The sequence below is a fragment of the Enterococcus sp. AMC1086 genome (assembly GCF_058216575.1).
In genome coordinates this window covers 519,043-634,385 of record NZ_CM177100.1, presented here as the reverse complement: position 1 = coordinate 634,385, position 115,343 = coordinate 519,043, and the positions used below count along the sequence as shown (strand labels likewise).

At 34.9% G+C, this 115,343-nt stretch carries 97 protein-coding genes and 2 pseudogenes (2 of these 99 only partly in view); 18 read left to right on the top strand and 81 right to left on the bottom strand.

Annotated elements, in window-relative coordinates; all coding sequences use genetic code 11:
- On the bottom strand, window positions 1–1,109 hold the 5' portion of the coding sequence (locus AC4BC4_RS03040) for an oleate hydratase (protein ID WP_490476735.1). 664 nt of this gene lie to the left of the window's left edge; the window shows 1,109 of its 1,773 coding nt (coding positions 1–1,109); the start codon lies at window positions 1,107–1,109; the stop codon falls past the left edge of the window.
- Window positions 1,110–1,298: 189 nt separating this feature from the next.
- Between AC4BC4_RS03040 and AC4BC4_RS03035 the strand changes: the two genes are divergently transcribed.
- From AC4BC4_RS03035 to AC4BC4_RS03020, 4 genes are all read left to right on the top strand, one after another.
- Window positions 1,299–2,075: a MurR/RpiR family transcriptional regulator gene (locus AC4BC4_RS03035; protein WP_438757262.1), complete on the top strand. Its 777-nt coding sequence runs from the start codon at window positions 1,299–1,301 to the stop codon at window positions 2,073–2,075.
- A gap of 152 nt (window positions 2,076–2,227) precedes the next feature.
- A complete protein-coding gene (locus AC4BC4_RS03030) occupies window positions 2,228–2,647 on the top strand; it encodes a hypothetical protein (protein WP_438757263.1) in 420 nt (139 codons plus the stop codon).
- A gap of 241 nt (window positions 2,648–2,888) precedes the next feature.
- Window positions 2,889–4,220, top strand: coding sequence for a PTS sugar transporter subunit IIC (locus AC4BC4_RS03025; RefSeq protein ID WP_438757264.1), 1,332 nt, complete (start codon window positions 2,889–2,891; stop codon window positions 4,218–4,220).
- 154 nt (window positions 4,221–4,374) lie between these two features.
- Window positions 4,375–5,805: a 6-phospho-beta-glucosidase gene (locus tag AC4BC4_RS03020; RefSeq protein ID WP_490476734.1), complete on the top strand. Its 1,431-nt coding sequence runs from the start codon at window positions 4,375–4,377 to the stop codon at window positions 5,803–5,805.
- A gap of 403 nt (window positions 5,806–6,208) precedes the next feature.
- Here the strand turns inward: AC4BC4_RS03020 and AC4BC4_RS03015 are convergent, their stop codons facing one another.
- The 5 genes from AC4BC4_RS03015 to AC4BC4_RS02995 form a co-directional block, all read right to left on the bottom strand.
- Window positions 6,209–7,456, bottom strand: coding sequence for an IS256 family transposase (locus tag AC4BC4_RS03015; protein ID WP_438755885.1), 1,248 nt, complete (start codon window positions 7,454–7,456; stop codon window positions 6,209–6,211).
- A gap of 224 nt (window positions 7,457–7,680) precedes the next feature.
- Complete coding sequence (locus AC4BC4_RS03010) at window positions 7,681–8,157, bottom strand: threonine/serine exporter family protein (protein WP_438757266.1); 477 nt, start codon at window positions 8,155–8,157, stop codon at window positions 7,681–7,683.
- A gap of 17 nt (window positions 8,158–8,174) precedes the next feature.
- Window positions 8,175–8,927: a threonine/serine exporter family protein gene (locus AC4BC4_RS03005; protein ID WP_438757267.1), complete on the bottom strand. Its 753-nt coding sequence runs from the start codon at window positions 8,925–8,927 to the stop codon at window positions 8,175–8,177.
- A gap of 215 nt (window positions 8,928–9,142) precedes the next feature.
- Window positions 9,143–14,233, bottom strand: coding sequence for a Cna B-type domain-containing protein (locus AC4BC4_RS03000; RefSeq protein ID WP_490476733.1), 5,091 nt, complete (start codon window positions 14,231–14,233; stop codon window positions 9,143–9,145).
- 630 nt (window positions 14,234–14,863) lie between these two features.
- Window positions 14,864–15,751, bottom strand: coding sequence for an SDR family oxidoreductase (locus AC4BC4_RS02995; protein ID WP_438757269.1), 888 nt, complete (start codon window positions 15,749–15,751; stop codon window positions 14,864–14,866).
- A 386-nt stretch (window positions 15,752–16,137) separates the two neighbouring features.
- Between AC4BC4_RS02995 and AC4BC4_RS02990 the strand changes: the two genes are divergently transcribed.
- The 4 genes from AC4BC4_RS02990 (at window position 16,138) to AC4BC4_RS02975 (ending at window position 19,916) form a co-directional block, all read left to right on the top strand.
- Entirely contained in the window at window positions 16,138–16,737 is a 600-nt protein-coding gene (locus AC4BC4_RS02990) for a LemA family protein (protein ID WP_438757270.1), read from the top strand.
- Between the two features lie 6 nt (window positions 16,738–16,743).
- Window positions 16,744–17,559 carry a TPM domain-containing protein gene (locus AC4BC4_RS02985; protein WP_490476732.1) on the top strand — a complete coding sequence of 272 codons (816 nt, stop codon included), beginning with the start codon at window positions 16,744–16,746 and terminating at the stop codon, window positions 17,557–17,559.
- A 235-nt stretch (window positions 17,560–17,794) separates the two neighbouring features.
- Entirely contained in the window at window positions 17,795–19,063 is a 1,269-nt protein-coding gene (gene celB, locus AC4BC4_RS02980; protein WP_438757272.1) for a PTS cellobiose transporter subunit IIC, read from the top strand.
- Between the two features lie 130 nt (window positions 19,064–19,193).
- Window positions 19,194–19,916, top strand: coding sequence for a GntR family transcriptional regulator (locus tag AC4BC4_RS02975; protein WP_490476731.1), 723 nt, complete (start codon window positions 19,194–19,196; stop codon window positions 19,914–19,916).
- Between the two features lie 86 nt (window positions 19,917–20,002).
- On the opposite strand, the gene AC4BC4_RS02970 is transcribed toward AC4BC4_RS02975, so the two are convergent.
- The 15 genes and pseudogenes from AC4BC4_RS02970 to AC4BC4_RS02900 all read right to left on the bottom strand — a co-directional run bounded on the left by AC4BC4_RS02970 (window position 20,003) and on the right by AC4BC4_RS02900 (window position 37,032).
- The gene (locus AC4BC4_RS02970; RefSeq protein WP_438757274.1) at window positions 20,003–21,403 is read right to left on the bottom strand and encodes a glycoside hydrolase family 1 protein; all 1,401 of its coding nucleotides are present in this window, start codon (window positions 21,401–21,403) and stop codon (window positions 20,003–20,005) included.
- Between the two features lie 203 nt (window positions 21,404–21,606).
- The gene (locus tag AC4BC4_RS02965; protein ID WP_490476730.1) at window positions 21,607–22,059 is read right to left on the bottom strand and encodes a hypothetical protein; all 453 of its coding nucleotides are present in this window, start codon (window positions 22,057–22,059) and stop codon (window positions 21,607–21,609) included.
- A gap of 32 nt (window positions 22,060–22,091) precedes the next feature.
- The gene (locus AC4BC4_RS02960) at window positions 22,092–22,526 is read right to left on the bottom strand and encodes a hypothetical protein (protein ID WP_490476729.1); all 435 of its coding nucleotides are present in this window, start codon (window positions 22,524–22,526) and stop codon (window positions 22,092–22,094) included.
- Window positions 22,527–22,557: 31 nt separating this feature from the next.
- Window positions 22,558–23,118, bottom strand: coding sequence for a TlpA family protein disulfide reductase (locus tag AC4BC4_RS02955; RefSeq protein WP_490476728.1), 561 nt, complete (start codon window positions 23,116–23,118; stop codon window positions 22,558–22,560).
- A gap of 34 nt (window positions 23,119–23,152) precedes the next feature.
- Window positions 23,153–23,830, bottom strand: a complete 678-nt coding sequence (locus AC4BC4_RS02950) for a cytochrome c biogenesis CcdA family protein (RefSeq protein ID WP_438757278.1) — start codon at window positions 23,828–23,830, stop codon at window positions 23,153–23,155.
- Between the two features lie 821 nt (window positions 23,831–24,651).
- A pseudogene (locus tag AC4BC4_RS02945) lies at window positions 24,652–25,572 on the bottom strand (DUF4822 domain-containing protein); the annotation flags it as partial.
- 261 nt (window positions 25,573–25,833) lie between these two features.
- Window positions 25,834–26,973, bottom strand: coding sequence for a mannitol-1-phosphate 5-dehydrogenase (locus AC4BC4_RS02940; protein WP_490476727.1), 1,140 nt, complete (start codon window positions 26,971–26,973; stop codon window positions 25,834–25,836).
- A 2-nt stretch (window positions 26,974–26,975) separates the two neighbouring features.
- On the bottom strand, window positions 26,976–27,413 hold the full coding sequence (locus AC4BC4_RS02935) for a PTS mannitol transporter subunit IIA (protein WP_438757280.1): 438 nt from the start codon (window positions 27,411–27,413) through the stop codon (window positions 26,976–26,978).
- A 23-nt stretch (window positions 27,414–27,436) separates the two neighbouring features.
- Entirely contained in the window at window positions 27,437–29,479 is a 2,043-nt protein-coding gene (locus AC4BC4_RS02930; protein WP_490477340.1) for a BglG family transcription antiterminator, read from the bottom strand.
- Between the two features lie 155 nt (window positions 29,480–29,634).
- Complete coding sequence (locus AC4BC4_RS02925; protein WP_490476726.1) at window positions 29,635–31,404, bottom strand: PTS mannitol transporter subunit IIBC; 1,770 nt, start codon at window positions 31,402–31,404, stop codon at window positions 29,635–29,637.
- Between the two features lie 475 nt (window positions 31,405–31,879).
- Window positions 31,880–33,649: an SdrD B-like domain-containing protein gene (locus tag AC4BC4_RS02920; protein ID WP_490476725.1), complete on the bottom strand. Its 1,770-nt coding sequence runs from the start codon at window positions 33,647–33,649 to the stop codon at window positions 31,880–31,882.
- 737 nt (window positions 33,650–34,386) lie between these two features.
- Entirely contained in the window at window positions 34,387–35,232 is an 846-nt protein-coding gene (locus tag AC4BC4_RS02915) for a VOC family protein (protein ID WP_490476724.1), read from the bottom strand.
- A gap of 24 nt (window positions 35,233–35,256) precedes the next feature.
- Window positions 35,257–35,853 carry a nitroreductase family protein gene (locus AC4BC4_RS02910; RefSeq protein ID WP_438757285.1) on the bottom strand — a complete coding sequence of 199 codons (597 nt, stop codon included), beginning with the start codon at window positions 35,851–35,853 and terminating at the stop codon, window positions 35,257–35,259.
- 162 nt (window positions 35,854–36,015) lie between these two features.
- Window positions 36,016–36,381, bottom strand: a complete 366-nt coding sequence (locus AC4BC4_RS02905; protein WP_490476723.1) for a DUF1304 domain-containing protein — start codon at window positions 36,379–36,381, stop codon at window positions 36,016–36,018.
- Between the two features lie 12 nt (window positions 36,382–36,393).
- On the bottom strand, window positions 36,394–37,032 hold the full coding sequence (locus AC4BC4_RS02900; RefSeq protein WP_438757287.1) for a nitroreductase family protein: 639 nt from the start codon (window positions 37,030–37,032) through the stop codon (window positions 36,394–36,396).
- A 103-nt stretch (window positions 37,033–37,135) separates the two neighbouring features.
- Here AC4BC4_RS02900 and AC4BC4_RS02895 point away from each other — a divergent pair, with 103 nt between their 5' ends.
- Window positions 37,136–37,447, top strand: coding sequence for an ArsR/SmtB family transcription factor (locus tag AC4BC4_RS02895; protein ID WP_490476722.1), 312 nt, complete (start codon window positions 37,136–37,138; stop codon window positions 37,445–37,447).
- A 42-nt stretch (window positions 37,448–37,489) separates the two neighbouring features.
- Here AC4BC4_RS02895 and AC4BC4_RS02890 read toward each other — a convergent pair whose 3' ends face one another.
- Window positions 37,490–38,431, bottom strand: a complete 942-nt coding sequence (locus AC4BC4_RS02890) for an NADP-dependent oxidoreductase (protein ID WP_438757289.1) — start codon at window positions 38,429–38,431, stop codon at window positions 37,490–37,492.
- 541 nt (window positions 38,432–38,972) lie between these two features.
- On the opposite strand from AC4BC4_RS02890, the gene AC4BC4_RS02885 reads away from it, so the two are divergent.
- From AC4BC4_RS02885 to AC4BC4_RS02875, 3 genes are all read left to right on the top strand, one after another.
- A complete protein-coding gene (locus AC4BC4_RS02885) occupies window positions 38,973–39,290 on the top strand; it encodes a hypothetical protein (RefSeq protein WP_438757290.1) in 318 nt (105 codons plus the stop codon).
- 38 nt (window positions 39,291–39,328) lie between these two features.
- Window positions 39,329–40,099, top strand: a complete 771-nt coding sequence (locus tag AC4BC4_RS02880) for a C47 family peptidase (RefSeq protein WP_490476721.1) — start codon at window positions 39,329–39,331, stop codon at window positions 40,097–40,099.
- Window positions 40,100–40,216: 117 nt separating this feature from the next.
- On the top strand, window positions 40,217–40,588 hold the full coding sequence (locus AC4BC4_RS02875; RefSeq protein WP_490476720.1) for a hypothetical protein: 372 nt from the start codon (window positions 40,217–40,219) through the stop codon (window positions 40,586–40,588).
- A gap of 267 nt (window positions 40,589–40,855) precedes the next feature.
- Here the strand turns inward: AC4BC4_RS02875 and AC4BC4_RS02870 are convergent, their stop codons facing one another.
- The 8 genes from AC4BC4_RS02870 to kdpA form a co-directional block, all read right to left on the bottom strand.
- Window positions 40,856–42,139, bottom strand: coding sequence for an ABC transporter permease (locus tag AC4BC4_RS02870; RefSeq protein WP_490476719.1), 1,284 nt, complete (start codon window positions 42,137–42,139; stop codon window positions 40,856–40,858).
- Entirely contained in the window at window positions 42,140–42,820 is a 681-nt protein-coding gene (locus AC4BC4_RS02865; protein ID WP_069645775.1) for an ABC transporter ATP-binding protein, read from the bottom strand.
- A 243-nt stretch (window positions 42,821–43,063) separates the two neighbouring features.
- Window positions 43,064–44,185, bottom strand: a complete 1,122-nt coding sequence (locus AC4BC4_RS02860) for a glycerate kinase (protein ID WP_490476718.1) — start codon at window positions 44,183–44,185, stop codon at window positions 43,064–43,066.
- A 141-nt stretch (window positions 44,186–44,326) separates the two neighbouring features.
- Window positions 44,327–45,013, bottom strand: a complete 687-nt coding sequence (locus AC4BC4_RS02855) for a response regulator transcription factor (RefSeq protein WP_490476717.1) — start codon at window positions 45,011–45,013, stop codon at window positions 44,327–44,329.
- Window positions 45,013–47,673, bottom strand: coding sequence for an ATP-binding protein (locus tag AC4BC4_RS02850; RefSeq protein ID WP_490476716.1), 2,661 nt, complete (start codon window positions 47,671–47,673; stop codon window positions 45,013–45,015). The genes AC4BC4_RS02855 and AC4BC4_RS02850 overlap by 1 nt, the downstream gene beginning before the upstream one ends.
- Before the next feature lie 85 nt (window positions 47,674–47,758).
- A complete protein-coding gene (locus AC4BC4_RS02845) occupies window positions 47,759–48,289 on the bottom strand; it encodes a potassium-transporting ATPase subunit C (RefSeq protein WP_490476715.1) in 531 nt (176 codons plus the stop codon).
- Between the two features lie 220 nt (window positions 48,290–48,509).
- Window positions 48,510–50,570 carry a potassium-transporting ATPase subunit KdpB gene (gene kdpB / locus AC4BC4_RS02840; protein WP_490476714.1) on the bottom strand — a complete coding sequence of 687 codons (2,061 nt, stop codon included), beginning with the start codon at window positions 50,568–50,570 and terminating at the stop codon, window positions 48,510–48,512.
- A gap of 19 nt (window positions 50,571–50,589) precedes the next feature.
- Window positions 50,590–52,272, bottom strand: a complete 1,683-nt coding sequence (gene kdpA / locus AC4BC4_RS02835) for a potassium-transporting ATPase subunit KdpA (protein ID WP_490476713.1) — start codon at window positions 52,270–52,272, stop codon at window positions 50,590–50,592.
- Between the two features lie 291 nt (window positions 52,273–52,563).
- On the opposite strand from kdpA, the gene AC4BC4_RS02830 reads away from it, so the two are divergent.
- The gene (locus tag AC4BC4_RS02830; protein WP_438758831.1) at window positions 52,564–52,650 is read left to right on the top strand and encodes a type I toxin-antitoxin system Fst family toxin; all 87 of its coding nucleotides are present in this window, start codon (window positions 52,564–52,566) and stop codon (window positions 52,648–52,650) included.
- Between the two features lie 137 nt (window positions 52,651–52,787).
- On the opposite strand, the gene AC4BC4_RS02825 is transcribed toward AC4BC4_RS02830, so the two are convergent.
- The 4 genes from AC4BC4_RS02825 to AC4BC4_RS02810 form a co-directional block, all read right to left on the bottom strand.
- The gene (locus tag AC4BC4_RS02825; RefSeq protein ID WP_490476712.1) at window positions 52,788–53,261 is read right to left on the bottom strand and encodes a glutathione peroxidase; all 474 of its coding nucleotides are present in this window, start codon (window positions 53,259–53,261) and stop codon (window positions 52,788–52,790) included.
- Between the two features lie 224 nt (window positions 53,262–53,485).
- Complete coding sequence (locus AC4BC4_RS02820) at window positions 53,486–54,739, bottom strand: MFS transporter (protein ID WP_490476711.1); 1,254 nt, start codon at window positions 54,737–54,739, stop codon at window positions 53,486–53,488.
- A 276-nt stretch (window positions 54,740–55,015) separates the two neighbouring features.
- Window positions 55,016–56,347, bottom strand: a complete 1,332-nt coding sequence (locus AC4BC4_RS02815) for a dihydrolipoyl dehydrogenase family protein (protein WP_490476710.1) — start codon at window positions 56,345–56,347, stop codon at window positions 55,016–55,018.
- A gap of 196 nt (window positions 56,348–56,543) precedes the next feature.
- A complete protein-coding gene (locus AC4BC4_RS02810) occupies window positions 56,544–57,980 on the bottom strand; it encodes a glycoside hydrolase family 1 protein (protein ID WP_490476709.1) in 1,437 nt (478 codons plus the stop codon).
- Between the two features lie 307 nt (window positions 57,981–58,287).
- On the opposite strand from AC4BC4_RS02810, the gene AC4BC4_RS02805 reads away from it, so the two are divergent.
- Window positions 58,288–58,815: a LysM peptidoglycan-binding domain-containing protein gene (locus tag AC4BC4_RS02805; protein ID WP_490476708.1), complete on the top strand. Its 528-nt coding sequence runs from the start codon at window positions 58,288–58,290 to the stop codon at window positions 58,813–58,815.
- Window positions 58,816–59,075: 260 nt separating this feature from the next.
- Here the strand turns inward: AC4BC4_RS02805 and AC4BC4_RS02800 are convergent, their stop codons facing one another.
- The 3 genes from AC4BC4_RS02800 to AC4BC4_RS02790 form a co-directional block, all read right to left on the bottom strand.
- A complete protein-coding gene (locus AC4BC4_RS02800) occupies window positions 59,076–60,140 on the bottom strand; it encodes a hypothetical protein (protein ID WP_490476707.1) in 1,065 nt (354 codons plus the stop codon).
- A 343-nt stretch (window positions 60,141–60,483) separates the two neighbouring features.
- Complete coding sequence (locus AC4BC4_RS02795) at window positions 60,484–60,639, bottom strand: LPXTG cell wall anchor domain-containing protein (RefSeq protein WP_438757306.1); 156 nt, start codon at window positions 60,637–60,639, stop codon at window positions 60,484–60,486.
- A 350-nt stretch (window positions 60,640–60,989) separates the two neighbouring features.
- Complete coding sequence (locus tag AC4BC4_RS02790; RefSeq protein WP_490476706.1) at window positions 60,990–61,466, bottom strand: hypothetical protein; 477 nt, start codon at window positions 61,464–61,466, stop codon at window positions 60,990–60,992.
- 236 nt (window positions 61,467–61,702) lie between these two features.
- Here AC4BC4_RS02790 and AC4BC4_RS02785 point away from each other — a divergent pair, with 236 nt between their 5' ends.
- Window positions 61,703–62,215 carry a DUF6933 domain-containing protein gene (locus AC4BC4_RS02785; protein WP_438757309.1) on the top strand — a complete coding sequence of 171 codons (513 nt, stop codon included), beginning with the start codon at window positions 61,703–61,705 and terminating at the stop codon, window positions 62,213–62,215.
- A 504-nt stretch (window positions 62,216–62,719) separates the two neighbouring features.
- Here AC4BC4_RS02785 and AC4BC4_RS02780 read toward each other — a convergent pair.
- A pseudogene (locus tag AC4BC4_RS02780) lies at window positions 62,720–63,343 on the bottom strand (histidine phosphatase family protein).
- Window positions 63,344–63,522: 179 nt separating this feature from the next.
- Between AC4BC4_RS02780 and AC4BC4_RS02775 the strand changes: the two are divergent.
- On the top strand, window positions 63,523–64,065 hold the full coding sequence (locus tag AC4BC4_RS02775; RefSeq protein WP_438757311.1) for a hypothetical protein: 543 nt from the start codon (window positions 63,523–63,525) through the stop codon (window positions 64,063–64,065).
- A gap of 270 nt (window positions 64,066–64,335) precedes the next feature.
- Here the strand turns inward: AC4BC4_RS02775 and AC4BC4_RS02770 are convergent, their stop codons facing one another.
- The 6 genes from AC4BC4_RS02770 to AC4BC4_RS02745 all read right to left on the bottom strand — a co-directional run bounded on the left by AC4BC4_RS02770 (window position 64,336) and on the right by AC4BC4_RS02745 (window position 68,153).
- Entirely contained in the window at window positions 64,336–64,506 is a 171-nt protein-coding gene (locus tag AC4BC4_RS02770) for a hypothetical protein (RefSeq protein WP_438757313.1), read from the bottom strand.
- Window positions 64,507–64,853: 347 nt separating this feature from the next.
- Complete coding sequence (locus AC4BC4_RS02765; protein ID WP_490476705.1) at window positions 64,854–65,120, bottom strand: hypothetical protein; 267 nt, start codon at window positions 65,118–65,120, stop codon at window positions 64,854–64,856.
- Between the two features lie 43 nt (window positions 65,121–65,163).
- Entirely contained in the window at window positions 65,164–66,075 is a 912-nt protein-coding gene (locus tag AC4BC4_RS02760) for an abortive infection family protein (RefSeq protein ID WP_490476704.1), read from the bottom strand.
- 52 nt (window positions 66,076–66,127) lie between these two features.
- A complete protein-coding gene (fic, locus tag AC4BC4_RS02755; protein ID WP_490476703.1) occupies window positions 66,128–66,730 on the bottom strand; it encodes a protein adenylyltransferase Fic in 603 nt (200 codons plus the stop codon).
- Window positions 66,731–66,800: 70 nt separating this feature from the next.
- Window positions 66,801–67,367: a recombinase family protein gene (locus AC4BC4_RS02750; protein WP_490476702.1), complete on the bottom strand. Its 567-nt coding sequence runs from the start codon at window positions 67,365–67,367 to the stop codon at window positions 66,801–66,803.
- 399 nt (window positions 67,368–67,766) lie between these two features.
- A complete protein-coding gene (locus tag AC4BC4_RS02745; RefSeq protein WP_490476701.1) occupies window positions 67,767–68,153 on the bottom strand; it encodes a hypothetical protein in 387 nt (128 codons plus the stop codon).
- A 70-nt stretch (window positions 68,154–68,223) separates the two neighbouring features.
- Between AC4BC4_RS02745 and AC4BC4_RS02740 the strand changes: the two genes are divergently transcribed.
- Window positions 68,224–68,973, top strand: coding sequence for a tyrosine-protein phosphatase (locus tag AC4BC4_RS02740; RefSeq protein WP_438757341.1), 750 nt, complete (start codon window positions 68,224–68,226; stop codon window positions 68,971–68,973).
- Window positions 68,974–69,199: 226 nt separating this feature from the next.
- Here AC4BC4_RS02740 and AC4BC4_RS02735 read toward each other — a convergent pair whose 3' ends face one another.
- The 33 genes from AC4BC4_RS02735 to AC4BC4_RS02575 form a co-directional block, all read right to left on the bottom strand.
- Complete coding sequence (locus tag AC4BC4_RS02735; protein WP_490476700.1) at window positions 69,200–69,829, bottom strand: sugar transferase; 630 nt, start codon at window positions 69,827–69,829, stop codon at window positions 69,200–69,202.
- A 148-nt stretch (window positions 69,830–69,977) separates the two neighbouring features.
- Window positions 69,978–70,940, bottom strand: a complete 963-nt coding sequence (locus tag AC4BC4_RS02730; protein WP_490476699.1) for an LCP family glycopolymer transferase — start codon at window positions 70,938–70,940, stop codon at window positions 69,978–69,980.
- A gap of 23 nt (window positions 70,941–70,963) precedes the next feature.
- The gene (locus AC4BC4_RS02725) at window positions 70,964–71,728 is read right to left on the bottom strand and encodes a tyrosine-protein phosphatase (protein ID WP_490476698.1); all 765 of its coding nucleotides are present in this window, start codon (window positions 71,726–71,728) and stop codon (window positions 70,964–70,966) included.
- 189 nt (window positions 71,729–71,917) lie between these two features.
- Entirely contained in the window at window positions 71,918–72,454 is a 537-nt protein-coding gene (locus AC4BC4_RS02720; RefSeq protein ID WP_490476697.1) for a hypothetical protein, read from the bottom strand.
- Window positions 72,455–72,542: 88 nt separating this feature from the next.
- A complete protein-coding gene (locus AC4BC4_RS02715; protein WP_490476696.1) occupies window positions 72,543–73,673 on the bottom strand; it encodes a glycosyltransferase family 4 protein in 1,131 nt (376 codons plus the stop codon).
- Between the two features lie 32 nt (window positions 73,674–73,705).
- Entirely contained in the window at window positions 73,706–74,959 is a 1,254-nt protein-coding gene (locus AC4BC4_RS02710; RefSeq protein ID WP_490476695.1) for a lipopolysaccharide biosynthesis protein, read from the bottom strand.
- A gap of 153 nt (window positions 74,960–75,112) precedes the next feature.
- A complete protein-coding gene (locus AC4BC4_RS02705) occupies window positions 75,113–76,192 on the bottom strand; it encodes a glycosyltransferase family 2 protein (protein WP_490476694.1) in 1,080 nt (359 codons plus the stop codon).
- Between the two features lie 66 nt (window positions 76,193–76,258).
- Window positions 76,259–77,377 carry a DegT/DnrJ/EryC1/StrS family aminotransferase gene (locus tag AC4BC4_RS02700; protein WP_490477339.1) on the bottom strand — a complete coding sequence of 373 codons (1,119 nt, stop codon included), beginning with the start codon at window positions 77,375–77,377 and terminating at the stop codon, window positions 76,259–76,261.
- A 37-nt stretch (window positions 77,378–77,414) separates the two neighbouring features.
- Complete coding sequence (locus AC4BC4_RS02695; protein WP_490476693.1) at window positions 77,415–78,671, bottom strand: hypothetical protein; 1,257 nt, start codon at window positions 78,669–78,671, stop codon at window positions 77,415–77,417.
- 212 nt (window positions 78,672–78,883) lie between these two features.
- A complete protein-coding gene (locus AC4BC4_RS02690; protein WP_490476692.1) occupies window positions 78,884–80,188 on the bottom strand; it encodes a nucleotide sugar dehydrogenase in 1,305 nt (434 codons plus the stop codon).
- A 14-nt stretch (window positions 80,189–80,202) separates the two neighbouring features.
- Window positions 80,203–81,468, bottom strand: a complete 1,266-nt coding sequence (locus AC4BC4_RS02685; protein WP_490476691.1) for a glycosyltransferase family 4 protein — start codon at window positions 81,466–81,468, stop codon at window positions 80,203–80,205.
- Entirely contained in the window at window positions 81,465–82,184 is a 720-nt protein-coding gene (locus AC4BC4_RS02680; RefSeq protein ID WP_490476690.1) for an acetyltransferase, read from the bottom strand. Before AC4BC4_RS02680 ends, AC4BC4_RS02685 begins: the two co-directional genes overlap by 4 nt.
- Window positions 82,185–82,203: 19 nt before the next feature.
- A complete protein-coding gene (locus AC4BC4_RS02675; RefSeq protein WP_490476689.1) occupies window positions 82,204–84,027 on the bottom strand; it encodes a polysaccharide biosynthesis protein in 1,824 nt (607 codons plus the stop codon).
- 15 nt (window positions 84,028–84,042) lie between these two features.
- Entirely contained in the window at window positions 84,043–84,768 is a 726-nt protein-coding gene (locus AC4BC4_RS02670) for a CpsD/CapB family tyrosine-protein kinase (RefSeq protein WP_490476688.1), read from the bottom strand.
- Between the two features lie 74 nt (window positions 84,769–84,842).
- A complete protein-coding gene (locus tag AC4BC4_RS02665; protein WP_490476687.1) occupies window positions 84,843–85,577 on the bottom strand; it encodes a YveK family protein in 735 nt (244 codons plus the stop codon).
- Between the two features lie 16 nt (window positions 85,578–85,593).
- Window positions 85,594–86,538, bottom strand: coding sequence for a peptidylprolyl isomerase (locus tag AC4BC4_RS02660; protein ID WP_490476686.1), 945 nt, complete (start codon window positions 86,536–86,538; stop codon window positions 85,594–85,596).
- A 266-nt stretch (window positions 86,539–86,804) separates the two neighbouring features.
- The gene (locus AC4BC4_RS02655; protein ID WP_490476685.1) at window positions 86,805–89,318 is read right to left on the bottom strand and encodes a hypothetical protein; all 2,514 of its coding nucleotides are present in this window, start codon (window positions 89,316–89,318) and stop codon (window positions 86,805–86,807) included.
- A 716-nt stretch (window positions 89,319–90,034) separates the two neighbouring features.
- Complete coding sequence (locus AC4BC4_RS02650; RefSeq protein ID WP_490476684.1) at window positions 90,035–93,280, bottom strand: MucBP domain-containing protein; 3,246 nt, start codon at window positions 93,278–93,280, stop codon at window positions 90,035–90,037.
- Window positions 93,281–94,640: 1,360 nt separating this feature from the next.
- Entirely contained in the window at window positions 94,641–95,066 is a 426-nt protein-coding gene (locus AC4BC4_RS02645) for a hypothetical protein (protein ID WP_490476683.1), read from the bottom strand.
- Window positions 95,067–95,414: 348 nt separating this feature from the next.
- Window positions 95,415–95,996 carry a hypothetical protein gene (locus AC4BC4_RS02640; protein ID WP_490476682.1) on the bottom strand — a complete coding sequence of 194 codons (582 nt, stop codon included), beginning with the start codon at window positions 95,994–95,996 and terminating at the stop codon, window positions 95,415–95,417.
- A 698-nt stretch (window positions 95,997–96,694) separates the two neighbouring features.
- Window positions 96,695–100,147: a pectate lyase-like adhesive domain-containing protein gene (locus AC4BC4_RS02635; protein ID WP_490476681.1), complete on the bottom strand. Its 3,453-nt coding sequence runs from the start codon at window positions 100,145–100,147 to the stop codon at window positions 96,695–96,697.
- Window positions 100,148–100,458: 311 nt separating this feature from the next.
- On the bottom strand, window positions 100,459–101,292 hold the full coding sequence (locus AC4BC4_RS02630; protein ID WP_438757343.1) for a WxL domain-containing protein: 834 nt from the start codon (window positions 101,290–101,292) through the stop codon (window positions 100,459–100,461).
- A 60-nt stretch (window positions 101,293–101,352) separates the two neighbouring features.
- Window positions 101,353–102,135, bottom strand: coding sequence for a WxL domain-containing protein (locus AC4BC4_RS02625; protein WP_490476680.1), 783 nt, complete (start codon window positions 102,133–102,135; stop codon window positions 101,353–101,355).
- Complete coding sequence (locus AC4BC4_RS02620) at window positions 102,125–102,442, bottom strand: LPXTG cell wall anchor domain-containing protein (RefSeq protein ID WP_438757345.1); 318 nt, start codon at window positions 102,440–102,442, stop codon at window positions 102,125–102,127. The genes AC4BC4_RS02625 and AC4BC4_RS02620 overlap by 11 nt, the downstream gene beginning before the upstream one ends.
- 21 nt (window positions 102,443–102,463) lie before the next feature.
- Window positions 102,464–102,976, bottom strand: a complete 513-nt coding sequence (lepB, locus tag AC4BC4_RS02615) for a signal peptidase I (protein WP_490476679.1) — start codon at window positions 102,974–102,976, stop codon at window positions 102,464–102,466.
- 2 nt (window positions 102,977–102,978) lie between these two features.
- Window positions 102,979–103,650 carry a hypothetical protein gene (locus AC4BC4_RS02610; RefSeq protein WP_438757347.1) on the bottom strand — a complete coding sequence of 224 codons (672 nt, stop codon included), beginning with the start codon at window positions 103,648–103,650 and terminating at the stop codon, window positions 102,979–102,981.
- Window positions 103,647–104,750 carry a WxLIP family cell surface protein gene (locus AC4BC4_RS02605; RefSeq protein ID WP_490476678.1) on the bottom strand — a complete coding sequence of 368 codons (1,104 nt, stop codon included), beginning with the start codon at window positions 104,748–104,750 and terminating at the stop codon, window positions 103,647–103,649. Before AC4BC4_RS02605 ends, AC4BC4_RS02610 begins: the two co-directional genes overlap by 4 nt.
- 87 nt (window positions 104,751–104,837) lie before the next feature.
- Entirely contained in the window at window positions 104,838–105,509 is a 672-nt protein-coding gene (locus AC4BC4_RS02600; protein ID WP_438757349.1) for a winged helix-turn-helix domain-containing protein, read from the bottom strand.
- A 340-nt stretch (window positions 105,510–105,849) separates the two neighbouring features.
- Window positions 105,850–106,956, bottom strand: coding sequence for a tyrosine-type recombinase/integrase (locus tag AC4BC4_RS02595; RefSeq protein ID WP_490476677.1), 1,107 nt, complete (start codon window positions 106,954–106,956; stop codon window positions 105,850–105,852).
- A gap of 909 nt (window positions 106,957–107,865) precedes the next feature.
- Complete coding sequence (locus AC4BC4_RS02590; RefSeq protein ID WP_490476676.1) at window positions 107,866–108,873, bottom strand: ABC transporter substrate-binding protein; 1,008 nt, start codon at window positions 108,871–108,873, stop codon at window positions 107,866–107,868.
- Between the two features lie 39 nt (window positions 108,874–108,912).
- The gene (locus AC4BC4_RS02585; RefSeq protein WP_438757352.1) at window positions 108,913–109,677 is read right to left on the bottom strand and encodes an ABC transporter ATP-binding protein; all 765 of its coding nucleotides are present in this window, start codon (window positions 109,675–109,677) and stop codon (window positions 108,913–108,915) included.
- A gap of 2 nt (window positions 109,678–109,679) precedes the next feature.
- Window positions 109,680–110,771 (bottom strand): FecCD family ABC transporter permease, encoded by a 1,092-nt coding sequence (locus AC4BC4_RS02580; RefSeq protein ID WP_490476675.1) that lies wholly within the window; start codon window positions 110,769–110,771, stop codon window positions 109,680–109,682.
- Window positions 110,772–110,797: 26 nt separating this feature from the next.
- Window positions 110,798–111,421: a nitroreductase family protein gene (locus AC4BC4_RS02575; protein WP_490476674.1), complete on the bottom strand. Its 624-nt coding sequence runs from the start codon at window positions 111,419–111,421 to the stop codon at window positions 110,798–110,800.
- 461 nt (window positions 111,422–111,882) lie between these two features.
- Here AC4BC4_RS02575 and AC4BC4_RS02570 point away from each other — a divergent pair, with 461 nt between their 5' ends.
- Window positions 111,883–113,160 carry an ISL3 family transposase gene (locus AC4BC4_RS02570; protein ID WP_438756097.1) on the top strand — a complete coding sequence of 426 codons (1,278 nt, stop codon included), beginning with the start codon at window positions 111,883–111,885 and terminating at the stop codon, window positions 113,158–113,160.
- 124 nt (window positions 113,161–113,284) lie between these two features.
- Here the strand turns inward: AC4BC4_RS02570 and AC4BC4_RS02565 are convergent, their stop codons facing one another.
- The 4 genes from AC4BC4_RS02565 to AC4BC4_RS02550 all read right to left on the bottom strand — a co-directional run.
- The gene (locus tag AC4BC4_RS02565; protein ID WP_490476673.1) at window positions 113,285–113,821 is read right to left on the bottom strand and encodes an HdeD family acid-resistance protein; all 537 of its coding nucleotides are present in this window, start codon (window positions 113,819–113,821) and stop codon (window positions 113,285–113,287) included.
- Window positions 113,822–114,196: 375 nt separating this feature from the next.
- Window positions 114,197–114,859 (bottom strand): hypothetical protein, encoded by a 663-nt coding sequence (locus AC4BC4_RS02560; RefSeq protein ID WP_490476672.1) that lies wholly within the window; start codon window positions 114,857–114,859, stop codon window positions 114,197–114,199.
- 29 nt (window positions 114,860–114,888) lie between these two features.
- Complete coding sequence (locus AC4BC4_RS02555) at window positions 114,889–115,281, bottom strand: hypothetical protein (protein ID WP_490476671.1); 393 nt, start codon at window positions 115,279–115,281, stop codon at window positions 114,889–114,891.
- A 44-nt stretch (window positions 115,282–115,325) separates the two neighbouring features.
- Window positions 115,326–115,343: the 3' end of a hypothetical protein gene (locus tag AC4BC4_RS02550; protein WP_490476670.1), read on the bottom strand. 159 nt of this gene lie beyond the right edge of the window; the window shows 18 of its 177 coding nt (coding positions 160–177); its start codon lies beyond the right edge, outside the window; the stop codon is at window positions 115,326–115,328.

The following is a 115,343-nucleotide window of genomic DNA, read 5'->3' as shown; positions in this document are numbered from 1 at the left end:
TAGGGATCTCTTTTACTGATTTTTTCAATATAAGGAGCAATTTTTTCATCTAGGGTTGTAATTGTCGCCGAAACAAACCAGCTTTCTGAAGGTAAATTTTCACAGAATTTCTCTGGATGACCAAAGGCTGGATCTTGTTGTGCAAGTCTCTTCCATAGCGTCCAACTTCCTCCTAGCTCATGTGTTGGAGGCGCTGGTGTATCATTATTACCATACGTCGAACTTTCTGTAATAGAACCATTCGTTACAAAGACTAAATCATTTTCACTTAATTCAATCGTTTGTTCTTTTCCTTCACATGTTACAAGGATGCGTTGCGCTACTTTTTCATTGTTTTTTGTGTCAATGATGACATTTTCTACTTTTGTATCGTATTGGAAATGCACTCCGTTATCTTTCAAATAAGTAAGCAGTGGCAAGACAAGGGATTCATATTGATTGTACTTAGTAAATTTTAAAGAAGAAAAATCTGCCAACGCATCGATATGATGAATGAATCGCATCAAATATCTACGCATCTCCATTGCTGAGTGCCAAGTTTCAAAGGCAAACATCGTGCACCAATACGTCCAAAAATTCGACTCAAAAAATTCGTTTGTAAAGACATCGGTAATTTTTTTATCTTGTAATTGATCTTCTTTCATTAAACAAAGTGCAAGAATTTCTTTCGTTGCCGTTTCACTTAGTGTTAGTTCCCCATCAGTCGGAAAACGTTCTCCTTGGTTATGGATCAGTCTGCAGTGAGATGAATTTGGATCTTCTTTATTTAACCAGTAAAATTCATCTAAAACAGATGCGTCTTCGATCTCTAATGATGGAATTGAACGGTATAAGTCCCATAAACATTCAAAATGACTTTCCATTTCTCGGCCGCCTCTTGTAACAAAGCCATATTCTTGCTTGTAGACGCCGTCTAATGAACCTCCCGTAATTGGTAGTTCTTCCAAGATGTGGATTTTTTCACCTTTTACTTGACCATCTCTAATTAAAAATGCTGCTGCAGATAGTGATGCTAATCCTGATCCGATCAAATAAGCTGAGACTTCATCCGCTTTTTTTGGTTTTTTAGGTTTAGCAAAAGCTTCATAATTTCCATTACTTCTGTACATAGTATTGCCTCCCTTTCTTTGATAAATTTATTTTAACAAAATTAAACAGCAGAAATATGCGTTTTCTGTCGCATGATGCGACAACCAAAATTTAAACTGTCATAAATTGAAATATAAGCGAAAAGAATCTCTTTCCTGTACAATATAAATTGAATACATCTGAGTTTGAGCTACCAAGGAGGGATCTTTTTGTTTGATTTAGAAAAAGTCCAATCACTAAATGAGCTGGAAATGCTTGTTTATCACTATATCTTAGAAAATATGGACACTATTCCAAAGTTGACGATTCGCCAACTTTCTGTAAATTGTCATGTTTCTACCTCCACCATTTTACGTTTTTGTTCAAAAATGGGATTCGATGGTTTTTCAGAATTGAAATATGCTTTAAAAAAAGAAGAGCAAGATAAGCATCAGTCATTTGAACAGTATTATGCTGCAACAGTTCATGTTGATTCTTTTTTAAAACGCCTGAATCAGCAAACTTACTATGAAACATTGAAACCTGCGATCACAATGATCATATCCGCACGCCATATTGTTTTTTCCGGTATCGGAACAAGTGGAATTTTAGGGACTTATGGTAGTCGCTATTTTGCAAATATGGGTATCAATACTTATAGCATCAGTGATCCATTTACGCCCATCCCCCAAAGAGGATTTGAAAATACATTAGCTCTCATTTTATCCGTTTCTGGAGAAACATCTGAGTTAATCAAACAAGTGACAGATTTTAGACGATCGGGTGCTAAAATTCTAAGTATCACCAATGATGAACATTCAACGATCGCTCGTTTAGCTGATTACAACATTTCTTATTATATGCCTGATGAACGATCGATCTATACTGATCCGTCTATTAATATCACCACGCAAATTCCAGTTATCGCGCTCATAGAACTACTTGCTCATCAAGCCAGTAAAGAATTTTCTAAAACAGCTGAACAACAAAAGGACATACCTGACTAAATTAGTTAAAGCTGATCAAACGATCGAAGTTTTGACAAAAAATGAAAGAGTTGCTATGGTTTTTACAGAAAGTCTGCTGTGTGTTAAAAACGAAATATCATTGAGGAATGAACCGATATCTAGACTATTATAAAGAAGGAGTGTGAGGTTTCATGTCTTTTAGTATCGAATTTTTAGAAAACGAAGTAATTACTGGAAAACTATACAAATTTGCTATTCCTAAAACACCTGAAGATTTTGCTGAAGTGAATAATCAAAAATTAGAACTTTTGCCTAATGATAAAAAAAATATTCGCGCAATCATCATCAATGATCCTGATGAGCGGAATGGTACTTACAGATATCTTGTTGAAGATCGTGAAGGAAGTCGCACCTTTACAGTAGACGCTGGTGATTATACTATTTTCATAGGAGCTTGGGAGACGTTGGCGGATATCGATCAGTTTATCGCTGCAAGTTACGGTGAGCTTTATCAATCCAAGGACTATAGTATCTGCGGAACAACCATTATTCAACTACTCGATTTTGAGCATAAAAAAATTACATTAAAAATACCCGCTATTCGTAAATAAACATACGCCCTAAAAATAAATTGTTTTTTAATTTATTTTTAGAGCGTATATTTGATTGATTTGTTTTTTTACTCGGTACATGTTTCTGAGTGTACCAAAACCATTTTAAAACGTTTACATCTGCTTTATAGTAAATATGTAAACGTATTCAATTTATTCAAATAAAAACGGCCGCTTTATTGAAATACGACGCTACGCAATTATTTTCTATTACTTTAGTTAAACAAAGGAGAGGTTTAGAATGAATGAATGGATCAATGAAAAAGTTCTACCACCCGTTTTAAAATTCGTTAATACTAAAGCAATTACAGCTTTAAGAAATGGTATGTTATATACTATGCCATTTACAATTGTCGGATCGATTTTCTTATTATTAGCCAACCTACCAATCGAATCAGTTGCTAAATGGATCACCGATAGTGGTTTAGTTATCTATTTTAATCAGGCTTACGGTGCATCTTTTGCCATCATGTCAGTCTTTGCCGTTATTGGGATCGCCTACTCATATGTAAAGACAGAAGGCTTTGAAGGGTTACCTGCTGGAATGATTTCTCTTGTTGTCTTTATTTTATTCATGTCGCCTGAAGTCACAGATGTAGACAGCGGGATCACGATTGGCAACATCATCAACAAAGACTGGACAGCGGGCAAAGGAATGATCACAGCGATTATCGTTGGATTGATCGTCGGTTGGGTTTACAGCTGGTTTTTACGTCATGATATTCGGATCAAATTACCTGAAGCAGTTCCTGAAAACGTAGCAAACTCATTTACTGCCTTGATTCCAGCTGCGGCTTTGATCACTGGCGCAATGTTTGTTTATATTTTCTTTGATAAAGTCTTTAAAACAACATTCTTTGACTTCATTTACGACGTCTTACAATCTCCACTTCAAGGTGTGACTGATTCTTTAGGCGGTGCATTAGTACTTGGTTTCTTAGTTCCTTTATTCTGGTTCTTCGGCGTTCACGGTTCAACGATCGTCGGTGGGATCATGGGACCGATTTTACAAGCGAACTCTTTAGAAAATACAGACATTATCAATTCTGGTAAACAGCTAACCGTAGCAAACGGCGGTCACATCGTTACGCAGCAATTCTTAGATCAATTTTTAACCGTAACAGGGGCTGGTATGACGCTTGGATTAGTAGTTTATATGGTGTTCTTTGCAAGATCAGCACAATTCAAGCAATTGGGTCGTCTATCAATTGGACCTGCAGTGTTCAATATCAATGAACCAATTACCTTTGCTACTCCGATCGTAATGAACCCGATCATGGCGATTCCATTTATCTTGACGCCTGTTGTCTCTTCGGTCATTACTTACTTTGCTTTATATACTGGCTTAGTTCCTTTATTTACAGCGGTTCAAGTACCTTGGACAACACCTCCGATCATCTCTGGATTATTAGTTGGCGGTTGGCAAGCAGCGTTACTCCAAGTATTTGTTTTAACATTAGGATTCTTTATTTACCTTCCTTTCGCTAGAAAAATGGATGCCATCAACTATGCACAAGAAACAAATCAACCTGTTACAGAAGAAGTATTAGAAAAAATCGAAGCTGAGGCTTAAAAATTCGTTTTAAAATGACTTAAACATCCCTACACAGCTGATCCGTTCAAATAATTCCTCCTAGCTGTGATGGGATAGTTAAGCATTTAGTTGTATTTAACCAAAGAATTCTCTATTCCCAAAAAAATAGTAACTGTTGTAAGGAGAAGATTATATGTCAATTTTAAGAGAAAATTTCCTATGGGGCGGCGCTGTGGCGGCTCATCAATTAGAAGGCGGTTGGGATCAAGGTGGTAAAGGAGTTAGCGTTGCTGACGTTATGACTGTAGGTGCCCATGGTGTTCCTAGAAGGATCACGGATGGTGTGTTACCAGGTGAAAATTACCCGAATCACGAAGCCATCGATTTTTATCATCATTATAAAGAAGATGTAAAATTGTTTGCTGATCTTGGCTTAAATTGTTTCCGGACCTCCATTGCCTGGACTCGAATTTTCCCGAATGGCGATGAAGCAGAACCAAATGAAGAAGGATTACAGTTTTATGATGATTTGTTCGATGAATGTTTAAAATATGGGATCGAACCCGTAATCACTTTATCTCATTTTGAAATGCCTTACCATCTAGTCACTGAATATGGCGGCTGGCGCAATCGTAAAATGATCGATTTCTTTGCGAAATTTGCCCGTGTTTGTTTTGAACGTTATAAAGATAAGGTCACTTATTGGATGACCTTCAATGAAATCAATAATCAAGCGAATTACGCAGAAGACTTTGCCCCATTTACCAACTCTGGTATCAAGTACCAAGAAGGGGAAGATCGTGAGAAGATCATGTATCAAGCGGCTCACTATGAATTAGTTGCCAGTGCCCAAGCGGTTAAAATCGGACATGAAATCAATCCTGCTTTTCAAATTGGTTGTATGATTGCGATGTGTCCAATTTATCCGTATTCTTGTGATCCTAAAGATATGATGATGTCTGTCAGTGCGATGCAAAAACGGTATTGGTTTACCGATGTCCATGTTCGCGGTCATTATCCAAGTTTTATGGAAAACTATTTGGCTCGTAAAGGGTTTGATTTAGATATTACGGAACAGGATTTGACTGATTTAACGCATGGTTGTGTGGATTATATCGGTTTTAGTTACTATATGTCGTTTGCCATAAAAGATCATGACAAAGGGCCTGCTTTTGATTATGATGAGTCAAAAGATTTAGTCAAGAATCCGTATGTAGACGCTTCGGACTGGGGTTGGCAAATCGATCCGTTGGGCTTGCGTTATGCGATGAACTGGTTTAATGAGCGTTATGAATTGCCGTTGTTTATTGTGGAAAATGGCTTTGGTGCGATCGATGAACTTGAACCAGACGGTACGATCAATGACCAATATCGGATCGATTATTTGAAAGCCCATATTGACATGATGAAAGAAGCGGTTGAGTTTGATGGGATTCCGTTGATCGGGTATACACCTTGGGGCTTTATTGATTTGGTTTCTGCGGGGACTGGTGAGATGAAGAAACGGTATGGTTTTATCTATGTGGATAAGGATAATGAAGGACAAGGGTCGTTGGAACGGTCTAAGAAGAAGTCATTTGATTGGTACCAGCAAGTGATTAAGAGTAATGGTGAAGAATTGTAAGAGGTTTTGATATTAAGAAAGGTAAACTAAATTGTGTTTCTACAATTTAGTTTACCTTTTCTTTTAATTACGGGTATGATCGTTTTTTGTTCATCTATCTAGTTGGGATTCAAAGTAAATTTAAAGTATAAGCATGTAGACATAGATAAATCACAGGAATCAAAAACAATCACTTATCAAGATATTTTAGATCATTAATGGTTACTACTGAAAAAAGTTTGAGTAAGATAGTGAAGTAAAAACAGCTAAATAATTGGGTTTGTCAACTAAAGTGTGTAACTGACAAATTTAAGAACGAAAAAGAACATTAAACCATTCCTAAATAACCTTCGGTTAAAAGGGTATAAGAAAAAAACCTTACCAAAAAAGGAAAATTTGATGTTCTTTTTTGATGCAACAGTGACTAGGAAATATATAAGCTATAAGTGTTGATGCGCTCAGAAAACTGTTCATTCGCCATTAATTGATTTAAGACCATTGGCCAATTGGGAATAAAACCAGCTTTCCATTTCTTTTCTAATTCTTTTACTCGTAGATAAAGAAGCTTTAAAAGGGCGGTTTCATTTGGAAATGCGCCTTTTTTAGTTACTTTTCTAAAGCTAGAATGAATACTTTCAATGGCATTTGTTGTGTACATAATTTTACGCACTGCGCTACCATAATCATAAAGTTGTTCCACATGAGAAAAATTACGTTTCCAAACCTCTACAGCACCTGAGTAGTGTGACCACCGTTTTTGAAAGGCATCAAAAGCACTCTGACAAGCTTTTAACGAAGGAGCACCATAAAACTTTTTCATTTCCCGAGAAAATTCCTTGTAGTCTTTATAAGGAACATACCGAAGCGCATTACGCACTAAATGGACGATACAGCGTTGAACGATCACCTTTGGAAAAATAGATTTTGCTCCATCTTCAAGACCAGAAACACCATCCATAGACATAAAGAAAATGTCCTGTACACCGCGAGATTTCAATTCATCAAAAATCTGCATCCAGCGGTTTTTACTCTCGGTTTCATTCAACCACAACCCTAAAATATCTTTTTTTCCTTTTAAATCATAGCCAAGAATTGTATAAACAGCGTATTCTTTGACTTCATAATTTTCTCTTAACGTCACATACATACAATCCACAAAAACAAAGGCATAACACTTCGCCAAAGGGCGATTTTGCCATTCCTCCAGTTCTGGAAGAACAGAATCGGTGATTGTAGAAATCATTTCGTGAGAAATGGAGAACCCATAAATATCATCAATGGTATGAGCGATGTCTCTTTGAGACATGCCTCTGGCATACATGGACAAAACCTTTGATTCGATAGCTGAAACATCCCGTTCACGTTTCTTAATAAGTTCTGGTTCAAACGTGGCTTCTCTGTCTCTAGGTACATCAATAGGGACTTCTCCAAAGCTTGTTTTTACTTTCTTAGAGCCGAATCCATTTCTTCGATTGTTCGTTTCTTTCTCCTGTTTTGAGTGAATATCGTAGCCTAAATGATGGGTCATTTCGCCTTGAAGCATTTGTTCAAATAAGGGACCAAAAATATCTTTTAGCGCTTCTTGCATGTCATCGACATTTTCAGGATTGTAGTTTTCTAGAATAGTTTTCGCTAGTTCGACGGTTTTAGAATCTCTTTTCTGTCTTGCCATATTCTCGCATCCTTTCATTTTTATTTTATCTGAATTTTCTTTACACGAAGAGAAAAACTGTATAAGTAACTTATCTAGAATTAGCTACTTACACAGTTTATTTTACACTCTCAAATAATTTCTAGATAATCAAGTGAGTCAATAATCAGAAATAACTCTCATCATTGGTTTGACTAATCTGCGTTACTAGATTCTATGCTTTTGCACCACTATTTTTTACAGCGTTATTCACTGGAAAGACCACCACGTTTCTTTTTCTGCGCTCGATAGCCCCCAAAAAAGACTGCGGGTAGTTCATAGCCTACACTGATTCCCAATGAAATAGCAATCGCAACTTTTACAACATAAATCATTGATTTACTCAAATTGGATGTATTGGATACGAAAAATTCATACGTGAAATTGTATAAGCCCACACCTGGAACTAAGCAAAAAATACCACAAATCAAAAAGACAGTGACCGGTGCTTTTTTACTATATGCAGCTTCTCTAGATAAACAAATCAGGATTAAAGATGAAACAAACGTAGCGAGTATATTCTGTCCTGTATATGTATCAATTATATAGTAGATAATCCAACCTGTGGCTCCAATCGTTCCACACGTTAGATAGTACTTCTTAGGTACGTCAAATAGAATTGCAAATGATAACGTTCCTAAAAAACTAAAAAATAATTCCAATAGTATTTTAGATATAATCAATGCCCACTCCTCCTTACCTAACTAAATAATTTTAAAGCAATTCCAACACCAATCGAAACACATAATGCAGTGATGAGAGAGTTCAATATTTGACTCCATCCAGAACTATAATTCCCATCGAAAAGATAGCGTATCCCGTTAGAAATAGCGACACCAGGTAAAAGAGAGATAATACCACCTGAGATTAAGCTCACTAAATTTAAATGAGGAAAAACTTTCACCACTAAACATGCCGTCAAACTAACAAGAAAGCTACTGGTCACATTTTTTAGGATATGAGAAAATTTTATTTTATCTAGCACAAAAAGAGTATAAGCTCCCATAACAGCCCCTAAAAGTAACGCACTCAATGCATCTAGTAGCGTTCCACCCAATATATAACAAAAACCAGCACTGCCTATAATATAAGCAAAAAATTTCTGTACTGTAGAGGAAAAACGCTCGACTTTAATTTCTTCCAATTGTTGTTTTGCATCATAAGGTGTAATAATTTTTTCTGAAAGATTTCTAGATAAAGTATTCAGACGATCAATTTTCCCTAAAGAAATAGGCGATATAGGAACATAACTCACTCGAGCATTATCGGGTTTATTTAAAGTAGAACAGGTCAAAAAAATTCTATCAATAGACACAAATCCATTAAAACCCTCTAACTCTAGTGAATTGGCAAGATGATCGATAGTGGATTCGATGCGTGAAACTTCTGTTCCATTTTCAAGCATTGCTTTTCCTATATCAAAAATCAATTCAAATTTTTCTTTTTCATCCATAACTAAAAACACCTTCCTTGATAATAGATAAAGCGAAAATCAACTGAATCAATATTATAAAATGAATTTTACGCTAATTTACCAAAATTGAACAGAGCTAGCTTATTTTTTACCCATTACTACTTATTATTCTTAGATAAAATAGAGCTTGGGACTTACGTCCCAAGCGCATTTAAAATAAGCTAATTACACAGTTTTTCTACCTTTAAAACCTTCTAACTATTTTTACATAGTGTAAACCAACCAGCAAAGGTTAGCATCATAATGATTAAAATCACCCCAAGTATATTAGAAAATTGAGTTGTTTTACTCCCAGTACGAGGAAGTGTTCTCCCCTTCACAGTCCCACCAACCAAAGGTGTTCCATGCCTTGATGGTCCATTATCTGAAGGTGTTTCTGGTATCTTATCTTTTGGCGTATACGTGTTGGTAATATCAAATCCTTCGATTTTTGATGTATAATTCGGCACATCATTTTCGTTCACAGTATAGACAATTTCTTTTCCGTTTTCATATTTTGGTAAATCAGAAAATTCATACTGCCAATTGTCATTTTTTGTAACCTCTTTCGACGCAATCTTTTCACCATTCGCCATTAAATTTACAGTAATAGAATCTGGTCTCTCATTGTACTTATTCTGATCATCTACCCAATATTTGTTTCCAGAAATTTTTATTGTTTCGGGAACATGTATATTAGAAATGATGATTTCCTCTTTATTCGTATCATCAATTTCTACGTGATAGTTTTCTGGGACATCTATCTCTACAACAGTATATTGAATGTCCTTCCCATAAGCTCTTGCAACTAATCCTTCCCATTTATGGATCCAATTATTTTGTTCACTCAGCGAAACTGGCTCACCAATAGGCAGGCCATCAGCTTGAAGTTGAACCAAGATTTTTTCTGGTCTTATACCATCTTGGTTGTTACCATCTATCCATTTTTTCACAACCGATATATCCGTCTCACCAGGTGTATATTTATTTACAATGTCCGTTCCATTTACTTCTGGCGTATAATCTTGAACAGCATCTTCACGGACCGTATAGCTAATTTCTCGTCCTTTATTATTTTTAGGTAGGTTTGTAAAGCTATATGCCCAATTGTCCTCTTTTGTCACAGTTTTTTTAGCGACTTCATGTCCATCACCATATAAACGGACCACAATTTGGTCTGGTCTTTGTCCCTCTTCATCGTCATTATCATCCCAGGTTTTTGTTCCATGAATCTCTGTTTCTTCTGGTACATGCGTATTTACGATCGTAAATGATTGATCATCTTTTTTCTCTATTGAAGATTCATACGCTGAGTCTATTGTAATTTCCTCTATAGAATAGTCAATCACTTTTCCAGATTTTCGTTCGTCCAAGTCTTTCCATGTGTATTTCCAATGATTTCCATCATTTAATTCAACTGGTTCACCAACTTTTTCACCATCTGCTAAAAGTTGAACATAAATTGATTGTGGTCTTAAACCATCCTGATCCTCATTATCTCGCCACTCTTTTGTAACGTCAATGAAGGTTTTTCGAACGTGATGCGTATTGACTATGTTTAACTCATTGTCATTTTTTGGCTCTTCTGCAGAAAATTGGTAATCAGGAACTGCTTCTTCTTTTATTGTATAAACAATGTCTTTCCCTTTTTCTTTTTTAGGCAAGTTTGTAAATTCATATGACCAATCGCCGTTTTTATCTGGCTTAACAGTTTTTGTCGCTACAGGCTCTAGTCTGCCATTTGCTATCAGGTGTACTTTAATTTCTGCTGGACGCATCCCATCTTGGTCGTCTTTGTCTTCCCAAATTTTATTCCCTCGGATTTCCGTTTCTTCTGGTTTATAGTTATTGGTCAAGACAATTTGATACTCATTTTCCTTAGTTACTTCAACCTTGTATTTTCCAGTATCGCTGACTTCTTCAACCGTGTAGTTAATTCTTTGTCCATTTTCACGTTTTTCTAGCCCTTCCCATGTGTGACTCCACTCGTTCTTTTCATTTAAAGTGACTGGATCACCTATGGATTTTCCATTTTCCTTTAATTGTACTTGAATTTCTTCAGGACGAATCCCATCTTGATTGTCTTTATCGTTCCATTTCTTTTGTACGCTGACGTTGGCAGGCACTGGATTATATTTATTTGTCATATCAAACCCTGAATAAGACACTTCATAATCCTCAACGTCTTGCTCTTTCACTTCATAATGAATCAATTTTCCTTGGTTATTTTTGGGTAGATTAGTAAAAGAATATGACCAATTTTTTAGTGCATTCGTCTCTTGCTTATCAACAAGTTTACCATCCCCATATAATTCTACTACAATTTTGTTCGGTCGATTTCCCTTTTCATCTTGATTATCATCCCAAATTTTCTGCCCTCTAACTTCTGTTACTTCCGGCGTATAATGATTTGTCAAAACAACTTCGTAATCGCCAGCTTTTGTCATCTCTACAGTGTATTTCCCAAGATCACTTACTTCTTCTACCGTATAATTAATTTTTTGTTCATTCTCACGTTTTTCTAACCCTTCCCAAGTATGACTCCATTCGTTCTTCTCATTTAAAGTGACTGGATCACCTATGGATTTTCCATTTCCCTTCAGCTGTACTTGAATCGTCTGAGGACGAATGCCATCTTGGTTGTTTTTATCATCCCATGTTTTTTGCACATTAACCGCAACAAGGTCTGGACGATACGTATTCGTCATATCAAAACCTGAATAAGATACCTCATAATCCTCTACCTTTTGCTCTTTGACTTCGTAATGAATTAAATTTCCTTGGTCATTTTTAGGCAGATTGGTAAAGGCATATGACCAATTTTTCGATGCATTCGTTTCTTGTTTATCAACAAGCTTTCCATCTCCGTATAATTCTACTACAATTTTAGACGGTCGATTTCCCTTTTCATCTTGATTATCATCCCACGTTTTCTGCCCTCTAACTTCTATTACTTCCGGCGTATAATGATTTGTTAAAACCGCTTCATAATTGCCATCTTTTGTCATTTCTACAGTATATTTTCCAAGATTACTTACTTCTTCTACCGTATAATTAATCTCTTTTCCATTTTCTCTCTTTTCTAATTTTTCCCAGGTGTAGCTCCAATCGTTCTCTTCACTTAAAGTGACTGGATTACCGATAGATTTTCCATTTCCCTTTAGCTGTACTTGGATCGTTTGAGGACGAATACCATCTTGATTATCTTTATCATCCCATGTTTTTTTGACAGAAAATTCTGTCAATTCAGGAGTATAATTGTTTGTAATATCGTAACCATTATATTCTGGTTGATAATCGGTTACTGCTTGTTCTTTAACAGTATATTCGATGGCTTTTCCATTTTCATTTTTCGCTAAATTCGTAAATTCGTAAGACCAATTTTTTTGAGCAGTTGTGTTTTGTGAATCAACTAATTGATTATTTGCATATAGTTCAACAACAATCTCGTTGGGACGATTCCCTTGTTTGTCGTTATTATCATTCCACGTCTTTTTTCCTTTTATATCTATTACTTCTGGTGTATGTTTATTTGTAATAACAACTGAGTTAGTACCATTCCCATTTATTTCTACTTCATAGCCAGGAACTTTTGAAATTTCCCTGACCTCGTATCGAATAATGGTTTCGTTCTCTTTTTCGTTAAGCTCATTCCATGTATAGCGCCAATTATTTTGTTCATCTAGCGTCACAGGATTCCCTACTGGTTGATTGTTCCCGTATAATTGAACCTCGATATTTTTAGGACGAATGCCATCTTGGTTTTTTCCATCATCCCACTTTTTTTCAACAGAAATATTAATTTTAGAATTCTCTTGAAAGTTTTTCACTTCGCCAAGATCTTTGATATTTTGTGAACCACCTAAATCTTTAGTTTCAATTTTAAATTCTAATTTAGGATTTTCAGGATCTTGATATCCTTCTGGAGACTTCGTTTCCTCAAAATAATAGTCGCCTGTTGTTAACTTGTTCGCAGTAACTAATCCGTTTGCATCAGATGTTATATTAGCTTTTTTCAATGTAAATAATCCGTCAAGCCCTTTTTTATACAGATCAAATGTAGCTCCCTGAAGCTTTTCACCTGTATCACCATCTACTTTTTTAAAAGAAACATCCGAAACTTTCCCATTAATCTCACCTTCTGCTACGTTCCAATCAACCGATTCACTTAAGGTCCATTTCTCACCTTCAGAACCATCTTTGTAATAAATTTTTACAGTTGCATCATTGTGTAATTTGGTGTTTTCGGTTATTAACTCCAATGGTTCAGTATCGTAATCGATAGCTACTTCATCCAATACCGAATCATTCTTTTTCGCATAAGCAAGTTCTTGTTGAATATAAGGCCATATATTGTAGCTAAATGAATTGTAATACGTGTTTGTAGGATCCATCCTTAATTCAACAGTGTTTTCTTTGATTGTTTCATAATCAAAATCAATGGTTTTGAAGAAGGCCTTTTCCCATCCCCAATCATCATCTGACCAGTTCTCTTGATACATCGTCATCGAGACAATCTGCTGATCCTTCGGTGAATCTTCTATTACGACACGATCAACCTGGTCAACATTATTTTCACCTATAGCATCCATTAACTTTCCTAAGCCAATATTAACTTCCCACTCAACAACTCTTTGAGGTAAATCGTATTTACCGGTCTGAGGATTATATTTAATTGTATCCATAACTTTTCCTGATTTAGTCAATTTTTGAGAATCCCCAGAACCAATACCTCCTCCTCCTCCAGGCGAATTATACTCTGGAACGTTAACAGTAATATCACCTCCTGGTAAAGGCAACTTAATTGTCTCATCCCCTTTAACATATGTCTGATTTAATTTGTAAGACATCTTAAATGAACCTGATACAGATGAATGGGTTTCTACATAATCGGTTGTAAATTTCATATTAATGTAATATCCTTCTGAATCATTTCCCAGTACACTTGCCAAAGCAACTTCTTCTCCATCCATGTCAAATAATGGAAAATTAAACTGATTCACAATTTTAAATTCTTTAGGAATTGAGAACGTTAACACATCATTTTCATAAAATGTATTATCTGGAACTTCCCAATCATAGGTTAAATAGTAAACTTCTTCAATTTTCATCGTGTCGCCATCATAAATCGGTGTACCATCTTGCTTCGTTAGTTTTGATTGAGTAATATACTGATCTCCATCATATCTTTCTGCGCCCATCGCCTCTATAAAAGGCAAAAAATTTGTTAAGGTAGATGTAAAAAGAATAATTGTTAATGCTAAATTACAAAAGTACCTCATTTTTTTTCTTACTAAAATCGTCATTCTCATTCCTCCAAAAATTTTTTAAAAAATAATTTTATCATGCGAACAACTATATATCTTTTAAATATCCGTCTAATTAATAGACAAAAAATAAAAAAACAATAGTATTTTAAGATAAAATATTTTTTCGATATATTTAAAATCCTAAGCATTTCTATTTTTCTTTATTTATACAAAAAATCTAATTTTTAAAGCGATTTACGAGAAAATAAATCATTAGAAACGAGCTCGCTTATCCATAACTCTTCATTCTAATCTTGAAATAAAAAAATATAATATAACAAATATATTCCAAACATTCATAAACACCCCCTTTCGAAGTAAACGCTTCCAAAATTTGAAATGACATCAAAACAAAAGAGCTGTAAGCGTTATTTTACTACTCGCTTTACAGCTTTTTTATTACATCTATCTAAATACTAGTTCTACTCTGTTGATTTTTGTTTTCTTGGGTTTACCTATCTTTTTACAGTAAGGAGCTTTTAGACAGCAACTTTTCTAATAATCAGCTGCTTCATCCAACTTCTTTTAGACCAAAAAATCGCAATTAGCATCACTTATCCTCTAGATAACGTCCTCTAAGCAAAGACGGCCTTATTTATTTCGTTTTCTTAGCTAATGACGATTCATTTAAGCAAAGAAACTGCCTCCCGTGATCGAATAAACTTGCCCAGTAACATAACTAGCCTCGTTAGATGCTAAAAATACATAAACAGCGGCTAATTCGGCCGGTTGTCCAGCTCGTCCAATCGATTCTTGTTGCCCAAATTCCGGTATTTTATCGGCTGGTTGTCCGCCGCAAATTTGTAACGCCGTCCAAATTGGACCTGGAGCAACAGTATTCACACGAATACCTGAAGGCGCTAATTGTGCTGATAATCCTTTACTGAATGATGTAATTGCGCCCTTTGTCGCTGCATAATCTAATAAATTTGCACTTGGCTCTGCACTTTGAATAGACGTCGTTGTAACAATACTACCACCTTTTGGTAAGTAGTCTAATGCTTCTTGTACTGCCCAGTACATTGATATAATATTTGTCGTATAAGTATCTACAATTTGTTGCGTAGATAACTCTTTAATATTCTCCACGGCTTGCTGCATTCCCGCATTTAGAACTAAAATATCTAAGCCGCCTAATGCTTTAGCCGCGTCATGAATAAGTTTTCGTGTAAATGGTTCCTCTTTTAAATCTCCGGGTAATAAAACCGCTTTACGCCCTTCTGCTTCAATCAACGCCTTAACTTCTTTCGCATCGGCTTCTTCAAAAGGCAAGTAATTAATTGCCACATCCGCTCCTTCTCTAGCATAAGCAATCGCTGCTGCACGACCGATCCCTGAATCACCGCCTGTGATCAAAGCTTTGCGCCCTTCAAGTTTTCCGGATCCTTTATAGGAAGATTCTCCACAATCGGGTACTGGTGTCATTTTTTGTTGCAGTGCTGGTGCTTCTTGCGATTGTTTTTCAAACTTACCGTTGTGAAACTTTGTCAACGGATTTTCAACTTTTTCTGTCATATTGATTCCTCCCTTGTAGTTACTATCAATAAAAAATGACTCATCATTTTATTCCCTTACCCTAATACAAAATATAAACCGTGACAAATCATCTGTTTGGTGAGGAGAAAAAGAAAATCAGTTTCTTTGGATTATTTATCAAAACACTCTATAATTAATCACGATAAATCGATTTAATCATAAAAAATAGGTCTTAAGATGGATGCTAAAATATTACAGAAGGATTACAATAACATTACATCAGGTTGAATGAGCTAGCTTCATACGCTTGTCTCTCGGAAAAAATAAAATTTGCGTACAACAAAAAGCAGCATAAATTTATTCCTACATTTTTTGTTGAGATCAAACAAGCTCGTTCAGCTTTTAAATTTTAGGAGGAAAAGATTATGAAAAACAGTAAAACTAAAATTGGCTTGATCGCTTTGATCGTCGTTGTTTTAATCGGCGTTTTTGGAATCAGCCAATACAATGGATTGGCAAAAAAAGAGCAATCTGTTGAATCGCAATGGAGTCAAGTTGAAAATGTGATGCAACGTAGAGCAGATCTCGTGCCTAACCTAGTCAACAGTGTCAAAGGTAGCATGCAACAAGAACAAAAAGTCTTTGGTGATATCGCTAAAGCCCGTGAAGCATATGGTTCGGCTAACAATGATTCAGATAAAATCAAAGCCAGCCAAGAATTAGATCAATCTGTAGGTACATTAATCAATGTCATCAATGAAAATTACCCAGAATTAAAATCAAATGACAATGTCCAAACTTTAATGACTCAATTAGAAGGAACGGAGAATCGGATTTCAGTTGAACGCAAACGTTACAATGAAGTTGTAAAAGAATACAATGAACAAGTCGTTTCATTCCCTAAAAATATCTTTGCAAATATGATGGGTCTAGGTAAGAAGGATTACTTTAAAGCTGATCCAACAGCCAGCACTGTTCCTTCTGTGAATTTTGATAATTCTACTAGTACCTCTAGTGGGAAGTGATGAACGATGAAATTTTTTAGACGAGGTTTATTACCTAGCTTATTATTTTTCCTTGTCACCTTTTTTATAAGTTTTCAAGCACCAGCATTTGCTGAATCATTGCCTAACTCACCTGATCGCTTCTATCTAGATCAACCAGGAATCCTTGATGAAACAACTAAAAATTTAGTTGATCGAAAAGGAGAGAGTTATAAACAAAAATCAGAAGCACCTCAAGTTGTTTTAGCTGTGATCGATTCAACTAACGGTGACAGTATCGATAGTTATGCGCCTGACCTTTTTCAGAAATGGAAAATCGGAAATCCAAAAGAAGATAATGGGGTTTTGATACTTTATGCAGTAAACGGTGGCGAACGAAATGTTCGAATTGAAGTCGGTTATGGTCTAGAAGATGTCATCACTGATAGCGTTGCTGGAAATATTCTACAACACGCCAAGGATGAGTTGAAATCAACTAATGACGCTTCTATCAACAAAGGTTTGCAATATACATTTAACGCAGTAACTACCCTGATCGACAAACATTATGACTACCCTGCTGATAAAAATACCTTGTCAGATGACGAAATAGATCAAGTTGCATCAGAGGATAGTTCTGATGGAGAAGGATTTTTTAGTATATTTTTCCTCCTTTTGATTCTCATACCTTTTCTACTTTCTAGAGGAGGGCGTGGTGGTCGCGGAGGACGTGGAAGTGGTCCTTGGTATTGGGGCGGCGGAGGTTTTGGCGGTGGCTCTTCAAGCGGAGGCGGCAGCTTCGGCGGTGGTGGTGGCTTCTCAGGAGGCGGAGGTTCTTCCGGAGGTGGCGGCGCCAGTATTTAGACTTTTAAATACGCCTATTTTATTTAAATAAATCAAAAAAAGTTGCTTCTGCTCCTACTATTTATTCGGATCTTTTAAGGCTAGGATATGACTCGTAGAGTTATGTCTTAGCCTATTTTTTTATTCCATTCCAATTATACACGATCATTAAAAACAAAAGTATAGACATTTAATAAATATAATGGTATATTGTTTTTGTAATCGATTACAAATAGACTATAAAGGACTGATTAGTATGAATGGTTTTATGGATTCTCTTGGGGAAAAGATCATGCCGCTTGCAAATAAACTTGGACAAAATCGATATCTCTCTGTTCTGAGAGATGCATTTATGTTGTCTTTTCCATTAACAATGTTCGGATCGATCATTGTTGTTATCAATAACTTGCCTTTTTTCAGCGATGCGACAAAAGGAACATTATCCTCATTATTTGGTAACGGTCAAAATGCTACAATGAGCATCATGGCCGTCTTCGTTACGTTTGGTATTGGCTATTATTTGTCTAAATCATATGATGTTGAAGGGATTTTCGGCGGCGCTGTTTCATTTGCTAGTTTTCTCCTATTAACTCCTTTTATGATGACCCTTGAAGATGGTACAGAAGTATCTGGCGTATTATCTTTAGATCGTTTAGGTGCTAAAGGTATGTTCATTGGTATGATCGCAGCCTTTCTTGCTGGTGAAATTTATTGTAGAGTAACCAAAAAAGGCTGGCAAATCAAAATGCCAGATGGTGTACCGCCTGCAGTTGCTAAATCATTTGCAGCATTGATTCCTGCTATTTTAACGTTATCTGTTTTCCTATTTATCAACGCGATTGTAACCGGTTTATTTAACACCAACCTTCATGATGTTATTTATGAATTGATTCAAAAACCACTAGTTGGTTTAGGTAGTAGTTTACCAGCCACGTTGATTGCTCTATTCTTTGTTCAGTTTCTATGGTTCTTCGGATTACATGGTCAAATTATCGTTAATTCCGTGATGGATCCTATTTGGAATACATTAATGTTAGAGAATCTGGATGCGTATAAAGCTGGGGAAAAATTACCACATATTATTACAAAACCATTTATGGAAACTTTTACTGTCGGACTAGGCGGTTCTGGTATGACCTTAGCGGTTATTTTGATCATGGCGTTCATCATGAAGAAAAAACAATACCGTGATATTGGCCGTTTAAGTTTAGCACCAGGAATTTTTAACGTAAATGAACCCGTGATTTTTGGTTTGCCGATCGTTTTAAATGCGACCATCCTAATTCCGTGGGTAGTCGCGCCACTGATCGTTACGGTGCTTAATTATCTTGTAATGGCCGCAGGTATTGTGCCACCTCCAACTGGTGTATCAGTTCCTTGGACTGTTCCAATTTTCTTTAGCGGCATGTTGGCTACAAATTCCATCTTAGGTGGTATATTACAACTTGTGGATCTATTGATTGTTGGTCTACTTTGGTATCCATTCCTGCGTCTATTAGATAAAGAAAAAGAAAGTGCGATTTAATTGCACTTTCTTTTTCTAATAAACATCGAGAGCAAAAGTACCTCCTTTGGAACTTATGTTTTTGTCTCAAACTCTTAATTGTCTATACATTCATAATCAGTTACAATACAGGAGAGGAGGTTGTAACGATATGAAGCCAAAATATGAAGAAATCGCAGATACATTGCGTGAACGAATAAAAAATAATGTATACAAAACAGATACCTTGATCCCTAACCAAACGGATTTAGTAAAAGAATTTAATGTGAGCCGAATGACCGTAAAAAAAGCAATCGGTATTTTAGTCATGGAAGGTCTTTTATACTCTCAGCGTGGTTCTGGCACTAAAGTATTGAATCGTTCTTTTTGGGATAAAGATACTTCGCCTGCCAATGAATATGATGGTCTTAGCAAACAAATGCATGATCGTCATAAAAAATTGAAAAGCCAAGTCATTTTATTTGAAGTCGAATTCCCTTCAAATGAAGTTCAAGAACGTCTAGCTATTTCTGAAGAACAGCCTGTCTATAAGATCATCCGACTTAGAATTCTTGAAGATGAACCTTTCATTTTAGAACATACTTATATGCCTTGTGATTTAGTGCCTGGTCTAACAACGGATATCTTGAAAAACTCTATTTATACGTATATTAAAGAACAGTTATCTCTCGATTTTGCAGGGGCTTACCGAAATATTCAAGCGGATAAATCCGATGAATATGATCAGCACTATTTAAAATGCAAAAAAGAGGATCCTGTTCTTGAAGTACAGCAAGTTGTTTATTCAAAAAATGGACGACCCATTGAATTTTCTTGTAGTAGAAATCGTTATGATCAAAGAAGTTATTCGATTTTAAATGTTGATTATGCATAGATCGAAAAAAGAAAAAAATGAGATTAGGAATCCAAATAAACGGTTGGAACAGAAGCAATTCCTTCTGTCCCAACCGTATTCTTCATTTATTGATCTGTTAATCTATTTGTTTGAGCCACCGTTTTGAACCAATGACCAGATTTCTTGATCGTCTTGATTTGTGTGTGGATATTTGTAGAGATAAACCCATAGCGGTTCTTATACGCATTTGCCCATGACCAACAATCGATTGGCGTCCACAAATGGTAGCCAAAACAATTAGACCCTTCTTCCATTCCTTGATGAATCCATTGTAAATGTTCTCGAATAAAATCAATACGGTAGTCGTCTTCAACAACACCCGCCTCATTCATAAATCGTTCCTCACCAGAAATTCCCATACCATTTTCAGAGACAAACCACGGAATATTATTGTAGTTATCACGAATGTTGATCGCAATATCATATAATGCTTTCGGATAAATTTCCCAGCCTCGATCGATATTCATTCGACGTCCAGGCATATTATACTCATCAAAATAACGATTTGGTAACCATGCACCTACACTGTTTGGTGCAACATCTGGGGCTTTTACACGATTTGGATGATAGAAATTAACACCTAAAACATCAATCGTATTCTCTTTAATCAAAGCCAATTCTTCTGATGTACTTTCCCAAAGAACGCCATCTTTGATAAATAAATCAACTAACTCTTGTGGAAATTCCCCGTGAACAGCTGTATCTAAAAACATACGATTATTAAAAAGTTCCGCAATGTTTGCTGCTGCTAAATCTTCTGGATTATCAGAAGCTGGATATGTTGGTGTTAAATTTAATATGATCCCGATTCTTCCACCTTCGTTTTGCAGTCCTAATTTTCTATACGCTTGGATCGCTTTTGCAGAAGCTAAATTTAAATTATACGCCACTTGCACTGCTTTTTTACCATCTACGATTTTCGGATAATGGAATTGGTGTAAATATTCACCTTCAACAACAACGATAGGTTCATTGTGTGTAAACCAGTCTTTCACCCTATCACCAAATAATTCAAAACATTTTTCAGCAAATTTCACATACAAATCAACCACATGTTTTGATTCCCAGCCGCCATATTTATGATATAGCTCCACTGGCAAGTCAAAGTGGTGTAAATTCATAACAGGACGAATCCCAGCTGCAATGAATTCATCAATCACTGCATTATAAAAACGAGCTCCCTCTTCATCTATGGTGCCTGTTTCAAAATCATCTATCAAACGCGTCCATTGAATCGATGTTCGAACACTATTCAATCCAATTTCTTTCATCATCGCAATATCTTCTTTAAAACTATTATAAAAATTTGACGTCACATCTGGGCCTACTTGATCATAAAAATCGGTTGGTTCGATCTCATACCAATGATCAAACATATTCGCATGTTTTTTATTAAAACGTCCTTCACTTTGTGGACCTGATGTAGCAGCTCCCCACCAAAAGTCTTCTTTAAATGTTCTTTCCATGACTATTCCTACTTTCATCAACTGGTTTTCCAACCATCTTATTCACTATTATTATAAAGGTAAAAATTATAAATGTCTATACTTATACTTTTAAAGTATGCAAAAAAAAGAGTAAAGATACTCTCTACTCTAAACTCGTATTTTGAATAACGCGATTGATGACACAGAATTTTTGTTCGCTCTACTATTTAATACCAATAATGTTAATTAATAGGTTGAATTTTCATCAATATCCACTTATTATCATTCTTTTTATATTCCGCTCGCACTTTTTGAGGATATTCTTTTCCATTTGGCGTTTTTATAACAAAACGAGTGTTCGCTACTATTTCCTCTTTTTTATTTGTCATTGTTTCTGTTTTAACGTTTAATAGAGTATTTACTGGTAAACTGGGATCTCGATTTAATTCAGGTAAAGGTGGGCACATTTGATCCATCAATTGTGCATCCATTCGTGTTTTTAAAGAGGCTCTTTTTTCATTATTCGTAATTTCAGGAGAAAAGTTATAAATATCATAGACTAAAGTTTCATTATAGGCTTTAAATTCTTTTTCTGCTTTTTTTTGATTTTTTTTGACAATTATTGCAATTGACCCAATTAATAAACAAACGATTACGACTGTCGCTATTGAAATAAGTACTGTTTTTTTCTTCATTCACTAACTCCTTAATTTTCATCAACCTATCGTTAAATATAATTGTAATGGCTCATTAACCATTTTCCTTCTTTTTTTGTGTATATTTGTCGCATTGTTAATTCATTTTTAGTAGTAGACAGTCCCAATTTAAATGAAACAAGTATTGTAATCTTTGAATCTTCAAAAGAATAATTCGTTGTTTTCATATCCGTTACTCGTAACTGTTTTTCCTTTTTTTGATTATCAACTTGAATAATCGGACAAACTTGACTCAAAACAGAAGGTGTCATTTTTTTAGAAAGATACTCTTTTCGTGAAAGATACTCATTATATGTTTGATAACTTGTAAATTCATGGACTAGTTGTTCATTCGCTTTTAAAAAGGACTTCTGAAAAATAATAGACTGAATAAAAAAGAACAATACAATTCCCCAAATGATAACATTACCAATAAGTAATACTTTGGTCTTTCCAATCTTTCTCACCAATTCTACCTCCTTTTAAACAACAAATATTTTACAGGATTTCTTTCAGGTATTGATTAAATGATGTTTCAGTCAATCCACCATAGACTTTTTGAACAATCCTTCCTTCAGCGTCAATAAATATCGTCGTCGGTAAAGCTGTTAATCCATACTTTACCATGCTATCACTAGTTTCATCAAAATAGATAGGCATTGTCAGATTTTCTTCTGTCATGAATTGCTGCGCTTTTTCTTTTGTTTCTCTATATCCATCTGTTTGGTTGACTAAAATAAACTGTACATCTGCCCCCTGATTCACCGTTTCTTGAAAAATAGGCATTTCTTCCCTACATGGAGGACACCAGCTTGCCCAAAAATTTAAAACGATTGGTTTTCCTTTGAAATCAGATAATTTTTTCACTTGTTGTTCAGAATCTTTAAAACTTATATTAAAGGCTTCCTCTGTAATCTTAGCAGTTGGTGTCTCAACATTCTCTATAGGTAAATCCGGAATGGCTTGTTCTTTATCACTTAGATATTGATAGGCAAAAAAACTTCCTATCATAACAAAAATCAAAAGTAATAGTAATGATATCGTCTTTCTATTTTTCATGTTCTTCTCCTTCGTTTTTGTTTTTTAGTAAAGACTATCTTGACACAAATAATTGCAAATAATTAATCCAGCCAGTCATCATGAATAGTCCAACTATGACTAATAAGAGTCCCGATAGTAAATTAACTCTCTGATAATTTCTTTTAATCAATGAAAACGTCTTTTTGAATGAGTCTATAAAAAGGGTACAAATAATAAAGGGAAGTCCCAACCCTAAAGAATACACACCTAATAAAAAACCACCTGACAACATGCTTCCTTGTTGAGACGCAATTAACAATGCTGTTCCTAAAAATGTACCTAAACAAGGCGACCATCCTAAAGCGAAAATCATTCCAAATAAAAATAACGAAAAATAGGAAGTAAAATTTCCAGAATATTGAATTTTTCCGAACCCTTTCATATGAAAAGGTAGTTTGATCAATTGACTCATTTTTAACCCTGTAATTATCACGATTACACCTGTAACAAATTGAATCTGCGAACGATAGCTAATTAAATATTGATTGATTATACTAGCAAATACACCCATCATGATAAATATAAGAGTAAAACCTAAAATAAATGAACAAATTCTTAGTAAGTCTTGATATTTCGACTTTTCACTTGTAGAACTTCCTAAAAAATAAGTACTGTAAACAGGAAGTAATGGTAAAATACATGGCGAAATAAACGTAAGGATCCCTTCTAAAAATAACACTGCAACAAACATTAAAAAACAACCTTTCTATTAAACAATTACTCTACTTTACCACAGATTTGATTTTTCCTAAAGGTCATTAATGACAACAATCTGATTTAGAGAATACTTCTGAACAAATCGACTTCAATTATAATTGTAACTCTTCAAATAGAACTCAATAAAGTTTGAGTAGATTGTTTGATCCATTAATTTGTAGATGTACAAGAAATTTTTTACTTCATTAAGGAGCCGTAATTCTATTTTATCTATTTGTTTTCTAGCTTTTTTTGAAGAGTTATTTTACGGAACAAAAAAAGAGCACTGAAATACTCTTTTTTTGTTTTTCTATAAACTGAACTATTTTAGGATTATGGCTCGTCCTAAATACATTTAGAGAACTTTAACTTCTAAAAGTTTTTGAAGGTAACCACTTGTTTATTTCTTGCAAAAGATATCCAGACATTTTCATTAATTAGATAACTATCTCCAACTTTTCTAGCCGCAGGATACATTTTTTTGAAATCATTTTCTCTTAAATTATCGAACTTGATGTCCATGGTATTGCTTGTAGGTCCTGCATAATAAACGTATTCAAATAGGTTATTGGTACTAATAAAACGCTGAACTTGTTGGGCATTCCCATAAATTCTTCTTGAGTATGACAGTTGTTCATCATCCAAAACTTTTGCTACTTCATCGGCTGTCATCGAACTAGACAAGCCAGAAAGTGTGTACGTATTTTTTTCAATGGCCTCTTTCACGACTGGGTTCAATAATGGATTTTTATTTTTACGAGTAGTAAATTGAGTGACATCAATGACCGTTTTATTGACACTAGGCTCCTCTTTCCCAAAAGTAAAATCTAGTGGGAATTCACCTGTGTAACGTTCATGTTCAACTGTAATTGGAATATCATTTCCTTGAGCATCTTTTCCTTGTCTTGTGTAAGTGAACCGTTGTGCATTAATTTCTGTTAATTCTAATTGTGCCCCATAGTTCATTCCTAAAGAGAGTGATGCACGTACTTTATTGTCTCGTACGACGTCGAAATAGCCATAATCGCCTCTTGTTTGTCCTGTAGTTTTATCAAAAAATTCGTAACGTCCTGTTTTATCATCATAGCGTGCTAAGCCTAAATAACTTTGATTATAAGCAGAGACGTCATTTCCTTGTTTATCTAATGCAACTGTTCCTTCCCAGAAATGTTCAGATAAAATGGATCTACCTTCTTTTGAACGATCAATGGGTCCTGTTTGCGTTGATAATTCAGGTAAAGTTGTTGTAAACTCTAATGTTCCTGCATAAGGCACATGTTCTACTGTTACCTTTCCATCTGAGCCATCTGCTTGTTTTCCAGTTCTACTGTATGTAAATAAATGGTTATTTAATTCAACCATATCTACCGCAACATTATAGCCTAATTCAGAAAAAAGAATTCTTTTCTTTCCATCTTGCGTAATAAAAAATGTTCCTCGATCATTTCGTGTTTGGCCTGTTGCAGCATCAAAAAATTCATAGTGATTGCTTTTTGTATCATATTTGGCTAGTCCAATAAAATTACTATTTTGAAGGGTCACATCGTTCCCTTGTTCATCAGTTACAATCGTACCTTGCCAATTGGTTGATCCTAAAATTTCATTAGAGTCCTTTTGTTGCGAACTATAGTTGCTAGAATCAGAACTAGTTGCAAATGCTGAGTGGGGTTGCCCCACACTTAATAAAAGTGACGAAGAAAGTGCAATGAATCCGACGAATAGAATATTTTTTTTCATGAAATAACCTCCATTAATTAGTATAATACTAGTATACCTTTTAAATATAAACAAATTGTAAACAAAATATAAATTTTGCTACTTTTTATAAATCATCTAGATTAAAATATCTAAATATACTATTTTATATTTCAATTACTGGGAAAAACCACCGTCGTTTTAAGCCGTAGGTATAGCTATTCTATATCGGTTTTATTGATAAAAGAATTTAATCTCCAAGACAAAAAAAGAGGCGATTTTATTCGCCTCTCACTAAATCGATTATTTCTGATAACTATTTGCGATTTCAGTAATCAATTCATTATCCGTTAGACCCGTCACCTCTTTGACTACTTCAACTACGTCTTTTTCTTTTAATAAATTTTGTAGTTTTACACTTTCTGTATCTGCTGGATCATTGTAACTTAAAATCATTGCCACGACATCCATCAAATTAGTGTACGTTAAATTTCGATCTTTTAGTTCACGAATCGGTCGAATAAATCTTTCATCATAACCTAGTTTGCGAATCGGTGTCCGCGCCACGCGATCAACGCCGTCAGAAATGTATGGATTTTCAAAACGCCCAACAATTTTATTGATATATGCTTGATGATCTACTGGATCAAAGCCCCACTTGTTGATCAACAAGCTACCTGTCTCACCAAGAACAGCTCTTAATTTTGCTAAAACTTCGGGATCTTCAATCGATTCACCTATCGTTTTGTAGTTTTTATAGGCACCCACATACGCTACAGTAGCATGTCCTGTGTTGACAGAGAAAAGTTTACGTTCAATATAGGGTTCTAGATCTTCTACATATTCTACACCAGCTAAATGAACGGCTTTGTTTTTAATTTGAGTTTCATCAATAACCCACTCACTAAATGGTTCAACCGAGACAAACAAAGGATCTTCATGGTGTTGTATTGGTACGATACGATCAACAGCAGCATTTGGAAAACCAATATATTTTTCGACATACGCTAGATCTTCCGCATCCAAAAACTCTTTAACTTTGCTGAATAAAAATTGACTACCGCCGATCATATTCTCACAAGCTATCACATCTAACGGAGTTTCAATAGTTTCCTTGCGGCGTTTTTGAATTCCCTTAGCAATTAATTCTGCGATAAAAGGTAAAATAGTTGGACCGATCGCTGTGGTGACGATATCTGCTTTAAAGACTGAATCGATTACTGCTTCGGGATTGTCTTTATTGTTTATCCCATCAACATTTTCAACATGGATACGTTTTTTGCTAGCATCTGCTAGCTCGATATCATAGGCTCTATTTTCATGTAATGAGTTAATGATAGTTTCATTGATATCTACAAAATCAATTGAGAAGTCATTACTTGCTAAAATTTCACCAATAAATCCTCTACCAATATTACCGGCACCAAAATGTGTTGCGCGCATAGTTATTTAACCTCCTGTAATAATCTGATAATCTCTTCACTTGTCTTTGCATCTGCTAATTTCACAACATTTTCCACATCCGAACAGAATAATGCGATTTTTTGCAAGATCTCTAAATGTTCATTTTCAACTCCGGCAATCCCAAATAAAAGCATGGCCACATCGTCTGTATCATCTTTACCAAATTGAACACCACTAGGAACTTGTACTACGGAAATACCGCTTTTCTTCACAAATTTTTTCGCATCGTCTGTCCCATGAGGAATGGCAATAAAATTACCCATATAGACTGAAACTAATTTATTTCGTTCAATCATCGCTTCTATGTAGTCAGGTTCGACACACCCAGCATCGACTAACAACTGACCCGTTGATCGAATCGCCTCTTCTTTAGTTTGATACGCTTGATCAACTAAAACCATATTTTTTTGTAATTCCATATTTTTTCCTCCTAATCGCTGAATTAATTTTCTCTAATTTCTTTGACGAATAAAGAACTCAATAACTGATAAATAATTTCTTTATTCCCATATTTATAAATTTCCGTATTCAAATCGCTCTCAATTATGGAACTGCTGATTTTTCCCAATAAATTTACTTGACTCGTTGGTATCGGATCTGGCGCCAATAATAACAATATCCGCGTCAGCTCAATACTTTTCTTATCCATTCCTTGAATTAGATATGAGCAATCCAAATCATAAATTGCAAAGTAGGGTTCTATAACATTAGCGGTCACTGTATGAAACAGTGCAAAATTTGTATTGGGAATGCCGATCGGTGCCACTAAATAACGCTCGATCACACGTGATGTAACCTGTTTTGCATCCTTTACAATTGTTCCTGACAGGCTTTCAATAAGTTCGGCTAAAGTCGCCTCAATCGTTTCTTGCCCTTTGATTTGTTTTACGTCGAAGGCTCTTAATAAATTATTCGCAACACGCATCGTTTCATATATTTCATCAAAGGTTTCGCTACTTTCCAAGAGGTCATTTGACTTTAATTTAAGCACTTCTTCTGGTTGAATGTCTCTGATATAATCTTTGATCTCACGAATTTCATCATCCAATAATAATGGTGAAATCACCTTATAAGATAATTCAAAACCTGGTAAAAAGACTGTAGATAGTATCAAATCATAGTCATTAAAATTTAAATGATTCATCTCTGAAATCTTGGCAGCACGAACTTTTTGAATTTCTGGTACGTATTTATTTAAACGGCTTTCTAAAATTCTAGATGTACCAACGCCGCTGGAGCATAAAACCAAAGTACTTAGTTTTTTACCTGAAGGATACCTTTCTAAAGACGTGGCAAAATGGATCACTACATATCCTAGTTCATCAAAGGTAAAATTATGTTGAGTAAAGATTTGCGCTAGTTTTTCAGTTACTACTACAGTCAAATTTTTATATTTATCCATTACTTTTCTTAGTACGGTATTATTATTACCTTGAATCACAGTTAAACTTCGTTTTAGAGCCGCTGTCATATGCGCCAGTAAATCGATAAACAATTGCTCATCTTTATAAAAGGAATAACCAGTATCTTCAGCGACTAATCGAATCAACTCCCGCGTTTTATAGGAAAGTTCTACATCAAAACTATCAATAAAGATATTATGTGGTTTTTTATAATTGACGCCTTCTAACTGATGAGCTAGAAAACGAACTTCTTGACTGGTAATATTTTTTTCTACTTCTGTAGCAACTTTCACCATTATTTGACTGGCCAGCTGCATGCTTTCTGGTTTGGGATTTTCTTTGATATCACTTTCAATAATATGACCAATTTTAATACGATCGATTGATAAGGCCAAAATGATCAAGATCCGCTGCATTTGATTATCAGCCACTCGTTCAAATAAACTCGCATTAACGGTGTCAAAAATACTTTCTGCTTGATGCAAACTTTCTGTCGACAACAAAGTAAAAAAATAATTTTCAGTCGTCTGATCCGAATGGTCCAAAAAATTAAAAAAATCATATTCGCTGATTCCGTTATAAATTAGATTACTTAACAATTGACGCCGCTCGTTCTCCCGTCCAACGATACGAATGCCACGACCTTTTAGACGAATCAACTCCAATCGATAGCTAGCCAAGCTTATTTCAATTGTTTGCAAATCGTTTGTAATCGTTGTTGTGCTTACCGCAAAGTCATAGGATAACGCTTCAATAGTTTCTTCTTCATCTTCCAGTAATAAAGAACAAACTATCGCACTTTGTCGCATTACATTGTCGGTAAACCAATCTTTTTCACTATTATCTAAATTTTTTAATAGTTTATTTAAATCTTTCGAATCACCTACGATTCGATAACCAGCACCACGCGGTTTAATAATTTTTACATCTAACGCTTGTATCGTTTTTTCAAGACTGGCAATTTCACGATAAATCGTCCGTTTTGAAACTTGCAATAGATCTTGTAATTCAGTTAGAGCTACGCCATTAGGATATTCCAACAACAACGCCAGAATTTTTTTTTCTCGAACCGAAAAATACACTTTTTTCCTCACCCCTCACGCTAACTAAGCAGATAAAAGGGTAGGACCAAGCTTGTGTAAAAACGTTACACTTGTCAGCTTAGTCTCCCTTTTTAAAAATCAACTTAGAAAGTATGCATTTATTTTTCTAGCTTAATACGGTTCGGAGAAAAAAACTACCTTTTTGATAAATGTTCGATTAATTCATCATATTTTTCTGACACAACTAAGTCTTTTACGGAAAGATGGACCGCACTTGGTGCTTGTTTTTCAGCTGCGGCTGTATCTTTATCTAGAGTAATGATCATTGACTTCATTTCATCTTCTAACTCTCCGATTGAAACTACTGTTACTGGATAATCTAGGCTTTTATCCTTCAACAGCTTTTTAAGGATAGTTGAAGCCATATAAGCAGAACCTTTATTATCTTGATAAGCTACAATCAAATGATTCACGTTATGATAATCAACCAACTCAGATGCTTTATCATCACTAACATCTGAAACTATTGCTGATTCTGTTTTTTCCGTATCCGTTAAACCATCAATGATCTCATCATAGCGAGGTGAGTTCATAAAATTTTCTACAGAAACAAAGATTGCACTAGGTGCCTTTTGTTTTGCCCGATCATGTAATTCTTCTTGCGTTACGATTAATGCGTTAGAATCATCATTTAAATTGTTAATTGCAGAATTAGAAACGGGAAGTTTCAAACCGGCTTTCTTCGCTTTATTCCGCAAAATTGAAGCCCCCATTGCTGAAGAACCCATTCCAGCATCACACGCAAATATAATTTTATTGATATTACCTAGATCATCTGTTTTAGTTTCAACTGTTGATGAATGACCTGTTTGGTTTTTCGCTGTGGCTTTTGCCTCCGCTACAGCTGCTTGACTTGCTAATAGATCTTCTTCTTTTTTATCCGCTTTAATAATAATACTGGCAACTAGGAAAGACACAATTGTAGCAACTACTATTCCGGCAATATTCGCAAAATATGCGCCTTGAGGTGTCAAAGCCAAGATTGCTAGAATCGAACCCGGTGAAGCTGCCGCTTGTAACCCTGCACCTAATAGTGTGAAGACAAAAGTCCCAGATACTCCACCAGCTATTACTGCCAAGAATAATAAAGGTTTCATCATTACATACGGGAAGTAAATTTCATGAATCCCGCCTAAGAATTGTATGATCATTGCACCTGGAGCGGAAGATTTAGCTGCCCCTTTACCAAAAATCGTAAAGGCCAATAAAACACCCAGACCAGGACCAGGGTTTGTTTCTAATAAGAACAGAATTGACTTACCAGCAGTAGCTGCTTGTTCAGCGCCCAACGGTGTTAAAATTCCGTGATTAATCGCATTATTTAAAAATAAAATTTTCGCTGGTTCAATTAAGATGTTTGCTAACGGCAATAAATGCATGTTAATAATTGCTTCTACACCTTGTCCCATTAATTCAGTTAGATAACTAACGATTGGACCAATTGCATAATTCCCTAAAATGGCTAAACCAAAACCTAATAATCCAGATGAAAAATTGTTTACTAACATTTCAAAACCTGTTTTGATTTTGTCAGCAAAGATATCATCAAATTTCTTAATGGTCCAACCACCTATAGGACCCATGATCATAGCGCCTATGAACATCGGTACATCTGCGCCCACGATAACTCCCATCGTAGCAATCGCACCAACAACTGCCCCCCGTTGTCCGTAAATCAATGAGCCTCCACTATAACCAATTAATAATGGTAGTAAATAAGTCAACATCGGACCAATCATCAAAGCTAAATGCTTATTAGGTGTCCAACCTGTCTCTAAGAAGAAGGCAGTCAATACCCCCCATGCTATAAACGCGCCGATATTTGGCATCACCATACTTGAAAGACTGGTCCCTAACTTTTGCACTCTGACTTTAATGCCCACTTTTTGACGAGTGTTCTCCATTCTCTGTTCCTCCTTATAATAACTTTTTCATACTATAATTGTAATCGCATTCAAGCATTTCGACAATCAATAGTAGATACAACTTTGGCACAAAGCTTTGTGCCATTTATTCATTTTTTCTATTTCGAATCTACCTCTTCATTGAATTGTATTTTAGCTATGTAAAATTACTTAATGATCACGTAAATCTTTTATGTAAATAGACAGAGATAATCGTTTAAGAAAATAAGTACGGTCCGGTTTAATTCCTCACTGAGAACGCTACAAAATCACAACTATATCAGGTGTTTTTCAGAATATACAAATAAAATGAGCCTAGAACATAACGTTGCGAGTTATGTCCTAGGCTTGAGGAATCCGAATAAACGGTGGGAATAGAAGCAATTCATTCCTCTTATTTCTCGGAGTTAAACGCTTTTGTCCCAGATTCACATGTAGAAGGTTTGATGAAAGAACAAGATATTTTTTTGCGATTCTAGAATATTAAATCTGGTAAATAGACTTTATAAACACCAGAATTAAAATATGTTTTCAGAATATTTTCTTCATTAATTAAAACATTTGCTATGTTTTGCTTAACTGGCTTACTGCTTCCAAAAATAGGGGCCTTATTTAGTGTTAAGCTAATTTGTTCCTCATTATTTAGAGAATAGAAAACTGTAACTTTATTTGATTTATCAGTATTCCTAAATTGTAGCGCCGCTGTTTTAGTTTCTGGATCAATTGATTCCAAAGAGACTGAAACAGCACTTGAAGAACTTCCCATACCAGCAATATTTTGATCAATAATTGTATTACGATCATATTTAGAAATAATATTTTTAGAAATAATTTTTTTACCTTTTAAAGCTTCTGGCACATCGTTATCATCTAATAGCGGATAAACTGGTCGATCCGTTTCAACTGCTAAATAAATATCAGTATCGAATGGCAAACGATCCAACTTATAATTTCTAGATGAACCTGATGTATTCGATTGATTTAAAATAGTTCCATTTTCATCATAAGCAAAAATAGTAGATGTAAATCCTGATAACTCAAGACTATTTAAATTACCATCGTTGTTCGTATCTGAAAAAGCGATACCTGACAAAGTTGCAAAGTTTTTTATGCCAAAGTAAAAATCGTTCGTTTTTTTAAGTTTAAATCCTGTAATATCAAACATATCACCATAATAATTAACCACACCTAATTTATATGCGGGTAAAGAATTTAGTATGTCTGAGATTGATTGTAATTGATTGATTGTTTGTGTCATTTTTTTAGATTGATTTTCTTCAAGGACAGAATCGTAGTCAACGTTATTAGATAATGCAGCTATTTTTGCCAGAGTATCTGCAAAGAAGTATAAACCTCTATTATCACGATTTGTATCAATATCACCTGTTCCAAATAATTCTGGATGATCTAACAATCCCTGAATATTACCGTTTATCAAAATTTCCACAATAGCTTCTAAACGTTTACGGTTATTAAGAATATCCCCTACGTTAAGATCAAAAGGCGATCGAACAATTACATAAGCACCTGTTTCAAGAGAATCCATCCTAATTGCTTGGTCTTTCCTAACAGTTCTTAAATGTACACCGTCAGCCAGATCTACATTTCCATCTGAAAGAGCAGATCCAACAATATTGGAAATATCAATGTTATTCAACATTCCCTCTTGAATCGCTTTAGAAAATTGTTTAAGGTTTAAGATCAACACCGTCTTACCATTAAGAATTTCTTCGTCAGCTTCTTTCACACCATTAAAATTGACGTCATTGAATGGCGTCACAGACATCGAGACTTTTTTGATTAAAGGTAAGTCTCTTTTTGTTATGAATTTCCCTGCATTAACAGTCACAGGATAAATATTCGAAATTTGTTTCCCTTCTGAATCAACAAGGTTATCTGGTGACTCATGAGTACTATATCGATCATTATTTACATTATATTTAACGTAATAAGTTCCTTTTTTCAGTAAACTGAAATTATAATCTCCAGCAAAATTTGTCGTTGATGTTTTGATTGGATTGTTCCCATTTTGAGCATCATTCATATCTTGGAAAAGCATTACTTTTTGATTTTTTAATCCAATTTCAAATTTCTCTAGATCCATTTTTCCATTTTGATTAACATCTTGAAAAACTTTCCCATTAATTGTATATAGGGAAGCTGCTTCTGTTTTTGTAGTGTACCCCAGCAAGAAAGCCACTATAATTCCAATTGATAAAATTACTATTTTTTTATTCTTTTTCATCTTAAACTCCTTTTTTTAATGTATCTTTACCAAACCTTCTACTAATAGTATACACTATTTGTCAGATTTTTATATATTTTATATTTTTTTAGATATTATATATCTAATTTATATCATTTAGATATCATCGTTGGATTTCACAAGCTATATTGCATTAAAAGCTGAACTCTCATTATTATGAATACAATTGTCCTAAAAGATATACTATAGCAGATACGTTTAACAATAACCGTAGCCTATATAAAGTAAAAAAATATTGTTATTGGTTGGTTATTTAGTTAGCTAAAAGCGTTGGAAAGAGCGTTATAAATGCTTCTGCTAGATTATTTTTATCTCTACATGAATGACTGATTTTTGGAAACGTATTTTGGTTCCATTTCCTTACATCAGATTCTGATCATTTACACATTTAACTACAACAAAATAGTAATCTCGTTTCAACTACACAAGATCACTTTTGATTACTTACTAATTTTGATACAAAAAGTTATCATTCTACTCTATACTTAAACCCAATGTTTGGGAAAAAGTTAAAAACACAGGAAAATTTTTCATAATTTTTTATCTAAATTATCCATTTGTTCTGTCTACTTTATTAGATATTATTCATCTTTTATCCCTAATCTTAGCTACTTACTAATTTACAAAAAAAGAGGCTAGAAGATAACTCTACGAGTTATCTTCTAGCCTTAAGGAATCTGAATAAACGATGGGGGGGCAGAAGCGACGCCTTTCCACTAATATTCAAACTTAATCTGCATTCCATTTGGGTCTTGAATCGTGATTTGCTCATTTTCATTCACATACTCAACAGCCATTTCATCAAGTTGTTTGATGAAAAGCTCAAATGCTTTCCCAGATGGCAACTGGAATGTATACCAAGCTAGACCTAATTGATTTTCGCCAATTAGCGGCACATGTTCTCCATTCCAAGTGTTCGTCCCGATATGATGATGATACTCACCTGCAGCGAAGAATTTAGCGCGTCTGCCAAAATTTGATTTTAAAGAAAAACCAAGCTGTTCATAAAACGTCTCCGTCTCCTCTAAATCTGCGACCTGTAAATGAACATGTCCAATTCTTGATCCAGGTGCCATACCTAACCATTTTCTATCGGCTTGTGCGACGACAGCATCTCCATCCAGCTCTTCAGTGACACCAATGATTTCTCCACCAGCCCGAATATCCCATTCACTCATAGGCTTATCCCGATAGATTTCGATGCCATTTCCTTCTGGATCATTTAAATAGATTGCTTCACTGTAACCATGATCAGCAGCACCCAGCTCAATATTATTTTGCAATAGCCATAGTAAGCTATTGCCTAAATCTTTACGCGAAGGTAAGAGAAAAGCGGTGTGGTACAAACCTGTTGTCTTGTCTGTTACTACAGGATCAACAAGTTCTTCTAAAATCACGATTGCTTCTGAAGAATCCTGTGCACCTAAGAAAACCGTATTGTCTTCTTTTTTTAATAACACAAGACCAATCATTTTCGTATAAAAATCTGTCATTTTTTCCAGATTTTTTACTTTTAATTTTACTTGTTTTACGATTAGTTCTTTAGGTAATGTGACCACCATGCTTCTCTCCTCCATTTGCTTTAATTAGTTAAATTCTAGGAAACGTGCGCTATCTTCCATGTATTCTTTTTCGCCAGCTGGAGCTTCGATCGAACCGAAGACAAGTTGCGCTCTTAATTTCCATGGACTTGGAATTGACCATTCTTTTGCTACAGCTTCATCGATTACGGGGTTGTAATGTTGTAAATTAGCACCGATATTTTCTTGTGCTAATGCAGTCCAGACATTTGCTTGAGTCAACCCACTTGCTTGTTCTGACCACACTGGGAAGTTATCAGCGTACAATTCAAATTGTTCTTGTAAATTTTTTACAATATCCATATCTTCAAAGAAGAGTAATGTTCCAGTTCCAGCTGCAAAGCTTTGCAATTTAGCTTGTGTATTTGGGAAAGCATCTGCAGGTGTTAAAGGTTTCAATGCTTCTTCTGTCATTGCCCATAATTTTTTATGTGCATCACCGAATAAGAAAACCACACGTTGTGTTTGAGAGTTAAATGAAGTTGGACTTTCTCTAACAACTTCTTTGACTAATGCTGTGATTTCTTCTTGTGATTGTGGTAGATTATCTCCTAAAGCGTAGATTGAACGGCGTTTTTTTAATGCTTGAGTAAATTCTGTCATGTGTATTGCTCCTTTTCGATTCGAATTAGTTTTTAGATTACTTTCATAGTATATCGTCTTACTAAAAGTAAGTAAAGAGTTTTGACTTACTTTTTATAAGTTTTTTTAAAATAAAAGAAAAAGCCTAAGACAAAGGGGTTCTTGTCTCAAACTTATTTCAGATCATTTAAATATCAAAAGTGCTACTAATGTAATAATTGCTGGAATACCTTGCTTTATCAGAATTGATTTTGAAGACGTCAATCCGCCATATACGGCCGCAACGACTACACAGATAATGAAGAACATGACCACACTCCAGCTATTAACAGCAAAAAATGAGCCCCATAAAATTCCTGTAGCTAAAAAACCATTATATAACCCTTGATTCTTGAACAAAGCTTGCACTCTTTTATCCTCTAAAAATTCTTTATCCAACCCAAAACTACGTTGTGCTGCAGGTGATGTTGTTTGGAACATTTCTAAATATAAAATGTAATAATGTTCAACTGCAACGATAACAGCTAAAACTAACGGAATAGTATGCATCGATTTCGTCTCCTATTTCCACGTTGTAATATCAGTTGCTGGTAGTCGATATGAAGGATAACCTGCTTCATTTGCTTTCCCAATTGAAATAATCATTACAGGATAATAACGTTCTTTATCCATATCTAGCGCTTCAGCAATTTTTTCACGTTCAAAACCACCGATAGGATTTGTATCATAACCATATGCTCTTGCTACTAGCATTAAGTTCATCGCAGCTAATGCACCATCGATAATGGCCATTTCTTTTTTATCTTCTGTCGACATTTGTTCAAACAAAGGACTCAATACTTCTAATTGACGTTCTTTGACTTCTTGCGGCATTAAATTTTGTTCCACTGCTGTACCATAGATTTTTTCTGCATGCTCAAAGCTGTTTAAATCTCCAAAGATCACGATCATTGCAGCGGATGTTTCATTTTGCACTTTATTAAAACGAACAAGAGGCGCAATGGCTTCTTTTCCTTCTTCACTTTCAACAACTGTAAAACGCCATGGCTGCATATTCACAGAAGAAGGTGCTTTAACTGTGTCGTCAATGATTTGCTCCATTTCTTCACGGCTGATTTTAACTGTTGGATCGTAATTGCGAATGGATCTTCTCCCTTTCATGATCGTGTCAAAATTATTTTCTTTATATGTGTTTTCCATTATATCCCTCATTTCCCTCTTTCGTTCGATTGTTTTCGAACATCAAAAATATATCACGCCCTAAGCAATATGTAAAGTAGAATGTTTATGTTATAATTTGTTTATGAAAAATAAAATGACCGATAACAACAACGATCCTGTTCTTCAAGCGTTGCAAGCAGTCAGTGATCCCATTCGTTTGAATATCCTTACTTGCTTATTACTTGATGGTGAAAAACGGATAACCTCAGAAAAATATAATATTGTAAAATCCACCTTATCTCACCATATAAAATTGCTTAAGGATGCACAGCTGATTCAAGAAATCAAAATGGGGACAATTAAAACGTATGTTTTAAATAAAGACTACATCCAACGAGAATTACCTGGATTAATAGAACTGATTCACTTTAGAGCAGAGAAAACAAACAAATAGACTATCCTCAACAAGTGAATTTGATGAGGATAGTCTATTTCTTTAGTCTGCCATTTTGATGACGATTTTACCTACAGCATGGTGAGTTTCACTCAATGCGTGGGCATCATAAATACCTTTTCTAGAGAAAGGAAACACTTCTCCGACGATTGAAATCACTTTTCCAGAAGCCATTAAATCGGCAATTTCTTGTAATTGTTTGCCATTTGTTTGAAGCCAGATACTTTCAGCTTTAATATTTTTTTCTTTTGCCAACTCTTCATCTGCAATACCAACGATCGAGATCAAGCGTCCTGTATTTGGTTTTAGAACAGAAAAACTAGATTTTTGAATATCTCCACCCATCGTATCAAAGACTAAATCAATGTCTGTTAAAACTTCTGCAAAGTTAGTCGTACGATAATCAATCACTTCATCTGCACCCAATTTTTCTAGTAACTCATGATTTTTTTCACTAGCAGTCGTAATAACATACGCACCCGCTTGTTTAGCTAATTGAATCGCATACGTTCCAACACCACCAGCTCCAGCATGGATCAAGACTTTTTCGCCTTTTTGAAGTTTCCCATGATCAAAAAGTGCTTGTAAAGCAGTCAACCCAGCTAAAGGAACAGCCGCGGCTTCTTCAAAAGTCACATTTTCAGGGATTTTCGCTAATAAGTTATCATCAACGATCGTTTCCTCTGCATACGTTCCAAAACGTGTTGTTTCTGGACGAGCAAAAACCTTGTCTCCAACTTTCCAATCCGTTACACCGCTACCAACTTCTGTGATAACACCCGCAACATCCCAGCCTAAAATAATCGGAAATGGCCAGTCAAACATTTGTTTTAAATAGCCTTCTCTTAATTTCCAGTCAATCGGATTGATTGATGTTGCATGTTCTTTAACCAGTACTTGATGTTCTTTTAATCCAGGTAATGTTACGTCTTGTTCGGTTAATTCATCTTTGCTTCCGTATTGATTGATGACTACTGCTTTCATATTTATGATTCCTCCGTCTATTAAATAAAATGTGAACTCAGTATACTCCTTATTTTTTATTTAGGTAAAAAATATGCTTGTTAATAAGAAAGCAGATATGACTTTGACTATGTCCCTCAAAATCATACTTACTTTTCACTTAAAAAATATAGTAGCGTTTCAAACTTACTTTTTTGACCTATAATCAATGGAAAATAGAGGCAACTACATCTAAGAATGCATCGCAACAAATACTAATAATCTCTTATATTGATCTGTTTTTGGACCATGAACCTTTATATATATAAGTCACTACTTAAAATTAAAACTAACTATTTTATTTCTTTCGTCCTAATTTCGTAATATTTTTAATTTTGTTTTCGTCACTAGAATGTGCCAAGAATATTCAAATTAATTATTTAGTAACTTATTTATTTCTTTAAACCATTTTAATTATATATATTAACCAACTTAAGAAATACTTAGATATATTGATGTTGTAAAAAATAAATGGTATTCTGATTAATATAATTTTTATTTTAATTATAAAAGGAGGAATTCGATGAAAAGGTCTAATATGGTTGTTTTTTTAGGAATCATTATTTTGGGTGTTTGTGGAGGTACTTTTAATGACGCTTTTGCAACTGAGGAAAATAATTTTCCAGTAAAAACAGAAGTGGTTAGTGAGAACATTAAAACTTATCTTGAAAATAATTTGGCAGTATATCTAAACGGTATGTTAGAAATTGAAGGGACCTCAGATACCTTAAAAGATTATGTATTAGGCGTTCCATTTTCTTTATTGGACGAAAATACTTCTAGTAATTCCATTGTGTTTCCAGTCTTAAAAAATGAGTCAGTTGTTTACACATTTTTTTGAAAGATGAGAATGGGAAGTATACAACTAAGTTGTCGAAAATGTTAGTTGATGAATTGAATTTTTTGAAAAGGAAGGATTTTTCAAAAGGGATATCTTTAATTGCTTCTGAAAATGGAGATATTTATTATGAAAACGATGGAGAAATCACCTTGTTGTGGTCTAGCCCAGAAGCTTTATCAGAAGGAAATCAAACAGATCCAGAGAACGTCTTATTAGAAAAAGTAAAGAATTCAGATTTGGAGATCATTAATTTAAATGAGAGCTTAGAGTACAATGTTGATGGCATAAAGTTACGTTCTACTACAGTTGATAAATTTGGAACAAGAATTAATTGGAAAATATCAGAAACTCAAGGTGACGATAAATGGTGTATCGCTTATGCCGCAGCAATGATATTAAATAATAAAAATGATGCACGCCCCACAAAAGCTTCTGATATAGGTAAATGGGGTAAAAGAGGTAAAAATGTTGGTTTTACTGATGATGAGATGGTTAAGTATGCAAATACCAGAGGGGTTTATCCAAAGCTTTTATCTCGACCAACCACTTGGAGTGAAACTATAACTCAGCTTAGAAAAAGTAACGGAGTGTTAGGAGTTTGGGAATCACAGGTCCATACTTGGCATGCAATAGATATAACAGGAACTTATATGTCAGATACAGCAAATGGGAGAAAAAATGTATTTGTAATTTGGAATCCTTGGAGAACGTATGTAGAATTAATTGAAGCTCCTACTAATAAACCTATAAAATATATTGCTAACTCAGATCGTACTTATACTTGGAGAAGGTCCATAACGAATTGGTAGAAAATAGTTTATGGACAAATAAAAAAACGCTTGTTAGAATGAGTGTCTTTTTCTACAATAATTAGTTTGAATAGGATATAGATGGAAAAATACTCTAAATTGCAGAAAAGAGGAAGTATGAAAAAAAAATTATCAATTATAGTGGTTTTAACTTGTTCTATACTAGCTTCTTGTGGACTCACTACTAATAATAGTAGTGAAAATAATACATTTTCTGGTGTATGGGTGTTAGATTCAGAGCAAGATAAAAAAATGACTATATCTAAAAATGAAGCTATGCTATATGATTTAAATTTGAAAGAATTGGGTTATGAGGATTACAAAAATATGTCGATCGAACGAGAAAGTTCTTCTGAGTTAATAATTATTTCGAAAAATAAAGAGACAAAGATAAGTATATATAAAAAAAAATCAGATGAACTAGAAGTGTACATCGCTGATAATAAAAGTGTGGGGGAAACACCACCCTTAAAATTCAAAAAGGGTTAAATAATCGTAGTGAAGAGAATCGTTACTATTACAATAATGAGCGTATGAAAAAGAAATTGAACTGGAAAATCCCTGTTCGATCTTGAAAAACAGCACAACAAACAGCTTAACAATACATTTCAACAAAGCAAAAAGAAGCTAGGATATAACTCGTAGAGTTATGTTCTAGCCTCAATGTCTAACATTTTTGGATCACTACATTTACCTAAAATCGTACCGGTTTTTATAATTATTTTTCTATTTAAAAGCTAATCCAATTATATCTTCTTATTCATAACGTAATGATTCAATTGGATCGAGTTTCGCTGCTCTACGTGCTGGTAATGTTCCTGCAAGGAATGCAATTCCCATAATTACCAAAATGATCACGGCAGATGAAGAAGCTGAAAATTGGATCAAGGTAAAGCCTGACAATGATTTCAAGAATGAATCAGCTGCGATTTGATTGATCAACGCACCTGCACCGACTGCTCCTAAGATACCTAAGAGAGAGCCTAAAAATCCAATCAATGCCGCTTCCACACTGAAAATCGTAAAGACTTTCCCACTGCTTAACCCCATTGCTTTCATCAAACCGATTTCTCTTGTACGTTCTTGAACTGACATGTATAACGTGTTGATGATTCCAAAACTTGCGGCTAATAATGCAATTGCTCCGAACATTGTTAAGACACCTGTGATTGCATTGATCACATTTCTGATCATGCCGATTTGGTCTTCAACAGTTTGACCCATATAGCCTGCTTTATCTAAACGTTCTTTCACATCGGCGATTTCTGTTTTTGTTACGTCTTTGCTCATTTCACCTATGATCAGTCCATATTGTCCTGTCATCGCTTCTGGTAAGCCTTCTTCGTTGATTTTTGAAATTTCATCAACAAGGGAACGGTTCAATAAAGACATTCCACCTTGGATCAAGCTTGTATTACGTACGCCCGTAATAGTAGCTTCCACTACTTTTTCTTCTCCAGTAGCTGCAGAAGACGCTGCAATTTTGACTGTTTTACCAATCGCATCTTCACTTGATTTATAGCCTAAAGATTTCACATATTCTGGCGCTAAATTGAGTTGAAATTCTGAACTATTTTGATCTACTGCCTTACCTGCTTCAAGATCTACACTCAATTCTTCTAGCATCGGCATTCCTGAAAAAACGTATTTTTCATTGTTCTTTCCTGAAATATAACTTGTCGAAACGGATTTCAATGCTTCTGCATTTTTGATTCCTTTGATTTTTTTTATTTTCTCAAGATCTTTACTATCTAAAGCTTCTTGTTGTTGTATTGAACTTGTCTTTTTATTCTCATCATATTTTTGTGGTTCACCGTCTTCACTAGGTCCCCCAGTCATTTTGGGCTGGATCATGATTTGATTTTGACCACCGACGCTTCCTACTTGTTTATCGATATAATCATTGACACCAATATTCACACCTGTTGTAAGTGAAATGGTAAATGCCCCTATAAAAATGGCTACGATCGTTAAAACCGTCCGCCCTTTATTGCGCATTAAATTTGAACTGGCTGATTTTAAAATATCACTAAATTTCATCTACTCGTTCCCTCCCACAATTAATCCGTCACGCACATGGATTTGGCGATCACAGCGTGCCGCAAGTTCTGGATCATGAGTGACAATAATCAGTGTGATCCCTTTTTCTTTGTTCAAATCAAATAATAACTGCTCGATCTTATCACCCGTTGTGGAATCTAAGTTTCCTGTCGGTTCGTCTGCAAAAATGATCTTAGGATTATTGACCAAAGCACGCGCAATACACACGCGCTGTTTTTGACCACCAGATAAGTTGTTGGCTTTATTGTTGATTTTATCGTCTAATTCAACAGCTTTCAGTGCTTCAAGCGCCATTTCTTTGCGTTTACCATTTGAAATGCCACCGATTTTTAGCGGTAACATCACATTATTTAAAACCGTATCTTTAGAATTCATAAAAAATTGTTGAAACACAAAACCGAATTGTTTGTTTCGTGTTTTGTCCAATTCTTTTTTGCCGATACTCGTTACATCTTGGTTATTTAATAAGATTTCTCCTGAAGTTGGTTTATCTAATAGTGCTAAAATATGCATAAAGGTTGATTTTCCTGATCCGCTTTTTCCGATGATCGCAACGGATTCACCTTCTTCGATTTTTAGATCTACGCCTTTTAATGCATCAAATTTTGATTCATTACGGCCGTAACTTTTTTTTATATTTCTTGCTTCAATTACAGACATTATTTCCCCTCCACTAATTCTCTCTCTTTTTTTATTACGTAATAATTGTCTACCCTTATTCCTCTTTTTTCATTTTACATCTCCTTACTTCTCTTACCATTCTGAAGGAACTCGTCATTCTTGTCATGGTACTTAAGACCTATATTTTCTAGACTTAAGTAGGAGATAAAAAAACAACACCTAATAGCTATTCATACTAATAAGTGTTGTTTTTTTGTCCTTCTGATAACACAGGTTGAAGGATTATTTTTTTATTAATGTCAATAAATCCAAGGTTCGACTTGCTGCCATTTGTAAGTTTATTTTTGCTTCATTCATCGCTTCTTCTAACGTTTTGATTCTATCAACAATTGGAATGATCACAGAAATTCCTTTTTCATAAAAAAGCTTTTGATCTCCATTAAAACTTCCGACAAACGCAATAACTGGTACCTGATATTTTTTGGCAATGCCGCCAATTCCAACTGGGACTTTCCCTTGGAGACTTTGATCGTCCATTTTTCCTTCACCCGTAATCACTAAATCAGCATGTTTAATCGCTTCTTCTAAATCCGTCTGTTTTGAAATAAACTGAAATCCTGAGTGAACGTTTCCCTTTAAAAATACTCTGATAGCAAAACCAAGACCTCCTGCAGCACCATCTCCTGCTACTGACTCGTTCATTTCACACATTCTTTTCTGATAGTTCTTCATGCCACACTCATACTTATCCAATTCATTTTCGGCTAAGCCTTTTTGTCGTCCAAACATATAGACAGCACCTGTTTCACCTAGCAATGGACTAGTCACATCAGAAGCAATATGAAAAGAGATTCCTGACAAACGTGGATCTAAGTGTTCTGATGAGAAATAAGCAACTTTTTCTAAACTACTTCCCTTAGCTGGCAATAACTGATTTTTTTTGTCAAAAAATTCGACACCTAAAGCCCTTAACAGCCCAATCCCACCATCAACGGTTCCTGTTCCACCCAAGCCTATTACGATTTCTTGTGCGCCTTGATCGATTGCTGCTAAGATCAATTCTCCTGTGCCGTAAGATGAGGTATTCAGTGGATGAGTTGCTGTTGTTCCATCTAAATATTGAATACCAGATGCTGCAGCAGATTCGATCACAGCTATTTTTTCAGAGCGGAACCAGCCAAATTGAACTTTTACTAGCTCCCCGTTTAAAGCATGGACTTTTGTTTCAATTTTCTGACCATCACCATTTTTTACAATTGCCGCTACGGTTCCTTCACCGCCATCTGCAATCGCTACTTCTTTGACAATGTGTCCTTGTTCAGTAAACACTTTTGCAATGATTTGATTTGCTTCAATACTTGATAAAGAGCCTTTCATAGAATCAATAGCTGTTACAATATTCACTTTCAGCCCTCCTTCATCTACTTGTTCTATTCTTTATTTTACCATCCTTTGAGAAGTGATGCCCACAATAGATGACTGGATGTTCAATAAAAAAGCCCATAACAACAATAACGATCAGTTTTGCTTTGGGCTTTTTTCATACTATTTTTCTAACATTCGATAACCAATCCCAATTTCAGTCAAAATATACTCTGGTTCAACGGGATTATCTTCGATTTTTTTGCGAATATTAGACATGTTTACTCTAAGGGTCTGGCTTTCATTACTATACGGTCCCCAAACTTTCTGAGAAATAGAGGTGTGCGTCAGTACTTTTCCAATATTTTCACCCAGAACCTGAATGATCTTGTATTCGTTTGGCGTCAGATGGATCACTTTTCCTTTTTTGCTGACAGTGTGGTGTTCAATGTCGATGCACAAGTCACCATTATTGATTTGTTTCACTTCTAGTTTGGGATCAGAATTACTTGAGGCATGTCTTAACGCCGTTCTGATTCTAGCGAGTAATTCTGGTGTTCCAAAGGGTTTCGTAATGTAATCGTCTGCTCCTATATCCAGCGCTTCAACCTTATTATTTTCATGATCACGAGCTGAAATAATGATGATCGGTACAGGAGACATTTCACGAATTTTCTTTAACACTTCTATTCCATCTTGATCCGGCAACCCTAAATCAAGTAAAATCAGGTCTACCGACCACATCCGAAAAGTCGACAATCCTTCCAAAGCTGAATGTGCTAAATGGATCGTATGCTTTTCTTTTTCTAAAACAGCACCCATAAATTCAGCGATTACATCATCGTCTTCAATAATCAAAATCGTCGCCATTAATTTTGCTCCTTTCGCTCTAGTGGTAAAGTGAATGTAAAAATTGCACCGCCTTGTGGTCTGTTTTCAGCAGTAAGCGTTCCGTCGTGCGCTATGATGATCGTTTTGACAATCGATAAACCAATTCCCATTCCGCTCTTAGAATCCACTGGTGTACTTTGTTTGGTCAGCCCACTAAACAATAATTTGAGTTGCTCTTTTGTCAACCCTTTCCCTTGATCGGCTATTTCAAACGCGATTTCTTTTTCAGTTAAAGAAACTGTCACAACAATTGGAGACTCACTGTTTGAATGTCTTATGGCATTTTCCATCAAGTTAAACAAAACTTGCTCAATCAAGATAGAATCCATTGGCACTAAAACAAATTCGTCTGGTAGTGAAACATTGATTTCACTAGTTGGATAGCTTTTTCTAATGCGTTGAATCGCTGAGGCCACAACTTCTTCTGCAGCTTCTTTGCTTTTTGCGACTTTCATTGTTTCTTCATTGATCCGAGTGATCGATAATAGATTTTCTACCATGCGGATCAGCCAATCCGCATCATCTTTGATTCCCACAAGTAGTTTACGTTTGGTTTCTTCTGGGAGTTTGGCTGTATCATTATCATTTAAAATAGTTTCAACAGATCCTGAGATTCCTGTAAGCGGCGTACGCAGATCATGAGAGATTGCTCGTAATAAGTTCCCGCGCATTCGTTCTTTTTCACTTTCAAATAAAATTTGCTGCCGCTCAGAAGTCAGTTTATTTTGTTCGATCGCTAGAGAGAGTTGAGTAGAAACCAATTCTAAAAAGCTGATGATTTCATCAGTAATCGGAATTTCTTTGCTTTTTTCGATCCCAATCACCGCTAATGTGACACCATTTGATAAAACCGGTAAATAGAGCGCTTTAGCCCCCATCAATGTGTCTGTACCGTAACCGGCTTCTTTTTGATTCATGAATACCCAATTGGCAACAGCTAACTCTTCCAAACTTCTTAAAGGCCCTTTAATTGGCGCCCCTTCTGGATTTTTCAGTTCTTGCTCCCCATACAAAACGACTTCTCTATCGAGCATATTCGATAAATATTCGGCTGTTGTGGCTAAGATTTCTTTTTGATCATGAGTGACTAGATATTTTTTATTCAGTTCATACAAAATCTCTAATTGATGTTCACGTTTCATGGCATAAAAAGCTTGTTTTTTGATTTGCATCATTAAATTGCTGACCAATAAAGCAACTAAAAGCATAAAAATCAAGGTGACTGGATATCCTTGTTTATAAACAGTTAAAGAAAAAAGAGGGTCAACGAAAAACCAATTAAACATCAAAACACTAGCAATCGAGGCCAACGCTGCCCACAAATAACCTGTTGTGATCCGTGCCACTAGCAGAACAAAAAGAATATAGATCAAAATTAAGTTCTGATCACCGATATGATAATAAGAGCCTAATTCAGAAAGTAACGTTGCCACCGCAAGCAACCCCAAGGTCATATAAAAATCTTTCCAAGTAAATATACTATGTAAAGTCTTTTTCTTAACGGCGTACTTATTTAGTAAATACTTATTGGATTGATATGGAACTAAGTGAATATCTACATCTGGAATAAACGCGACTAGTTCGTCTTCCAAATCAGGTCGGTACAGGCGAATAAAACGAGAACGTTTGATTGCTTTACCCATTACCAAATCAGTAACGCCCCGCATTTTCACATACTGCACAATTGTATCCCGCTGGTTATCACTTTCTAAGGTGACGACTTCACCACCAAGTTTGGCTGCAAGTTTTGAATTATCCGATTCTGAATGCTCAGACATATCCTCTAAAATCTCTAAAGCGATCCATTCCGTGCCTAAAACTTGCGCTAAACGAGCTGTCCAGCGTAGACATTTTTTGGTCATGTCTGGATTTTTTTCATCAATGATCGTCAGTAATTTCGAATGGATACCGGTACTTTTTTGGGTTTCCTGCTGATTGCTTGTATTGATATGATCTGATGCTTTTCGAATCGCCAAGCCTCGTAATAATGTTAGATTATCTGTTTTAAAAAAGTTGGCCATGGCTTTTTTAGCATTTTCTGAATGATAGATTTTTCCTTGTTTTAGTCGCTCCAATAACTCTTCAGTCTCGATATCGACTACTTTCAATGAGCTCGTTTCAAAAAATGTATCTGGTACTGTTTCAGAAATATGGACCCCTGTCACTTGTTCCACGATGTCGTTCAAACTTTCAATATGCTGCACATTGACTGTTGTATAGACATCAATACCTGCTTTTAGTAGTTCTTCAATATCTTGGTATCTTTTTCTATTTCTAGCTCCGATTGCATTTGTGTGGGCTAATTCATCTACCAAAATAATATCTGGTTTAGCTTGTAGAGCTTCGTCCACATCAAATTCATTGATCGTGATGCCTTTGTAGTCGTATTTTTTGGTTTGCATCGTAGGTAATCCCGCCACCAATGCTTCAGTTTCTGGACGAGCATGAGGTTCTACGTAACCAAGTAAGACTGATTTGCCTTCTGCAAGTTGTTCGTGGGCTTCTTTTAACATGGCGTACGTTTTCCCGACACCTGCCGCATAACCGAAGAAAACCTTCAGTCGACCAGACCTCAGGCTTTGTTCGTTTTTCTTCCATTTTTCTAATAGCTGTTCTGGATCCAACCGTTCATCTTCCACTTGTTATTCCACCCTTTATTCAAAGGTTGAACCAGGAGTGCTTCACTCAGATAAACTAAGAAAATGTTCCTTCTGATCCAACTGTTTATTCAGACTCATCCAAAGATTGATTGACGCCTAAAACATTCACACGTTTCGAATCAATAGTCCCTATTTTAACGCCAGTGATATTTTGTTTGATTATAGCACGGACTTGGCTATTTTTCATATTTCTAGCGGTAGCGATTCGATCAACTTGCGTCATTGCTGCTTCTATTGAAATTTCAGGATCGACACCGCTTGCTGATGCTGTGACTAAATCAATGGGAACTTGCTTTTTGTCCGCTTCTTGTACACGTTTTTCCACACGCATTTTTTGTTCCTTGGAAACAGGTGACAATTGGCTGACTTGATCGGAGCGTCCATGTAGATATTTTTCTTCTGTAAAGGACTGTCCCATCAATTTTGATCCTATGATACTTGTTTTTCCTGCGTTCTCTTCTTTGATCAGACTGCCATTTGCTTGATTTGGAAATAAAACTTGTCCGACAGCCGTAACTGCTGCAGTGTAGATGACACCACAGATTATGGTAAATAATAAAATACTTTTCAATGAAGTGATCATTATTTTTTGCATTGTATTTTCTCCTTAAATTTAAAGGTGAATAGGCTCGTTCAACCTTGACAGAAAAATAGGAAAAATCGAGAATGGCGCTCTTTTCCATAATCTATTTTTATCTTTTTTCCGAAAGGCTAGCCTATGAACCTAAATATAATATGGTAACACTGTTCCGCTTCGCTACAGCTTGTACTTTGGCACACCGTTCATTCTATTCACTGTGTGCCAAAGTACAAGCTTAATACAGCACAAAAGTCAAAATAATATCGATCAACTTGATGGCGATAAAAGGTGCTATAACACCGCCTAATCCATAGACAAGTAAATTGTGGCTCAAGATTTTGCTAGCTGGTTTTTCTTTGTACGAAACACCTTTTAACGCCAACGGAATCAATGCTACGATGATAACAGCATTATAGATGATCGCAGATAAAATCGCAGTAGTTGGGCTAGTTAGCTTCATGATGTTCAACGCATCTAATGCTGGATAGATACTGAAAAACAAGACTGGAATGATCGCAAAATATTTGGCAATATCATTGGCGATACTAAATGTCGTCAAAGCGCCGCGGGTCATCAATAATTGTTTCCCTATTTTGACGATACTGATCAATTTGGTTGGGCTAGAATCTAAATCGATCATATTTCCTGCTTCTTTCGCTGCTTGTGTGCCAGTATTCATTGCTACAGCAACATCTGCTTGTGCTAATGCTGGAGCATCATTTGTCCCATCACCTGTCATTGCAACTAAGTGTCCTTTTTCTTGATAGTCACGAATCAAGCTCATTTTATTTTCTGGCGTTGCTTCTGCCAAGAAATCATCAACGCCCGCTTCAGCAGCAATTGCGGCTGCGGTCATCGGATTATCTCCTGTGATCATGATCGTTTTGATGCCCATTTTACGCATATCTTCAAATTTTTCTTTCACGCCATTTTTGACGATATCTTTTAAGTAAATCACACCGAATACTTGATTGTTTTTGACGACAACGAGTGGTGTTCCCCCTTCATTGGCAACACGTTGAACGATCGTATCACATTCTTCCGGATAAAGATTTCCCATTTCCTCCACATATTTTTTCATCGTGTCGGCTGCGCCTTTGCGAATTTCGTCTCCTTGGTAATTGATGCCACTCATTCGAGTTTTTGCGGTAAATTCGATAAATTCGACTTCCATATGATTTAATTCACGGCCGCGGATATCAAATTTTTCTTTAGCCAAAATAACGATACTACGACCTTCTGCTGTTTCATCTGCTAAAGAAGAGAGTTGAGCAGCATCTGCTAAGTCATATTCGCTTATACCTACAACCGGGATAAATTCACTTGCTCGGCGATTGCCTAACGTGATCGTTCCTGTTTTGTCTAATAACAAAATATCTACATCACCAGCAGCTTCAATTGCGCGTCCACTCATTGCAATCACGTTTTCTTTGTTTAAACGACTCATTCCAGCTATCCCGATAGAAGAAACTAATGCGCCGATCGTCGTTGGTGCTAGACAAACTAATAATGCAATAATCGTTGTTAAAGCTAATGCAGAGCCGTTACCGACAAGTTCACTTGAAAATTTGGTAAAAGGCAATAAAGTTGCTGAAACAACTAAGAAAATGATTGTTAGCATAATCAAAATAATTTGTAACCCAATTTCATTTGGTGTTTTTTTCCGTTCCGTTCCTTCTACCATGGAAATCATTTTATCTAAGAAAGATTCCCCATTTTCAGCAGTCACTTGGATGACTAGATAGTCAGAAACAACCGTTGTTCCGCCAGTTACAGCACTACGGTCACCACCAGATTCCCGAATCACTGGTGCAGATTCTCCTGTGATGGCACTTTCGTCCACCGAAGCCGCACCGTCGATTACATCCCCGTCCATTGGAATTTGTTCATTAGCTGCTACATAAACAAGATCCCCTTTTTTTAATTCTGATGATTTTATTTCCGTGAATTTTTTTATATTTGCTTCTTCTATTGAAGCTACCTTGTGCGCGACAACATCTTTCTTCGCTTGTTTTAAGCTTTCTGCTTGCGCTTTCCCACGACCTTCGGCAATGGCTTCGGCAAAGTTAGCGAATAAAATCGTTACCCACAAAATGACCGCGATTGCTAAAATAAAGAACGGTTCTGCATCTGTGTAACCTACAAATGTTAGAAAATAAAGAATCGTTGTTAAAATCGCTCCTAGATAAACCACTAACATGACTGGATTTTTTAGTTGAATCATTGGTGCAAGTTTTTTAAAGGATGAGTTGAACGCATCTATATAAACAGCATATTTATTTTGTGTATTTTTCACTTTGTTCCCCTTCTTTACTTTATTTTGTCATAAAGTGTTCTGCGATTGGTCCTAATGCCATAGATGGCAAGAAGCTTAACGCGCCAATCACTAAAATCACAATGATCAGCATCGTTACAAATGTTGCATTTGTCGTTGAAAGTGTTCCAGATCCAGTTGCTACGATTTTCTTTTTCCCTAAATTGGAAGCAAGGTAAATCACAGCTAACATCGGAATAAAGCGAGAAAGAATCATGATGATTCCGCCCAGTATATTCAAGAATGTCGTGTCCGTAGTTAATCCTGCAAAAGCACTTCCGTTGTTATTTGCTAATGAAGAAAAAGCATAGAGAATTTCAGAAAATCCGTGCGGTCCTTGATTGGTCAACCAAGACATGGCTTGAGGATTCAAAATGAACAACATTGTGCCGATCAAAGTCAATAGCAGCGGTGTTAAGATGACTAGACAGGCCATTTTCATATCGAAAGGTTCAATTTTTTTACCTAAATATTCTGGTGTTCTTCCGACTAGCAAACCAGCAATAAAAATAGCTAGTAAGATGAAAACGATCATTCCGTAAAGACCACTACCTGCACCGCCAAAGATGATTTCGCCCAACTGCATCAAGAACATTGGGATCAATCCGCCGAGTGGTGTAAAGCTATCAAGCATTGCATTGATGGAACCATTAGAAGCAGCAGTCGTACTAACAGCCCAAAGACTGGACCAACCAATACCAAATCGCGTTTCTTTTCCTTCCATGTTCATTTGACCGATCACATGATTGAACTGTGGTCCGTAATATTCACTTAACGTTACACCGATCAATGCTGCGATTAAAAAGCCAAGTGACACGATCATGATCGTTCTGCCTTGTTTCCAATTTTTCACAAATAGACCAAAGGCCACGATCAAGGCTGCTGGAATTAAGAGGATTGCACTATTTTCGATAAAGTTACTGATCAAATTAGGATTTTCAAACGGATGTGCAGAGTTTGCGCCAAAATAGCCACCGCCATTTGTACCTAATTGTTTGATTGCGACTTGACTGGCCACTGTTCCCAATGGCAAAAAGATTTTTTGTCCTAATTCCAAACTAGTTGTTTCAACTGAACTGGCGAATGTTTGAACCACGCCTTGAGAAATCAATAATAAGGAAACGACAAAAGAAATCGGTAATAAAATATAGAGAATAATTTTCGTTAAATCTTGCCAAAAATTGCCGATTTGTTTTGTTGTCCGATTTGTGAATCCACGAAGTAAAACAAACAATACCGCAATCCCGACAGCTGCTGAAACAAAGTTTTGCACGGTTAGTCCAAAGGCTTGTGTAAAGATCGATAGCATATCTTCTCCAGCATAGGCTTGCCAGTTTGTATTAGTAACAAAACTTGCTGCTGTGTTAAAGGCTAATGAAAAGCTAGTCCCAGGAAGTTTTTCTGGATTCAATGGTAGAAATCCTTGCCCTAAAAGCATTGCCATCAAAAGAATGAACGAAAAGAAACTAAAAAATAAAATGCTCAAGGCATACTGTTTAGCAGTCATCTCTTTTTGCGCTGATGCTCCTAAAAATTGATAGATCTTCGTTTCGATTGGGCTAACGATTTTTGTCATAAACGTTTTTTGATTAGTCATCACTTTATGGATATAAAAACCGAGCGGAACGGCTAAACCGAGTAAGACGATGAAAAAAATAGCTTGTTGGATAATAATTGCACTCACTGTTGATCCCCCCAAAATAGTTGGTAAAATAGATAAATAAGCAGTGTTCCTGCGATAATTCCAGTAATAATCGTCATCGAAATTCCTCTCCTTCACTTGATGGATTTAGGATATCAAATTTCATATAAAGATAGTGTTAAAGTTTGTATTAGGTCTTTATACCATCTTTACACTAGTAAGGGCTTTCATTCCAATTTAAAACATCCGCAAAAAAATATTCACTCTTAACTTTGCGTATTTTACTTTGTCGCCTATCTTACAGTCTTGCGACTGGATGGAGGTGTCCTCTTTATGTTCGTAGCGTTAATCTGTCCGCTTCTTGTTGGAATTTTAGTCTCGTTATTTGAGTATTGGCTGAATAAAAAATATAAGAAGTAACAGTAGATATGGCGACATTAGCCAAAAAAAGCCCCTGGAGAGTACCATTCTCCAGGGGCTTACTCTTTATGTTCTTGCATAGCAAATTCATTATACCATGAGATGATTATTGATATCAAGAACAAAAAAATTATTTCTTACAAAAATTTCTCAATATCCCCAGCAATTTTTTCTGGCTCAACAGTGGGCGCAAAACGTTTTACTACATTACCATCACGATCGACTAAAAACTTAGTAAAGTTCCATTTGATCGCGCCCCCTAAAAGTCCGCCTTTTTCACCTTTCAAAAAATCATACAACGGATCAGCATTTTCCCCATTCACATCGATTTTCCCGAACGTCTGAAACGTCGTTTGATACGTCAACTGACAAAAATCACTGATTTCTTGATTGGTTCCAGGCGCTTGATGTCCAAATTGATTACAAGGAAAGTCTAAAATTTCTAAGCCTTGTTCACGATACTTTTTATATAAGGCTTCTAATCCTTCATACTGAGGTGTAAAACCGCAACCTGTCGCTGTATTTACGATCAGGAGTACTTTTCCTCGATACTTTTCTAATGAAACGGTTTCATCATTTGTCGTTTTTACTTGATAATCATAAATACTCATTTTACTACTTCCTCTCCAGTTATCTGTCTTAATTAAATAGTAGCTAGTTGAGCGTTTTTCGTCAAGAAAATAAACTTTACTAGGCATAGATTGAAAAAATTTTTTTCCTAAATAAAAGATAAAGGCTAGGACATAACTCTACGAGCTATATTCTAGCCTTAAGGAATTCGAATAAACGCTTCTGTCTCAACTTCTACCTGGATCTAATTTTAACTAACCTTTTTTTATTCAACGATTCCTTTTAGCTCAGCTACTTCTGTATCGATTGCGTGCCATTCATTCATTATTTTTTTATATCGGTAACGAATGATTACTGCCGCAATAACACCAAGCGCGGTCAACATGATATTCAATCCAAAAATCAGTGAAACATCGATTTTTTCTAGTTGGCCTGTAATATACGGTATAATCATTACAGACACCGACGTTGCAATCGAATAGTAACTGGTTATCCGCCCTTTCCCTTTTGAAAATAACTCTAACAGTACTGCTAATCCCAATTGCCAGATTCCACCTGCTGCAAAAACACCGATACCGATCGAGCCAATCAAAAACATCGGCACACTTGGAAATAATGTCATTCCAATCAGTAAAAATAATGAAATCAACGTACACCAAATAAGTAACAATGTCGGTGCAACACCCCGTTTTACGATCAATGACGTTAAAAATACTGATGCAAATGAACCGATACTATAAGCACTGACCAACACCAAACTATTGGAGTGATTCATAAGATGCAATGACTCTGCAAAAGAGGGAACCCACAAAATAAAAATATTGAACGTCGATACACACGTAAAACTGAAAACCAACAATGCCAGCCCTTCAACTTTAAATAGTGGTTGCTTTCTTTTCTTCGTCATTTCTTCTTTAACTTGTGGTGCATCTTCTTGTATCTCTGCTCTTTCTGGAAACCCAAGTTTCGAAATGTAGAGCAGATTAAGAAATAAGCCTAAAGCGCAACCGATAAAAACAAGGCCAAAGTAGATTCCATGATTCAACATAAAACGTGTTAGCAAAGGTAAAATAAATTGCCCTAAAGAAATAAACGCTTTATTCAAAACACTAAGAGAACTATTATCTTTTTCGTCAGGATAAGCTTCCATCAATGTAGGATAGGTACTTGTATCTAAAAAAGCATTACTAAATCCTGCAAACAAAGCGAAAAAGAGCCCTTGTAAATAATTTTGACTGATTAAAATTCCTAGGAAAAAGATCAAGTAACTAATAATTCCCAACTGTACTGTTTTCTTACGTCCAAATTTATCTGAAGAATACCCAGCAAAATATAAAATCAGCACGCGTCCTAAACCAATACCACTAATAACCAATGTCACTTGCTGGACAGTTGCTTGCCAACTATCCATCAAAGCATTAAGATTTTGAGATAAAATAATTGCCGCCATACCTTGAAATATAAAATTCGTATATAAAGAACCGATCAAAGGGGTGTAGTTTTTTTTCGTTGTCTCCATTGCCATTCTCCTAGCTATTTAAAATTGACTTTGCTCATCTTTTCACTATCTATAGTTTAAGAAGAAACGTCCATAATATCTAATGCTTTATTTTCATGTCATCGATAAATTCTATTTATCAATTATTTTTTTGTATTTACATTGCTTTACTGGTTAATTAATTATCCTATTATTGCTCACACTTAACTACAAGTCAACTGTTAATTTTTTGTCGTATAAATAATTAAACAAGAGGCTAGGACATCACTCTGCGAGATATGTCCTGGCCTCTTGTTTTTAGTAAAGATAACTCAAATCACTTGAGACTGTTGGATAAAGCATAATCATTTCGTTCACTTTATCAGCTGGTAATTTTTGGTTGACCATCAGAGTAAACAAATTGATCAACTGGTCTGCTTTATTGCCTAAGACTGTTGCTCCAACTAATAATCCTGTTTCTTTTTCTGTAACGATCTTGGCTTTTACTAGAGGCTCATTAAGATGCTTATAAGTAAACCATTGAGATAAATCTAACGCTTCAACCTGATAGCTTCCATTTTCCAAAGTGACAAGCTCTGTTAAACCAACTTGTGCCAGTTTAGGTGAACTAAAAATAATAGTCGGTAAGGCCGGATATTTAATGGTTTCTTCTGTTTTTCCGCTAAGGATTTTAGCCAAGTATCGACCTTCAAAACTGGAAACTGGTGTTAATTTAGGCTCATTTTTTTCTAGGCAATCACCTAATGCGTAGATTGATTCGACCGCGGTTTGCAAAAACTCATTTACTCTGATTCCTTTATGCGTATAATCGACTCCAATTTTTTCCAAATCTAAGCCCTCAACATTCGGAATACGACCCGTTGCACAAAAGACACGATCAACGAATAACGTTCCTTGACTTGTTAAAGTAATTTCAATTTGCTCACTTTTTTTAGTAAGACCTTCAGCCGATTCGTTAAAATGAAAATGAATCCCTCGAAGTGAAAGATTTTCAATCAACTCTTTAGTCAGCGCTTCATCAAACCCTTTTAAAGGCCGATCATTATGATGGAGTAAATGAACTTCACTCCCACAACTTGCAGCAATATTGGCAAGTTCAAGAGAAATATAACCACCGCCGACAAAAGCAATTTTTTTAGGTAACTCTTTCATATTTAAAAAATCAGTACTCGTATCAAAATTTTCTTTTCCAGGAATATCTAAAATAGCTGGTCGTTGTCCGGTAGCTATGATAAATGCATCCGATCGATACTCTTTATTTTCTACGGTGATCGTATGCTTGTCTTTGAAAGAGGCAAATCCTGTGATTGTTTGAATCCCTGAACTTATTAATCCCGATTTTTGTTCAATCGGTACAGGCTGAGTAAAGGTTTCTTTGAACGCCATTAAATCACGCCAATTGATTTCAGGTCGCGCATCAAAGCCTTTATTTTTTAGTTGCACCACGTTGTCTCTAGCTTCAACAGCACCATAAAGAACTTTTTTAGGATCACAACCTCGGTTGGGACATGTTCCTCCCCACAAATCAGCTTCTACCACAGCAACTTTTTTTCCTTCTGCCACTAAATCATACGCCGCAGCCATTCCACCTGGACCACTGCCAATAATGATCACATCGAATCTTTCCATTGGGATATCCTCCTTCATTTTTTAACTTATTCAAGTTCTATAAATAATTAGTTTCATATAAACAATACGGGTTTATTATAGCAAGCGTTTAGAAAAAGTGCATATGATAGGACCTAAAAAAATCGCTTAATGTCAACAATCCAGACCATTAAACGATTTTTTAGTTTTCTACATATATTTATTTTGAATCAAAATTTTACACATTGCGTCCATTTTCCTGAATGACTTTTTGGTACCAGTAGAAACTATCCTTTTTATAACGTTTTAGACTGCCATCTTGATTTTCATCTTGATCAACATAAACAAATCCATAACGTTTTTGATACCCATTCAACCAACTAAGTAAATCGGTATACGACCATGTACAATAGCCTAATACCTGAACACCATCCGTTATTGCTTCTCTGATTGCATGAACATGATCATTTAAATAGTTGATACGATAATCATCGTGAATTTCGTTATCCTTCGTTATTTTATCATACTCTCCAAGTCCGTTTTCTGTAATCAAGACAGGAATTCGATAACGACTGGTAATTCTTCTAAGACCGATACGCAGCCCTTCTGGATCAATTTCCCAATCCCAATTTGTCCGTTCAACAAAGGGATTTTCTACACGTTTAAAGACTCCAGGAAGTCCAGATTCTTCTGATGAACCTTTTTCTCCTGTCGTATTCATTTTTCCTAAGCCGACACCATCTAGTGGATTAAAAACAACTGTATTGGTTTGATAATAATTGATTCCAAGAAAATCAGGTTTGCCTGCTGCTAAAAGTTCTTCGTCACCATCCTCCATGGTCGGGGCTAACCCTTGTTCTTTTAGCATTTTTAACGCTGAAATCGGGTATTTTCCGAATAAATAAACATCCATCCAAAAATGAGCATTTAAATCCTCTGAATCTTCCGCTGCTAAAATATTTTTGGGATCACTATTAAGTGAGTAATTAGGACCGTATGCAAAACTTGGTCCAATAGAGCCTGGCATATTTAGTTCATGAAATTTTTTTATGACCGATGCATTGGCAAGGTTAGCATAGTGATTCGCTTGGTACATTCGTTTAGGATCGCTCACAGCTGGCGGATGAGATGCCATCAAGTAGCCATGACTGATAAAGATATTTTGTTCATTCAAGCTGATCCAGTATTTCACTTTCCCTCGGAATGCTTCAAATAGTACTTGTGCATAATTTGTAAAATCTTCAACAATTTTTCGCGATTCCCATCCCTGATACTCGTCTTGAAGTGCTTGAGGTAAGTCCCAATGATAAAGCGTTACTAACGGTTCAATTTGATTCTTGATGAGTTCATCCACTAAATCAATATAAAATTGTAAGCCCGCCTGATTGATCTCACCACGACCATTAGGAAAAATGCGCGTCCACGCTATTGAAAAACGGTACGCTTTCAATCCTTGTTCTTTCATTAAAGCAACGTCTTCTTTATAACGGTGATAATGATCAACTGCTACATCGCCATTCGTTCCTTTGAATGTCTTGCCGGGAATTCGGACAAATTCATCCCAGACAGAAACCCCTTTCCCCTCTTCATTCCAAGCCCCTTCAACTTGATAGGCAGCTGATGCGCTGCCCCATAAAAAATTTTCTGGAAATTGATCTAATTGTTTATGCTCCATCCTATTTACCTCCATTTTTATTATCTTTCTCTATTATAAGCTTAAAAAAAAGATTTGTACTACTATTTATCTATATAATTGTTTTAAAAAACAATTACTCAAAACATGTTAAAAAATTATTTGTTCATAAATAGAATTACTTTTTAATTCACATGTTTTTTTATTTTCTTTTTCTCAAAATAAAAAATTGATAGTACAGCCAATTTTTATTTTCCTCTTTGAGTGTTGTCTAACATTGTGCTATACTAATATCACCTTATAGTATAGTGTTTTTATTATAAATTTAGTATGAAAGGAGCGAGATTTTTTGGAAGAAGAATACTCACGTCGAAAACAACAACGTCCAACATCAGCATCAAACAAAACAACCTTAATCGTTATTTTATTATTAATAATAAACACCTTTGTATTAGCTCTGTTGTTATTTTTAAATGTCCAAGCAACTTCTAAACAAGAAACACGATTGGAGAATATCGAAAAGCAAGTCAGTTTACTTGATAAAGAAAAAGAGGCTAACAATAGTGCAACTTCAACAGATAGCACAAAACAAAATGATTCTATTAGTGAAAGTTCTACTAAAATAAGTAGCTCAAACGATACCAGTTCGACTATAGAAAGTTCTAAACAAGCAGTACAAACAACTCCTTCATCAGAGAATAATGAGGATGCTACAGAACCTACAACGGCCCATGCAGCAACTACTTATACCGTTCAGTCTGGCGATACACTGTCTGCGATTGCTGAGAAAAACAACCTGTCTCTTCAAGATTTAATGACAAAAAATAGTTTAACTGATTCAACTGTTTATATTGGACAAGTATTATCATTGCAGTAGATCACTATTTCCCCTACATAGTTTTATCTAAATGTTACAACAAAAATCTATATGAGGTATTAAACGCCTCATACAAATAGAATAAAAACAAATATGAGTTGTAGATCTATTATTTATTAAAGTTTTATTCAGATCACTCAAAAAGATTTCTAATTGTTTTTAATCGCTACTATGAATCTAAATAAAACAGAAAAAGTAGGTAGAAACTCACCCTTTCTCTGTTTTATTTCTATTAGTCTTCAATTTTTAAAGAGCTCAATCTATTTTGTAAGCATTTTATTCATATCATCAATAAATTGAGAATAATTTTTTTGTAGTGAACTATCTGTTGTATCGATTTTTAGAGTTTGTTTGTTAAGAATTTCTTTTTGCAATTCATCCGCTAGCTTTTTGAAATTTTGATTACTTTCTTCAGAATACGTACGTGATTGGTATTTACTTTGACGAGAGTATTGTTTTAAGTCGGCATCGTTGATTTCTTCTGGTGTGTCTGCGAAATACTCGTCATATTTGGCGTCTATTATTTTATTTGTGTTCTTCTCTTTAATAATAATTAAACGTCCATATAATCCTTCGCCCAATTCCTTCGTCAATCCGTAATATTTTTCCTTTGACTCATTTGCTATTCTCTCTGATAGTTTGTTTGCAGCAGGAATGTATCCATTTCTAACGCTGTTAGACGACCCTCTAACAGAATAAAAATCTCCTGTTAAAGAATTTTGTTCCAACATTTGATGTTCAAGAAAAGTCATCGCATTAACAATGGTTACTAACGTAATATCTGTTCGATTGTTTGCTGCTTGAAAATCTGCGTACCCTGATAATCTTTTTGTTTCACCTGCCCAATCAGCAGAATAATAATTGTCTGGTCCTTTTTCATCAAACTCAATGGCAATCAATTGATCATCTTTCTTTACTACATCCAAACTAGCGACATATCCACCATCAAATTCATATTCTTCATGATAATAATCGCCGATAATTTCGCCAAGTTCTGGTCGGCCTGACCAATACATTTTTTCTTGTTTTTCTTTTCCAGTATAAGCTGTTCCCTCATACGCACCATTCGTTGCACCAGTTACAACATCAAAAGAATAAGTATGATTATTTTTAGAAAATTCTCCTAAAACAGTCTCTACTGGAGCATCACTTTCTTTTGATGAATTAGCTGTCACAGCAGTCGCACCTGTCGAAGCTGTCGAAGCTTCTATAGGTGCTTCCGATTTTTCTGTAGATGCTGCATTGTTTTTATTCCTAGGTTCATCCGGTTTACATGCGCTAACTAAGAATAATGTTAGTAGTAGAGGGATTATCTTTTTGTTCATTTGTTTCTCCTTCTTGTTTTTTATTTACTAGAGGTTGGGACAGAAGCATTTAACTTCGAGAAATAAGAGAGAATTCACGAAAATTGTTCTTTAATTTTTTGTGAATGTCAACCTATGCCCGAAGGCGTTGCTTTTACTCCCACCGGTTATTCGGATTCCTTAAGGCTAGGGTGACTCGTAGAGTGATGTTCTAGCCTCGTTCTATTAATTTTTTTGAATAAACAAAAAACTTATTTTTATACAGTTCAAATAATTAAATTATGTGCTAGTATTGCAATGAACAGAATTCATTTAATTAGTAATTATAGATATCCATTGCTGAATTAGACACGATACTATTATTTTAGATATTTTTTTTACGTGTGAAAATAAATAAACTTGAATGTACTAACATGCCTAAAGTAAATAAAAGACTATTGCTTTGCTCTCCTGTTTCATCTCTAGGAGCATTCGAAGCCAACAGAACCCCTACTGTTAATAAAAGAATATAATTTTTCATTCTTAATTCCCACCTACCTTATCCTAAGAACTATAAGAAACTTAATTTTATCACAATAACATATCTATATATTCTCATTTTTATCTAAAATATTAAAAATAATTGATAAAAGAATCTACTGAGCAACTATTTTTAACGGTCATCTGGTTAAGTAAATAGGATTCAGCATATTATTTGTCTTAGATATTTTATGAACGAGCATTTTTAAGTAATAAAATAGGATAGAGAAAAATCTCTACCCTAAACTCTTATCTAGCATAACTTTGTGGACCACTCAAATTTTTTACTTTAGAAGCTATTCAAATCTGAATAGTAGTTTTTGGATTCAGATTCATAGTCTTAACTTTAATTTATCTATTCTTTTTCAAAGTTAAATACGCTTCACGTGCATCTTTTGAATCTTGTGCCATCATAGGATAGGCTTTTTTTATGTCGTTTGCAGTAATAAAAAAGAAAATAATTGCTATAATTTCAATTGGGAAGACAATCAAGCCAATTGGCCCTAAAGTAGCATCTCCTGTTCCACCACTGGCAATTTCTACAAATATTGGAACTAAAAATACTATTCCTAAAGCATTGACTACATAAATTAGTATTGGTGCAACATACTTTCTTTTAGATATCAATTTTAGTTTACTTGCGCCAATATTTGCAAGAATAGTAAAGACAAAAAGAATCATTCCGACGTTACTCAGATTAACATCTAGGAAAGACAGTACAAATATCACTATATAGACTATAGGTATAGCTAAATAATACCCATACGTTTGATAGGGTCTCGTTTTTTCCTTCATTTCTTGCTTTGCAACCTTTAAATTTTCTTTCATCATTCGTTTACTCCTTTATTTAAATTCATTCCTTCAATTATACCATTTCTGATCCTTATAAGTACATATCAAAATGATAGTTAAAAAATAATTCTTCTTACCTTTAAAACGATTGTTTTAAAATAAAAAAATAGCATAAATAAATTCACCTTATAAAACATGTATTGAATTTAAATCAATACGCCACTTTTTGTATGCTATAATATAGTTATTATTATATTGTAAGGAGCATACTCATGATTATTGTACCCACTAAGAAAGCATTACCATTATTTAACGATTTTTCAGTATCAACAAATACGTCAAGTTCGAATGAACGTTCTTTCTTTTCTTGGCATGCTAATTACTTCACTTTAGATAGGAAGAAAATTTTAGTATTGGTTAATGACTTATCTTTTTCTCCGATTGTTCTAGCTGATATTAATGCAAAAAACAAACAACACCTTCCTACTTATATTAAGGAAGGCATTGAACATGTTTTTGGTTACAGCACTGATAAATCTTATCAAATAAAAAAATATTTTCTAAAAGCTGGTAGAATAGAAATTTCATATGCTTTCAATCGTTCTGTTATTAGTATCAATAACAATATGATTCAGCTGTTAAAATCTTATCCAGAAAATATTGATTTGGATTCAAAATTACAGCCTTCTGAAATGGAATTTCTTGCTAGAACACCTTACCGTAGTATGACTCCTGAATATTCATTTAGTACGGATGTTGTAAAAAAAGAGTTGGATAAGCTATAGTTTTTTATAGCTTATTCGGCTCTTCAACTTTAATTTTATCTTTTTTGACACAAATTACTTTTTCTTTTTACTAAACAATGCAAAAAAAACGGAATCATAAAAATTTACAATTGCTTCAATTAAATTTTCCATGTCAACTACTCCTTCTCACCCTTTTTGGGACACTATAAACTGAACTTATAAGTCAAATAACTAACAAGAATGTATAACCCATATAAACTACCGACTATAAGAACAGGGTAAAGAATATCTCTTATTCTAATTTCCCCCGACTTAATGGCGTTGTAACCTATAACAATTAATTGAACTAAGTATGCTAACATCGATATCAAGTTTAAAAAGTTCCATCTAATATTAAACCCCATACTTAAAATCAAACTGAGAACACTTACAATCCACCCAAAAAAGAAATATTTATATTTTAGTAATTTACTTATAAACTTTTCCATAAAAACATCCTCACCTAACTATTTGATCCATCCTTTTTGAGAAAACAAAGGATTTTTATTGAACTTCAAAATCATCTGTAATATAGGACATTCTATGATTATGAATTTCAAAAAAACCTTTCTGTGGAACATCTAAATATATTGATTCTTTATAGTCCAAACCTACTAGGCACCCTCTCAATACTCTCCCTAATAAGCCATGAGACATAACAATAATCGTTTCTTCTTTTGCTTGCTCAACAGTATTAATCCAACTTTTGCATCTTTTTATTACTTCTGTATAGTTTTCTCCATCGGGTGAACAAAAGTACCAATTGAACGCATCCACATCGGGCTCATTGTTTCTTACCTCTTGAACATTTTTACCATTCCAAGAACCTATGTTTACTTCCTCTAAGTCATTATCAAATGTAATATTAGCATTTGTTAGTCCTAACTCAGTCCTAATAATTTCAGCACTTGCTTTTGCTCGTCCTAAAGGGCTTGAATAAAATTTTATAGAATTTTATTCTTTTTCGATATCCAACTTGCGCTTAAGCAACATAGCATTTTCCCTTACCTGTCTTACACCTACCTCTGTTAGTGGAGAATCGAGAATGCCTTGATACTTACCTAGTTTGTTATACTCTGTTTCCCCATGTCTTAGTAAAAAAATTTTCTTATCTTTTAATAGCTTCATTATTTAATTTTTTTAAAGTAATTTATTTACTGAAAAAAAATTTTAATGTTAAAATAGCTTAAAATCATTTATTTTAATTTGAAACTTTAATTTTTTTTTTAGTACGAAGATTTATTTTTAAATTGCTATTAAAGAATCTTTATGTTAGGATTAAATTACTAATTAAAGGAGTGTTTAATATGAAAAAGAAATTATTTTTGGTTGCATGTCTATCAGTCTTTGGCTTGTTTGTAGGAGCTAGTTCAGTTACTGCAGAAGAAACAAACAACTTAACACAGGAGGTTTTTGGTAAAACTCCTCGAACATCTAAAATAATCCGTGAAATTGAATTAGATCCTGGAGAACAGATTGAATTTAAAATACCCACCTTTTGTTATAAATTAGACCAGAATTCTTATACGACAATGATGATCTTTAAGTTTAAAGCAGATAATCCAAACAACGATTTTTATTCGTTAAAAACTTATTACACGCATCCTAATCAGGACACTTACACAGTTGACTATATGCTAGACAACAAAGACAACTATGTCCATGAAACATATACAGATTTAACGTTTGTAGATACTATGGATTTCGATGAAGGTAAAGGGACGGAGACATTCCAACTCACCAATCTTTCAATTGTACCTATGAAATTTAAGATCGGTTATTCGTCTGATATATATGATACGTCAGCTGGTGAATCATCCAATTTTGGCAATATCAATTTCAAATTATAATAGTATAGAGAAGGAGGAAGCTCAACAGCTATCTCCTTTTTATGTTGTTCTGAAGCTTTACCCGGACTCTCCGAGCTGATTCTACTTTCGTTGAATCATATTCTTTTATTATAGAAAGTCCTTGAATCGACTATCACTTCTTTTCGTTTTATGTTACTCTGCCTACTGATTTTCTTTGAGAGTCTGGACATGTTGACGTTTTTACAAAAAAAGCAAAGTGTTAACATTTCATGCATTTGGTTTATTTTTGATCCTTTTTGGGTATCCCGTTTAGTCTTTTGTCTCAATGTTTCTTGAATTTATTAAATAAGCTGTATGTAAATCTTGTGAGTATTGAACGTAACCATCTGAATCGAAAGCTTCTTCCATTTCGTATTCTTCTGCTTCTAAATAGGCTAGTGCTTTTTCCTTAGTTTTGAATTTGCTAAATGTTGCATTCATACCATCCTTTTTAGGAAATTTTGTGTTTTATCCAAATTTTGAAATTAAAAAACTATTTTTTATTAAAATTGACACAATAGCCATGAAAGACCAAACATGACAACTATTTCTAAACCAACTTCAAACCACATATATTTCCTTTTTAGAAATGTATTGCCACTCTGATATTCTTTTGGCAGAGTAAGAGTCAATCCCAATCCGCATAAAAACAACATCGTATTGACTAGTATATAGCTGTTACGATGACTAGTATTAAATTCAGAACTGTTAAACATATAGTAAATATAGAAGGAAAGTAATAGCAATCGTATTACCTTTATCACTTTTATTTTTTTCATTGACATACTTTATTCTCCTTTACAATCCTTTTTGAGAATATTTGACAACCGTTGTTCAATAAAATCAATTTTTTCTATTTGTTCTTTTGTAGCAGGAATATAACTAAAATCATACTTATCTATTGCGTAAGTGCTTGTAAACATTTGATTAGTTGACTCCTCCAGAAATACTGAGGTAAGATTACCTAATGAATCTAAAGAACCCCAATTAGGTATGATCTTGTATATGTTGCCGTCTTTATAAAGGTAATCTCCTAATTCATGTTTTTTTGACATACATATTTTCCTCCACATTATTAATCTTTTTTGGTTAAAAGTATCAAAACGTTTCTTTTCTATCCTGATAAGTTTCCCACAAGAAATATACAAATGTTGTTCCCGTCCCTACAGCTAATCTTGCATATCTTGGTGGCAATGAAACAAAAGTTTTACTTTTCCCGTGACCGTCACCAAATGAATTTCTTAATTCTGCCATATTTTGTGTTATACTTGCCAAATTACCTAAGATTTTAGAAGCAATTTTACCAGCTTCTGTTTCTTTATTTTGACTATTTGCTGATAATCCCAGTTCTTTTAAAACTAATTTCATTAATGGCATCATTTCCAACTTTCCATCGTAATCAACTCTTAACTCATCTAAAATCGTTTTTGCGCACGACTCTAAGAGTTCCTTAGATTTTCCTATCGCAACATTTGGGTTTGATTCTATATTTTCTAACATTATACTAGCCTGCGAATCAATGTATTCTGAACTGAATTTGACTTTTATTTGATTATCATACTCTTTGACAATTCTTGAACCTTTAAGGGGTATTATTTTAAAAACTGGTCTACCACTCATTTGCTCCGTAGCAGCTAATTGAACAGAATCAAAAGTAAAAACTTTATTAATAGCTTCAATATATTTTTTCCACTCTGAATTTTTATCAATAACAACTGGGTGGAAAACTTCTTCAATAAATTTTATGAATATCGCATCATCTCCTCTGACGTTTAGTCGCTGATCATAAAATACCCAATTGCTTTCCCAATCATCATTCATTTTAGTATGTTGGAATATATCTCCAGTCATAGTTGGATATCTCGAATCAAAAGAAGGAAGTGCATCTAAATTGAAAATTCTGCTTAAAAAATCTATCTCATCTAATCTCCCGTGATAGTAAAATTCTCCTGATTCAAAAGCTTCATCTAGTATGTCTAGTACATCTCGCTTAGTCAGCTCAGAAAACATTTATAACTCCACACCCTTTTCTATATTGTTAAATTCAACTCAATATCATCCGCTATAAGTCGTCAGTGTTATATTCTGTATACCCTTCATAGTAGTAGCTGACATCAATTCCTTTCATATAGATTTCTCGATCATTCACTGAAGAAGTTAACGCTCCTTTAATTAAGTGACGGATCTCTAAATCATTTACAGGACTTCGTTCCATTGCGGATAAGTAATCTTCTTTATTAATCAAGTTCCAATCCACTACCTTTTTAAGCTCTTTCTTCAGTATTAAATCTAACCAGATTCTTGTACTGCGACCATTCCCTTCTCTAAATGGGTGTGCAACATTCATCTCTACATATTTCGCTATAATTTCATCAAGAGTGGATTGTGGCATCTGATCTATATGGGTTAAAGAAACTTCTAAATACATCACTGGAGAAAATCGAAAGTTTCCTTTTGAAATATTGACTGTTCTGACTCGACCAGCAAAAGCATAGATATCTGCAAATAAATAGTAGTGAATGGCAGATAATCCTTTGAATGTACCTACCTCTAACTTTTCAATATCGCCAGAATCATATAATGCTTTTGCCTTTGATTTACTTATTCTTTCTTCAACTCTTGCCAATTCAACTTGGTCGGTAATACCTAATTTATTCTCTAACATCGTTTTCCTCCTATCACATTCCACCAGAACCTATTCACAGCTAAAATTGAAATCCCCTTAGAATCGTTCTCTACTGACCTTTTTTACGTATTTCCAAGTATCTATATAGCGTTGTGGGACTCACACCTGACATTTCTTTGATTTCTTTCAGCGAATATTGTCTTGAATCGTACAGTTTCAACGCCTGTTGAATTTTTTTATCTGATTTTTTTGGACGTCCGCCCACACGACCTCTTGCTCTGGCACTTTTTAAGCCTTCTTTTGTTCGCTGAACAATTAGATCTCGTTCAAATTCTGCAAAAGCTTGAAATACCGTCAACATTAATTTACCTTGAGGGGTCGACGTATCAAATTTTTCTTTTGCGCCAATCACATTCACTTTTTTTTCAGAGAAGAATTCTACTAAGTCAATGAGATCTCTTGTACTACGTCCTAATCTGCTCCAGCTTTCAACAATAATTGTATCCCCTTCTCGAACATTTTCTTTCAATTTATTCAACTCTGGTCGACTTGCTTTCGTTCCTGTCATTTTCTCTGTATAAATTTTATCACATGAATATTTTTCCAGAATATCCAGCTGACGGTTCAGTTCTTGCGATTGAGTGGACACTCTCGCATAACCATATGTATATTTCATGAAATCACCTCACTTAATTGTACCATAAACGGTAATTATAGGTGTATAGATTTAAGTATAAGTTTGAGTATTTTCTTTCTAAAATAAAAATCCCTGCATAGAGAGATTTTAAAAATTTTTAATTATCATCCTTTTTGAAACTATAATTTTTTATCTAGCTACAGTGTGAGATCTAGCGGAGGATATGAATAAAAAAAACGAACTATCGACAATGTCAACCTCTGATCTGCCTTTTAAAAGTTGCACCCTATATGAATTTAGGTGGCAGCTTACATAGCAAAATAACTTCTATATACAATACTTGAACATCCCAAATTATATAAATACAATTTGTATTCTAATGTGTTTCGGCGAAAATATTTTTACTTTTTCATCCTAAAGAACGATTTACTCCAGATTCTACCCTTCTTTATGATTGAAATGGTGAATGATTTTAGGAATAACCACTCGTGTATATAACCAAATAATAATAAAAAAGGTACCAGGAAGTATCCAGACAGTAAATGATTTTATTGACTCATCAAGAATAAGCTCATTAACAATATAGGTTATATAACAACTACAGAAAAAGCATAATAACATATTTTTAATATAATTTATTTTTAATTTCAACTTTCGACTTACTTCTTCATTGTAATTCAACTCATAATTATCGGTATTTATTAGCAAGGTAATAAGTGTCCCAAAAACACCTAATTTCCCGGTTTTGTCAGCAAGTATGACTAAAAAAGACAATACAATAATTATAGGTAAAAATACCAGAATACCTTTTATCTCTCTTTTCATTTTACACACCTCTATCTATGTCATACAATTATAATATATAATGCAAATTTAATGAAATGGAGTGGGAATTTTGATTGCAAACTTTAGAGATTTAGGTGGACTTACTGGTTATAATAATCAGATTATAAAAACAGGAAAAATTTTTAGGAGTTCCCAATTGAGTGGATTATCAAAAGAAGAAATGGATGATTTAATCCAGCTAGACATTAAAACAATTGTTGATTTCAGAAACAAATCTGAAAGAGAGCAAAATCCTGACGATCCTATTCCTAATGCAACATACGTATCTATTGATGTTCTTGATAATTCCAACGATTTAAGTCCAGATATAACTACCATAATGAATAATGCCAATCAAATAAACAAGCTTATGGATACAATCTATGCAAGTTTTGTTACGTCTGAAACTGCCAATAAAGGATACAGCAAATTTTTAGAATTAATTTTAAGTGATGAAGGAACTCCGCTTGTCTTTCACTGTACTTTTGGTAAAGATAGAACAGGGTATGGTGCAGCCCTTATTTTAAAAATATTAGGCGTATCTGAAAAAGATATTTTATCTAATTATATAGACAGCAATCAGGAGCTCAAACAATTCAATCAAGGACTTTTAGATCAATTAAAAAAAGCATATGGATTCTCTGATGAAAACATTCAGGAAATTACCCCTCTTTTGCAAGTCAATAGTAGTTATTTAGAGCATACTTTTTTAACAATCAAAAATGAATATCAGGATTTTGATTCTTATTTAGAAAAAGCATTGGACTTCGATCAATCAAAATTAACTCTATTTAGGAAAAAATTTTTAGTTGATGAGTAAAAGAATGGTCTTACATTAGAATTTGTTCTCCTTTACTAAACTAAACAAGGACCTAGAGAAATTTCTCTCTAGGTCCTTGTTGAATTAGTATACCTTTTTAAATTTTTTCCAACGAGTTCTTGTTTTTTTATTAGATAGCCAACACCTGCTGATAAATCATGGAAAAATAGTTCATCCTTTTTCCAACAGGCTATGATAGTCTGCCCAAAGACTACTTGATTTGTGTTCAATCTTTTTCCTTACATCCTTGAAATTCTTCAATCGTTGAATGATTATGTGCACTAATACCTTCTCTGGTTATCGTTTTCACAACTGTCAAGCCGATAATTTTTAAATCATGAAAGAAAGACATATGGGTCACATAATGGACATCTAGTTTCAATCTTTCTTCCCAGCTTATAAGATTACGACCACTAATTTGCGCTAGTCCCGTTAATCCTGGTTTTACCAAGTGTCTTTTCTGTTGTTCCAAAGTATACAAAGGTAAGTATTTCACTAACAAGGGTCTAGGGCCTACGATCGACATGTCTCCTTTAAAAATGTTCACCAGCTCGGGTAATTCGTCCAAGCTAGTTGATCTCAAAAATGAACCAAATCGTGTTAATCGTAAATCGTCTGGAAGTAGTTCTCCTTTTTCATCCGTTGTATGGAGCATGGTTCGAAACTTGTACATTTTAAATACTTTTCCGTCTTTTCCTGGCCGAGCTTGGCAAAATAGCACTGGACCTCCGCCTGTTCCCCAGATTGATAGGTATATTAAAAGAAGCAATGGGCTGAGTACTACAAGAGCGATTCCTGAAAAAATCACATCCAAAAAGCGTTTTAAAACCCTGCGATACCAGTTAGTCTTGATCATTTTTTTCACTCCTTTTTTCTTTTTCAGCTATTTTTTATGATGTTCGTTACTTCTGCTTTAATCGTTTGAACTAAATTAGAAGGAATGAATTTCAACTTCTTTGCTCCACAAGATTCATTCTATTTTGGACGACAGCATTCTTGTGGCGTTATTTTTGTAAATTTTTCGTGAGCTTCTTTTGAACACGTGAAAGTTCGGCTTCTGGGATCAACTGATAGGAACCACCATCAATCATCGCTCCTTCTCCTTGCATAAAGTCGCCTTCAATATTTACTAATGCAGAGTGATAATTTTGCTCAATATCTCTCATTTCTTCCAAAGTCAGATTAGTTTGCATATTTTCACCTAGTACATTCAAAATAGATTGGTACTTGGTCACGTTGGATATATTTAACAGTTTCTTGCTTATTGCCTCCAAAACAATTCGTTGTCGCTCTTGACGGCCGTAATCTCCATGAGGATCTTCTTTTCTCATCCGTGTATATTGTAAGGCCTCGACTCCACCCATTTCTAACTCGCCTACAGGATAATCAAAGCCAGCATAAGAAAATGCAGTTGGATTCATGACAGTTACTCCATTTAATACATCAACTAAATCTGATATTCCTTTCATATTCATCCAAATATAATAATTTATTGGAATGTCCAAGAGATTTTCAGTAGTGTTCATAGCCATTGCTGGACCACCAAAAGCATAGGCATGATTAATTTTATCTGGAAAATCTTTACCTATAATTTCTGTATAGGTATCACGCGGAATGCTCATAAGTAATGTCTCTTTCTTTTGTTGATTCACTGTTGCTACCATCATTGTATCTGAACGTCCAACTTCTGTCCGACCGAAATCTCCTGTATCTATGCCCATAATCAAGACTGAAAACGGCTTACCATTTACAATTTCATCTTCACCGTGATCGAATGATGAAGCTACTCGCATTTCAATTGGCACATCGTTATGGATTGTTTTTGATGTCTTTTTAACATCTAAATAAACTTTGCCAAGGCATGCTGCAGCGCCAATTACAATAATAAGAAGAAGAAAAAGTAAATACCACAAAACTGTTACCCACCATTTTCTTTTTTTTCGCCCATCTCTTTTCTTTCTTTTCATATCAAGTATCTCCTATTCAGTATCTAGTCAAATAGCCAAAACTTCTTGCGTGAAATTGGACGATGACCTTTTACCACAATCTGTTCGCCCTTTAAAACCTTTTCCGCATTAGTTTGCAATTCTTGTACTTTTATCGCTCCTATAGTTTGTTCAATAAATGCATAGGATTCTTTCAAATAAAAATCCCGATCTTGCCGACGATGAGCATCTGAAGCAAGCGTATGGATCAAGTTGTGATCCAGCATTTTACGAGCTATTTTTTGAATCCCTTTCCCATAAACGCCTAAAATGCTTGGTGCTGTTAGCTGTGTCAATGCGCCCAATTCAATAAAGGGAATCAGCTTATTGGGATCTCTAATGAAACCAAGATTACATTCGGGATGAACAATAATGGGGGTCATTCCTTGCCTGATCACTTTTTCAATCAACGTCAACGCATAAAATGGGACTTCATGTCTAGGAAATTCTAATAGAAAGTAATGATTTTGGGGGTCGATCAATTGAATTTTATTTGTTTCTATCTGATGCATCAGTTTACCCGTTAAATGTACCTCTTGCCCTGCAAATAAGGTTACTGGAAGATTCTGTTTGTCTAATTCATGCTGTAGCTGTTGCACCTGAGGCACGATTATTGAACGCGTATTAGGATATCGTAAAGTGTAATGTGGCGTACAAACTATTTGAAAAATCCCATCTTCTACTGCTTTTTTTGCCATTTCAAGTGACTCTTCCATTGTTTTTGGGCCATCATCTATTCCGGGTAGAATATGGCAATGCAAATCAATCATTCGCGTTACTCTCCTTTTCTAATCGTATATTAGAATTTCTTTGAAACTAGGATACGAGTATTCAGTCCTTAAAAGTGCTAAATATTATATCAAGTGAAGTCTTCAAATTTTTAAACTAAATAGCTACTGTTTTACATCTGTCTGCCATTTGTTGTTTATCCAAACACTTTTTTGCCTTTACCGAAAGCTCTATTTATTAGCCAGCAATACCCAAGCTTGTTGATAAAATTCATCTTGCTTTTGTTTACTTTCGACCATCTTTTTGAGCGTCTTCGTATTTTCAGCAGAGACACCAGATTTTAATTGTGCATGTTCATTAATCGTTCCATTAGCGGAAACGGCATCTTGATACAAATTTGTAAGAGCTGCTAAAATATAACATTTATCGCTTGCTTCCTCTAACAGCTGAACTTGCTGTTCTTTTTCAGTACTATTTTCGATCTTATCTACTTTCACTCGTTGCTGGCTCAACTCTGCCATTGTCACATCAGGTTTTAGAAAAATTTGTTTTTCATCCTTAAATAACGATGAAACCGATGTATCTGATTTTTCTAGTTTCTGTGTTACCTGATTAGAAGAAAGAACCGTCTGATTTCTTTTTTTGCTATAAAAAAGACCGCTGCTAACCGTCACAACCATAAATAAAGCTGATAGTATTACCGAAATCTTTTTGTAATTGACTTTCTTTTTCTGCTTCTTTCTTGAATCTTTACGCCTATATGACATCACCAAAAACTCCTTTGTATTTTGCGTTTCTTTTACGCTGTATCTTATATCCTAATCCTCCATCTACATTTAGTTCATCGGGTGGCAGCTACTCATCTATTTTAGTTGCAAGAACAGACTCGTAAAGCTCTTTATAAGTAGCTGCGACTGCCGACCAAGTAAATTGATCAGCCTGATTTTTCGTGTTTAGCGATAGCGCATCGTAGTGCGCCAACACTTCAGATATTTTATTTGCAACATCAAGCGTTGAATGAGGATTCGCCGCATAACCAACAAGTCCATCTTCAAAAAGTCCATCAATTCCTTGATTTTTAGTGTAAATGATCGGAGTATTTTGAAGCACCGATTCTATATAAAATAAGCCAAATGTTTCTTGGTAAGAAACCATGATCGAAATATCTGCTGCTTGAATTTCTTGAAGCAATCCATACTTATCCTTTCTTGGAATGATTTTGACAAAATCAAAGGATTTTAATTGCTTTAGCAAACGTTTTTGCGTCTTCTCTTTAGAAACCCCACCTACAATACGATATTCAAACTCCAGTCCCTCATTCACTCGTAGCTGTTCTAAGGCCTTGCAAACTGTCAGTTGATTTTTATTTTTATTAATCCAGGCTGCCGTCAAAACGGTAATTTTACCACCTGTTTTCAGTTGCTTAGGTACAGATCTTTCGTCAAAATAAATAGGATCGATCCCGTTTGTTATTACTATTGATTTTGCTTCTAACCGTGCGCTTAAAGCTTCTGATACGTAATTTTCAAAAAGATTTTTTTTGAGTGTTGGTGAGAGAAAGACGATTTTTGAAGCGTGAAGCAATATATCAAGCCCCAATTTTCGTAAATGAACCATGTATTTAAAAAAAATATTGATATCTGTCCCTCTAACCGCAACAAGGTATGGAATCTTTTTTTTCTGATAAGCCTTATACGCTATGTAGCCATTGGAAAATAAGGTATGAGCGTGAATAATATCAGGTGTTTTTTCTTCTAAATAAACCATAAAGTCATTCAATGCTTTCCCATGTTTCGCATGGAAAAAGTAGCGATCCCACTTGTGATAGACTTGCCGCACATCCACATACTCATCATACTTAGTATCAGCTTGACTAAAAGGTGTATACATATAGACTCGTTGCCCCACATCTAATTGAGCCAGATTGTCCACAATTGATTTATAAATAGTATTGTTGTAACCAGAATTCACATGAATTATGTTCAAAATTGTAACCTCTTTCTATTAAATAATAACTATCAGTTTTTTTCTTGCTCGCGTATTGGTGAAAGTACTGGCTCCCAAATCGTTCCATCACTTTCTTTTTTGAATAACACGATAATCAGCTGAATAAGTAGTTTAACAATTGATGCAATCGAAAACGCCCAAGTAAAACCAATTAAGCCATTACGCTGACTTAGTACAATCGATAGCCCCCCATAAAAGAATAAATAAACAAGTTGAATCGCCAATTGGTAATGGATAGAATATTTTTTTAAAATAAATGGATGCAACACGCTATAAATCACGTTTAATAAGATACCAATCGTTACAATAGGAATTAACGGTTTTGCTCCTTGCGCATAATTAGGATATAATATTCCGACTAAAAAACTGGATACGGTCGTCAAGACAAAGTAACTTGGAACCACGATTCCTAGCATAATTCCATATAAAGTCAACAATTTTTTTCTGGCATATCCAGTTGTTTGGTTGGTCGTATAAGAAAGAAGCACGCTCGACATTGGTGTAATCACCATTGTCAAGATTTTTGAAAGAGAGGAAGCGGCATAATAGATCCCCATACTAGCTGCTCCTAGTAGTGGTGTGATAATAAAACGATCCAGATAATTTGCAACATTTGCAAGTCCATTAGCTGTGCTTAATGAAAAAAATTCGCGCCAAACGTTAGCATCTATTTTTTTGGAAAAAGTCGTAAAGCATTCAATAAGCAACCTATTTTTAGAATACAACTGATAGAGAAGCCCACAAATTTCTCCAGCTAGAAAAATCCAGACCCAGCTTGACGTTAAATAAAAAATCATAAAGCCAAGTAAATAACCGAAAACCAAGCAAAAGTTTAGACATAAAATTTTATTGTAGGTGAGAGAAATTCGATAATGGACCGTTGTATAAGCCCTTAGATTTGCCAAACCAGTAAATAAAATAAATAAGAAAACTGTCATCTGTGAAAAAGCAGATCCGTAATAGACACTTAATCCAGCTATAATGATCAGTGAAGCAACCATATTTAATTGACTCAACAGAGTAAAATTCACGTTATCATGTTGTTTGAGCATTCGAATATTGCCCAAAGTATTCCCAAAAAATAAAATGATCATATTATTCATTCCATACATTGTAATGATTTGCCCAAACATTTCATCTGATAATTGCCTTGAAAGGTAAGGGAAAACAAAGAGTTGAATCACCGTCATCACTAGCATCACTGAAAGTAAATTTAGTAGAATATCCTGCATAATACCTTTATATTTCTGTAATTTTGCTATCATCTAACGGATTCCTTTCATTATTTTTCCTTATCCCATATTTTCTTATTGCTCTGCTCATTCACTGCTTGCCCTTATTTACCATAGTCTGAGCAACATCTTTTCTAAAATTCTCAGAAACTAAAATATAGGACGGATCCAGAGCCAGTCTATTCATCAATGATTTTTATAAACGGTTTTACCTGTTAGTTTGATCCAAAATGCTTCTAGCCTATGTAATATCGATAGCACCGTGTAGTTTTTCATTTTCAAAACAGATATATAGACTTTTTCTTTAGGTTTTAGATAAACATAGTTCACTTTTTTCAAGCAAGTTTGATAGGGTTTTGACTGTAATAATTGCTTCAGTTGTTTTTTGTTCGCTGATGTTTTAGTCATCTTCCAAAAAAAGTCATAATAAATATGAATGCCAATTAATCGTTTAATGATCAAAGCCTCTTCATAGATGCTTGGTTTGTCAAATTTTTGATGAAACAGTTCGATTTCTCGATACGCCTTTTCAAATTCCTCAATAATATTCGGATTATATCGATTCGTTACACTATCACCGTTCTTTCGATAATGATGAACTACCGTATCAATGAACATGATTTTTTTGGCATACTCGATAAAATATAGGTTAAAAAGGTTATCTTCCATTCGTATCAGCTGTTCATTAAAGAACAATTCATGTTCGATCACTACCGATCGCCGATACAATTTCCCATGATTTCCTGATGCTAAAAATTGTGGGTAATAGTCGGTAAAGCCTTTCCCATATAATTGCAGTTGTAAGCTTTGCCGTTGTTTTTTTGTGAACAGCTCATTAGGCTTGTCCCAAAATTTATTTTCAATTTGTCTGTTGGGAAAATGAATCATCATCGAAAATAAAAGACAATCGAGTGTTGGATTTTGATTGATCGTGGCACACATGCTCTCAATAGCCTCTAGTTCCAACCAATCATCTGCATCAAGAAAACATAAGAATTCACCTTTTGCTTTTTTAATTCCTAAATTTCGAGCAGTTGAAACACCACCATTTTCCTGATGATAAGCAAAACAATTGGTGTACCTAGCTGCAAATTGTTCACAGATTTCCCCTGCTTCATCCTGATAATCATTGTCATCAATTAACAAGATCTCAAAGGATAATGGATCAGCTGTTTGTTCAACTAAACTAGTGAGACATTCAATCAGATAAACTTTAGGTGTTTTATAAATAGGAACAATAATACTGACTATCGGTGAAACACTCACAAAAAATTCTCCTTTCCATGGCTTCTTTCTCTGTAATACAGCGAGAATTAAAACATATATAATTCTTTAGTTATCTAAAAATTTTTTAATACTTGTCACGACTCGGTTCAAATCCGCCTCTGTTGATTTTGTATCTGAAGGAAGGCATACACCCGAGCGAAATAGTGCTTCTGACACCTCACCGCCAAATACTTCATACCCAGAAAAAACTGGTTGTAAATGCATTGGTTTCCATATCGGTCGTGCTTCGATTCCTTCTTGCTCTAATGCTTCAATTAAAGGGAACGGAGACTTTCCATCGTTAAAATAAAAACAGCTCAACCAATAATTAGCATCTGCCCATTCATTCTCAGGCATAAAAGTTATTTCTGAATAGCCTTGTAACTGTTCTTTATAAAAGGCATAAATGGCTTTTTTCTTTTCCACTCGCGCACTTAACACTTTCAATTGACCACGACCAATGCCTGCAAGGACATTACTTAGGCGATAATTGTGTCCTACTTCACTATGCTGATAATGACGTGCTTCATCTCTAGCTTGAGTCGCCCAAAAGCGAACTTTTTCCATTCGCTCTTTATCATGACCTACGAGCATTCCTCCACCAGAAGTTGTTATAATTTTATTGCCATTAAATGAATAGATACCGTAATCACCAAGCGTTCCAGTTGCTTGTTCTTTATAGTAGCTACTTAAAGATTCCGCAGCATCTTCAATCAATACAACATCAAACTCTTGACACAGTGCCGCAATTTCTTGCATTTTTGCGGGTAAGCCATATAAATGAACGACCACGACGGCTTTCACACAAGGATACTTTTCTAAAGCTCTTCTTAAAAGGGATGGATCCATATTCCAACTATCCCAATCACTATCAATAAAAACGGGTGTTGCCCCTTGATAAATAATGGGGTTTACACTTGCCACAAAGGTAAGACTCTGGCATAACACAATATCTCCGACTCCCACCTCTGCGGCTTTTAATGCCATCTGTATCGCTGCAGTTCCTGATGAAAGTGCCACCGCATAATCTATATTTATTTCTTTTGCCAATTCTTTTTCAAACCCATCGACATTTTCACCTAAAGGCGCAATCCAGTTTGTTTCAAAGGCTTGTTTCACATAGTCTTGCTCATACCCCTCTTCACTCATATGTGGCGAGGATAATAAAATTTTCTTTTGCACTATTTTTTCTCCTTTCCAGTATCCAATATTTCTCCAATCACTACTTTGAATCTAAACACGCTGGTTCGTTTGTGTATTTACTGAGATAGAAATAAGCAAATAAAATGAAAACAAACAAGCCATGCGTTACTAAGAAAACAGACAAAAAGGCGGTATTCGTCAAATAAATATAGACGAAAACAATACCAAAGAATTGGGGTTGAACGTCCAAACTATTGAGATACGCAAAAAGCAGGACAATAAACAAGACAATCATGACCACGCCAAACATACCAAAACCCACATACCCTTCAGTGATAATACCTGCATTCGCATTGATATCTTTACCCATCACAGCATTTCCTAAAAAAATAGACAACGGAGTTCCTCCCAGCATGTCTTCAGTTAAGCCTAATCCAAGTGGGGAATGAGAGTAATAGGTATAATTATCTGTGAAATATTGGACATAGAGATTATTTAGATATGCGGGGACAAAAAAGACACGACGTGTAAACATATCAATGATCGTAATATTATCTGTAAAATAATAGATAATGAATCCAAACCAACCCACGACAGCCATCATCGCTGTCCAGATTTTTTGCTTAAACCAATAGTCGCCTGCATAAAATAGAAAAACTGCCAATAATCCCATAAAAACACTTTTTACTGCACCACAAAGATAGATGAATAAAATAAGGACGATTCCCAAAATAACATATCTGTATTTTTTTAACTCCATTGATTTTACGATGATATAGGGAATAAAAATACGAGACAAAGGGATAATCAAGTAGCCTACAATCGGTACCTTATTTGCTTTAAAGACTGCTCGTGTATCATAGACATCAATAAACAATAGATTTTTGAAATTTATGTACTTAAACGAAGCTAAGAAAATCGGAATGAACATGAGAATCGAGAGGATCACAAGTAACTTTAAACTATCCCCTTTAATTCGGTGAGGGATTAACTTTATTTGTCCAACTGAACCAAGGGGCAGTAAAATCAAGAGCAGAGAAATACCTATTAGAATTTTAAAATTTCCCTCAACGGTATATTGATAATAAATCGACTCTCCCACAAAAAACATGTAAAAAAAGATCCACCAAACTAAAGACATAAAAGGATTACGGATAGTAACACCCAAAATCAAAAAAATGAACGTTAAAAAGCTAATGATCACTACTTTATTTAACGAAAATACAGCTGAAAAACCCATGTAGTCAAACAGAGGACAAATAGCATAGCAATAACTAATATTGAATCCGATAATGATAAACACATGGATCATTATCGTTATACATTTTTTTAACATTTAAGCTGCTCCTCATAACTAGCTAGGCATTTCTGTCTACACTGATTTCAAAATTTTTTTATCAGAAAATATTCATCCGTTCATCTCATCCGCTTGATTCAAACTCTTCATGGATAGACATCGTTTTATCAAACAAGCTTTACACAAGGAACTGCTCCAAAACTGTTTGGCTAAGTTCCTAACTGTCTGAATGAAATACGACCGAATGATTTTTATAAATTCCAATAATGGAAATCACCTTGATTTTCTTTATAGATTCCTTTTACATCGACTAATACGCCTGATGGTTCTGCAAAAAATTGTTGCAGATCTTTTGACTGGAATTCACGATATACATCATGTCCGATCGCCACAATAAGACAATCTAACTCTCTTACTTCTGTTTCTGGTGTTAGCGTGATTCCATATTCTCTAGAGACTTCTGCTTGATCAGCCCAACAATCTGAAACCAAGATTTGTTCCACCCCATAGCTTTGTAAATGGGTGATGATGTCGACTACTTTCGTGTTACGGATATCTGGACAGTTTTCTTTAAAGGTCAATCCTAAAACCCCGATACGGGCTTTTTTTACGGAACAGTCCTTTTGAATCAAGCCTTTGATCGCAGCCTCTGCAATAAATTCTCCCATCCCATCATTCACTTTTCTTCCAGCAGCAATAATTTGACTATGATACCCTAATTTTTCAGCTTCTGAAATGAAATAATAAGGATCCACTCCAATACAATGTCCGCCAACTAAGCCAGGATAAAAAGTTAATGCATTCCATTTTGTGGCCATTGCTGCCAGTACATCATTTGTATCAATACTCATTTTGTCAAAGACCATCGCCAATTCATTCATAAAAGCAATATTGATATCTCTTTGACTATTTTCTACTACTTTCGCAGCTTCGGCGACCTTGATTGACGGAGCACGATGAACTCCAGCAGCAATCACTAATTCGTAAACATTAGCAATCGTATCTAATGTTTCATCATCACAACCAGAAACAATTTTTACAATCGAGTCCAACGTATGAACTTTATCCCCTGGATTAATTCGCTCTGGTGAATACCCCACAAAGAAATCCTTACCACAGATTAAATTAGATTTGGTTTCTAGAATGGGAATACAGATATCTTCTGTCGCTCCTGGGTAAACGGTCGATTCAAAAACTACGATATCACCTTTTTTTATGGCACATCCTAAAAGCTCGCAAGCTGATTTAATTGGAGTCAAGTCTGGATTTTTATCTACTGTAACAGGAGTTGGCACTGCAACAATATGAAATGAGGCCTTTTTTATATCTTTTTCATCGTTAGTAAAATGAATGGATGCAGCAGCAATGGCTGCTGCTCCAACTTCTTTTGTAGGGTCTATTCCGGAAAGATACTGTGCCACTTTCTCTTGATTTGTATCAAATCCAATAACATGTAACTTTTTTGAGAATGCGACAGCAAGAGGCATCCCTACATAGCCTAATCCAATAATTGAAATTGCCGTTTCATTTTCAATTAAATTTTTGTATGACGACATTTATTTCACTCCTATTAATTTTTATTCATACTATTTTCTGAACCTAGATTGACAATTCCCTTTAAACCTTCTAGGAACTGTTCATTCGTTTTTTGCCCATTAAAAAATAACTGATAGGCCTTAGCAGCAGCCTTTTTCTCTTGTTCCAATTGTGTATAATTGGTAAAATAGCCTTCAATTTCACGCGCCAATTGAGTCGAATCTTGATAATAACGGCCACACTGATGATCGGTCACGAATTTTTCCATCTCCCCTTCAACAGCTGTTAAGATTGGCAATGAAAAATACAAGTATTCACCAAATTTTGTTGGCGTATTCAGGCGAAAATTCATGCTATTGCGATAAGGGGCAATTCCTAAAGATGACGCTTGAAGTAAAGAAAAAACTTCTGTTTGTTCCACCCAGCCAGGAAAAATAACATTTTCAGGTGCCTCTTTCTTCAACCTTTCTAAATTTTCACCACCTCCGCACAAGACAAATTTAACTTGCTTCATGTGCGCTAACTTTTTGGCAGCTTGTATGATCGGTGTAAAATCGAATTGTCGGCCAAAGTTCCCTGTAAACGCCACAATAAACTCTTCTGTTTCTAAGCCCATTGGCGTCCAGTGCTTTTGAAAAATGGTTTGATTGTCTTGCAATTTGGCGTATTCTGGATACCCCATCCTCACCACTTGATCTTGACTAGTCTGTTTACGCTTGGCTAAGCTCAAACCATAATCTAAAAAACCTTGAGACAGCGCTACTAACCCAGCGGCTCCTTGATAGACACTTCGTACTTTCTTCTCAACTAACCAACGATGCACTTCTCCTATTGGCTTAAGTGGTTTTGGCATCACCTCTGAAAAAATAGCTGGCCACAAATCTCTAATGTCAATCACGTAAGGAATCTGCCACTCTCTTAACACTTTAGAGACTTCACAGAGTACCTCTAAAGGAGTGCTTCCAAGAACTACAATATCTGGTCTTTCTTTTTCTTGCTGGATTGCTTGAACGAATTTTTTAGCCGCTTCACGATGATATAGAATCCGAGCAAGAGACACATTTTTTTGATAACCTTTCACTTTCACCACAGATAATTGAAAATGATCATTTATCTCATATTTCACATGCTCTTCAGTCGTTCTTTGAATTTTCTGATAATGATCAAATGAGACTGAAAATAAATGCATATCTATACCTTGTGCTGAAGCATACAGCGCAAAATTCCCCATTCTCCTTAAACGTGTTTTGCTTTGCGGAAGAGGCAATGGCTCTCCTACATTAAAAATCCAGACTTTCATAGCTTCTCCTCAATTATTCCGATAGTTGTTTGTTGAAATGTATGTTTTTCTTTTTCCAATAAATCTGGAAGTGGCTGAGGTCTCTTTGACTTATGGAGCAATCTTGCTGGAACACCGACTGCTTTGCTGTTCACTTCAAGATCACGAATCACGACTGTTCCAGCGCCTGTAGTTACGTGGCTGGCAATTCGAATATTCTGAATGATTTGGGTTCCCATTCCTAAAGCTATATGATTTCTTAGTTGTACATACCCAGCTAATAAACAATTAGGAAAAAGCATATTGTACGAACCTAGCTGAACATCATGACCAATAGCACAGTTTAAATTGATCACATTAAAATCTTTAATTTCAATATCACCAGTCATTGTCACATGAGGCATCACAATATTGCCTTCCCCCATCTTCACATTAAAACCTGTCAGGACACTTGAATCCTTAATAGTAGGAAACGATAAAAATGGATTTTTTCGCAATCGTTCAACTATTCTTTGCCGCTGCTTTCCATCCGCAATTGCTACTGCCACCGCTAAAGGACGTTGCCACTTTTGTAAATATGATAAATTTCCAATCACAGGAAATCCAACGATTGTTTGCCCTTGTTTGGCTGAACTCTCATCGACAAATCCAACGATTTGATACTCTTCAATGTGACGTACTAGGAATGCCACTTCCTTACCTAATCCACCAGCACCGACAATCACAAGCTCTTTCAATTACTCACCTCATTTTGCTTTATTGACTCGATAAATTCGCAAATTCAACCATTTTTTGTATCAATTGATCACCATTCAATGCTTGAATATTTTCTAAAAAAGTACGGATTTCTGCCAATGAAAATCCACAGACATTTCCTATAAAAATCTTTTCAAATACTTGTTCCATGTTGCGCTCTTTGTCCACTAGTAATTCTTCGTAGAGTTTTTCGCCAGGGCGAATCCCTGTTTCTTGAATCGCAATTTGTTCTTGCGTATAGCCGCTTAACTGAATCATCTTACGTGCAAGTTCCACAATTTTTACCGGCTCTCCCATATCTAGAATAAAAACTTCTCCGCCCCGAGCCAAAGATCCAGACTGTAACACGAGTTTGCTTGCTTCTGGAATAGTCATAAAGTAACGAGTCATTCGAAAATCCGTTATAGTGATCGCTTCTCCTTGCTCAATTTGTTCTTGAAAGACAGGAATAACACTTCCTCTGGACCCCAAAACATTTCCAAAGCGAACGACAGAAAAACGAGTTTTACCTTCTTCATATAAGCCTGTCACGATCATTTCTGCGATTCTCTTACTAGCGCCCATGACATTTGTCGGCTTCACAGCCTTATCGGTTGAAATCATGACAAATGTTTGAACATTATGGTATTTCGCTGCTTCGGCAACATTTAACGTCCCATATACATTATTACGAAGTGCTTCTGTTGGATTTTTTTCCATCAAAGGAACATGTTTGTGTGCTGCCGCATGATAAACTAAATCTGGCTGATACTTTTCCATCACCTCAAACATTTGTTCACGATTCTGAACATCGGCAATCACAGGAGTTAAAATGGGCAGTGCGTTTTCTTTTATATGTACACGCAATTCACTATTAATTTGATAGATCGAATTTTCTCCATGCCCTAATAAGATGAGTTGTTTTGGTTGAAATCGGATGATTTGTCGACATATTTCGGAGCCAATTGAGCCACCAGCGCCTGTAACTAAAATACATTTATTATGTAATTGTTCCTGCAATCGTTGCAATTCCAACTGCACTTCTTCCCGACCAAGAAGATCGGCTATGTCAATTTTTTTCATTTTCGAGACCGTCAAATTTCCCCGTGCTACTTCCTCAATCGCAGGCATACTGTTGACCTCAACAGGTAAAGCGGCTAGCTCATGTAAAAGTGCATTAAGCTGTGGCGGTTTTAAAGAGGGAATTGCTAGGGTGATCATCTCTATGTGGTACTCGGAAATAATTTTCTCCAACGCTTTAGTCGTTCCCAGCACTTTGACCCCATTGAGCCAAACCTGCTGCTTATCCGGATGATCATCAATCAACCCGACCACTTTAATATCCGTACTGTTCGTAGACTGTTTAAAGCTATGAAGTAATAATTTACCTGCGCTTCCTGCCCCGATGATCAACGTTCTTTTATATTCTCCACAATAGCGCCGAGCGTAGGTTTCTTTTTTTTCAATCAAGAACCGCCAAATGAGTCGACTACTCATAATTCCAATCATCGAAATCATAAAAACTAAAAAAACAAATCGTCGACTGTATTCATAATTTATGTATTCAAAAATGGTTATGCTGATGATGGTGGCTAAGCCAAAAGTCAACGTGATATCCACTAATTCTTTTAGACCGGTATATCGATTTACTCGAATAAATAAATGAAATGCATAACCAAAAGCTAAGTACAAACTAATTGATAAGAGTAAAACTATTTTAAAAAATGCACCATGGACAGACACATACGGAGCGAGAAATAAGTAAGCAAATAGGTTGGCTATCACTATGAAACTAAAATCCGCTACAATAAGGATAAGTATTTTGATTTGTCTACTAAAAAACATGTTGTTCCTCCTTATCTAATAACCATATTGATAATAGTAATAATCGCCATTTTCTGCATGACCTCCGTTATAAACCGCGCCTAAAATATTCGCATCGGCTAAATCCAATAATTGTTTGGTTCTTCTAACCGCTCTTTTCTCAGAAATCTGTTCACGAACAATGATCAATGTACCATCTACTTTTTTAGAAACAATCAAGGCATCCGTCACCATCAAAACTGGTGGTACATCATAAATCACAAAATCATATTCTTCTCGGAATTTTGCAATCAACTCACTCATTCGATTTGAATTGAGTAGTTCAGTTGGATTATTTGGAATAAATCCGCTACATAAAATCGATAAATTTTTGACTTCTGACAATGAGACGATTATCTGTTCTACATCTGACTTAGATGTTGTTAATAGGTTGGTTAATCCAGGGGTTCTACTAAGTCCAAAAGTCTGATTAACCTTGGGTTTGCGTAGATCGGTATCCACCAATAACGTTTTAAAACCAGCTTTGGCCATGATGATCGCTAAATTAGAGCTTGTCGTAGTCTTTCCCTCTCCTTTTAAAGAAGAAGTTATGACAATATCTTTGATAGTCGCTTTTTCGCAGAGTGTCTCTAGATTGGTCCCCAACGTACGATATTGTTCCGTATAGGGTGAAAAATCATCATGATAGGTCACTAAATTGACTATCTTAGGATTTTGACTAATCCGTTTTTCAAATTTATCCATTTTTGTTTTTCTAGCCATTTATGTTCTCCTTCTATTCAAAATCGGTCATTTAGATCTCTTTTAGTTACGCCTGCTTCGCGCTTTTTTTAACCTTACAGCTTGTTCACTATTACTTCCATTGCTTTAAACCCTTGACTAGCATCCATTTCCGCAATTTGAGCTAAAACTAATAGATCCATCGACTCAATATCTAATTCACATTTAACCGTATCATCAAAAAATTCGATAGCTAAAGCGAGAACCGTGCCAAAAACGAAGCCTAAAAGCAGACCTGCCACCAGATGCAATTTACTATTTGGAGAACTCGGCTTCGTATCCGGCGTTGCCTCTGCAATCACCGTCAACTTATCGACCCCCATAACTTCGTCTGCTTTTTCTTTAAATACTTCTGCAGTTAAATTAGCTATTTTAGCAGCAACGTATGGGTTTTGAGCTTCAGCTTTTAGTGTCAACATTTGAGAATTGGAAGTATTGCTCAATGTCACCATATTACTCAGTTCTTTTTCAGTAAGAGTCCTCATCGGTGTGTCTTTCAATCGCTCATGTACTTCATGGGAAATCAAATTCCCTTTTTTCGCAAAATCTTTATAGGTATTGATAAACATTAAATTGACATTGATATCATTCACTGTTAGCGCTTCTCCATCTTCTGTTGAAGGTAATTTCACTAACATCTGAGCATCACTCTTATACATGGGGGTCACTATAAAAAAAGTATAAACTGCTGCAACACTTGTAAAAAGGAACATCGACACTAGAATTATCCAGATACTCTTTTTCACGATAACGATAAGTGAATACAAATCGATTTCCTTTGTTTCTTTCATGGCTTCCTCCCTCTAATTACTTCCATATTGATGTTATTTTTTCCCACCACTTTTGTGACTGTTGTTGTTCCAAATGATAGTTGTCCAATATACCCGCAAAATCCTCATCTACAATCTTGACGTCAGCTTGTGACAACAATTTTTGTATCACTTCAGAACGAACAACCTCATCTTTCACTTTTTTATCTAAAATAGATTGATCCAATTCTGTTTGATAATCCTCCAGCTTCTTGTTTGGATCGCTGGGTGTCAGCATTTGAATCACATAATACTGAGTCTGATTTACTAGTCCATTTTGCACAACTCCTGTAAGAACTGCTGAGCGTTCATCCTTTTTCAATTCGAAAGCAGATTGCTTCACGTTTTCAGGAAGAGCTTCCGATTCAGAATCAAAAGATAGGATTCCTTCAGCATCTGCACCATCGACAAGCGCTGCACTTTGCTTTGCATAAGAACTAATATTAGGCTGATTCTTACTCGCTGCAATTGCTTTTTCCGCTTGCTCTTTCGATTCAAACACAGCAATTTGCGCTTTTACCGTTGGATGATATGTTTGCCACGCTTGTTCACGTTCTGCCTGAGAAATGTTGGTCATAGCTTTCACGGCTTCATTCAGCGCTAATTCAGCTTTTATCTTGTTTTTCAATGTCGTTTCTGTTAGCCCTTCTTGTACTAAAACCTGAGCAAAGCTTTCACCATAGCTGTGTTTTGTTTCTTCATATGTATATTCGATATCTTTAGTATTAACATCTTTTCCATATGTATCTAGCGCAACTTTATCAATAATTTGTTCAATTAATTGCGCACGTAATTGTAGATTGTGACTGTTCTCTTGGATGAAATCTTGAACCGTGATATTTTCTCCATCAATTGTCACTAGACTTTGATCTTCTCTTTTTTGACAAGCACTCATGAAAAAAAGAGTTACTAACAACAGACAGCTAAGTAGTTTCATTTTCATTTAATTTTCTACTTTCCTTTCATTTTTAAGCAACACAAGTGAGGTTAAGCCAGAAGCATTTAACTCCGAGAAATAAGAGGGAATTTACGAAAATTACTCTTTAAATTTTTGTGAATTCCAACCTATTTCCGAAGGAGTTGCTCCTGCTCTCACCGTTTATACAGATTCCTTAAGGCTAAGATATAACTCTACGAATTATATCTTAGCCTCGATCTGTTACTTAATATGTTTGATTCAACTGTTTTTTTGTGCGTTGATCGATTTAATTATTTAGCAATAATTGTTGTACTTGGGTTATTTTGTACGCCATAAATTTGTACGCCGTAATCAAGAGTTAAGGTATCTCCGACTTTAGTATCGATAATCTTATTGTCTGGATTATCAACTTTACCCGTGCTAGAATAATTTTTCGCATAAATCTTGAAATCTCCTGTTTTTGCGTCAATATTCCCTGGTAAACTCGTAGTTGGTGTTGGCGTAATCGCCACCGTACGTGTTTGAATGTCATTTATCGCTAAACGTACATAGTTCGCACCATTCGGAACAGTTCCTGTAGTATAATCATCACCTGCTGTATACGAATCAACACTTGGCGCTGTATAAGGCTGAACTACTTTAATTCCTTCATACACATTGCCATCACTTCCAGTGAACACGACTTTGACTTGATCTTGGTTCTCTAACAAGAACGTTTTTTCGCCTTTGACAAAACGTGATTCAATTGCAAAATAACCTGTTTCATTGTCAGCTGTTCCTGAATAGCCTGTATCTTGCCATGTTTCTTCACCTGATTTTTTCAGATATAAGTTTAATTGATCCGTAGTAACACCCGTTGGTAAAAAGCCAACAACTTTTTGCTGATTCACCCCGACATAGTTTAGATCAAATGCAATAGGCGCTTTTTCTTTTTCGTAAACATTGAAATAAAATCTAGTTACCATTGAGTAATTTCCTGATTTAACAGTAATTCTATAGTAATCTGGGCCTAGTATTGTTGTGTTGATTCCAATTTTTTGAACTGTAAATTCAACCGTGTAGTCATCTCCGACACTCTCTCCATCTAGCTGAACATCGCTTACCCATTCCTTCATTTCAGCGGGGGTTGGATCCCACTTACCATCATAACGATTCTGTTCAATTTGCATTGGGGCATTATTTGGATATACCTGTGTCACAGTCAACTCTTTATCCGAAAATGATACTGGAATAGTTACCTCGGTCTCACTTCCTTGTGATTTAACGACTACAATATAATCATAGGTTCCAGATTTGCTACTATCCCATTCTGTTTTTAGTTCTACTGTGTAGTCATCTCCTACAGGATTATCATTATAAAGAACATTCGTTACCCAATCATTCATATTGGTTGGTTGTTGATCCCCAGTACTATACATGGGATCAGCTGGTGTTGCCGTTAGACCTTTTTCTACATTGTAATAAAATTCAGTTTCTGTGGAATATTTTCCCGATTTTACAGTAAGGCTAACATGATTTGCACCTATCTTTGTCGTATCAATTCCTGATGTATTTGTCGTAAATCCAACAGTGTAGTCATTGCCGACACTCTCTCCATCTAATTGAACAGCAGTTACCCAAGCGTTCATTTCGGCGGGAGTTGGACTCCAATTACCACCATGACTATCTTTAGTAATACTCATTGGTGAACTATCTGGATATACAGATGTAGCACTTAACGTTTTATCAACAATCGTAAAATTGATTCTTGTTTCATAAGATAAACCTCTGACTTCTGGTGTACTAACAGTGATTCTATAATAATCTGATCCTAACTTTGTTGTGTTAATCCCTGTTTTATTTACTGTAAATACCACAGTATAGTTGTCTCCCAGACTTTCACCGTCTAATTGAACATCGCTTACCCATTCTTTCATTTCAGCTTCTGTCGGGTTCCAATTACCACCATAGCTATCTTTGGTAATGAGCAATCGTGAATCAGCAGGATATACTTGCGTCCCACTTAATTCTTTATTAACAATTTTATAATTAAAACTTGTTTCGTAAGACAAACCTCTAACTTCGTTTGAACTAATCATAATCGTGTACTCATTTGTATCTAGCTTTGTTGTATTAATTCCTGACACTTCTTCTGTAAATGCAATGTTATAGTCATCCCCGATACTCTCTCCATTTACTTGAACGTCACTTACCCATTCTTTCATTTCAGCTTCTGTCGGATTCCAATTACCTTTATCACTATTTTCCGCGATTTGCATTGGTGCCGCTTTTGTGTATACTTGTGTCGCAGTCATCTTCTGATCAACGATTGTAAAGTAGAAACGTGTTACCATTGAGGCCCCACCTGATTCCACCGTAATTCGAAAATAATCGTTACCTACTTTTTTTGTATTAATTCCTAAATCATTTGCTGTAAAAACAACGGTATAATCATCTCCGACACTTTTCCCATTTAGTTGAACATCACTTACCCATTCTTTCATTTCAGCTTCTGTTGGATTCCAATTACCATTGTCACTATTTTTTGCAATGTGCATTGGCGCCGTATCAGGATATATTTGAGTTGCTGTAAGATTAGCCTCTTCCGCTCGAGAAGACTTAGTTACAGTTAAATCTTCAGATGAATCAGAAATAGTCTTTTCTTTATTGACATCTACAGACTTTTCTTCAGTCTCACTTTTTCTTGTTGCTTCTTCTTCAGCAGTCGATTTATTCTGCTCAGCTAAGGCAATTGTAGGCACAATCAAATTAGAGAACACCATCACTAATACTAGTAATCCATGGATCATTTTTTTCTTATTCAACTTTCTTTTCCTCCTGAAATTGCTTACTCTAATACAGTATTACACTTGCGTTTTAAGTAAAGTAGACTGTCTTATCAACGTCATAGATAAAGCTACTACCTTTTCTGTCTAATTTCGTCTCTTTACATTAATTTCATAGGACTTTGTATTTGCTCCATCCTAATGTAATAAAAATAATTTCTTTTGATAGCTTTAACTATTTACTATTTTTTGTCTACTCCATCGGCATCTACCCTATCTGATTAAGACTTACTTTTTACTAGAGGGTATACTACTAAATATGGATAAAATTCTATCGAATATCAGAGGACCCAATGTTGTTACACTAACCTTTAATGATGTAACATAGACCAAAAGTATAAAAGAAAGTAGTTGGGTACTCTTTACTAAAGGTGTCCTTTCATACGACATATTTAATAAACTACTTTTTATCAGCTAAAAAAGGCCCGAGCATAGGCATGTCTTTTGAGGAAGTGGATCATAGATATGAAATTTTTTTATCTGAAAAACTTCATATTCTGTGATTCTTCTTTTTGACAAGCACTTAAAACGAACAAAGTGAGCAATAAAAGACACCACTTAGGTAGTTGATTTTCATTTAATTTCTCCATCCCCTTTACTTTTAAGCAACACAAGAGAAGGGGAAAGGAAAAATCTCCCCTTCTATCTATTACTTAAGTCTGTTTGAACTATTTGATCCCTAAATTCTAATTTACTTAATCATTAGCAATGATTGTTGTACTTGGATTATTTTGTGCCCCATATATTTGTACTCCATAATCCAACGTTAACGTATCGCCTGCTTTAGTATCGATAATCTTATTACCTGGATTTTCAACTTTTCCAGTATCAGAGTAATTTTTCGCATACACTTTGAAGTCCCCTGTTTTTGCATCAATGTTTCCTGGTAAGCTTGTTCCTGGAGTCGGTGTCGTCGCTACCGTTCGTGTTAGCACATTGTTAATTGCCAAACGCACATAGTTTGCACCGTTGGGCACATTCCCTGTCGCGAACTCTTCACCTGCTGTATACTCATTAACTTCTGGTGCTGTATAAGGTTGCACGACTTTCACACCTTCATATGTGTTGCCATCATTGCCGGTAAAGACTACTTTGACTTGATCTTGGTTCTCTAGTAAGAAGCCTTGGCCACCTTTGACTAAACGCGACTCGATCGCAAAGTATCCTGTCTCTTCATCGGCTGTACCTGTATAACCACTATCTTTCCATTCGTTCTCGCCTGCTTTTTTCACATATAAGTTTAATTGGCTCGTTGTCACACCCGTTGGTAAAAAGCCAATCACTTTTTGCTGATTCACTCCCACGTAGTTTAGATCGAAGGAAATGGCCTCATTTTTCTTGTAGGTAATTTGATACGTTGTCGCACTTTGCGGACGGAAACCAGTCGCTTTTGAATCATCCACTAAGGTATACCCAGGGATCACTTTCACTTCTGCGTTGTACGCATCCCCTGTTTTCCCACCAGTAATTCCAGTTGCTTGGGCGATTTGTTCCCCTGTTGCTTCATCTACATATTGAATCGTTAATTTCGACGCAGCTTTTCCAACATATTCAAACACAACTGTTTGAGGCTCATCTGTAATTGTAAAGGTGCGCACTTCATCACCGATCAAATCATAGCCACTTGGTTTTTTCGCTGTCTCATTAAAGCTCTGACCGACTTTACCATTCAATGTTTTCGCAGCTGCGATCTCATTGCCTTCTTGATTGATATATTTAACAGTGATGGGTTCACCGCGTCCAGCTTCATACACATACGTGACGGTTTGAGCATCCATTGAGAAAGTACCATTGGCATTATTTGGTGTTGTCTTTAAGGTATAGTATGGAAATTCTTTCGCTTCTGTTGTGTAGCCTTTACCAAATAAGCCTGTTAAGGTATCTGATGCTAACTCATTCCCAGCTGTATCCACATATTTCACCGTGACTGGTGCTGCTTCTTTGGCTTGGTATTGATACGTAATAGTTTGGGGGCTCATCGTGAACTTGCCGCTAACTGGCGCGCTATCTTTTCCTAATCCTGTGAATTCATACCCAGTAAAGGCTTTTTCTTCTGTGCTATAGGGCTCATTAAACTTACCGTCTAACGTTACTGAATCAAGCAAACCGCCTTCTTGATCCACGTAGTTGACTGTGATCGTGCCTGCTTCTTGTGCAGTGTAGACATATGTCACCGTTTGGGGGTTCATCGTGAATTCACCACTTTGATTTTCAGGTGTTTTAGTTAAACGATAGCCTTCAATTGCTTTGGAATTAGTTTCAAAAATGGTGCCGAATTTGCCGTTTAAGGTATCCGACTTGGCTAATTCTTTGCCAGCTTCATCTTCATAGGTCACAGTGACCGGTGCTCCGTCAAGACGTGTGTATACATAAGTAACTTTTTGGATTTTGTCTTGATCAAAGGTCCCATTAGCATTGTTTGGCGTTGTTTTTAATTCAAACCCTTCAATAGTTGGTGCCGATGTTTCATAAGCTGTACCATGTAAGCCAGTTAAAACTTTGGCATCTGTAATAGCGTTACCGTCTTCGTCCAGGTACTCAACTAATACTTCTCCGGGCAATAATTTTCTATACACATAGTCAAGAGTTTGCGGATTATCTCCAAAAACGCCCGTCTCTTTCTCTGGGGTATCGATCACTTCATAACCTGGGATGTTTTTCGAGCTTGCCGTCCAAGCATCTCCCCACAGACCGTTCAACGTCTCACTATCCAGTAAAGCACCTTCAGTATCTTTATAGTTCACTGTGACTGGCGCCCCGGCAATCCGCTCGTACACATAGGTAACGGTTTGATCGGTCCTTGTAAAGACGCCATCGGCATTCCCTTGAATTTCTTTGACTTGATAGCCTGGAATCACTTTTGGTGTTGTGGTGTAAACTTCATCTATTTTAAGTCCAATCAACGTGTCACTTGACGCCAACGACATACCGCTCTCATCAATATAATTGACTGTCACTTGCCCTATTTTCTCCTCCCAAACGTATGTCCCAGCATCCTTAGCACCATTATATTTTTCCATAAAGTCTTCGCTTGAGTTGAATACCTTCGAACGATTGTCCTCATTAATCCATCTTCCTGTATAAATACTAGTAGTAGGGATAGCAGGCAAGTCGGGATTATTTGTAGTCTTATTGTATTTGAAATCAACTTTCGGTCCTAAAGTTAGTTTTTCCAATTTTGTTAGACCGCTAAACATGCCTCGAGTACCAGTATTATTCAAGTTTGACATATCAAATGAAGACAAATCGAGCTCTGTCACTGAAGTGCCACTAAATAAACTTCCCATATTTGTTACCTTAGAAGTATCCAACTGATTGATATTAATATTTTTTAGAGAGCTAGTACCCATAAACATCCTACTCATATTGTATAAATTAGGCGCAGTCCATTTCAAATTTATAGTTTCTATGGATGGACTTTGGTAAAACAGAGAACTTGCATCGGTTAATTTGGGGAAATCTAAGTCCTCAAATCCAATTAATTCAGTCACCTTAGACCCACTAAATAGTTGATCAATTCTTTCGACATTACTCATATCAGCACCGGTAAAATCAACCGAATTAAGCTGTGTGAATAAGCCTGAAGTAGATCCACTAAAAAGGGTAGCACTATATTTTGGAAATAAAACTTTCCCTTCAAATATGATTTTTTTTACACTAGTTTTTTTTATTAAAGAATTATTATCAACATACTCCCCAGAACTAAAGTTGATTGTTCCAGTTTTGACTACTAAAACCCCATCACTGTCTATAGTTACCGGGCTAGTTCCCCATTTACTTGTTTGTACAATCGTTGCTCGACTAGAAGAATTTTGCCCTTTCTCCTCATTGACTGTTCTTGGTTCATTCGTTGTCTCTGCGAATGCTAACAACGGTGTTGCGACATTTGATAATACTAGCGTTGATAGTACTAACACATTTGCTAAGTGTTTCTTTTTCAATTTGTGTTTCCTCCAGTTTTATACGTTATTTTTTGGTGCGATGTTACACTTACGTATCGAAAAAAAAGGAATGGTACCGTTCATTACTCTTATCTGCGAGTCCCTTTAGATCGATTAATCGGGCAAAACTATTTTTCTTTATTTCAAACCTCAATTTGAGGTAACATCCTTGAATTAATAAATCGTGCAACTAATCACATATGTCTATTAGTCCACATGATTGCTCATTTTATTAATAGTTGTTTCATTCTTAAGTACTTGGTCTGCATGATCAAAGCAAACATTACTTTATTTAAGTAATAAAATATACTTTAATGTACTTTGTTCTTCATCTTTACTATGTGATATTTTAGTCTGAATTTTTGTTTCCGTAGCAAAATTAACGCTTATTCACTATCTAAGAATTAAATCTATCGTTGAATTTATGTTACGTACCGGACTAATCCCCCTAAGATGTACTTAAATCTTCAATCAATTGGTTAAACGGCAAGTAATATTTCGGGGATGAGCGCAATCGCTAGAGCAATAAATCATTCGTTTTTTCTCTAAATCTCCTTAGCTTTAACAACCATCCACTCCCTCTCTGTTTGGTAGACTAGTATTATAGACATTTCTTGATTTTTGTAAAAATAAGAATTAGGTCGGACCATTTAAAAAGGCATTTTTATTGAGTGAACAATACCTAAAAAACGCAAATAAAAAAATAATTAACGTTATTTAACCGAAAAAGAATAAAGATCACTTCGGAAAAACATTGAATAATAGGTGTTTATTTTGATTTTTTTAATTAAAAAACAATATATACATTTTTATCCGTTATTTATTTATTTTAGTAGAATAACATATTTTCAACTCATTTTCTTTTTTTTTTTTTACAAAAAAACAGACAAAAAAAATCATTTATGATTGAATTTGAATTATATAAGCTATGGATACCTAAAAATACTCTACTATCAGTATTTAAGCTTCTTTATCCATCCTCTATACTTTTAGTATATCTGAAAAAAAAAAGAGCATTTAAAAATAGTTGTCGAATAAACAGACAATTATTTTAAATGATCTTTTTTTAACTATAGACTGAGTTTTTTTATTCATAGAAAAAATTTGACCCCTCTGCTAAAGGAGAAAGAGTCTATGAAAAATGATGGACGTCAGGACGGAAGATACTTAAAATGTATACAGAGGATAAATCGATAGAACTCGTAATAGTAAATTTTGGTAACCTAATATCCTGATTCTAGCGACTTAATTTTAAAGGTAATTTATTATACAAAGAAAATAGGATAGAGAGTACCTCTATCCTACAGCAATTTTTAGATTGTATTAATAAGATGTATGCTAACAAAGTAAAATTACTAAGCTATGTCTTCCATGGAAAATCATAGTGTTTTTTTAATATTTCGAATTTGGCATCTTTATTTTCGATCTTACTATAATCATCATAGGAATATTTTTTTACAGTCAATGTTTGTAAGTTTATCGAATAATATTCATTTGTATTTTCTTCTAAAAGAAGCGCATAACTCGAATCAAAATTTAATTTATTAAAGTATCCATGATACATTTCAGAGGTATTGCCCTCAATTATTAGAACATCAGACTTTGCTGAAGTTCTATCCAAGTGTACCTTATCAGATATCTTAATAGTATGCCCCGTACTAGTAGCACCTATCTCGATAGTATTTGGGGGAACTACTGAATAATAAAAATTAATAATACTATCTTTAAAGACATACAAAACACATATTGTTATGAATAGAATAAATGGTAGTATAAATTTTTTCATGATTATATTATATAGCCTTTATCCAGAATAAACAATACTAATGTTAAATGGTTTAATCAAACGTAATGTTTGCATTGCAACACAGTAATTATTACCAAAACCAACAGCAATGTTATTATAATTCCCCCAAGCGAAATCAAATACATCACTAACAGTTACAGTATATGCATATCCCCCATTAGAACGTTGAACATAATTAACAGTATAACTAACCTTATGCAGAGCTGTGTATAAGTCTCCTGATGTAAATGCATGAGAACCACCTTGTGTATATGTTTTTTTACCAAGACCATTCCGTTTAAAATCACTATAGGTATGTCTTATAATTTCTGAACCTACTTGGTTTGCTCATGCATCATTTCTAGATACATAAGTACGAGGAGCGGGTGACAGCGGACTAGGCACTCTTGCGTGTTGCATATAAGTTGCAGTCATTCGGGCTCCCCTATTCAACACCAATAAAACTCCTGCTTGATAAGCTCTTTCGGCTGCCTCTACAGGGCTTAAACGAGATTGTATTCTAGGATTATCATCATTATTTTCCTTGTTAAACTGCGATACTTTATCCTGCAATTCTTTTTCCATCTCCGAGTCCATAGTTTGCTTTTGTTCTATAGAATCTGTGATATATGAATTGAATTCTTCATCAGTAATATCATCTCTTATTTCCAAATTTTCAATGAGTGTTGCTACATATTCTTTATTGGCTGTGGACTTAATTTCAAATGAACTAATTAAGTCTTTATTTTCTTGAGATAATACTCTTTTTACATCAGCAATTTCTTCTATCGCATATTCTGGTCTTTCTTTCGTAATTTCATTTATTATTTCCTCATTACTTATATTTTCTGCATAGCTAGATTCCATACTTAATGAAATCCCCAATGTTAAAACGCCAAACATTAACATACCTAAACAAATTTTTCTCATAAAAAGATCCTTTCTTTACCTATTATTTTAATAATTATTTGAAAATAAAATTCAACATATAGTTCCATTTAAAGTCAATAGTATTTTAAAAATGAGTCAAAAAAATTGTAGGCTATAGAGAAATAGCAATTCTAAACTGATAAAAAATATATATTTCCAAAAGAAGACATTAGTCTCATAGTTTGTAACTATTTGCCACAATAGACGAATACACCTGAGTAACTAGCTGTTTTTTTCAATATAATATAAATTCGAGTCATTAATCTGCGCAATTTGAAAAGAAAGATAACACAGTAAGAAAAGTAAACTATACCTCACCGGACAACTCGTAACCAAAAATATTCTATAATTAGAACTCAATATTTGAGTAGAAAATTCATTTAAAAAAATCTAACGTAACTTACTTATTTCCAAGTTATTAAATACACTGTGTTCTTCACCAGATGTACTTTCTTTAAAAATTATTTCTTTTTTAACTCTTACCTATCAAGAATTTCTTTCTACTTTGTACTACTCTGATTAAACCAAATAAGGCCAGGAGATAACTCGTAGAGTTATCTCCTGGCCTTAAGGAATCTGAATAAAAGGTGGGAGCAGAAGCAACACTTCTGTCCCAATCTCTTGATGAATTAGTGTAACTGTTTAAATTTTTTTGACTATATCCATTTTTTCCAACTAATTCAATACGTCATTTCATATTATAGTTTCGGCACTTCTGATAAAGTCCATTGGATCGTTCCTACATAATCCCCAAGAGTATTTCCCGTACTCATTGATGCTGGATTATAAATTAGCTTCACACCATTTGACTTATCTGTTTCTCCCCATTCTGAAGAAATATTCACACTGCCTTTTTTTGTTCCATTTTCAATAATAGAATCTGATTCGCTCAACATTATTGAATTTTCACCATTGTTGTTATTATATTTCAAGGCGTTTGGCATAATCATGTTCGTGGTATCATTCGTCATTGATTTTGTCACCTTTGCAGATAAAACCCAGCCAGTCGTTTTAGAAGACCTTGTGTCTAATACTGTTAAGTCATTATCTATAGTTGGATTATCAACGGTTTGCACATCACTCGATACCTTTAAGGAACCAAAATCGATTGTTTGTGGCGTCGAGGTTATTTTTAGCACCCCATCAAATGTATAGGTTGCTGTATCCCCTTTTCCCGAAATAGTGATCGTTGTCATATCAGGTGATTTAATTAATTGATGGTTCGAGGTAGTTAAATCATTGATTACCTTTTGAACGTCACTATTTTTATTTAGGTCTATTGCTGTTCCTACTGGAGCTTCTATAACAATAGGAGCATGCAGTTGATTGTCATCTAGATCAACAAAATTGATCGTCAATGACGTGTCTAAAATAACATCTGTTGTAACAGTATTTGACTCTTTCTCAAAGATACTCCCTACATCATCTTTTCCAGTGGCCTTTGCTGTATTACTAATCGTAGTTAAAAGATTCGTTCTATTAACTTTCGCTTTGAATGTAATCGTAGCAATATTTTCACCAGAAGCCGTTTTTGGTAGAATCGTTCCTAGAGGTACTGTTAATTTACGAGAAACTTTTTCATAGGTGGCATTGCTAACTGAAGTGCCATTGACCTTGACATCTGCTGTTGCTGGATCATAATCTAATCCTTCATCCACAATATCTGTCAGATTAACATCCTTCCAATTAATACCACTACCGGCTATTTCATCATTCGAAACGTTTATTGTAAAGGTAAGTGTGCTTCCTACTCCTATTTTATCCGTATCTGATGAAAAACTTTTCGCTACAGTCGCTTGAGTAATCACACCTTTTTCTACAACATAAACAGTTGCAGGGGCAAATTCAGCATCTCTGTATGTTGTTTTATTGATTGGATTTCGATTACTATTCCCTATGCGAGTATTTTCTAGCCCTACTGTATTGAAATCAGCTGGTAATTCTGATGTATTCTCCAAATAAATACGAACTTTGTCCCCAATTTTATATTTATTTGCTAAATCAAAATGCCAATTCCCAGAAGCATCAGCTTTTCCTGCTTCTTGAATAGCCCCATCATTGACTTGAATGTAAACATTAGCATTTTCTTGAATCCCAGAAGCAGTTAATTCAGAGTCAACATCTGTTATTTTCCCTTTCGTTAACTGGATTGGATCTGGCGGTGACACTAGAAGTACTTTAGTGCTTGATTCATCTGCAGTTCTGTAAGGAATCATTTGGCCATTGCCATTGTCGATTTTAGAAGCAATCCCAGTTACATCATCATTGCCAATTTGGAATCCTGGTATCTTATGATTTTCTTTTGTCCACGTTACATAATTATCTGAGCCACTGTACCCTGTATACGTATTTCCTAATGTATCCGTAAATGCAATTTGTGCTATTCGATTTGCATCTGCGTATACATTATTCATTATCGCATCCCCATTAGGATCAAATGGATTAGACCCACCGGCAGCTACTTGACCTAATAAGACTTTTGCTTTTTGACTATAATCTGCTGTGGTCACATAATCCCATTGAATTTCAGGAACAGAATTTAAACCATTGATACGTCGATATTGATTTCGTACGAATGTATTTTGTAACCCACTATTGGAACTAGTTGCTTTAGCAGCATTTGAGTTACTATTAATACTAAATGTCTCTACATTTGGATACGTCAAATCTGGCGCAGCTGTTGTAGCTGTTGCTGTCTTCCATAACGAAATATCAGATGAATTAACATTAAAATTAAACGTACCACTCGTATTAAACCCTAACGCTCCAGCAGATGCTAAATTTGTTATGTCAAAACTGTCAGGATTATTAATAGTAACAGTTGCATTTGAACTACTACGATTAGGGGCGTAATAGCCAATAACACCTGAATAACCACTAGTATTTCTAGAATTATTTCCGACAATATTGACATTACTGTCTTTATTAAATTCAACTGAAATATTGTTAGGAGTAGAATTTGTTCCTCCGTTTGTACTATTTGACGAACCTAAAGCAATAGTTGGAGAATTAGTACTTCTTGAAAGTAAATTCACAGTAGAATTGTTTTGTGCTATAAATTTCGCATTATCTACGTTAAAACTTACAGCTGAACCAGCAACATTTGCATTAAATGTCGCACTTTCTCCAACATTTATCTCATCAAAAAATTCATAAATCGCAGGATATCCTGTTCCAGTATTCGTATTGTGTAAATAAACGAATGAACCTTGTCCAACTTCAAATTTTCTGCTACCAGTAGAATTTGGATCACTTGCTTTTAACGTATTATCGATAAACCAGATCGTTGAATAGTTGTAGGCTGCTATTTCACCTCTATAATACGTATGCGGATCAATATCTATCCCACCTGCATAAAAATTTTCAGCTCCAGTGACAATTTGATTATATCCCCACATACTAATTTGAGCACGATTTCCACCAATTAATCGTCCACCTACTCGTTGATTTGATGTAGGTCTACTTGAATCATAAGGAGTGGTTACATTTCCTACTCGATAGCGCCATAATCCTCTTTGTACACCATAACCAGCGCCCGGTCCCCATTCTCCATTCCCATTAATAAAAGACCAAGCAGTTGATAAATTACCTTCTAAAGCACCTACAGAAGAGTTGTTGATAATACTAATATCATGCATATGAAAAACAGGAACATCTGAAAAGTTTTTAGTAAATACGTCCAAACTTCTTAAAGTATCAAAATTCAAAGAACCATTGGTCATAGTCAATGTATAGTTATTTCCATCTAATTCTAATGATTCTGTTCTATTTAGTCCAATAGCCGTATTATATGTGATATTGGCGGTCAATATAATTTTAGAAACGGTATTGTCTTGAAACGCTGCCCTAAAATCTGCCCATGTCCCGACACTTTTAACATTAGTTTCTGGCCTAAAATTGTATTTTTTATTCCATGCATCATTTTGTGTTGCATTTAATGTAGAAAATTTACTTTGATAAGTCGTTTTCGTCATTGCGCCAGTAATTTTATCATTTTCTAGTGATCCAGCGCTCGGACTAATCGAACCAGATACAGTTTCAGCTGATTCCTGATCTGCTTTTATTTTACTAGTTGTTACATAAGTAAACAAAATAGATAAGCTCATACAAATAAACACTGTAGCTATTACTATTTTTTTTATTTTTTTCATTTAATTCTTCCCTCCTAATTTATTTATACAAAAAGTCGTAGGAAGTTAATTGAATATAGTTGACTTTCAAAAATTACTATGAATAATATTCTTGTTCTATTTCTTTGTCTTCTATATTTTTACTACACTTAAATAACATGAACCATTAAAAATACTACTTATTTATCCGACAACTTACTTCCTATTCTTTAAAGAGGCTAGGACATAACTCTTCGAGTTATATCCTAGCCTTAAGGAATTCGAATAAACGGCAGGAGCATAAGCACCGCCTTCTCTCCCAAGCTTAAAATCATCTATAAATAGTGATTAAATTAAGCACCTGGTGTAGCTTCTGGCTCAGTCGGTGTAGCTGGTGTAGCTGCAATTGTCCATGTCACAGTTGAAGTATAGTCACCTAATGTCATTGACGCTACTGTTGCTTGAGGAACAGTTAGTGTAACGGATGAACCAGTTGTGTCAGTTCCAGCTGGCGTAACGCTTGTTCCAATTACAGCATTCGATGCATCGTAATCAGCACTTTGGCCGAATTCCATTACATACGTACCTGCACCTTTACCTTTAGCTGCATTTACTACAGTTACTGCACTTCCATCTTCACCTAATGTGAATGCTGAAGAATCAAATGCAGGAGCGATGTCTTTATTGATTGATTTTGTTTCAATCAACGAATTAGTATAACTAATTGTTGCACCACCTAATTTTTTAGAACCATCAGCAAGCGCGAATTGTTTTGTCATCGCTGCAGTGATTGTATAGCCTTCGTTTGTACCTCGGATATCAGACCAAGAAACTAATGCACCACGTTTTTTATCAGAAGGTTTTCCTTCGCTATCTAAAAGTGTAATTGCCGCCGCATTATTTTTAAGCTGAGCATTACCTGTTTTAATCGTTCCAAATTCTAGATCTGTTGTATTTGTGATCGCTAATGGTCCAGTTTCTCCTGGTTTTACTCCTGGTGTACTTGGATCAATATCTGGTCCTTGATCTGGATTTTCTGGATCAACGATTGGATCTTCAGGTTTTGCTTCCCCTACTTCAACTTTTACGTGACCATTTGATTCTGCAGCATTAACAGCGCTTGGTGCTACAAGACCCAGTGCCAATGCAGATAATAATGTGATAGAGCTTAAACTTCTTAATTTCATTTTGTTTTCCTCCTTGGAAAAAAGTTATTTATACAAAAGAGAGATTCTCTGATGCCGATATTAAGTTGGACCTGCAAGCAATGTCCATGTTAAAGTTGTTGAATATTCAACAGGATAAATTTTTGTCTCTTTAGGAATAGTTAAAGAGATGGCCGAATTTTTAAATTGCGGCTTGTTATACGCTTCGTTTATTAATTGATTTCCCTTCGCATCTTTTAAAGGCGTAAGCGTAGGTTTTTGGCCTTGCTTATTTTCTTTAGAAGCGCCAAATGCGATTGTCCAAGAACCTTTTCCCTCATTCTTACCAGCGGAAGCAATGGTATAGGCTGTATTAAATGCATCTACAGAAACAGAATCTCTTGTAACCAAAGGTGTTTGACCTGTTCCATTAGTATTCGCCCATCCATTATCAAAAGATAATACAGCACCTTTTAATTCTTGGTTACTAAGATCTTGAATAATTGAATTATGGAATTGATTTTTTTGAGTCAACTGTAATTGCCAACCATCATCTGGACGAAAATCAGATACTTGAATGTAGTATCCACGTGCTGAAGTATCATCTAAAAATAATTGAGCTAATGAATTAAATTTTCTATCTTTAGCATTCAAATCCTCAGAACCAAAATTCAAAGAAGAAATATAATCAATTCGCAATGCCCCAGTAGTTGATGGTCCTTGTCCTGGATTTACAATATTTTGAGGATTTTCAGGATCAATAATACCAGAAGTACCCGAGTCCTCAACTGAAACTCTGCCATTTTCCTCAGCAGCAAAAGCTGGGACTGAATTGATTGTAAGAAGAACTAATAAGAAAAGAACAGATTGAATTTTATTCCTCATTATTAGACCTCCTTTTTTTCAAAAACCATACAAATAAAATACCTATACCAAGAATTAAAACACCTAAGAGTATAATGAATCGGCTGGCTTTTTCACCTGTATTAGGAAAAAGTCCCTGTGGTTTCTTGTGCGGCGTACTTGAATTTGAATCACTTGATGCCTTGCTGTCGGTACTACTGGTACTGCTAGTATCATAGAAAATAATTTTCCCATCAACATCTGCTTGTCCACCATTATCAGCAGTGGCAACAGTAGGAATAAAAATGGCGATACATAAAATACATAGTAATACTACTTTTTTTATCAAATTTAACACCCCTTTACTTTTCTAAATAATTGAAAAATTACTTTTTAATACCCCTTTGATATCAGAACTCTCTATTAGACCATATCTGCGGCTATCATTTTTAAAAAAACGATTATCGTTTAGAACTAAATACTGATTGTTCGGGATTTCCATTTTGTTACTAAGATCATATAGCGTAAAATCTTCTGTAAAAAAACCTCCCGCCAATTCGCTTTCACCAATTTCTTTACGAATAAATAGCTCTGTTTGTTCTTTCCCATCTACATATAGGATGTCATTTTTATACCGTATATTTTCTCCAGGCAATCCAATAACTCTTCGAATTGAATAGGTAGAATTTTGTTTCAGCAAAACAATGTCGAATCTTTTTAACTCATGATCTCCTTTTTCAAAAAGAACAATATCATTAAGACTCAACGATGGACTCATTGAATACTCTCCAACTCTTTTTACTGAAAATTTAATATTAAATAAACAAAGAAAAATAAGAATAGAGATTGTTAAAATAGATACGACTCGAATCATCAACTTCATTTCTAGTCCTTCTCTTTTGCACCGTTTTCTAAAGAATTTGCATTGATTTTATAAAATTCAAACGCTTTGTTCTCACTATCTTTAACTCTTGCTAATTCAGCTTTATAGGATTCTAATACGTTATTTTTATTGCCGTAAAAAGAATTCATATCTCTTGTTGCATTCATCCCTAATTGCCCAACCATGCTATAATACTTATTGATCAATCTCTGCCCTTCCTTCGTATTCGAAGTATCTGCTTGCTTATTTGAATAAGTGGCCATTGATAAAGCTAAGTACTTGATATTTTGTTTGCTTGACTCTTCATCTTCAGAAACAGAAGCTTTTTCTATTTCTTTAGAAAAGTCATCCACTAAAAAATACCCTCGAACAATCGAATCGGAATCTAAAGATGCAACATTAATTGTTTGATAATAAATAAAACCAAATAATCCAGATAATACAACTATCTCTAAAATAGATAATAAAATTACTTGATTCCGTTGCTTTCTCACTTTTCTTTCTAACTGAGCTCTTCTTTTCTTAAATCTTTTTTTATTTTTCTTCTTCTTTTGTAAAAAAATGTTCAATTTTTTTTTTTTCAAAATCACTAATACTATGCTAAGAATCCATAAAAAGAATAATATTAACGCTGTAGTAATTAATGTTACTTGAATCATTTGAGAAATCTTCATACGTCAGACTTCGACTTTCTTTTTTTCTTTTGAACGTTGTTCACCTTTTTTTTCTTTTGCGCTTTATTCGCTCTTTTTTTCTTTTTCACAAAAAAATAATAAACAGCTGTAACGATACCAACAATAACTATAAAACCTGTAACGATCGCTAGGATCAACTTCCAGTCAACGCTCTCTTGTGTTAATGCTGAATTTTTTTCATTGTATTTATCTGCATCTTTTTTTGTGATTTCAAATTCTTCTTCCCAATTCCAAGATTGACTACCGATCAGAGCATTTACTCTAGCTACGTACTTTCCTGGTACCATATCCTCATTATTCATTGATATCGGAAAATCAAAATAGCTATTCGGTGCCATTTCAATTCCTGTTTGTCGCGCTTCATACAGAATTTCTTTACTACCTGATTTAGATATTTGAGCTTCCAATGTCATGTTTGCTTCATATATAGGGACACTATTTGCTATCCGAGTAAAAATAGTATTATTATAATTTCGGTCTGCTGCATATGTCTTTCGGTACGCTAAATCGGGTTTAACTTCATTTTTGTTTTCTCTTAATAAAATCGCTATTACATAAGCATATTCATTCTTCACTCGAGATCCATTTGCTTGTTTTTCAGTCGTATCATCGTCTTTCGCTTTTAATGTCAGCCCACCTGCAATCACTCCGTCATAAGCAATTTCAGGCATCTTAATTGATACTTCTAACGTTTTTGTTTCTTTTGGCTTCAATACTATTTCTTTTTCGGTAGTAACGATATTGTTAAAATCTATAGTCATTGACTCATCTTTATCGATATTTTTTTGATTGTATTCTATGACCCCGTTACTGTTCGTTTTTGCTGAATCTAATGTTGTTTCAATTGTTTGCTCTTTATCAGACAAACTAGTAATATTAATTTTTAATTTTTGCTCTTGTTTTGGAGTCATCATTAAATCGAAGTATCCAATTTCTGCGTCTAATTGATTATCAGGTTTTTCTATCCTATATGTATAAGCCATTCCAGTATCTGTTGCATAAGCAACATTTGGAGATTGCCAAATTATAAATGCTATAAAAAAAAGCGATAATATACTATTTACTATTTTTTTTTTCATATGAACTCCTTCAGTATCTTGATTAAATTAATAAATTGAAATTTCAACTATACTGTAACGAATTTTTTAACTAGCTTAAAGATATCGCTATTTTTCCGTCAACCTATAGCCTTTACTTCTTGTAGTTTTAATTATAAATTCATTACTTTCTTCTATTTTCGCTCGCAAATGAAAAATAACATTCGAAATCCTAAAATTCGAATCCTCTTTATCGTAGTCTATTTTAGGCCAGATCTTTTTAAAGATATCTTCATAACTCAACGTTTCATCAAAATGACTAAATAGCAGATGAATAATTTTATATTCATTTCGAGTCAGTTGTTTTTCTTTTCCATTTATAAGGACAGATTGATTCGTTGTACTGAGAAAAGAAGAATAGTTTTTTCCAAGAGTAAGCTTTGTTTCTTGCTGTTGAACGCGAGAGAGTGTATTCTTAATTACATACGAGCGTTTTTTTAATTTCTCATAAGAAGTGAATATATCATTTGCTCCTAATTTAAATAAAATATCTTGCTCTTGTTCTAACAATTCAGGGATCAATATCCATATAAATACACTAGGATTCAATTTCGAATGTAATAACCAGTTAATAGTTTCAGCCAGTCGGTTATCGTTGTTTAAATTAACAATCAATCCATCTACATGATAAAATTGTTTTTTATCATTGAATGAAACTAATTGATAACGTTCTTCTGGAAATAACTGTGTCAATTTTTGTTCTAACTCTTTTTGATCTGATAAAATGCCAATTTTTGACACATCATTCACTCCTTTTCCATTTATTAAACAATAATATTCTATCTTTTTTTATCAAAATTCTATAAAAAAATTATCTCAATTGTTTCTTGGAATTTTATATACTAAGTAATCAACTGTAAAATCAAGTTAGGTAAGTTATTCAACTGCTTTTTTGACTATAAATGACGGCTTAAAAAGAAAAAGAAAAATAAAAAAGCATCTGTTTTAAAAAAAAACAATACTAAATAGTTCATATTTTTTATAAAACACCAAATATAGAAAACGCTACCAAAAAAGAGTATGGCAAAAAGCCATAAATAAAAACGACTGTTTTTTTATTTACTCTTTCAACTGTATTTTTTTATTTTGCTTGATCCATCTGTGCAATCACTCGTTGTCGACTTTCAATCAACGAGTCTGTATAAACATCCAATGTCGTCTGGGTGGAACTATGTCCTAATAATTTGCTTACGGAAGCGACATCCCCGTTGGTCTCAATACATCGCGTCGCAAAAGTATGCCTTAATTGATGAAAATGCACGGAAATAATCCCACATTTCTTTCGAATTTTGTGGAAATAATAGGTCAATAGTCTTGGCTCACACGGGGTACTTTTATTCGAACAGACATATCTACTTGTGGTTTTTCTCTTCCATTTTTTTAAGTATTTATACAATGTATGACTTATCGGGACTATTCTGTCGGAACAGTCCGTTTTTGAACGATCAAAAATCAATTGTGTGCGTTCCCCTCCTCCTATGATAGGCACGCGTTGAAACGTTTGGTGGACATGAATCGTTCGGCGATCTAAATCAATATCCTCCCAGCGTAATGCAGCGATTTCTCCAATACGAAGTCCTGCATTCAGCGCTAACAAAACGGGTAATCCTTTATACAGCGGTAATGCTTTGACATTTGTTTCTAATTTAGTTTGTTGAGCTCTGGTTAATGCTTTTGCGTGGACTTTTTGCTTTTTGGGCAATCGAATTCGCTGACAGGGGGTTTGGATGATCCGTTCTTGTTCATAGGCCTCATTTAATGATTTTTTGATGATCTGATACAATACATGAATGGTGGTCGGCTTCAAACCCTGATATTGCCACTGATCGATCAGTTTTTGTAGCTGTTCGCTCGTTAGTTCATTTAACGAAATCAGTCCGATCGTTGGAAACACATATTTTGTCAATTTATAAAGATACGTGCTGTAAGTAGCACTTTTTAGGCAATGTTGGTGTTGCGTCAACCATTGAAGAGCCCATTCCTCATAAGTACACGTACTTTCTCCACGGAGTTGAACAATGGTTTGGTACTTCAATTTATAAGAATATAAGCGATTTTTCACTTCAGTATATGTTTTTCCATAAAGATAGCCATATTTTAATTGACCATTTTCTTTACGTCCTTTTTTATAACGGCCTTCCCAACGACCATCTTTTCGTTTATAGATATTTTCACCTTTACGTGCCATGTGATTCTTCCTTTCTTGACGGCTTATTTGACGGCATTAAAATAAGTAAAGCAAAGTCTTGTTAATAAAGGGTTATCGACGTTTTTTATGAAACATATAAAAAAACTATTGTATTTTCCATTTTTTTTATCTATAATTAATAAAGAAATCACAATATTTTACTTAGTATATAAAATTCCAAGACATAAATCTTTCTCTCATTTACGTCTATTTATAAATTTCAATGAACTCACAAGAGAGCTATTTTGCTTAAAATAGCTTATTTTTGTGTCTTTTCGGGTTTATATTCTAAATTCTATCTATAATTATTTCATTCAAAAAACATCATGACAAAATATCATTTTATTATACTATTCATATAAATCATTCATAATTATACAAAATTATACTTTTCTTATACTTTATATATCATTTTTTTTGGGACACGATGATTAGCCACTAAAAAAAGAAGCTAAGATATAACTCGTGGAGTTATGTCCTAGCCTTAAGAAATCAGAATAAATGATGTGAGTAGAAGCAACGCGTTCTAAACTAGAAGCACTTTAATGAATCGTTGTTCTTTCCTTCATATTCAACATAATAATCTGCTAATGTGGTTTAGTTCCGCCCCTTTGTGTAACTGTCCCTTTCAAAAGAACTACTTGCAATGTTCCCAAAACGTTTGACTCTCTGAAAATTTTATCGCATTTGTTGTGGTTATTACGACCACATTGAATAGTTCATAACCTTATACTTTTGATTGCAGCGAATTTCAACTCTTCACACTATTTTAGACAAAAAATTGGTTTATCTAGAATAGTGCAGCGGTATACCAACTTTATGTTATTACATTATCAAAAACTGTACTATTGATTAACACATCGTGAGACTCATTTTGTATGCTAATCGCTAAGTATGGAAGTAGCTGCTTTATTTCTCTGGATACATTTGATCCGCTAATTTTTCTATTCCTTCTAATGATTGATAGCCATAGCCAAACATATAATTGTAATCAACCGCATAAATTTGTTTATTTTTAACTGCTTTCATACTAGAAAGTTTTTTATTTTTCAGTACAGAATCAATCATTTTTTCACCGGAGATTCCGCCTTTCATCGTTTGCCAATCGGCCACGATCAAGACATCAGGATCTGTTTCAATCAATTTTTCCACGCTGACTTCGCCTTTTTCCTCTTTAAAGACATTATCCAATTTTACCATTTTAAAAATATCGTTGAAAAATGTTTCGTTGTGAGCAGGATAAACATATAATTCGGCTGGATCTGTTGTATGAAGATAGGCAAAGGTTTGATCGTCTTTGATTTTAGTTAATTTTTTATCTAAGGTTGATTGACGTTCTTTCAACTCAGATTTGAATTCATCCGCTTTATTCGTTACATTGAAGACTTTGCCTAAATTATCAATATCATCATAAATCGAGTCAAACGTACCGTTCGTTACAGAAGAGTTCAATACGAAGGTTTTTATTCCCATGTCATTAAGTGTATCAACGGTACCTACACCCCAATCTTGATTATCAAATAATCCACCTCGCCCGTATACTAAATCTGGATCAACGCTTAAAGCCACTTCTTTGCCAATATAGTCCGTTGATAAATGATTCAATTCATTAAACTCTTTTTCGACTGATTTATCTGGCTCACCGAAAACAGCACCTACACCGACAATTTTATCTTTTAATCCTAAATGTAATAAAAGTTCTGCGGCAGGCTGTGTGTTCGCTAAAACTCTTTCAGGTGCTTTATCAAACGTTTGATCTTTCTTTTGCCAACTTTCTGCGCCTTCTGCTTTGGAAAAGTTCTGAATCGTTATAGGATACCCTTCACTTTTTGGAGTTTCAACAGTTTTTTGTTCTTTTGGACTACAAGCTGTCAACATTGTAAAACCTAATAAACTAAGAATAAGTGCTTTTTTCATTTTTTTCGCTTCCTCTACATATAAATTTAAATATAATCACTAGTCCAACGAATAGGCAAACCCTATACGATGCGTCACGGGATTTTGATAAATCGTACATTTGACGCTATATATTTCTTCGATCAATTCAGCTGTAAATAAGTCTTCTGGTTTTCCTTCAGCAATTATTTTTCCCGCTTTCATCGCATAAATATAATCACAATAATGTGCGGCTAATTCTAAATCATGAAGTGCGGCTAAAACACCAATTCCAAGATTTTTCACACAACTTAATATTTCTAGTTGATAGCGAATATCCAAATGATTGGTCGGCTCATCCAGTATCATATAGCTAGGTTGCTGTGCAATCGTTCGAGCTAAAATCACACGTTGCTTTTCACCACCAGATAATGACAAGAAACTTCGATCAGAATAGCTGGTCAAATTCGTCTTAGCCAACGCATCCATCACAATCTCAATATCTTCTTGTGTATCCGATTCTAATAATTTTTTATGCGGTGTTCGACCTAATAAAACCATTTGAAAAACGCTTAAATCAAAATTCAATTCATTGAATTGATTCACTACGCCTAATTTTTGAGCTACTTTTTTTTCAGAAACAGCTAAAAGATCCAATTCATCTAAAAACACACGACCCGCTTTTGGCTTAATTCCTTTATAGATTCCTTTTAACATCGTTGATTTACCACAGCCATTCGCTCCGATGATCCCCACAAATTGTTTCTTTTGCGTTTGAAAAGAGATGCTTTTAACGATCGATTCTTGCCCAATCAATATTTCTAAGTCTTTTACAGTTAATTCCATTGTTAGCCTCCGAAATTGTAGCCTTTTTTGACAATAATGTAGATGAATAACGGTGCACCGATCACTGATGTAATAATTCCAATCGGCAGTTCAACACTTGGAATCATGATTCGTGACAGTAAATCAGCCCAAATCATAAAAAGAGAACCCGACAATGCCACGATCGGTAGCAGCTGTTTATGATTTGACCCGATAAATCCACGTACGATATGAGGAATAATCAATCCCACGAAACCGATCATACCAGAATAGGCTACAATCACACCCGTCAAAAGAGCAGCTAAAAGTAAATACAACTGACGGTATTTGCTCAAAGGAACACCCAGCGTAACTGCCGCTTCATCGCCTAACAACATGACATTCAAAATACGATGTTGAAATAAGAAGAAACCTGTGATCACAATAACCGTGATCGATAAAACAGCCAACTTATTCCAACTCGCAGAAGCCAAACTCCCCATTGCCCAAAATGTCACGGTCTTCATACCTTCAGCGTTGTTCGCAAGATATACAATAAAGCTTGAAATAGAGCTACACAACGCGCCAATCACTGAACCAGATAAAACCAACTTGACCGACGTCATACGACCACCGATTCCTGATAAAATAAGCACACCAAAAGCTGCTGCCATCGCACCAACAAAGGCACCAAAAGCCAAGCCAAATTGTGCAAAAATACTTCCCGTACCAAATCCAACTAAAATGGCAAAGGTCGCTCCCAATGAAGCGCCAGAAGAAATACCTAGAATATACGGATCAGCTAAAGGATTTTGAACAACAGCCTGCATTACAGCACCTGTTATTGCCAACCCCATTCCCACAAAAACAGCTAGGATCACTCTTGGTGTCCGAACAAACCAAATAATGTTTACTGCAGAGTTACTGGTGATTCCATCAAGGGATCCAAGTCGTCCGCCAGATAACTTAGTTAAAAGTATCTGAAATACATCTTCCATCGAAATATTCGCTTGTCCATTAATCAATGAATAGAGAATCGAAAAAAAGATCAATAGTACTAATAATAATAGAATCCACGGAAAAAGATTTTGATTTTTAGTCTTGGATTTTGCATCACTTACCTTGATTACCTGCAAAAAAATACGCCTCCTGTATATCTGAGCTACCCATTGTTTTCACTCATCTTTGCTACTTTCTCAGACAATTGTGTTGTCCATTGTTCCACCGGTTTTCTGCGACTTGTCGGTAGTTTCACCTTTTCCTCTACTGCGCTGATATCAAGTAAGCCGATGATTTGTCGATTTGCTTCTACACCAACTGCTTGTTTGAATACTTCGTCAAAAATCACTGGGATCGTCCGCCAAGTGACACCAATTTTTTTAGGCCAAGCCGCTAATTGAAAATTTTGGATAAAGGCTGAAACGGCACCAATTGCTTCCAAGTTCAATTTTTCACTTTCATGTATTGGCGCTGTCACAATCAATGTCACAGGGACATCCAGGAAATACTCTTGTGTTCTTTTTTTAGCGGTTGCTAGATTTTTCTGATCGTAACGTGCCCAAATGTTTAATCTATCATAGCTTTCCATAATTTTTTCTACAAATAACTGACGATCTGCTGTAGCCTTAACGATAATTATATCCCAAGGCTCTTCTTTCGAATGATACGGGGCATAACTGGCGATTCTTAATAGTTCATCTATAACTTCCATAGAAATCGCTTGATCCGATAATGTTCGAATGGTTCGGCGCTCTCTAATGACTTGTTCGATTGATTCAATATCCATCATTTTACTCCTATTCTTTTGTCATTATATATTTGGTAGCTCTGTAGAATAAAACTTCGTATTAATTGAAATTGAAAATCATTCTCAATTAGGATTTAAGAGTACCATTTCATTATTTTTTTTGCAAGTTTCTTTTTCATTTTGAGAGCAAAAAACTTTACTTATTTTAGACTATAGAATGTTCTTCTATCTAAACAAATAGGCAGCTACTTTTGAGAGAATATTCTATGTCTGTCGATACATAGAAATGAATGCATTTGTCTTAAATTTTTTTCTGCTTACAAAAAAACTATAGCTAAAATCGTTAGATCCGATTTTAGGTTCTATAATATATTGTGTTGGTGGAAATCAAAAAAGACTTTCTACCAGCACTTTTTTAAGCATTTAAACACAAAAAAGGAACAACTAACTGATAAAATGAAATCGACAAAAACCACAAATCATCAGAAAGGTTGTTCCCTATGGATAAGAATACCAGATTATTGCTCGGACTTACAGACAAAAACCTCTGGTTTGAAAAAAATTGGTTGGAACAAAGAACAGTAAAAGGAGTGCAAGCTCAAGTGATTAAAGCCAAGCTGACCTATTCACCTACCCATTGCGAGAAATGTGGAAGCCTCGATCATGGACAAATCATCAAAAATGGCAGTCATACAACAACAGCTCAATTGCCTGTTTTTAATGAACGTTTCACTCTATTAGAGCTAAAACGGACACGCTTTCTTTGTCATGAATGTGGTACTACTTTTCACGCTCATACAGAGCTGATTGAAGAACATCATCACTTATCTAAACAGCTTCAATACCAAATTATGCTTGACTTGAAAAAGAATGTTTCAAGAAAAATGATTGCTCAAAAGCACTTTGTTTCAGACATAACAGTCCTTAGAATGATGGATAGACTATCACAAAATTATCGAACAAACTGGAACTTCCTCCCTAAAATTTTATGTATTGATGAATTTAAATCCATGAAATCTTGCCAAGGAAGTATGAGCTTTATTTGTGTGGATGGACAACGGAATCAGTTGTTAGAAGTGTTGGAAGATAGACGACTACACAAATTGACCGCTCATTTCATGCGCTTTACACGTGAAGCTCGGCTACATGTAGCGTATCTCGTAACAGATATGAACGCTAGTTACCATCAACTTCTTCGAACGGTCTTTCCTAATGCTCAATTAGTGACGGATCGCTTTCATATCGTCCAACAAATGAATCGTACGTTGAACCAATTGCGAATTCAAACGATGAACCGCTTAAAAAGTTCTAAACCAAAACAATACCGTCGCTTAAAACGCTATTGGAAGCTACTATTGAAAGATTCCGATAAATTAGATATAAACTGTCGAGCATACCAGCCCTTATTTAAACGACCATTAAGTCAACAGGATATTGTCGATGAACTGTTGCACTATGATGCTGTCCTACGGACAGGCTATGATACGGTTCAATACTTAAAATATGCTTTTTCTCATCGGGAACATACACTCTTTTTTGAGTATCTTCAACAGCTAGATAATCAGCTACCACACTGGTTCAAAAAGAAATTACTCTTCTTTAACAAATATAAAGAAGGCATTAAAAATTCTTTTCGCTTCCCTTATTCTAATGGTGTCACTGAAGGGTTAAACAATAAACTTAAGGTAATCAAACGGGTAGCCTATGGCTATCGAAACTTTTATCATTTTCGTTCACGTATTTATATTATTCAAGGTCTTATTTTTTCACAACAATAAAAAAGCCTGATAAGAATGTTCTATCCTTACCAGACCTAGATTTCTATTCAGTTATTTGGCTTACCAACACAATTTGACGTAGAACCCGATTTTAGCTATAGTTTAACTTTTATACGATCAACTCTTAATTGATTTTGCGTAACTGGAAGAACGAAACAAATTCGCCAATTCCCATAAAAATAAGAATACCACCAAATAATTGGAAAAGTACCAATAAACTGCTGAATGGATTAAACGTTAAAACTAATCCAGCAATAATTAAAATCACACTGTAAATCAACATTGGTAACCAGCTGACATTTACATATGCACGTATATTCACAGCTTGAATTGCACGAATGACTCCAACAATTACAATTATTAAACCTAAGAAAATCGGTAAAATACTTACAATTCCTTTTGCAAACACAAGTACGATCCCTGCAATCACTAATAACACAATTCCACCTAGGAAACTCATGCCGTAGGTACCTGTTGCCTTTTTCACTTTAAACCCATCATAAAGATTTAATAAACCCATAATCGCAATATACGCTGATATAAAATAGACAGCTACTTGAAATACACTTCTTGGATTAAACAAAATCAATAATCCAAAAATCATATACACAATTCCACGTAACAGTGCATATTTTCTTAGTTGCTCCATAACGTTATTCATTAGTATCTCCTCCAGTAAAACTTTACTTGATTCTAACTTATATTGTATCGAATTTCTTAAAATAAAACGAATAATATGAATTATTTACTGTTATTTTTATGAACTATGATAGATTAATTAGCTATATTTGAGTGGTATATCTTTTATAGGATACGTTTTAAATATAGTTGATTGCTATTTAAGGATACTGATTTAGCAAAACTAAACTGCTTGTATTAGTTCTGAATAGAACTAGACTTGTTAGAAACGGTTAGTATGAAAGCTTATATTAGTATTTTAATTTACTAGCTCTATATAGAGTTAGACGAGGATTTGACACTACACCCCCTAAACTGTTGACACTACAAATTATCCTTTTTGAGAATTTACTACCACCTATATTTTTTTCATGTATTCTAACTCTCTTTCAACTACTGAAACAAGATAATAGTTCTTGATTCCAAGATTTTTAAAGTTTTTAAAAGAATCAAAATCAGACCAAAAAGATAAACACATTGATATTACTGGAGTACTTAAAAAGCTTAGAATAATTACTGCAGTATATACGTCATTAATAAGTCCTGTAAAAATTGCAGCTGTTAATGGGAAAACGAAGAAATTTCCTATTTTAAATAAAATATTAGCGATATAATTCCTCTCATCTCTATATTTTATTTTTAAATTTTGAATATCTTCTATGAGAGAATCAAGGTCATTACTATCTAAATTTCTATCTTCTTTAATTTTTTTCAAATAGCTTACATATTTACTATTGTTCCTGTTACATTTATTGTTTTTAACAATAACAATTATGCCGGGACCGCAGAGTACTAATACAAATAAAGATAATTTGAACAAACCTTCTACTTCAATCGTTCCTGTGTAATTAAATAGAAAATTGCTTAGAGCTTGAGCAATCACTATGGCTATTAAAAATAAACCTGTCAGAAAAAGAAATGTTGGTCTAATTTCCCAAAAAGAATTACACGCTTTTTTGTAAATCATTTTATATAAATCTATGGATTCAATTTTCTTAACAACTTCAATATTTTTCCCCATAATTTACCCCTTTTAAATTTAGTAGTCTATTATTCATTCTTTTTGAGAACATTATCCACTTGTTTAAGTGTGATTTCTAAATCACCTATATTTTTTGCATGTTGATTCCTTACGACAGTAGTTAAATAGGTAATTATACATTTGGTGAACTCCGAAGCAAAATCAATTAAATATCTTACATCTGAGAAATATATTGGATTTTCATTTATAACTTTATCTAGCGAATCCAAACTTTTGGAATCGTTATGCGAAATTACTTTATCCCTCAATTTTGTTAAGTTTAAAAGTTTTGGTAGCATTGAATTATATTCTTTTCTTCCTTCCACTAACACAGACTTAAAATGGTTAAGAGTTAATTGTTTATTTCCAACTTTATTTTGAATAGCGACAATAGTTTCAGGATTTTTTTCGCACCATTCCAATAAGGAAATGATCGTACGCTTCCCGTTTTTATCATATAATCTTGTTATGATAGATAGACAGG

Coding starts and splice junctions, on each gene's coding strand:
- AC4BC4_RS02865 (WP_069645775.1), bottom strand. CDS start 42,820: ATGTCTGTAATTGAAGCAAGAAATATAAAAAAAAGTTACGGCCGTAAT.
- AC4BC4_RS02815 (WP_490476710.1), bottom strand. CDS start 56,347: ATGGAAAGATTCGATGTGATCATTATTGGCAGTGGTCCAGGTGGAATG.
- AC4BC4_RS02890 (WP_438757289.1), bottom strand. CDS start 38,431: ATGAAAGCAGTAGTCATCAATCAATACGGAAGCAAAGATGAATTAACC.
- AC4BC4_RS02845 (WP_490476715.1), bottom strand. CDS start 48,289: ATGCAAAAAATAATGATCACTTCATTGAAAAGTATTTTATTATTTACC.
- AC4BC4_RS02710 (WP_490476695.1), bottom strand. CDS start 74,959: ATGATAGCAAAATTACAGAAATATAAAGGTATTATGCAGGATATTCTA.
- AC4BC4_RS02870 (WP_490476719.1), bottom strand. CDS start 42,139: ATGAAATTTAGTGATATTTTAAAATCAGCCAGTTCAAATTTAATGCGC.
- AC4BC4_RS02585 (WP_438757352.1), bottom strand. CDS start 109,677: ATGGAATTAACTGTAAAAGACTTAGAAATATTGATTGGGCAAGAATCG.
- AC4BC4_RS02910 (WP_438757285.1), bottom strand. CDS start 35,853: ATGACAGAATTTACTCAAGCATTAAAAAAACGCCGTTCAATCTACGCT.
- AC4BC4_RS02975 (WP_490476731.1), top strand. CDS start 19,194: ATGAAGCCAAAATATGAAGAAATCGCAGATACATTGCGTGAACGAATA.
- AC4BC4_RS02935 (WP_438757280.1), bottom strand. CDS start 27,413: ATGGAATTACAAAAAAATATGGTTTTAGTTGATCAAGCGTATCAAACT.
- AC4BC4_RS02885 (WP_438757290.1), top strand. CDS start 38,973: ATGAAAAGGTCTAATATGGTTGTTTTTTTAGGAATCATTATTTTGGGT.
- AC4BC4_RS02640 (WP_490476682.1), bottom strand. CDS start 95,996: ATGAGAAAAATTTGTTTAGGTATGTTAATGTTTGGCGTTTTAACATTG.
- AC4BC4_RS02730 (WP_490476699.1), bottom strand. CDS start 70,940: ATGAAAAGAAAGAAAAGAGATGGGCGAAAAAAAAGAAAATGGTGGGTA.
- AC4BC4_RS03030 (WP_438757263.1), top strand. CDS start 2,228: ATGTCTTTTAGTATCGAATTTTTAGAAAACGAAGTAATTACTGGAAAA.
- AC4BC4_RS02820 (WP_490476711.1), bottom strand. CDS start 54,739: ATGGAGACAACGAAAAAAAACTACACCCCTTTGATCGGTTCTTTATAT.
- AC4BC4_RS02685 (WP_490476691.1), bottom strand. CDS start 81,468: ATGAAAGTCTGGATTTTTAATGTAGGAGAGCCATTGCCTCTTCCGCAA.
- AC4BC4_RS02785 (WP_438757309.1), top strand. CDS start 61,703: ATGATTATTGTACCCACTAAGAAAGCATTACCATTATTTAACGATTTT.
- AC4BC4_RS02925 (WP_490476726.1), bottom strand. CDS start 31,404: ATGGAGAACACTCGTCAAAAAGTGGGCATTAAAGTCAGAGTGCAAAAG.
- AC4BC4_RS02560 (WP_490476672.1), bottom strand. CDS start 114,859: ATGGGGAAAAATATTGAAGTTGTTAAGAAAATTGAATCCATAGATTTA.
- AC4BC4_RS02985 (WP_490476732.1), top strand. CDS start 16,744: ATGAAATTTTTTAGACGAGGTTTATTACCTAGCTTATTATTTTTCCTT.
- AC4BC4_RS02660 (WP_490476686.1), bottom strand. CDS start 86,538: ATGAAAATGAAACTACTTAGCTGTCTGTTGTTAGTAACTCTTTTTTTC.
- AC4BC4_RS02895 (WP_490476722.1), top strand. CDS start 37,136: ATGAAAAATAAAATGACCGATAACAACAACGATCCTGTTCTTCAAGCG.
- AC4BC4_RS02690 (WP_490476692.1), bottom strand. CDS start 80,188: ATGTCGTCATACAAAAATTTAATTGAAAATGAAACGGCAATTTCAATT.
- AC4BC4_RS02590 (WP_490476676.1), bottom strand. CDS start 108,873: ATGAAAAAAGCACTTATTCTTAGTTTATTAGGTTTTACAATGTTGACA.
- AC4BC4_RS02770 (WP_438757313.1), bottom strand. CDS start 64,506: ATGAATGCAACATTTAGCAAATTCAAAACTAAGGAAAAAGCACTAGCC.
- AC4BC4_RS02825 (WP_490476712.1), bottom strand. CDS start 53,261: ATGAGTATTTATGATTATCAAGTAAAAACGACAAATGATGAAACCGTT.
- AC4BC4_RS02830 (WP_438758831.1), top strand. CDS start 52,564: ATGTTCGTAGCGTTAATCTGTCCGCTTCTTGTTGGAATTTTAGTCTCG.
- AC4BC4_RS02970 (WP_438757274.1), bottom strand. CDS start 21,403: ATGGAAAGAACATTTAAAGAAGACTTTTGGTGGGGAGCTGCTACATCA.
- AC4BC4_RS02720 (WP_490476697.1), bottom strand. CDS start 72,454: ATGTCATATAGGCGTAAAGATTCAAGAAAGAAGCAGAAAAAGAAAGTC.
- AC4BC4_RS02905 (WP_490476723.1), bottom strand. CDS start 36,381: ATGCATACTATTCCGTTAGTTTTAGCTGTTATCGTTGCAGTTGAACAT.
- AC4BC4_RS02915 (WP_490476724.1), bottom strand. CDS start 35,232: ATGGTGGTCACATTACCTAAAGAACTAATCGTAAAACAAGTAAAATTA.
- AC4BC4_RS02695 (WP_490476693.1), bottom strand. CDS start 78,671: ATGTTAAAAAAATGTATAACGATAATGATCCATGTGTTTATCATTATC.
- AC4BC4_RS02565 (WP_490476673.1), bottom strand. CDS start 113,821: ATGAATAACGTTATGGAGCAACTAAGAAAATATGCACTGTTACGTGGA.
- AC4BC4_RS02595 (WP_490476677.1), bottom strand. CDS start 106,956: ATGGCACGTAAAGGTGAAAATATCTATAAACGAAAAGATGGTCGTTGG.
- AC4BC4_RS03000 (WP_490476733.1), bottom strand. CDS start 14,233: ATGACGATTTTAGTAAGAAAAAAAATGAGGTACTTTTGTAATTTAGCA.
- AC4BC4_RS02750 (WP_490476702.1), bottom strand. CDS start 67,367: ATGAAATATACATATGGTTATGCGAGAGTGTCCACTCAATCGCAAGAA.
- AC4BC4_RS02775 (WP_438757311.1), top strand. CDS start 63,523: ATGAAAAAGAAATTATTTTTGGTTGCATGTCTATCAGTCTTTGGCTTG.
- AC4BC4_RS02630 (WP_438757343.1), bottom strand. CDS start 101,292: ATGAAATTAAGAAGTTTAAGCTCTATCACATTATTATCTGCATTGGCA.
- AC4BC4_RS02790 (WP_490476706.1), bottom strand. CDS start 61,466: ATGAAAGAAAATTTAAAGGTTGCAAAGCAAGAAATGAAGGAAAAAACG.
- AC4BC4_RS03020 (WP_490476734.1), top strand. CDS start 4,375: ATGTCAATTTTAAGAGAAAATTTCCTATGGGGCGGCGCTGTGGCGGCT.
- AC4BC4_RS03025 (WP_438757264.1), top strand. CDS start 2,889: ATGAATGAATGGATCAATGAAAAAGTTCTACCACCCGTTTTAAAATTC.
- AC4BC4_RS02880 (WP_490476721.1), top strand. CDS start 39,329: ATGTTAGTTGATGAATTGAATTTTTTGAAAAGGAAGGATTTTTCAAAA.
- AC4BC4_RS02955 (WP_490476728.1), bottom strand. CDS start 23,118: ATGAAAAATAGAAAGACGATATCATTACTATTACTTTTGATTTTTGTT.
- AC4BC4_RS03015 (WP_438755885.1), bottom strand. CDS start 7,456: ATGGCAAGACAGAAAAGAGATTCTAAAACCGTCGAACTAGCGAAAACT.
- AC4BC4_RS02570 (WP_438756097.1), top strand. CDS start 111,883: ATGGATAAGAATACCAGATTATTGCTCGGACTTACAGACAAAAACCTC.
- AC4BC4_RS02635 (WP_490476681.1), bottom strand. CDS start 100,147: ATGAAAAAAATAAAAAAAATAGTAATAGCTACAGTGTTTATTTGTATG.
- AC4BC4_RS02575 (WP_490476674.1), bottom strand. CDS start 111,421: ATGGATATTGAATCAATCGAACAAGTCATTAGAGAGCGCCGAACCATT.
- AC4BC4_RS02725 (WP_490476698.1), bottom strand. CDS start 71,728: ATGATTGATTTGCATTGCCATATTCTACCCGGAATAGATGATGGCCCA.
- AC4BC4_RS02995 (WP_438757269.1), bottom strand. CDS start 15,751: ATGACAGAAAAAGTTGAAAATCCGTTGACAAAGTTTCACAACGGTAAG.
- AC4BC4_RS02800 (WP_490476707.1), bottom strand. CDS start 60,140: ATGAACAAAAAGATAATCCCTCTACTACTAACATTATTCTTAGTTAGC.
- AC4BC4_RS03005 (WP_438757267.1), bottom strand. CDS start 8,927: ATGGATGAAAAAGAAAAATTTGAATTGATTTTTGATATAGGAAAAGCA.
- celB (WP_438757272.1), top strand. CDS start 17,795: ATGAATGGTTTTATGGATTCTCTTGGGGAAAAGATCATGCCGCTTGCA.
- AC4BC4_RS02765 (WP_490476705.1), bottom strand. CDS start 65,120: ATGTCAAAAAAACATGAATTAGGAGATTACCTTTATAAAGACGGCAAC.
- AC4BC4_RS02760 (WP_490476704.1), bottom strand. CDS start 66,075: ATGTTTTCTGAGCTGACTAAGCGAGATGTACTAGACATACTAGATGAA.
- AC4BC4_RS02855 (WP_490476717.1), bottom strand. CDS start 45,013: ATGGCGACGATTTTGATTATTGAAGACGATGATGTAATCGCTGAATTT.
- AC4BC4_RS02965 (WP_490476730.1), bottom strand. CDS start 22,059: ATGAAGAAAAAAACAGTACTTATTTCAATAGCGACAGTCGTAATCGTT.
- AC4BC4_RS02950 (WP_438757278.1), bottom strand. CDS start 23,830: ATGTTTGTTGCAGTGTTATTTTTAGAAGGGATCCTTACGTTTATTTCG.
- AC4BC4_RS02665 (WP_490476687.1), bottom strand. CDS start 85,577: ATGAAAGAAACAAAGGAAATCGATTTGTATTCACTTATCGTTATCGTG.
- AC4BC4_RS02675 (WP_490476689.1), bottom strand. CDS start 84,027: ATGTTTTTTAGTAGACAAATCAAAATACTTATCCTTATTGTAGCGGAT.
- AC4BC4_RS02795 (WP_438757306.1), bottom strand. CDS start 60,639: ATGAAAAATTATATTCTTTTATTAACAGTAGGGGTTCTGTTGGCTTCG.
- AC4BC4_RS02900 (WP_438757287.1), bottom strand. CDS start 37,032: ATGGAAAACACATATAAAGAAAATAATTTTGACACGATCATGAAAGGG.
- AC4BC4_RS02625 (WP_490476680.1), bottom strand. CDS start 102,135: ATGAGGAATAAAATTCAATCTGTTCTTTTCTTATTAGTTCTTCTTACA.
- lepB (WP_490476679.1), bottom strand. CDS start 102,976: ATGAAGTTGATGATTCGAGTCGTATCTATTTTAACAATCTCTATTCTT.
- AC4BC4_RS02745 (WP_490476701.1), bottom strand. CDS start 68,153: ATGAAAAGAGAGATAAAAGGTATTCTGGTATTTTTACCTATAATTATT.
- AC4BC4_RS02810 (WP_490476709.1), bottom strand. CDS start 57,980: ATGGAGCATAAACAATTAGATCAATTTCCAGAAAATTTTTTATGGGGC.
- AC4BC4_RS02875 (WP_490476720.1), top strand. CDS start 40,217: ATGAAAAAAAAATTATCAATTATAGTGGTTTTAACTTGTTCTATACTA.
- AC4BC4_RS02735 (WP_490476700.1), bottom strand. CDS start 69,829: ATGATCAAGACTAACTGGTATCGCAGGGTTTTAAAACGCTTTTTGGAT.
- fic (WP_490476703.1), bottom strand. CDS start 66,730: ATGTTAGAGAATAAATTAGGTATTACCGACCAAGTTGAATTGGCAAGA.
- AC4BC4_RS02610 (WP_438757347.1), bottom strand. CDS start 103,650: ATGAAGATTTCTCAAATGATTCAAGTAACATTAATTACTACAGCGTTA.
- AC4BC4_RS02645 (WP_490476683.1), bottom strand. CDS start 95,066: ATGAAAAAATTTATACTACCATTTATTCTATTCATAACAATATGTGTT.
- AC4BC4_RS02920 (WP_490476725.1), bottom strand. CDS start 33,649: ATGAAAAAGAATAAAAAAATAGTAATTTTATCAATTGGAATTATAGTG.
- AC4BC4_RS02670 (WP_490476688.1), bottom strand. CDS start 84,768: ATGGCTAGAAAAACAAAAATGGATAAATTTGAAAAACGGATTAGTCAA.
- AC4BC4_RS02605 (WP_490476678.1), bottom strand. CDS start 104,750: ATGAAAAAAAAAATAGTAAATAGTATATTATCGCTTTTTTTTATAGCA.
- AC4BC4_RS02990 (WP_438757270.1), top strand. CDS start 16,138: ATGAAAAACAGTAAAACTAAAATTGGCTTGATCGCTTTGATCGTCGTT.
- AC4BC4_RS02940 (WP_490476727.1), bottom strand. CDS start 26,973: ATGCGCGCAACACATTTTGGTGCCGGTAATATTGGTAGAGGATTTATT.